This is a genomic window from Vibrio marinisediminis (assembly GCF_014050145.1).
GTDB classification, from domain to species: Bacteria; Pseudomonadota; Gammaproteobacteria; order Enterobacterales; family Vibrionaceae; genus Vibrio; species Vibrio marinisediminis.
In genome coordinates this window covers 1-115,343 of record NZ_JACFYF010000012.1, presented here as the reverse complement: position 1 = coordinate 115,343, position 115,343 = coordinate 1, and the positions used below count along the sequence as shown (strand labels likewise).

At 44.7% G+C, this 115,343-nt stretch carries 96 protein-coding genes, 1 tRNA gene, 1 rRNA gene and 1 other RNA gene (1 of these 99 running past the window's edge); 36 read left to right on the top strand and 63 right to left on the bottom strand.

Features of this window, described 5'->3' with window-relative positions; genetic code table 11:
• Nucleotides 1-424, bottom strand: the 5' portion of a protein-coding gene (gene rppH / locus H2O73_RS16350) for an RNA pyrophosphohydrolase (RefSeq protein ID WP_182110006.1). Its footprint begins 95 nt before the window's first position; only the first 424 of its 519 coding nucleotides appear in the window; it begins with the start codon at nt 422-424; its stop codon lies off the left edge, out of view.
• A gap of 619 nt (nt 425-1,043) precedes the next feature.
• Between rppH and mutH the strand changes: the two genes are divergently transcribed.
• Nucleotides 1,044-1,709, top strand: a complete 666-nt coding sequence (gene mutH, locus H2O73_RS16345) for a DNA mismatch repair endonuclease MutH (protein WP_182109996.1) — start codon at nt 1,044-1,046, stop codon at nt 1,707-1,709.
• Here the strand turns inward: mutH and H2O73_RS16340 are convergent.
• Complete coding sequence (locus tag H2O73_RS16340; RefSeq protein ID WP_182109995.1) at nt 1,706-2,017, bottom strand: DUF6482 family protein; 312 nt, start codon at nt 2,015-2,017, stop codon at nt 1,706-1,708. The two genes, mutH and H2O73_RS16340, sit on opposite strands and share 4 nt — an antisense overlap.
• Before the next feature lie 211 nt (nt 2,018-2,228).
• On the opposite strand from H2O73_RS16340, the gene H2O73_RS16335 reads away from it, so the two are divergent.
• Nucleotides 2,229-3,263: an NADP(H)-dependent aldo-keto reductase gene (locus H2O73_RS16335; protein WP_182109994.1), complete on the top strand. Its 1,035-nt coding sequence runs from the start codon at nt 2,229-2,231 to the stop codon at nt 3,261-3,263.
• A 39-nt stretch (nt 3,264-3,302) separates the two neighbouring features.
• Here the strand turns inward: H2O73_RS16335 and H2O73_RS16330 are convergent, their stop codons facing one another.
• From H2O73_RS16330 to mnmL, 5 genes are all read right to left on the bottom strand, one after another.
• The gene (locus H2O73_RS16330) at nt 3,303-3,554 is read right to left on the bottom strand and encodes a DUF1127 domain-containing protein (protein WP_182109993.1); all 252 of its coding nucleotides are present in this window, start codon (nt 3,552-3,554) and stop codon (nt 3,303-3,305) included.
• A 496-nt stretch (nt 3,555-4,050) separates the two neighbouring features.
• The gene (locus H2O73_RS16325) at nt 4,051-4,497 is read right to left on the bottom strand and encodes a putative periplasmic lipoprotein (protein WP_182109992.1); all 447 of its coding nucleotides are present in this window, start codon (nt 4,495-4,497) and stop codon (nt 4,051-4,053) included.
• Between the two features lie 4 nt (nt 4,498-4,501).
• The gene (gene arcB / locus H2O73_RS16320) at nt 4,502-6,847 is read right to left on the bottom strand and encodes an aerobic respiration two-component sensor histidine kinase ArcB (RefSeq protein WP_182109991.1); all 2,346 of its coding nucleotides are present in this window, start codon (nt 6,845-6,847) and stop codon (nt 4,502-4,504) included.
• A 139-nt stretch (nt 6,848-6,986) separates the two neighbouring features.
• Nucleotides 6,987-8,738, bottom strand: coding sequence for a sensor domain-containing diguanylate cyclase (locus H2O73_RS16315; RefSeq protein WP_182109990.1), 1,752 nt, complete (start codon nt 8,736-8,738; stop codon nt 6,987-6,989).
• A gap of 69 nt (nt 8,739-8,807) precedes the next feature.
• On the bottom strand, nt 8,808-9,737 hold the full coding sequence (mnmL, locus tag H2O73_RS16310) for a tRNA modification radical SAM protein MnmL/YtqA (RefSeq protein WP_182109989.1): 930 nt from the start codon (nt 9,735-9,737) through the stop codon (nt 8,808-8,810).
• 533 nt (nt 9,738-10,270) lie between these two features.
• Between mnmL and gltB the strand changes: the two genes are divergently transcribed.
• The 3 genes from gltB (at nt 10,271) to H2O73_RS16295 (ending at nt 16,962) form a co-directional block, all read left to right on the top strand.
• On the top strand, nt 10,271-14,809 hold the full coding sequence (gltB, locus tag H2O73_RS16305; protein WP_182109988.1) for a glutamate synthase large subunit: 4,539 nt from the start codon (nt 10,271-10,273) through the stop codon (nt 14,807-14,809).
• Nucleotides 14,809-16,278 (top strand): glutamate synthase subunit beta, encoded by a 1,470-nt coding sequence (locus tag H2O73_RS16300; RefSeq protein WP_182109987.1) that lies wholly within the window; start codon nt 14,809-14,811, stop codon nt 16,276-16,278. The genes gltB and H2O73_RS16300 overlap by 1 nt, the downstream gene beginning before the upstream one ends.
• 249 nt (nt 16,279-16,527) lie before the next feature.
• Nucleotides 16,528-16,962 carry a DUF1499 domain-containing protein gene (locus tag H2O73_RS16295; RefSeq protein ID WP_182109986.1) on the top strand — a complete coding sequence of 145 codons (435 nt, stop codon included), beginning with the start codon at nt 16,528-16,530 and terminating at the stop codon, nt 16,960-16,962.
• 103 nt (nt 16,963-17,065) lie between these two features.
• Here the strand turns inward: H2O73_RS16295 and vpsR are convergent, their stop codons facing one another.
• From vpsR to brnQ, 4 genes are all read right to left on the bottom strand, one after another.
• Entirely contained in the window at nt 17,066-18,400 is a 1,335-nt protein-coding gene (gene vpsR / locus H2O73_RS16290) for a cyclic-di-GMP-binding transcriptional regulator VpsR (protein ID WP_182109985.1), read from the bottom strand.
• A 310-nt stretch (nt 18,401-18,710) separates the two neighbouring features.
• Nucleotides 18,711-20,246, bottom strand: coding sequence for a lysine--tRNA ligase (gene lysS, locus H2O73_RS16285; protein WP_182109984.1), 1,536 nt, complete (start codon nt 20,244-20,246; stop codon nt 18,711-18,713).
• Between the two features lie 34 nt (nt 20,247-20,280).
• Nucleotides 20,281-21,379 (bottom strand): peptide chain release factor 2 gene (gene prfB, locus H2O73_RS16280; protein ID WP_182109983.1). Its coding sequence is split into 2 segments (ribosomal slippage): nt 20,281-21,303 and nt 21,305-21,379, totalling 1,098 coding nucleotides; the frame shifts between segments, so codons are not numbered across the junction.
• Between the two features lie 163 nt (nt 21,380-21,542).
• Nucleotides 21,543-22,856, bottom strand: a complete 1,314-nt coding sequence (brnQ, locus tag H2O73_RS16275; RefSeq protein WP_182109982.1) for a branched-chain amino acid transport system II carrier protein — start codon at nt 22,854-22,856, stop codon at nt 21,543-21,545.
• A gap of 309 nt (nt 22,857-23,165) precedes the next feature.
• Between brnQ and H2O73_RS16270 the strand changes: the two genes are divergently transcribed.
• Both H2O73_RS16270 and srmB read left to right on the top strand, forming a co-directional pair.
• Entirely contained in the window at nt 23,166-23,885 is a 720-nt protein-coding gene (locus H2O73_RS16270) for a tRNA1(Val) (adenine(37)-N6)-methyltransferase (RefSeq protein WP_182109981.1), read from the top strand.
• A 134-nt stretch (nt 23,886-24,019) separates the two neighbouring features.
• Complete coding sequence (gene srmB / locus H2O73_RS16265; protein ID WP_182109980.1) at nt 24,020-25,249, top strand: ATP-dependent RNA helicase SrmB; 1,230 nt, start codon at nt 24,020-24,022, stop codon at nt 25,247-25,249.
• A 484-nt stretch (nt 25,250-25,733) separates the two neighbouring features.
• Here srmB and prfC read toward each other — a convergent pair whose 3' ends face one another.
• The 5 genes from prfC to ubiT all read right to left on the bottom strand — a co-directional run bounded on the left by prfC (nt 25,734) and on the right by ubiT (nt 29,392).
• Nucleotides 25,734-27,323 (bottom strand): peptide chain release factor 3, encoded by a 1,590-nt coding sequence (gene prfC / locus H2O73_RS16260; RefSeq protein ID WP_182109979.1) that lies wholly within the window; start codon nt 27,321-27,323, stop codon nt 25,734-25,736.
• Nucleotides 27,324-27,427: 104 nt separating this feature from the next.
• Complete coding sequence (gene rimI, locus H2O73_RS16255) at nt 27,428-27,877, bottom strand: ribosomal protein S18-alanine N-acetyltransferase (protein ID WP_182109978.1); 450 nt, start codon at nt 27,875-27,877, stop codon at nt 27,428-27,430.
• A 3-nt stretch (nt 27,878-27,880) separates the two neighbouring features.
• Complete coding sequence (locus H2O73_RS16250; protein ID WP_182109977.1) at nt 27,881-28,282, bottom strand: DNA polymerase III subunit psi; 402 nt, start codon at nt 28,280-28,282, stop codon at nt 27,881-27,883.
• A gap of 95 nt (nt 28,283-28,377) precedes the next feature.
• On the bottom strand, nt 28,378-28,881 hold the full coding sequence (locus tag H2O73_RS16245) for a GNAT family N-acetyltransferase (RefSeq protein WP_182109976.1): 504 nt from the start codon (nt 28,879-28,881) through the stop codon (nt 28,378-28,380).
• Complete coding sequence (ubiT, locus tag H2O73_RS16240) at nt 28,865-29,392, bottom strand: ubiquinone anaerobic biosynthesis accessory factor UbiT (protein WP_182109975.1); 528 nt, start codon at nt 29,390-29,392, stop codon at nt 28,865-28,867. Before ubiT ends, H2O73_RS16245 begins: the two co-directional genes overlap by 17 nt.
• Before the next feature lie 192 nt (nt 29,393-29,584).
• On the opposite strand from ubiT, the gene H2O73_RS16235 reads away from it, so the two are divergent.
• From H2O73_RS16235 to H2O73_RS16225, 3 genes are all read left to right on the top strand, one after another.
• Nucleotides 29,585-31,624, top strand: coding sequence for a bifunctional diguanylate cyclase/phosphodiesterase (locus H2O73_RS16235; protein ID WP_182109974.1), 2,040 nt, complete (start codon nt 29,585-29,587; stop codon nt 31,622-31,624).
• 130 nt (nt 31,625-31,754) lie between these two features.
• Nucleotides 31,755-32,768 carry a ubiquinone anaerobic biosynthesis protein UbiU gene (gene ubiU, locus H2O73_RS16230; protein ID WP_182109973.1) on the top strand — a complete coding sequence of 338 codons (1,014 nt, stop codon included), beginning with the start codon at nt 31,755-31,757 and terminating at the stop codon, nt 32,766-32,768.
• An 18-nt stretch (nt 32,769-32,786) separates the two neighbouring features.
• Complete coding sequence (locus H2O73_RS16225; RefSeq protein WP_182109972.1) at nt 32,787-33,662, top strand: U32 family peptidase; 876 nt, start codon at nt 32,787-32,789, stop codon at nt 33,660-33,662.
• A gap of 92 nt (nt 33,663-33,754) precedes the next feature.
• On the opposite strand, the gene H2O73_RS16220 is transcribed toward H2O73_RS16225, so the two are convergent.
• The 5 genes from H2O73_RS16220 to rpsO all read right to left on the bottom strand — a co-directional run bounded on the left by H2O73_RS16220 (nt 33,755) and on the right by rpsO (nt 39,470).
• Entirely contained in the window at nt 33,755-35,098 is a 1,344-nt protein-coding gene (locus H2O73_RS16220) for an MATE family efflux transporter (RefSeq protein WP_182110005.1), read from the bottom strand.
• A gap of 63 nt (nt 35,099-35,161) precedes the next feature.
• Nucleotides 35,162-35,575, bottom strand: coding sequence for a MarR family winged helix-turn-helix transcriptional regulator (locus tag H2O73_RS16215; protein ID WP_182109971.1), 414 nt, complete (start codon nt 35,573-35,575; stop codon nt 35,162-35,164).
• 85 nt (nt 35,576-35,660) lie between these two features.
• On the bottom strand, nt 35,661-36,572 hold the full coding sequence (gene nlpI, locus H2O73_RS16210) for a lipoprotein NlpI (protein ID WP_182109970.1): 912 nt from the start codon (nt 36,570-36,572) through the stop codon (nt 35,661-35,663).
• A gap of 197 nt (nt 36,573-36,769) precedes the next feature.
• A complete protein-coding gene (gene pnp, locus H2O73_RS16205; RefSeq protein ID WP_182109969.1) occupies nt 36,770-38,899 on the bottom strand; it encodes a polyribonucleotide nucleotidyltransferase in 2,130 nt (709 codons plus the stop codon).
• A 301-nt stretch (nt 38,900-39,200) separates the two neighbouring features.
• On the bottom strand, nt 39,201-39,470 hold the full coding sequence (gene rpsO / locus H2O73_RS16200) for a 30S ribosomal protein S15 (RefSeq protein ID WP_005598021.1): 270 nt from the start codon (nt 39,468-39,470) through the stop codon (nt 39,201-39,203).
• Between the two features lie 245 nt (nt 39,471-39,715).
• On the opposite strand from rpsO, the gene mtnN reads away from it, so the two are divergent.
• From mtnN to H2O73_RS16180, 4 genes are all read left to right on the top strand, one after another.
• Entirely contained in the window at nt 39,716-40,414 is a 699-nt protein-coding gene (gene mtnN / locus H2O73_RS16195; protein WP_182109968.1) for a 5'-methylthioadenosine/S-adenosylhomocysteine nucleosidase, read from the top strand.
• 12 nt (nt 40,415-40,426) lie between these two features.
• Entirely contained in the window at nt 40,427-41,380 is a 954-nt protein-coding gene (locus H2O73_RS16190; RefSeq protein ID WP_182109967.1) for a cobalamin biosynthesis family protein, read from the top strand.
• Entirely contained in the window at nt 41,380-42,198 is an 819-nt protein-coding gene (gene btuF, locus H2O73_RS16185; RefSeq protein ID WP_182109966.1) for a vitamin B12 ABC transporter substrate-binding protein BtuF, read from the top strand. The genes H2O73_RS16190 and btuF overlap by 1 nt, the downstream gene beginning before the upstream one ends.
• A 95-nt stretch (nt 42,199-42,293) precedes the next feature.
• The gene (locus tag H2O73_RS16180) at nt 42,294-42,914 is read left to right on the top strand and encodes a TRIC cation channel family protein (protein ID WP_182109965.1); all 621 of its coding nucleotides are present in this window, start codon (nt 42,294-42,296) and stop codon (nt 42,912-42,914) included.
• A gap of 63 nt (nt 42,915-42,977) precedes the next feature.
• Here H2O73_RS16180 and thrC read toward each other — a convergent pair whose 3' ends face one another.
• Genes thrC through thrA form a run of 3 tightly spaced genes read right to left on the bottom strand, consistent with a single transcriptional unit; the run spans nt 42,978 to nt 47,689 of the window.
• Nucleotides 42,978-44,261, bottom strand: coding sequence for a threonine synthase (gene thrC / locus H2O73_RS16175; RefSeq protein WP_182109964.1), 1,284 nt, complete (start codon nt 44,259-44,261; stop codon nt 42,978-42,980).
• On the bottom strand, nt 44,258-45,214 hold the full coding sequence (gene thrB / locus H2O73_RS16170) for a homoserine kinase (protein ID WP_182110004.1): 957 nt from the start codon (nt 45,212-45,214) through the stop codon (nt 44,258-44,260). Before thrB ends, thrC begins: the two co-directional genes overlap by 4 nt.
• A 15-nt stretch (nt 45,215-45,229) precedes the next feature.
• Nucleotides 45,230-47,689, bottom strand: coding sequence for a bifunctional aspartate kinase/homoserine dehydrogenase I (gene thrA, locus H2O73_RS16165; protein WP_182109963.1), 2,460 nt, complete (start codon nt 47,687-47,689; stop codon nt 45,230-45,232).
• A 417-nt stretch (nt 47,690-48,106) separates the two neighbouring features.
• On the opposite strand from thrA, the gene H2O73_RS16160 reads away from it, so the two are divergent.
• Nucleotides 48,107-48,559 (top strand): ribonuclease regulator, encoded by a 453-nt coding sequence (locus tag H2O73_RS16160; protein ID WP_182109962.1) that lies wholly within the window; start codon nt 48,107-48,109, stop codon nt 48,557-48,559.
• A 16-nt stretch (nt 48,560-48,575) separates the two neighbouring features.
• Here H2O73_RS16160 and H2O73_RS16155 read toward each other — a convergent pair whose 3' ends face one another.
• Complete coding sequence (locus H2O73_RS16155; RefSeq protein WP_182109961.1) at nt 48,576-49,061, bottom strand: putative 4-hydroxy-4-methyl-2-oxoglutarate aldolase; 486 nt, start codon at nt 49,059-49,061, stop codon at nt 48,576-48,578.
• A 746-nt stretch (nt 49,062-49,807) separates the two neighbouring features.
• On the opposite strand from H2O73_RS16155, the gene arcA reads away from it, so the two are divergent.
• The gene (arcA, locus tag H2O73_RS16150; protein WP_182109960.1) at nt 49,808-50,524 is read left to right on the top strand and encodes a two-component system response regulator ArcA; all 717 of its coding nucleotides are present in this window, start codon (nt 49,808-49,810) and stop codon (nt 50,522-50,524) included.
• A 135-nt stretch (nt 50,525-50,659) separates the two neighbouring features.
• Here the strand turns inward: arcA and hldE are convergent, their stop codons facing one another.
• The 3 genes from hldE to H2O73_RS16135 all read right to left on the bottom strand — a co-directional run bounded on the left by hldE (nt 50,660) and on the right by H2O73_RS16135 (nt 56,388).
• Nucleotides 50,660-52,090 carry a bifunctional D-glycero-beta-D-manno-heptose-7-phosphate kinase/D-glycero-beta-D-manno-heptose 1-phosphate adenylyltransferase HldE gene (hldE, locus tag H2O73_RS16145; protein ID WP_182110003.1) on the bottom strand — a complete coding sequence of 477 codons (1,431 nt, stop codon included), beginning with the start codon at nt 52,088-52,090 and terminating at the stop codon, nt 50,660-50,662.
• A 92-nt stretch (nt 52,091-52,182) separates the two neighbouring features.
• Nucleotides 52,183-55,023: a bifunctional [glutamate--ammonia ligase]-adenylyl-L-tyrosine phosphorylase/[glutamate--ammonia-ligase] adenylyltransferase gene (gene glnE / locus H2O73_RS16140; RefSeq protein WP_182109959.1), complete on the bottom strand. Its 2,841-nt coding sequence runs from the start codon at nt 55,021-55,023 to the stop codon at nt 52,183-52,185.
• Nucleotides 55,024-55,131: 108 nt separating this feature from the next.
• A complete protein-coding gene (locus H2O73_RS16135) occupies nt 55,132-56,388 on the bottom strand; it encodes a methyl-accepting chemotaxis protein (RefSeq protein ID WP_182109958.1) in 1,257 nt (418 codons plus the stop codon).
• 104 nt (nt 56,389-56,492) lie between these two features.
• Here H2O73_RS16135 and H2O73_RS16130 point away from each other — a divergent pair, with 104 nt between their 5' ends.
• Nucleotides 56,493-57,299 (top strand): potassium channel family protein, encoded by an 807-nt coding sequence (locus H2O73_RS16130; protein ID WP_182109957.1) that lies wholly within the window; start codon nt 56,493-56,495, stop codon nt 57,297-57,299.
• A 17-nt stretch (nt 57,300-57,316) separates the two neighbouring features.
• Here H2O73_RS16130 and H2O73_RS16125 read toward each other — a convergent pair whose 3' ends face one another.
• Nucleotides 57,317-58,834 carry a CYTH and CHAD domain-containing protein gene (locus tag H2O73_RS16125; RefSeq protein ID WP_182109956.1) on the bottom strand — a complete coding sequence of 506 codons (1,518 nt, stop codon included), beginning with the start codon at nt 58,832-58,834 and terminating at the stop codon, nt 57,317-57,319.
• 205 nt (nt 58,835-59,039) lie between these two features.
• On the opposite strand from H2O73_RS16125, the gene H2O73_RS16120 reads away from it, so the two are divergent.
• The 3 genes from H2O73_RS16120 (at nt 59,040) to H2O73_RS16110 (ending at nt 61,887) form a co-directional block, all read left to right on the top strand.
• On the top strand, nt 59,040-59,720 hold the full coding sequence (locus H2O73_RS16120) for a TIGR00153 family protein (RefSeq protein ID WP_182109955.1): 681 nt from the start codon (nt 59,040-59,042) through the stop codon (nt 59,718-59,720).
• Nucleotides 59,721-59,850: 130 nt separating this feature from the next.
• Entirely contained in the window at nt 59,851-61,110 is a 1,260-nt protein-coding gene (locus tag H2O73_RS16115; RefSeq protein ID WP_182109954.1) for an inorganic phosphate transporter, read from the top strand.
• A gap of 165 nt (nt 61,111-61,275) precedes the next feature.
• Nucleotides 61,276-61,887 (top strand): TIGR04211 family SH3 domain-containing protein, encoded by a 612-nt coding sequence (locus H2O73_RS16110; RefSeq protein ID WP_182109953.1) that lies wholly within the window; start codon nt 61,276-61,278, stop codon nt 61,885-61,887.
• Nucleotides 61,888-61,962: 75 nt separating this feature from the next.
• On the opposite strand, the gene H2O73_RS16105 is transcribed toward H2O73_RS16110, so the two are convergent.
• The gene (locus H2O73_RS16105; RefSeq protein WP_182109952.1) at nt 61,963-62,742 is read right to left on the bottom strand and encodes a general secretion pathway protein GspB; all 780 of its coding nucleotides are present in this window, start codon (nt 62,740-62,742) and stop codon (nt 61,963-61,965) included.
• Nucleotides 62,742-64,349 carry a tRNA (adenosine(37)-N6)-threonylcarbamoyltransferase complex ATPase subunit type 1 TsaE gene (locus H2O73_RS16100; protein ID WP_182110002.1) on the bottom strand — a complete coding sequence of 536 codons (1,608 nt, stop codon included), beginning with the start codon at nt 64,347-64,349 and terminating at the stop codon, nt 62,742-62,744. Before H2O73_RS16100 ends, H2O73_RS16105 begins: the two co-directional genes overlap by 1 nt.
• Nucleotides 64,350-64,432: 83 nt before the next feature.
• Here H2O73_RS16100 and H2O73_RS16095 point away from each other — a divergent pair, with 83 nt between their 5' ends.
• Entirely contained in the window at nt 64,433-65,647 is a 1,215-nt protein-coding gene (locus tag H2O73_RS16095) for a multifunctional CCA addition/repair protein (protein ID WP_182109951.1), read from the top strand.
• A 265-nt stretch (nt 65,648-65,912) separates the two neighbouring features.
• Here the strand turns inward: H2O73_RS16095 and eno are convergent, their stop codons facing one another.
• The 5 genes from eno to rlmD form a co-directional block, all read right to left on the bottom strand.
• Nucleotides 65,913-67,211 carry a phosphopyruvate hydratase gene (gene eno, locus H2O73_RS16090; protein WP_182109950.1) on the bottom strand — a complete coding sequence of 433 codons (1,299 nt, stop codon included), beginning with the start codon at nt 67,209-67,211 and terminating at the stop codon, nt 65,913-65,915.
• 84 nt (nt 67,212-67,295) lie between these two features.
• Nucleotides 67,296-68,933: a CTP synthase gene (pyrG, locus tag H2O73_RS16085; RefSeq protein WP_182109949.1), complete on the bottom strand. Its 1,638-nt coding sequence runs from the start codon at nt 68,931-68,933 to the stop codon at nt 67,296-67,298.
• A gap of 205 nt (nt 68,934-69,138) precedes the next feature.
• The gene (mazG, locus tag H2O73_RS16080; RefSeq protein ID WP_182109948.1) at nt 69,139-69,936 is read right to left on the bottom strand and encodes a nucleoside triphosphate pyrophosphohydrolase; all 798 of its coding nucleotides are present in this window, start codon (nt 69,934-69,936) and stop codon (nt 69,139-69,141) included.
• A gap of 391 nt (nt 69,937-70,327) precedes the next feature.
• Nucleotides 70,328-72,547: a GTP diphosphokinase gene (gene relA / locus H2O73_RS16075; RefSeq protein WP_182109947.1), complete on the bottom strand. Its 2,220-nt coding sequence runs from the start codon at nt 72,545-72,547 to the stop codon at nt 70,328-70,330.
• Between the two features lie 84 nt (nt 72,548-72,631).
• A complete protein-coding gene (gene rlmD / locus H2O73_RS16070) occupies nt 72,632-73,951 on the bottom strand; it encodes a 23S rRNA (uracil(1939)-C(5))-methyltransferase RlmD (RefSeq protein ID WP_182109946.1) in 1,320 nt (439 codons plus the stop codon).
• 201 nt (nt 73,952-74,152) lie between these two features.
• Between rlmD and barA the strand changes: the two genes are divergently transcribed.
• Nucleotides 74,153-76,951: a two-component sensor histidine kinase BarA gene (gene barA, locus H2O73_RS16065; protein ID WP_182109945.1), complete on the top strand. Its 2,799-nt coding sequence runs from the start codon at nt 74,153-74,155 to the stop codon at nt 76,949-76,951.
• On the opposite strand, the gene H2O73_RS16060 is transcribed toward barA, so the two are convergent.
• The 14 genes from H2O73_RS16060 to rpoE all read right to left on the bottom strand — a co-directional run bounded on the left by H2O73_RS16060 (nt 76,948) and on the right by rpoE (nt 89,168).
• Nucleotides 76,948-78,123, bottom strand: a complete 1,176-nt coding sequence (locus tag H2O73_RS16060) for a diguanylate cyclase domain-containing protein (protein WP_368737168.1) — start codon at nt 78,121-78,123, stop codon at nt 76,948-76,950. The genes barA and H2O73_RS16060 overlap by 4 nt on opposite strands.
• Before the next feature lie 67 nt (nt 78,124-78,190).
• Nucleotides 78,191-78,601 carry a hypothetical protein gene (locus H2O73_RS16055; protein WP_182109943.1) on the bottom strand — a complete coding sequence of 137 codons (411 nt, stop codon included), beginning with the start codon at nt 78,599-78,601 and terminating at the stop codon, nt 78,191-78,193.
• 12 nt (nt 78,602-78,613) lie between these two features.
• The gene (locus H2O73_RS16050) at nt 78,614-79,873 is read right to left on the bottom strand and encodes a hypothetical protein (RefSeq protein WP_182109942.1); all 1,260 of its coding nucleotides are present in this window, start codon (nt 79,871-79,873) and stop codon (nt 78,614-78,616) included.
• Nucleotides 79,874-80,017: 144 nt separating this feature from the next.
• Nucleotides 80,018-80,398, bottom strand: coding sequence for a holo-ACP synthase (acpS, locus tag H2O73_RS16045; RefSeq protein ID WP_182109941.1), 381 nt, complete (start codon nt 80,396-80,398; stop codon nt 80,018-80,020).
• A gap of 3 nt (nt 80,399-80,401) precedes the next feature.
• Entirely contained in the window at nt 80,402-81,133 is a 732-nt protein-coding gene (pdxJ, locus tag H2O73_RS16040) for a pyridoxine 5'-phosphate synthase (RefSeq protein WP_182109940.1), read from the bottom strand.
• Complete coding sequence (gene recO, locus H2O73_RS16035) at nt 81,130-81,855, bottom strand: DNA repair protein RecO (protein WP_182109939.1); 726 nt, start codon at nt 81,853-81,855, stop codon at nt 81,130-81,132. The genes pdxJ and recO overlap by 4 nt, the downstream gene beginning before the upstream one ends.
• A gap of 87 nt (nt 81,856-81,942) precedes the next feature.
• Entirely contained in the window at nt 81,943-82,920 is a 978-nt protein-coding gene (gene era, locus H2O73_RS16030) for a GTPase Era (protein ID WP_182109938.1), read from the bottom strand.
• A complete protein-coding gene (gene rnc / locus H2O73_RS16025; RefSeq protein WP_182109937.1) occupies nt 82,913-83,590 on the bottom strand; it encodes a ribonuclease III in 678 nt (225 codons plus the stop codon). Before rnc ends, era begins: the two co-directional genes overlap by 8 nt.
• A 15-nt stretch (nt 83,591-83,605) precedes the next feature.
• Nucleotides 83,606-84,502 carry a signal peptidase I gene (lepB, locus tag H2O73_RS16020; protein WP_182109936.1) on the bottom strand — a complete coding sequence of 299 codons (897 nt, stop codon included), beginning with the start codon at nt 84,500-84,502 and terminating at the stop codon, nt 83,606-83,608.
• 90 nt (nt 84,503-84,592) lie between these two features.
• Complete coding sequence (gene lepA / locus H2O73_RS16015; protein WP_182109935.1) at nt 84,593-86,386, bottom strand: translation elongation factor 4; 1,794 nt, start codon at nt 86,384-86,386, stop codon at nt 84,593-84,595.
• A gap of 114 nt (nt 86,387-86,500) precedes the next feature.
• Nucleotides 86,501-86,971, bottom strand: coding sequence for a SoxR reducing system RseC family protein (locus H2O73_RS16010; protein ID WP_182109934.1), 471 nt, complete (start codon nt 86,969-86,971; stop codon nt 86,501-86,503).
• 4 nt (nt 86,972-86,975) lie between these two features.
• Nucleotides 86,976-87,950, bottom strand: a complete 975-nt coding sequence (rseB, locus tag H2O73_RS16005) for a sigma-E factor regulatory protein RseB (protein WP_182109933.1) — start codon at nt 87,948-87,950, stop codon at nt 86,976-86,978.
• On the bottom strand, nt 87,947-88,567 hold the full coding sequence (locus tag H2O73_RS16000; protein WP_182109932.1) for a sigma-E factor negative regulatory protein: 621 nt from the start codon (nt 88,565-88,567) through the stop codon (nt 87,947-87,949). Before H2O73_RS16000 ends, rseB begins: the two co-directional genes overlap by 4 nt.
• A 22-nt stretch (nt 88,568-88,589) precedes the next feature.
• Nucleotides 88,590-89,168, bottom strand: coding sequence for an RNA polymerase sigma factor RpoE (gene rpoE, locus H2O73_RS15995; RefSeq protein ID WP_182109931.1), 579 nt, complete (start codon nt 89,166-89,168; stop codon nt 88,590-88,592).
• Nucleotides 89,169-89,482: 314 nt separating this feature from the next.
• On the opposite strand from rpoE, the gene nadB reads away from it, so the two are divergent.
• Nucleotides 89,483-91,096, top strand: a complete 1,614-nt coding sequence (gene nadB / locus H2O73_RS15990) for an L-aspartate oxidase (protein WP_182109930.1) — start codon at nt 89,483-89,485, stop codon at nt 91,094-91,096.
• Nucleotides 91,097-91,115: 19 nt separating this feature from the next.
• On the opposite strand, the gene H2O73_RS15985 is transcribed toward nadB, so the two are convergent.
• Nucleotides 91,116-91,511 (bottom strand): hypothetical protein, encoded by a 396-nt coding sequence (locus tag H2O73_RS15985; RefSeq protein ID WP_246335952.1) that lies wholly within the window; start codon nt 91,509-91,511, stop codon nt 91,116-91,118.
• A complete protein-coding gene (locus H2O73_RS15980) occupies nt 91,480-91,740 on the bottom strand; it encodes an FAD assembly factor SdhE (RefSeq protein ID WP_182109929.1) in 261 nt (86 codons plus the stop codon). The genes H2O73_RS15985 and H2O73_RS15980 overlap by 32 nt, the downstream gene beginning before the upstream one ends.
• A 242-nt stretch (nt 91,741-91,982) precedes the next feature.
• Here H2O73_RS15980 and ygfZ point away from each other — a divergent pair, with 242 nt between their 5' ends.
• The 3 genes from ygfZ (at nt 91,983) to H2O73_RS15965 (ending at nt 94,224) form a co-directional block, all read left to right on the top strand.
• A complete protein-coding gene (ygfZ, locus tag H2O73_RS15975; RefSeq protein ID WP_182109928.1) occupies nt 91,983-92,948 on the top strand; it encodes a tRNA-modifying protein YgfZ in 966 nt (321 codons plus the stop codon).
• Nucleotides 92,938-93,414: an aminoacyl-tRNA deacylase gene (locus H2O73_RS15970; RefSeq protein WP_182109927.1), complete on the top strand. Its 477-nt coding sequence runs from the start codon at nt 92,938-92,940 to the stop codon at nt 93,412-93,414. Before ygfZ ends, H2O73_RS15970 begins: the two co-directional genes overlap by 11 nt.
• A gap of 603 nt (nt 93,415-94,017) precedes the next feature.
• The gene (locus H2O73_RS15965; protein ID WP_182109926.1) at nt 94,018-94,224 is read left to right on the top strand and encodes a DUF1107 domain-containing protein; all 207 of its coding nucleotides are present in this window, start codon (nt 94,018-94,020) and stop codon (nt 94,222-94,224) included.
• Nucleotides 94,225-94,272: 48 nt separating this feature from the next.
• On the opposite strand, the gene H2O73_RS15960 is transcribed toward H2O73_RS15965, so the two are convergent.
• The 3 genes from H2O73_RS15960 to H2O73_RS15950 are packed head-to-tail and all read right to left on the bottom strand — an operon-like array spanning nt 94,273 to nt 97,294.
• Nucleotides 94,273-95,502 (bottom strand): FAD-dependent 2-octaprenylphenol hydroxylase, encoded by a 1,230-nt coding sequence (locus H2O73_RS15960; protein ID WP_182109925.1) that lies wholly within the window; start codon nt 95,500-95,502, stop codon nt 94,273-94,275.
• 22 nt (nt 95,503-95,524) lie between these two features.
• Nucleotides 95,525-96,703, bottom strand: coding sequence for a 2-octaprenyl-6-methoxyphenyl hydroxylase (ubiH, locus tag H2O73_RS15955; protein WP_182109924.1), 1,179 nt, complete (start codon nt 96,701-96,703; stop codon nt 95,525-95,527).
• A 12-nt stretch (nt 96,704-96,715) separates the two neighbouring features.
• Nucleotides 96,716-97,294 carry a YecA/YgfB family protein gene (locus H2O73_RS15950; protein WP_182109923.1) on the bottom strand — a complete coding sequence of 193 codons (579 nt, stop codon included), beginning with the start codon at nt 97,292-97,294 and terminating at the stop codon, nt 96,716-96,718.
• A gap of 234 nt (nt 97,295-97,528) precedes the next feature.
• On the opposite strand from H2O73_RS15950, the gene zapA reads away from it, so the two are divergent.
• From zapA to serA, 5 genes are all read left to right on the top strand, one after another.
• Nucleotides 97,529-97,858, top strand: coding sequence for a cell division protein ZapA (gene zapA, locus H2O73_RS15945; RefSeq protein ID WP_182109922.1), 330 nt, complete (start codon nt 97,529-97,531; stop codon nt 97,856-97,858).
• 59 nt (nt 97,859-97,917) lie between these two features.
• A non-coding RNA gene (gene ssrS / locus H2O73_RS15940) (6S RNA) lies at nt 97,918-98,101 on the top strand.
• Between the two features lie 29 nt (nt 98,102-98,130).
• Nucleotides 98,131-98,727 carry a 5-formyltetrahydrofolate cyclo-ligase gene (locus H2O73_RS15935; RefSeq protein WP_182109921.1) on the top strand — a complete coding sequence of 199 codons (597 nt, stop codon included), beginning with the start codon at nt 98,131-98,133 and terminating at the stop codon, nt 98,725-98,727.
• A 54-nt stretch (nt 98,728-98,781) separates the two neighbouring features.
• Nucleotides 98,782-99,438, top strand: a complete 657-nt coding sequence (gene rpiA / locus H2O73_RS15930; RefSeq protein ID WP_182109920.1) for a ribose-5-phosphate isomerase RpiA — start codon at nt 98,782-98,784, stop codon at nt 99,436-99,438.
• 370 nt (nt 99,439-99,808) lie between these two features.
• Nucleotides 99,809-101,038 carry a phosphoglycerate dehydrogenase gene (gene serA / locus H2O73_RS15925; protein ID WP_182109919.1) on the top strand — a complete coding sequence of 410 codons (1,230 nt, stop codon included), beginning with the start codon at nt 99,809-99,811 and terminating at the stop codon, nt 101,036-101,038.
• 67 nt (nt 101,039-101,105) lie between these two features.
• Here serA and ilvN read toward each other — a convergent pair whose 3' ends face one another.
• The 6 genes from ilvN to H2O73_RS15895 all read right to left on the bottom strand — a co-directional run bounded on the left by ilvN (nt 101,106) and on the right by H2O73_RS15895 (nt 108,653).
• A complete protein-coding gene (gene ilvN, locus H2O73_RS15920) occupies nt 101,106-101,600 on the bottom strand; it encodes an acetolactate synthase small subunit (RefSeq protein ID WP_182109918.1) in 495 nt (164 codons plus the stop codon).
• Nucleotide 101,601: 1 nt separating this feature from the next.
• Nucleotides 101,602-103,326 carry an acetolactate synthase 3 large subunit gene (locus H2O73_RS15915; RefSeq protein WP_182109917.1) on the bottom strand — a complete coding sequence of 575 codons (1,725 nt, stop codon included), beginning with the start codon at nt 103,324-103,326 and terminating at the stop codon, nt 101,602-101,604.
• A gap of 390 nt (nt 103,327-103,716) precedes the next feature.
• A complete protein-coding gene (locus H2O73_RS15910; RefSeq protein ID WP_182109916.1) occupies nt 103,717-105,540 on the bottom strand; it encodes an AMP-dependent synthetase/ligase in 1,824 nt (607 codons plus the stop codon).
• 223 nt (nt 105,541-105,763) lie between these two features.
• On the bottom strand, nt 105,764-106,714 hold the full coding sequence (gene leuO / locus H2O73_RS15905; RefSeq protein WP_182109915.1) for a transcriptional regulator LeuO: 951 nt from the start codon (nt 106,712-106,714) through the stop codon (nt 105,764-105,766).
• 360 nt (nt 106,715-107,074) lie between these two features.
• A complete protein-coding gene (locus H2O73_RS15900) occupies nt 107,075-108,121 on the bottom strand; it encodes an MJ1255/VC2487 family glycosyltransferase (RefSeq protein WP_182109913.1) in 1,047 nt (348 codons plus the stop codon).
• 4 nt (nt 108,122-108,125) lie between these two features.
• Nucleotides 108,126-108,653 (bottom strand): phosphatase PAP2 family protein, encoded by a 528-nt coding sequence (locus tag H2O73_RS15895; protein ID WP_182109911.1) that lies wholly within the window; start codon nt 108,651-108,653, stop codon nt 108,126-108,128.
• Nucleotides 108,654-109,168: 515 nt separating this feature from the next.
• On the opposite strand from H2O73_RS15895, the gene leuA reads away from it, so the two are divergent.
• From leuA to H2O73_RS15870, 5 genes are all read left to right on the top strand, one after another.
• Nucleotides 109,169-110,716: a 2-isopropylmalate synthase gene (gene leuA, locus H2O73_RS15890; protein ID WP_182109909.1), complete on the top strand. Its 1,548-nt coding sequence runs from the start codon at nt 109,169-109,171 to the stop codon at nt 110,714-110,716.
• 152 nt (nt 110,717-110,868) lie between these two features.
• On the top strand, nt 110,869-111,960 hold the full coding sequence (gene leuB / locus H2O73_RS15885; RefSeq protein WP_182109907.1) for a 3-isopropylmalate dehydrogenase: 1,092 nt from the start codon (nt 110,869-110,871) through the stop codon (nt 111,958-111,960).
• A gap of 21 nt (nt 111,961-111,981) precedes the next feature.
• Nucleotides 111,982-113,382 carry a 3-isopropylmalate dehydratase large subunit gene (gene leuC / locus H2O73_RS15880; protein ID WP_182109905.1) on the top strand — a complete coding sequence of 467 codons (1,401 nt, stop codon included), beginning with the start codon at nt 111,982-111,984 and terminating at the stop codon, nt 113,380-113,382.
• Nucleotides 113,383-113,394: 12 nt separating this feature from the next.
• Nucleotides 113,395-113,997 (top strand): 3-isopropylmalate dehydratase small subunit, encoded by a 603-nt coding sequence (leuD, locus tag H2O73_RS15875; RefSeq protein ID WP_182109903.1) that lies wholly within the window; start codon nt 113,395-113,397, stop codon nt 113,995-113,997.
• Between the two features lie 127 nt (nt 113,998-114,124).
• Nucleotides 114,125-114,907 (top strand): DUF547 domain-containing protein, encoded by a 783-nt coding sequence (locus H2O73_RS15870; RefSeq protein WP_182109901.1) that lies wholly within the window; start codon nt 114,125-114,127, stop codon nt 114,905-114,907.
• Between the two features lie 62 nt (nt 114,908-114,969).
• Here H2O73_RS15870 and rrf read toward each other — a convergent pair.
• Together rrf and H2O73_RS15860 are read right to left on the bottom strand one after the other, a co-directional pair.
• Nucleotides 114,970-115,085, bottom strand: a 5S ribosomal RNA gene (gene rrf, locus H2O73_RS15865).
• Nucleotides 115,086-115,103: 18 nt separating this feature from the next.
• Nucleotides 115,104-115,179, bottom strand: a tRNA-Thr gene (locus tag H2O73_RS15860).
• Nucleotides 115,180-115,343 lie beyond the last annotated feature (164 nt).

Below are 115,343 nucleotides of genomic sequence, written 5' to 3'. Positions count from 1 at the left end.
CGCGCTTAAAAGAGACCACTTGACGCACTGGGTACCAGTAACTCACCCAGCGCCAACCATCAAACTCAGGGGAATGACCGCGTTGCATATTGATTCTAGATTCATCGCAATCCAATCGCAGTAAAAACCATTTCTGTTTTTGACCGATACAAACAGGTTTTGAATCCCAGCGAACTAATCTTTTTGGTAATTTGTATCTTAACCAATGTCGACTTGTCGCTATGATTTTTACGTCTTTCTTAGTAAGACCTACCTCTTCATACAACTCTCGATACATAGCTTGTTCAGGTGTTTCACCGTCATCAATTCCTCCTTGAGGAAATTGCCATGAATGTTGTCCGTATCGTTTAGCCCAGAAGACCTGACCATGGTTGTTACAGATTACAATACCCACATTTAAGCGGTAACCATCGCCATCTATCACTGGCCAACCTCTAATATAATCTTTAATTGCGGTAATTTTTCCACATATCCCCAAGCGGAGCAAACTTACTAGTGTGACTAGCACAGAAATTATCGCCGAATCTTACAGTTATGGATAACTATTCATCAATTATATCGTTATTCACATCAAGGTGAGACCTACTCCACATTTATTCACCTTTTCTGTGTATAACTATGTGAAAAAGCCTAAAACAAGCGATCATTTATTCAACAAGCTATATTTGCGCAACAAGACACACTCACCACCAAAGATCATAAAGCAATAAAATACATCAACTTACAATAAGCATCATGATAATACAGACACATTTAAAACTAACCAAAACAACTCAATTCTCAATTGTACAAAGATCAATCAGCACTCTATTTATCCACATTGTTAACTTTAAAAAAAGCTAAACTCCGAAAACTCAAGCAAAAATTCCATCAAAAACCCCTGTTAATTCATACATACTCGGTAAATACCACTATTTTTGCGACAATATCTGTGGATAACCTATTAATGAAGATCTTTTCAGCACTCTGTACGATCTTTGCTCAGGTCGAATTTTTATGAAATAAGGTTAGAATAGCAATAACGAGATTAAGAAGTGTTATTAATGAAAGCGGAACCAAAATCAGAACAAGAGTTGCTAGTGCGCGCCACCGAGATCGCGGGGCTCACTTTCCAAGAACTTGCTGAAGAAGCGAAGATCGATATCCCTGCTGATTTGCGCCGAGACAAAGGATGGGTCGGTCAGTTACTTGAGTGGCATTTGGGCGCAACAGCGGGCAGTAAACCACAGCAAGATTTTGAAAAGTTAGGTATTGAACTTAAAACCATTCCGATTGGCTACAATGGTAAACCACTTGAGACAACGTTTGTCTGCGTCGCTCCCTTAATCGGTGTGCAAGGACTAACTTGGCAGCAGAGCCACGTTCGTAACAAACTATCTCGAGTTCTTTGGATCCCAGTAGAAGGAGAACGAGAAATACCTTTAGCTGAACGCCGAGTTGGCTCGCCCCTAATTTGGTCACCCAGTGAAGAGGAAGATCAACAGTTGCAAGCGGATTGGGAAGAGCTCATGGAGCTGATTGTATTAGGTCAGATAGAAAAGATTACCGCTCGACACGGAGAAGTGTTACAACTTCGCCCAAAAGCCGCTAACAGTCGCGCCCTCACTGAAGCTTACGGTGCCAGTGGAAAACCAATCAAAACGCTGCCTCGCGGGTTCTATTTAAGAACTCAATTTACGGCACGAATCCTAGCCAACAACTTCGCTTAGTGAGTGGTTAACGTCAATTCAATATCATGATACATAGGCTCCGTTTCTACACCAAACTCATCATAGCTGTTGTGTAAGCGCAAATAAGCACGCTCAACATCTAAACGGTGCAACTCCTCCTTCACTTGCTCTAATGAAGCAAAATGAATGGGATGCCCATCCACACTGATTGGCTCCAACTTGTTCTTATACTCGACAGCCAATAAGTATTGAGACAGATCGGAGCAACTAATCACAAAGACTTTCGGTGGCTGATAACTCTTTTTATGAAAGCCATGTATCCACTTATCTAACTGCTTTCTATGCATATCTCCTCCCAAAGAATTTGAACGTATGAGCTATATAGCTACACTGAGTTTAGCAGTAAGTTTGATTATTATTATCACTATCCAACGCTCAAATTGGTGCTTTGATCACTTCCATTACGCATAAAATCTGGCTTATATTGATGACGTAATCCCCTAAGGTTAGGTCTCCAGGTTGAAATAGCCGTACATTTTCATGCCAAAAGGAAGTGCTATGAAATATCACCAGCTCCCGCATTCCAGTTTAGAAATCAGTAAAATATGCTTAGGTACCATGACATTTGGCGAGCAGAACTCCCAAAAGGATGCCTTTCATCAGCTCGACTACGCTCTTGAAAGAGGGGTGAATTTTATTGATACCGCAGAGATGTACCCCGTTCCACCTAATCCCAAGACACAAGGTGCTACTGAGAGCCACATCGGCAACTGGCTAGAAAAGTCCGGAAAAAGAGAAAAGGTCATCTTAGCGACCAAAGTCGCAGGTCCAAGGAACGTGCCCTATATTCGCAATGATATGAAGCTTGATAGGCGTAATATCCATCAGGCAATTGATGACAGTTTGACCCGATTAAAAACTGACTACATCGATCTCTATCAAATCCATTGGCCCCAGCGTGAAACCAATACCTTTGGTCAACTGAATTATCCATACCCAGATTCACAGCAAGATGTGCCCTTGATTGAAACACTTGATGCGATGGCTGAATTAATCAAAACAGGGAAAGTTCGCTATATTGGTGTCTCAAATGAAACCCCATGGGGAGTGATGAACTTACTCAAACTAGCTGAAAAGCACGACTTACCGAGAATTGTGTCAATTCAGAACCCCTACAACCTTCTGAACCGCAGTTTTGAAGTCGGGCTTTCCGAAATCAGCCACTTTGAAGGGGTGGAGTTACTCGCGTATTCGCCACTCGCCTTCGGCTGTCTAAGCGGCAAATACCTTAATGGTCAAAGACCGGAAGGTGCTCGCTGTTCTTTGTTCGAGCGTTTTGTACGTTATTTTACGCCACAAGGCATTGCAGCCACACAAGCTTATGTCGATCTGGCGCATAAGCATGGTCTCGATCCGGCTCAAATGGCGTTGGCATTTATCAATCAGCGTCCATTCGTTGCGGCAAATATTATTGGTGCAACAACGATGGAGCAGCTAAAAGCCAATATTGATAGTATCTCTATTGAGTTAAGTGATGAATTATTAAAAGAGCTCCAAGCGATTGGGACCACTTACTCCAATCCTTGTCCATAAGATGTTAGGGGGAGGGAAGACTCTCTTCCCTCCCTCCCGTTACGTTGCTATTCGCGAAGTTAAAACTCGACGAAGATGGCGAATATGACGTTCGGCTTTTACTTCAGGTGCAAGGCTATTACCGAGTGGACGCCCTTCTTTATCCAAGCCAATATCGCGCAATAAGTGTTCATTTTGCCATGGGATCTCATGTGCACTGCGACGAACTTTACGCAACCAAGCTCGCTCTTCACGGCGTAGATCAGCTTTGACTAATACGGTGGCTAGTTTTAGGTAAATTGAATGACTCATGGTTTTCTCCAGTTGATAGTAATGCTGGGGAAAAAGGTCAACAAATCAGAAGAATCGTATTGAAAACTTAATCAGCTGCCTTTTTCCGCAGCCAATTAAAAAGAGGTTACGGATTAAATATTTGCGTGTTTAGATTTGCGATCGGCCATATCGTTGGCAAAACAAGGAGCGACGCTCCAGGTTGCGATGGGATCGGCAGAGGTACACGTGGTTTGAATGACATTGAACTGTTTCATTGTGCGCCTCCTAACAAAAATTTAATCCAAATTGGTGTGATGTATGAGCTTGAACTCATGGTTAAATTCTAAGCAACACAGATTATTATTCAACCACTAATTAGCATAAAAAATAAAAACAAACGTTTAACCTAAATTAAACCCTACAATCACTAAATTTATAAGATATTCCTCTTGGAAATATATAACCATCATTACATTTGTTTAAAATATAAAAAAGCCAGCTTAGAAAAGCTGGCTTAAAATTCAAATAGATAGTTTTAGTAAACAGTGTCAATCAGCACTTGTTTTTCAACCAACCAGTTGAGGCTATCTTGGTGATTCAACTGCAATGCCACATCAACTGTTTTGTTTGGGTCTAATTCAAACTGCCAAGCAAACACCACTTCCCACTGATTTTCATCGTGAGTGCGAATTTCCAAATCATCACCGTCGATAATCCAAACATCATCACCTTGACGAAGCGAGACACTCTCTACTGTAATATCCGCTGGTAACGACCGGGAAGATTCTAAGTTAAGCGCGCCGTGTAAGCTCTGCTCTTGCAACTCCCCAATTGTTGGCATTTTATTTAACCAAAGATTGCTGGTTAACTGAATTGGCGCATCATTAATAATGACTTTCTCATCTTGATCCCAACCCACTTGTGGTGAAGCACACCCGGCGAGTAAGGCAAGAGTTAGTGAAACAATCGCGAGTTTTTTCATAGTATTACCTCTGTGCTAACCAATCTTTAAGTACCTGAATATCACTTTGATATTCTTTCTTAATTTCATCAACCCAATCATCAATATTTTCCCACCAAGCCGGTTGTTCAGGCGATTGAGCTTGCTGCGCGACACTTTGAATATGTTTCAATCCTATCGAGCCTGCCGCTCCTTTTATTTTATGCGCTTCAGAAACAATCCCGTCTTGGTCTTTCGCGACCATATTGGAATCGAGCAATTCAATATAACCAGGCATCATCTCTTCAAACATCTTAATGCTTTCTAGGACAGGCTTCGTGCCCACAATCCCTACATAAGAATCTAGCATGTCTAAATCGAGGATCGAGTGATAAACCTCTTCATGGTCTACCACATGCTGAGGTTCTGGCAAATGTGGCATGGGTTGTTCAGGCTCGTGTGTGCTAAAGAGTGCTATCACTTCTTGTACAGCCATTACCGAAAGCGGTTTGCTAATCGCCTCATCCATGCCTTGCTCATAGTATTCTTGTTTGTTCTTAATAACGTTTGCCGTCAATGCTACCAAAGGAGGTAAATGCGGGTAATGTTCACGATAGTAAATCGCCACATCAAACCCCGTCATGTCGGGTAATTGGATATCGAGAAAGACCAAGTCGTAAAGATCAGGATCGAACATTTCAATCGCTTCTTTTCCGGTCATGGCCACGGTTACTTCATGCCCCATACTCTCAAGCAACGAGCGAGCAACCGTGATGTTAAGCTCAATATCTTCCACCATAAAGATGTTAAGTTGCTGCTCAGATGGCTGAAGTTCGACTTTCGCAATTTCAGCCTCTTCCGCTACAGGTACACAAATCGTCACGGTAAAGGTACTTCCAAACCCTTCTTCACTGCTCACCGTGATATCGCCATGCATCATTTCAATTAACTGCTTTGATACCGCCAAGCCGATACCTGTACCCACCGCATGTAGGTTATCTTTCCCAGATTTCACTTGGTAGTACATTGCAAAAATCTTATCGAGTTCAGACTCCGGAATGCCCACGCCAGAATCTTCGACTTCCAAGGTAATATGAGCGAAGCCGTCCTCTATCAATGAGCTCACCGACAATATCACGCCACCCTCTTTGGTGAATTTCATGGCGTTACTGATCAGGTTCCACAAAACTTGGCGCAGACGCGTTGCATCGGCACTGATCACCGTTGGTAAGTCATTTAAGCGTTCAAGGTCAAACCTTAGTCCTTTTTGTTCTGCCATTAGCGCAGCGATGCTTTCCGTTTCAACCACAAACTCTTCAAAATTAAGTGGTGCAGGATAAAGCTCTAATTTACGACGATCAAACTTGTCCATATCGATGATGTCGTTGAAGATATTACCCAATGTAATGGCGCTGACGTTGATGGTTTGCATATGCTTACGTTGTTCATCAGTCATTGGGGTATCAAGTAGCATTCGGCTCAAACCAACAATGCCATTGAGTGGTGTTCTTAGTTCATGGCTAATGGTCGATATAAAGGTGGTTTTATCACGACTGGCTTTCTCTAATGACTCTTCATGACGCTTACGTTCCGTAATATCGCGTCCAAAGCCAACCAGTCCGAGATGACGCCCTTCTTTGCTATAAAGCGGTACTTTACGTAGTTCAAAGTAAATTTTTCGTCCATCTGGGTATTCAAGCCACTGTTCGTAAGTGATTGCGTGGTTATCAGTAAAGACCTCTTCGTCTGTTTCAACAATTTGTTGAGCGACCTCTTTGCTATATACCTCCCACGGCGTTAAACCCACTAATTGTGATTCATTTTTACCAGTCAACTCTTCCATTGCTCGGTTACAACCAGAGAAGATCCCTTCTGCATTGCGGTAGTAAATAAGATCGGGAGAAGCATCGATAAAAGAACGCAACAATGCCGTACGCTCTGCCAATTCCATCTGAGTACGTTCGCGCTGATAAACCTCGTTTTCGAGATCTTTCATTGCCTCTTCACGCCCTTCTTCCGCCTTGACTCGGTCTTCAATCTCTTGATTGAGCTTTTCTATATTCAGTTGTAGCTGTTGATTCAGTTCTTGGTCGCGTGAGCGCATCACTTTGAGCTTAGAAACCATCTTTGATAATCGTTGGCGAGATTCTTCTAATTGATCGACCACAACCGAAAGAAAGTAAACCGCCCATGGGGTGATCACTAAGCCAAAGAAAACTGAACGAACAATATCGATATCATCAACGTGACCGCTGAGAAACAAGGTGATTCCAACTTGTACCACTACGGCGACAGAGATAAGAGCAAGAGCAAGAAGTATGGAGAATCGCAAAATACCAAGTTTGACGAGCAAGTCGACATAGTATTGAGCCAGGTTCTTGATGGGTTTCATTGAGCGCTCCAGGCGAGAAAAAGCAGCAGCCATCGTCACGAATTTCAGCTGCTAAATTTAGAATAATATGTGACGAATTATCAGGATAGTTTACCTGCTTTCACAAATCACAGCTAAGAAATCCCCACTAGCTATAGGTCTAATTACTGGATGTGTGATGTATGCTGGTTTGATTGCGACCATTTGCTTTCGCTTGATACAAAGCTGTGTCGGCCTGAGAAACAAGAACATCAGCATTGTGAGTTGACTCTGGGATGAAGGAAGCCACACCGATACTAACAGTGATACATTCGCTCACTTCAGACCCTTGATGGGGAATAGATAACTGACTCACTTCAGCATGAATTCGTTGTGCGATAACCAGAGCACCTTGTCGCGTGGTATTCGGTAGAATAAAAGCAAATTCTTCGCCACCATATCGAGCAACACAATCACTCGAGCGAGTAATCACATTCCGAAATGCCTGCGCCACACAGATCAACGCTTCATCGCCTTGCTGATGCCCATAGAGATCGTTGAAGCCTTTAAAATAATCGATATCACACAACATTACCGTTAACGGTTGTTGTTCTCGGATATGAATATGCCAAAGTAAATCCAATTGCTCATCAAAGCGGCGACGATTGGATATTTGAGTGAGACCATCAATAAAACTCAATCGTTCCAACTCTTGATTCGCCTCTTCCAATTGCTTTGCTGCAAGATATCGCTCCGACACATCCCTTGCCATCACCAACACACCGTTGGTTCCTGAGGTTGGGTCGCGAAATGGGGATTTGACCACGTCATACCATGTCGTTTCTCCGTTGCTGTGCACAACTTGATCAACGTAACGCAATGACACTTCTTCTGTTAAGACTTTGCCATCACTCTTGGAGAGTCGTTGATAGACGTCATTAGGAACGACATCTTGCAAGCGCTGACCAATAAGGTCATTTACATCTGAAATACCTAAAGTTTTTACGAAAGGCTGGTTACACGCTTGGTAGACCATATTTTCATTGAAAATGCCAATTGAATCAGGACTAGCTTCTAAGATGTTCTGCAGAATCGTTTCACGTTGAGCAAGCGCCACCTCCATATCACGGCGTTTATCCATCTCATCACGAAGGTTACGCTGAATATCATGCCAATCTGTCACATCGTGACTAATGCCAAGCATGCCTAATGTCTCACCTTGTGGAGACATTAGCAGGCTTTGATGAGTCTCTAGTAAACAACTGCGTCCAAACAGATCAACAGTCCAGTGACGGTGAGAAGCACGACCTTTGAGCACACCTGATATTTCATTCATCCCTTCATCAAATCGATCACCCCAAAAGCGATCAAATGCTCGATTGGTAAAGAGCTTCTCACCATTTTGACCTTTTACGAAAATCAGTTCTGATAGGTTTTCAAAAGCACTTTTAATCACCGAGAGAGAATGAACTTGCTCCATCACTTCATCGATGCTGGGCTGATAAGGGGTTAAGTAAAAAAGCCAACATGGTCTACCACGGTACATCGTTGGACGCCCCGAAACTTCAACTCGAATCGTTTGGTTGGCTGAAAGCGGCCAATCAATTCGATAAGCCGCGGAGTTCTGGGTAGAAAAATGTGCCATGAGCTCTAGCACGAAAGATTGATTAAGCGTACCCGGTAACAAGTAATAGCGCCCAACTCGGCGAACGCCCAGCACACGCGTTGCAACAGGGTTAGAGATGAGAAGATTGCCCGACTTGCTCTCTACCAACATCATTGGTACTGGCGCATCTTCAATCAGTCTTTTGATTTGTCGATGAAAACGAAGGTACATCTGCCCCATGATGACTAATAGAACAACCGCCAAAAGCAGTTCGAATCCATGAAGATGGATAGACTCAAATATCCAACTTTCCGACTTATCAATCATACAGGCTTATTATCTCTGGCTTGGCATTCGCTAAAAGATAGCAGTTTCTATAAAATATATCTTAACAAATCAAGGCTTAATGTAGTGAAACGTTTTCGCAGTTAATGAACCTTGAGCGCCATCGCGATTTAATGCTCGACCTATTTCTGTCATTGCTAACCAACGGTTCTCGCACCAAAGTGGCGAAAGTAATGTAGGGCGTCGTGCCGCAGAAGAGACTCGATGGTAAATAATGTCAGCAGGTGTCATGCGAATTAGCTCACTGGCAATACTCACGTATTCTTCTAACTCTGGCGCTTCAAGCCTGCCTGCACGCCATGCTTTGGCCATGGTGCTACCTTCAACAATATGCAAACCATGCAGTTTAATACCGTCGGTACCTACTGCTAATACTTGCTGCATCGTACGTACATTATCTTCACGAGTTTCTCGTGGTAAACCGACAATAAGGTGAGTACAGACCTTAATGCCGAGAGCACGAGCACGTTGTGTTATTTCGGCGTAGCACTCAAAATCATGACCACGGTTAATTCGTTTAAGAGTGTCGTTGTTGGCGGTTTGCAAACCAAGCTCAAGCCATATTTCATAGCCTTGCTCCACATAACCAGAAAGGAGATCGAGCACCGCGTCTGGTACACAGTCAGGTCGCGTTCCAACACACAAGCCAACAATATCGGCAGCCTTCAACGCTTCTTCGTACATGTTTTTCAAAACTTGTACTTCACCATATGTGCTGGTGTACGCTTGAAAGTAGGCGAGGTATTTTTTGGCTCGCTTAATTTCTCCAGCTCGGTCATTCAACTGTTCTTGAATACTTTTAATTTGAGTTTCTTCATCAACAAAGGAAGCCACATTACAAAATGTACAGCCACCTCGCCCAATCGTTCCGTCACGGTTTGGACAGCTAAATCCACCGTGTAGTGTCAGTTTATGTACCTTCTCGCCATAACGACGATGTAAATCTTGACCGATTGTATTAACGAGTTCGTGTAATTGCATCTTCAACCACTAATGAGAATGTAAACCATTAAGATTCATGTAATTAGATTACACGATTTGCCTTTATTTAACGCCTGCGATCTAACCAGAACCACCTTTTTGATCCCTATCACAAATCAATAAACATTCAAAAACACGTGCTTCAAGCTAAAATTTAAGCAAAAAATAAACATAAAACCCATTTAACGCGCGAAAAAATTGCGCAACAAGGCTGACTTTTGATTGCATTTTAACCCGAGTAAATTGTAGGATACTTACAGATCTCACTTGCTAAGCGTTATCGCTAATTACAAAATAATCGGCAAGGAAATCGGTGATAGACAAATCCCACCTATATAAATCACTACAAAAGTGATGCTGTTAATTGGATATCACCAAGGATTGTCTTTCTCGCAACATTTTTCCTGTGAGAAAAGAAGGGAATCAAACCTGAACAACCTCGATCAGGTGCGAATCAAACTATAAAAGGAAGTGACGCGCGATTAAGTTCGCTTAACGACAGTGCGTCCGAATTAGATTGGAAGGATGTATCTATGGTAGATAGAGAGCAGAGCACCCAAGGTCTGTACACTCCTGAATTGGAACACGACGCTTGTGGTATCGGTTTTGTTGCTCACCTAAAAAACCGTAAATCACACGCAGTAGTGACTCAGGCCCTTGATATGCTTGCACGTATGGAGCACCGTGGCGGTCAGGGTTGTGACCCTTGCAGCGGTGACGGTGCAGGTATTCTACTTCAAAAACCTCACGAATTTCTTTTAGAAGAAGCGGTGAAGCTTGGCATCAAGCTGCCTTCTTTTGAAAAATACGGTGTTGGTGTGGTTCTTTTTCCGAAAGACCAACACAAAAGAGCACAATGCCGCGACATTCTAGAACGCAATGCAAAACGCCTCGACCTTGAAGTCATCGGTTACCGTGTACTGCCAACGGACAACTCAATGATCGGTGCCGACCCACTGAGCACTGAACCGCAATTTGAGCATGTCTTTATTACTGGCGGCCCTGGCATGTCACCAGAAGAGCTTGAGCGTAAACTGTATGTACTGCGTAACTACACTGTCCGCGTATGTCTAGAAAGCGTGTCGAACATTGGTGATGATTTTTACATCAACTCAATGTCATACAAAACCTTGGTGTATAAAGGTCAGCTAACCACAGAACAAGTACCTCAGTACTTCTTGGATCTGCAAAACCCAACCATGGTAACGGCGCTAGCACTGGTTCACTCTCGCTTCTCAACCAACACCTTCCCGAAATGGCGCTTAGCACAGCCTTTCCGTTACATTGCGCACAATGGTGAAATTAACACCGTTCGCGGCAACTTAAACTGGATGAAAGCGCGTGAAGCCATTCTAGAGTCAGAATTATTCACCCAAGCTGAAATCGACATGCTACTGCCTATCTGTCAAGAAGGCAGCTCAGATTCATCTAACTTCGACATGGCGCTTGAACTCCTAGTGCTTTCTGGTCGTAGTTTGCCACATGCCTTAATGATGATGATCCCTGAAGCATGGCAAGAAAACAAAAACATGGAAGCCAAACGTCGCGCGTTTTATCAATACCACGCCAACGTTATGGAACCATGGGATGGTCCTGCCTCTGTCTGTTTCACCGATGGTGTTCAAGTGGGTGCGACACTAGACCGAAATGGTCTGCGCCCTTCTCGCTACACAGTCACCAAAGATGACTTCTTGGTAATGGCTTCAGAGTCAGGCGTGGTCGATATCGCACCTGAGAACGTTGAATTCCGTGGTCGTTTACAACCAGGTCGTATCTTCGTCGCTGACTTAGAGCAAGGTCGCATCATCTCTGATGAAGAAGTGAAAGACTCTATCGCCAATGCCCAGCCATATGAAAAGTGGGTAGAAGAAAATCTACTTAGCTTGAAAAAGCTACCTGATGCGAGCAACCAATTTAGTCAACCTTCTCCAGAGCGTCTATTGCACCGTCAGCAAGCTTTTGGCGTCAGCTCTGAAGAGGTCAACGAAGTCATCGTACCGATGGCAAATGATGGTAAAGAGCCACTTTCTGCTATGGGTGCCGACTGGCCTCTAGCGGTTCTGTCGCATCAATCTCAGCATCTATCAAACTACTTTAAACAGCTATTTGCTCAGGTAACCAACCCACCGATCGACCCGATCCGTGAACGTATGGTTATGTCACTGAATACTTACCTAGGTAAGGATCAGAATCTACTAACTGAGACGCCGCTTCATTGTCAAAAAGTTGAATTGGAATCACCAGTACTGGCGAACGCTGAACTTGAAAAACTGCGTGCTATCGATAACGAGCACCTACAAGCGAAGACGCTAGATATCGTATTCCAAGCCAATGAAGATCAAGGCAAGCTTGAGCGCGCGCTAAAGCGTATTTGTCAGTACGCGGAAGACGCGGTGATTGATGGCTACTCAATCATCCTACTGACTGACCGTGCCGTAAACTCGAACCACGCAGCCATCCCTGCGATGCTCGCGGTAGGCGCGGTACACCACCACCTTATTCGCAAAGGTCTACGAGCGAAATGTGACATAGTGGTAGAAACCGCTGATGCCCGTGAAACGCACCACTTTGCAACCCTATTGGGTTACGGTGCTAACGCAGTGAACCCTTACTTAGTGACCGAAACGATCGTTGATCTTCAGCGTACTAAGAAGTTGGATCCAGAAGCGAATCCACGCGATCTGTTCAACAACTACCGCAACGCGGTAAATGGCGGACTGCTTAAGATCTTCTCTAAGATGGGGATTTCTACGCTGCAGTCATACCATGGCGCGCAGATCTTTGAAGCGCTTGGTATTCACAAGTCTGTGGTTGATAAGTACTTCACGGGAACGGTTTCTCGTATCCAAGGTTTGACCCTTGATGACATCGCTAAAGAAGTATTAGTTCGTCACCGCATTGGTTACCCGCAACGTGAAATTCCAGTGCAAGTACTGGATGTGGGCGGGGTTTACCAATGGAAACAACGTGGTGAAAAACACCTCTTTAACCCTGAAACTATCTCATTACTGCAAGAATCAACGCGTAACAAAGACTACGCCCAATTCAAACAGTATGCGGCAGCGGTTGATAAGCAAGGCGATAACGCCGTTACATTGCGTAGTCAGCTTGAGTTTATCAAGAATCCTGCTGGCTCAATCCCACTAGATCAAGTTGAGTCAATCGATAGCATCGTGAAGCGTTTTGCAACGGGTGCCATGTCGTTTGGTTCTATTTCTCACGAAGCACACTCAACGCTTGCTGTTGCGATGAACCGCCTTGGCGGTAAATCAAACTCTGGTGAAGGTGGTGAAGACCCTGCCCGTTTCGAGCGCAAAGAAAACGGTGACTGGGAACGCAGTGCTATCAAGCAGGTGGCTTCAGGTCGATTTGGTGTCACTTCATACTACCTAACTAACGCAGACGAGCTTCAAATCAAGATGGCTCAGGGCGCGAAACCAGGTGAAGGTGGTCAGCTTCCGGGCGATAAGGTCGACGATTGGATCGGCGCAACACGTCACTCGACTCCTGGGGTTGGTCTGATTTCACCACCACCGCACCACGACATCTACTCAATCGAAGATTTGGCTCAGCTGATCTACGATCTGAAGAATGCTAACCGCGCAGGTCGTGTCAACGTTAAGTTGGTATCAGAAGCGGGTGTGGGTACCATCGCATCAGGTGTCGCTAAAGCGAAGGCTGATGTGGTACTTATCGCCGGTTTCGATGGCGGTACAGGCGCATCACCACTTTCTTCTATTCGCCACACCGGTCTGCCTTGGGAGCTTGGTCTGGCTGAAACTCACCAAACGCTACTGAAAAATGGTCTACGTAACCGTATCGTTGTTCAAGCAGATGGTCAGATGAAGACACCTCGCGATCTTGCTATCGCCACTCTGCTGGGTGCAGAAGAATGGGGCGTGGCAACCGCAGCGCTTGTGGTTGAAGGTTGTATCATGATGCGTAAGTGTCATAAGAATACCTGCCCTGTTGGTATCGCGACACAAAACAAAACTCTACGTGAGCGCTTCGATGGTCGCGTAGAAGATGTCGTAACCTTCTTCCAATACATGGCTGAAGGTCTACGTGAAATCATGGCAGAGCTTGGCTTCCACTCAATTGAAGAGATGGTCGGTCAAGGTAAGAAACTGAAAGTACGCCAAGATGTGTCGCATTGGAAATATAAGAACCTTGATCTATCACCTGTTCTGCATGTTGAAGAGGCGCGTGAAGCCGACGGTGTATTCTGTCAGACACAGCAAAATCACAACCTAGAATCGGTACTCGATCGCAAGCTTATCCAAGCCGCGATTCCTGCACTAGAGAAAGGTGAAGCCGTTAACGCTGAATTCCCTATCGTCAATACAGACCGTTCTGCGGGTACCATGTTGTCGAATGAGATCTCGAAGGTGTATAAGGCTCAAGGTCTGCCACAACCAATGAATGTTAAGTTCAATGGTTCTGCTGGTCAGTCATTCGGTGCATTCCTCGCTAAGGGCGTGAAGTTCGAAGTAGAAGGTGATGCAAATGACTACTGGGGTAAAGGTCTCTCTGGCGGTACGCTAGTACTCTACCCTAACTCGAAATCCAGCATTGTTGCCGAAGACAATATTGTGGTTGGTAACGTATGTTTCTACGGTGCTACGTCTGGTGAATCTTTCATCCGCGGTCTTGCGGGCGAACGTTTCTGTGTACGTAACTCTGGCGCGAAAGTGGTTGTTGAAGGTGTCGGTGACCACGGTTGTGAATACATGACTGGCGGCGCGGCAATCATTCTTGGCTCTACAGGTCGTAACTTTGCTGCTGGTATGAGTGGCGGTGTGGCTTATGTTTGGGATAAATCAGGTGACTTTGAGTCGAAGCTGAACCCTGAACTGGTTGACCTAGACCCAATCGAGCAAGAAGACAAAGACCTACTACTCGACATGCTCAACAAGCATGTTCAGTTCACAGGAAGTGAAGTGGCTCAGTCATTCCTAGACAATTTTGAAACTAGCTTAGAAAGCATGGTGAAAGTAATGCCACGTGATTACAAAGCTGTACTTCAAAAGCGCAAGGAAGAGGCACAACAGAAAGAAGCGGAGGCAGTGTAATGGGTAAGCCTACTGGATTTTTAGAGCATGGTCGTGAACTCCCGCAGAAAATCGACCCAGCAGAACGCATTAAGAACAACAAAGAGTTTGTTTTAAACGAGGAGTTTGGCGAAAAAATCAACGACCAAGCCTCTCGTTGTATGGACTGTGGCGTGCCGTTTTGTCATAACGGCTGCCCAATTGGCAACATCATCCCAGAGTTTAACGATGCAGTGTATCGTGATAGTTGGGAAGAGGCATGGAACATTCTTAGCTCAACCAATAACTTCCCAGAGTTTACTGGTCGAGTTTGTCCTGCGCCTTGTGAAAGCGCCTGTGTATTGGGTATCAACCAAGATCCAATCACTATCTGTAATATTGAGAAAACCATCGTTGAGACGGCGTACCGTGAAGGATACGCCAAACCAAAAACGCCGCGCACTCGCACTGGTAAAACTGTAGCGATCATTGGCTCAGGTCCGGCAGGTCTGTCAGCCGCTGAGCAGCTCAATAGTGCTGGTCACTCAGTAACGGTATTTGAGCGTGATGAAAAAGTTGGCGGTCTACTTCGCTTTGGTATTCCAGATTTCAAACTTGGCATGAACATCATTGACCGTAAGATCAATTTGATGGCAGAAGCTGGCGTTGAATTTAAAGTTAATCAACACATAGGTGTCGACGTCAATGCACAGCAACTGCGTCAAGAATTTGATGTCGTTCTGCTAACTGGCGGCTCTACGGTGCCACGCGATCTTCCTGTACCAGGACGTGAGCACAAAGGCGTTTACTTTGCGATGCAGTTCTTAGCGCAGAACAACCGCCGTGCTAACGATATGGATCTGAAAACTGAAGAGATCCATGCAAAAGGAAAACACGTGGTAGTGATCGGTGGTGGTGATACAGGCTCTGACTGTGTCGGTACTTCTAACCGACATGGCGCAGCAAGCATTACTCAAGTTGAGATCATGCCTATCCCGCCAGAGCAACGTCCAGTCAATATGCCTTGGCCTCAATACCCAATGATCATGCGCACCTCTACATCACATGAAGAAGGTGTTGATCGTCACTGGAACATCTTAACCAAAGAGTTCATCGCTAACGACCAAGGTGAAGTGACCGGTCTACGCCTTGCCGACATCGTATGGGATGAGCCTAAAGCTGGTGAACGTCCTAACTTCAAAGAAGTCGAAGGCAGTGAGCGAGTGATCCCGTGTGATATGGCATTCCTTGCGATGGGCTTCTTACACCCAGAACCTCACGGTGTGCTCGCTCAGCTTGATATTGCATTAGACGAGCGTGGTAATGTCGCAACGACTGGCTTTGCTACTAGTCAAGCAGGTGTATTTGCTGCCGGTGACATGCGTACAGGTCAATCTTTGGTGGTACGCTGTATCAATGAAGGTCGTGAATGTGCTCGCGCTGTCGATGAGTATTTGATGGGCGGGACCAACCTAGAAGCGAAGGCCAGCTCATTAATGCTATCCGCATAATACTAAAAGGTGAGAAGCTACCACTTCTCGCCTGCTTTGCTTCCATTTAAATTGACCAGCTTTGTGCTGGTCTTTTTTATTGGTCTAATTTCGTCATCACGCTCGAAAAAAATCAAACCGCTATTTCACGAAAACAACAAACACAACCGCGACACTATTGGTTATCGTGATCATTTTAACTATAGTTGCGTATAGAGTATTTACCCCAATCAAAACCTCACCACTCACTTAAGCAAATGGATGTTCACAATGAAAGCACCTTTCGCAGTTTTAGCCATAGCACTCATGCTTTCAGGATGTAGCCAAGGAAATAGAGTCATGGTAAATAAAGTCGACCAGATCTGTGCAGATAAACCCAACTGTGTATCAACTCTCGATAGCCGAGAAGATTTTCAAATCGCCCCCTTTAACTTAAAAAACGATGTGACTATCGATCAAGTTGAGCAGGTTGCCTTGCAACTGCCTGGAGCAAAAACCGCAACACAAGAGAACAGTTATTTACGTATTGAGTGCACCAGTAAAATTATGCGATTTGTCGATGATCTCGAACTGGAAATCAAAGGAAGCCAGTTGATCGTCCGTTCCGAATCTAGAGTGGGTTACTCAGATTTTGGCGTCAACCGTAAGCGTGCCGAACAATTAAGAGTCTTACTAAACGAAGCTGGCTTACTAGAGAACAACTAGCGCTGACACTCTTCAGTTCATTTCGGCTCACTCTGTTTTATCAATGCACAAAAACAGAAGAGCCATGGCATAAACCATGGCTTTCGTATGACGCTTTATGCGATTAAACCGTACTGTCTGATATCAAATTGTGCTTATTTAACAATCGGTACATAGTCGCTCTTGATACACCGAGCTCTTTTGCCGCCATAGAGACTTGTCCTGCGTTAGATTCAAGCACCAATAATAAAGCATCACGTTCACTGCGCTCACGAATACTTTTCAGGCTTCGCTTGCCGTCGCTACGCTTAGGTAAGTCTAGACTCATCTCATCCAGCATAACACTGTCAGACATGAGAACAACGCGCTTAATTTGATTCATCAGCTCACGCACATTGCCCGGCCAATGGTAACGAGTTAATGATCTTACCGCATCTTCGGTGAAGCTACGGGCTTGAGCATTGTACTCTCTTGAATAATCCAATAAGAAGTGACGCGCCAGTATCGCAATGTCACCCGCTCTTTCTTTCAAGCTTGGCACATTGATCCGTAGCACATTGATGTAATGATAAAGCTCTTCGTTGAAGTCACCATCTATCAGTGCTTTCTCAATATCAGCCGAATTTGCTGCCAATACACGTACATCCACCTCTTTTATGCCGTTAGCGCCCTCTATGGTGCCTTCTTGCAGAAAGCGAAGTAGATTCAGCTGCTGAGATTTAGGTAGCGTTAGAATGTCATTGAGAAGTAATGTGCCACCATCAGCCTGTTCTAAGAGCGACGGGACTTCTTCATCCTCTCGATTGATACCAAACAGGTCACTTTCAATGCGTCGTTCAGATAGCGCTCGGCAATTTACTGAGATGAATTCTTTGTGTGCTCGTGCTGACGTTTTATGTACTGCTTTCGCAACCGTCTCTTTACCAGTACCGCTTTCACCATAAATCAAAATGCTGACATCAGTTGGACCAATACGTTTGATCTGATCACGCAGTCGCTTCATTGGGATAGATTCACCGATCAACCCCATATCATTGTTATTGCCGTAATGCGGCCACACTTTTTTCTCCAACTTAAGCATACCAAGTTGGTGTCCAATCGTACTCAAAAGCTGTGCATCTGGAATCGGAGCAGTGAAAAAGTCGACACAAAAGTTAACGATAAATTGGCAAATAGTATCAGAGCTGAGCTGTGACTCGCGTATGAATGCGATCCATCGAACTTGCTTATGAGTGCTAACAAGATTAGCGATACCATTCAAACTAAACTCATCATGACTCAGATCTACTACGCCGATGCATGGACCCGTTTCTGAAAACAAAGTGTTCGCTTTGCGCAAATCTGCGCATTGGGTGCAACGCCACCCCACCTGCTCAAGTACGGAAAGCCATGGTTCGTAGCTACCACCCACTACGATTAATGAACCCGGGACAGAATCCATTCGGAATTGACCACCCATTAAGCTTCTCCCTTATACTGATATTTTATAATTATCTGTGCCACTAAGAGCACATCAACAGAGTTGCTACACTATAAGAGCCTACGTTAATAATCTGTCTCATTTATAAGACTAGCTGATAATCAATCAATACATTGGATTAATATGCGATTGATACACCATATTTTCCTGAAATGTATTAATTGTTAACTAAATATATTTGCTGAAAAGCAAAGCAACTAAAGCATTTTATGATGAACACCTTTCTATTTACGCAAAAAGCGGGCGAAAAAAAACCACCCGAAGGTGGTTTTGTTGGTCATTTCAAAGCTTATTGCGCTTGTGGGCGCATTGCTGGGAATAGGATCACGTCGCGGATTGTATGCGTATTGGTGAATAGCATCGCTAGGCGGTCAATACCAATACCTTGACCTGCTGTAGGCGGTAGACCATGCTCTAGCGCAGTAATGTAGTCTGCATCGTAGAACATTGCTTCATCGTCGCCAGCGTCTTTCGCATCAACTTGAGACTTAAAGCGTGCATCTTGGTCTTCTGCATCGTTAAGCTCAGAGAAGCCATTCGCTACTTCACGACCACCAATGAAGAACTCAAAGCGATCGGTAAAGAATGGGTTGTCATCACTACGACGAGCTAGTGGCGAAATGTCTGCTGGGTAGCCAGTGATGAAAGTCGGCTGAATAAGTTTAGGTTCAGCAGTTTCACCAAAGATCTCTTCTAGCAGCTGACCACAAGTCCAGAACTTCTCAACGTAGATATCCAGTGATTTGGCGATAGATACCATCAGCTCACGATCCTGAACACCTTCCTCTGTTAGAGCTTGGATTTCAGCGTGGTCTGGATTGTAGTGTTTGATCGCATCCAACATCGTCATACGAGCATACTGACCACCAAACTCAACCATTTGGTCGCCGTAAGGCATTGCTGTTGCACCTAGAATTTCTAGAGCCACAGTACTTAGCATCTCTTCCGTTAGGTCCATTAGATCTTTGTAATCTGCGTACGCCATGTAGAATTCGATCATCGTGAATTCAGGGTTGTGACGTGGCGATAGACCTTCGTTACGGAAGTTACGGTTGATCTCGAATACACGCTCAAAACCACCGACAACCAAACGCTTCAAGTACAGCTCAGGAGCAATACGTAGGAACATTTGTTGATCCAATGCATTGTGGTGAGTGATAAATGGACGAGCAGACGCACCGCCAGGGATCACTTGCATCATTGGCGTTTCAACTTCCATGAAGCTTTTTGATTCCATAAAGCGACGGATAGCAGAAACCAACTTAGAGCGTACTTTGAACGCGTTACGTGAGTCTTCGTTCACGATTAGGTCAACGTAACGTTGACGGTAACGCATCTCTTGGTCTGTTAGACCGTGGAATTTTTCTGGTAGTGGACGAAGTGCCTTAGTTAGCAATTCGTACTCTTCCATATTTACGTATAGATCGCCTTTACCAGATTTGTGCAGCGCACCTTTAACACCGATGATGTCACCGATATCAAGACCTTGGTATTGCTCTTTCAATACTTTTTGTACATTTTTATCTGCGTACGCTTGAATGCTACCAGATGTTTCTTGGATAACTAGGAATGGACCACGCTTAGCCATGATACGACCAGCGATAGCAACAACATGGTTAAGTGCTTCTAGCTCTTCCTTCGTCTTTTCACCGAACTCTTTTTGTAGATCTTCCGCGATAGCATCACGACGGAAATCATTTGGATGACCGTTTGCTTTGCAGCTCTTACGGATAGCATCCAGTTTCGCACGGCGTTCAGCAATTAGCTTATTCTCTTCTTGTGTAGAAGCTTCTTGTACAGATTCGTTTTGAACAACATCAGTCATTTTCGATGTATCCTGTTTTTAGTCGGTGAAAAGCTTACAAGCCTGATTTCAGGCTAGCTTCAATAAATTTGTCTAGATCGCCGTCAAGAACCGCTTGAGTATTACGGTTTTCAACGCCAGTACGTAAATCTTTAATACGCGAGTCATCCAGAACGTAAGAGCGGATCTGGCTACCCCAGCCAATGTCTGATTTGGTATCTTCATTCGCTTGTTTTTCAGCATTTTGTTTTTGGATTTCAAGCTCAAAAAGCTTAGCACGTAGCTGCTTCATTGCTTGATCCTTGTTCTTATGCTGAGAACGGTCGTTTTGACACTGAACCACGGTATTGGTCGGTACGTGCGTAATACGAACCGCCGATTCTGTGGTGTTTACGTGCTGACCACCCGCACCGGAAGCGCGGTAAACATCAATACGAAGATCAGATGGGTTAATATCAATCGTGATGTTGTCATCAATTTCTGGGTAGATAAACGCAGAAGCAAACGAGGTGTGACGACGACCACTTGAGTCAAACGGCGACTTACGAACTAAACGGTGAACACCAGTTTCAGTGCGTAACCAACCATAAGCGTACTCACCAGAGATCTTAACCGTCGCGCCTTTTAAGCCAGCCACTTCGCCTTCTGATACTTCGATCACTTCCGTCTTAAAGCCTTTCGCTTCAGCCCAGCGTAGGTACATACGCAACATGATTGAAGTCCAATCTTGCGCTTCCGTACCACCAGAGCCAGATTGCAAGTCAATGTAGCAATCAGAAGCATCATGATCACCAGAGAACATACGACGGAACTCAAGTTTACCTAGCTTAGATTCAAGCTCTGCAAGTTCTGGTTCTATTTCATCGAACGTCTCTTGATCTTCTTCTTCAACAGCAAGTTCTAAAAGACCTTCAACGTCTTCGACGCCTTGCTCAAGTTGATTGATCGTTTCGACAACAGCTTCCAATGCGGCACGCTCTTTACCTAACGCTTGTGCACGCTCAGGTTCGTTCCATACATCAGGTTGCTCTAGTTCTGCGTTTACTTCTTCTAGACGCTCTTGTTTAGCGTCATAGTCAAAGATACCCCCTCAGGACTTTCGTGCGCTCAGACACGTCCTGAAGACGGTTTTTAATAGGATTGATTTCAAACATGCTTGCTCAATATTTATGAGTAGAATTTAACCGAGGAATTGTACTGAAAAGTGTGACAGAGATACAGGAAATTTTTTTGCCAGCACTAAGAGCCGCTTAAGATAAAAAAACCCCCCGTCATGCTAAGCATCACGAGGGATTTTCATCGATGTTTTACAGCGAATTATGCCGCATCTTCTGCCAGAGTTGGCTGTTCTGATTTACCAATAAAGAATACACAGATCATCGCAGCTACCGTTGGCAACAACCAGCCCATGCCGACATCAAACAGTGGTAATACATTAAATGCTGACACATCAACACCGGCAACTTTCGCCGCATCAACCAAGGCGAATACCAGTGAAACCAAAATGACACTGCGGTAAGCAATACGTGGGTTTGGCAGTTTGTTACGTAGGAACGTCAACACAACAAGTGCGATTGCCACAGGGTATAGCGCAAATAACACTGGAACAGACAAAGCAATCAGCTGTGACAAACCAACGTTGGCAACTACCGCACAAGCAACACCATTAATCACAACCCATTTCTTATAAGAAATCGACGTTAGTGAGCTAAAGTAATCCGAACATGCTGAAATCAAACCAATTGCGGTAGTCAAACAAGCTAGCAGTACAATAATAGTCAGAACGACTTGACCATAAGAACCGAATAGCGCTTGAACATACAGGCTTAAAATCACGCCACCGTTATCCGCACCAGCAGCAACAACAGAGCTAGTCGCACCTAGGTAGAATAATGAAACGTAAACAAACATTAGACCAACCGCCGCAATTAAACCCGCACAGATAAGGTATTTAGTTGTTGCCTTTTGTTCAATAATACCTTTACCACGCAATGCATCTACAATCAGTACACCAAACATCAAAGCACCAAAGGTGTCCATGGTGTTGTAGCCTTCAAGAAAACCCTTTTGTAGTGGGTGCGTTAGGTATTCGCCTTGAGCTGCAATGATCTCACCTTGTGGGAAGAAAAATACTGCGCCAGCAAGAACAATCAGACCAATGAATAGTACCGGTGTCAGAACTTTACCGATCACATCAATCAACTTGCCTTGTGACCATGAAAACGACATGGCAATCACAAAGAATACAATTGAGAAAATTGTTAAGTGAATTTGGTCTGCGTGAGCAAAGAACGGCTTAACCGCCATTTCATACGCAACAAGCCCTGTACGTGGTGCCGCGAATGCAGGACCGATAATGATGAAAATCAATACCGACATGATTGTGGCTGCTTTCACTGGTAAATCTTGAGTTAGCTTGCCCCAAGAACCACCAGCGACAGCGATAGCAATAATGGTAACAAGAGGAAGACCTACTGCTGTCAATAAGAAACCAATCATCGCTGGAAGTACATTTTCCCCTGCTAATTGACCAGCTAGTGGAGGGAAGATGATGTTACCAGCACCTAAAAAGAAGGCGAAAAGCATAAAGCCTAACGCTGTAATATCTGTTAATTTTAACGACTGCTTCACAGAATGACCTTTTTCTTCTACTGATGGATGTTGTGTCTGCTCAGATGGGTAAAATCACCCTCTGAACTATCAAATTTAGAGCAGAATAATGACCAAATACTCATCTGTTCGCAACAGCAAAGCAAAAAACACCATATAAATTTATACAGCAAGCAGAAAACCAGTCATAAACACCAAGTTAAAATAATAAATCAGAATAAACAGCCAATAAATTCATTAACAAAAATAGTGATATATAGAGAATAATTTTACACAACTAATCTACAACGGTTTAAGCAACTCGAATATCAACCAATAACCGGATATTAAATGAGCAACAATTTACAAAATACTAAGAATTTTCAGTTCAAAAAATTCGCGATAAATGGCGGGCAATGTGGTATGCCCGTCAGCACCGATGGGGTGCTCTTGGGCGCTTGGATTGATTTAACGGACATTAAACGAATTTTAGATATTGGCACAGGAACAGGCTTGCTAGCCTTGATGTGTGCTCAACGTAAATTGGAAATGGATATCCACGCCGTCGACATCGATACAAATGCCACTGCTGCTGCACAATTAAACGTTCTCAATTCACCTTGGTCACAACGGATACGTGTGGAGTTGGCTGATATTCTTACTGCCACTGATTTGGGCGAATTTGATGGCATCATCTGTAACCCACCATATTTCAACAGCGGCGAGCAATCGCAATCAAAACAACGTGCAACAGCCCGACATACTGATAGTTTGAGCCATCAAGCACTACTGCAATGCTGCCAGTCACTGCTCAATGAGCAAGGGAGAGCCAGTTTTATTTTACCGGTGGTTGAAGGTGAAGCTTTCATCACACTTGCTCAACAGCTTGGCTTTTTTGTTTCTCGCCTGTGCCGAATCAAACCAACCGAGACAAAAGCTGAAAACAGGCTGCTGATTGAATTAAGCAAACAAGAGAGCCAATGCCAACCTCAACAGCTGACAATTCGTGATAAACTCGGCTATAGCGAAGGCTTTATCGCCCTGACGAAAGACTTTTATTTAAAGATGTAGAAATAAGGTGTGATCCTTATCACCAATACAACTATACTATGCGGTCTAATTTTTGTCTTAGCCCATTTTGGGCTACGTAATATATCTGCCTCTCATCTTTTCAATCTCGCCGAATGGCTTGTGGAGAACTAACTGTGATCAAGAATTTTGCAGACCTCGATTTAGATCCAAACCTGCTTAGCGCTATCGAAGATATGGGCTTTGAGCGCCCAACAGAAGTGCAAGCTCAAGCGATTCCTCAAGCATTGGAAGGTCGAGATATTCTAGCTTCAGCGCCAACTGGTACTGGTAAAACGGCCGCGTTCGTTCTACCTGCGCTGCAATTTTTGCAAGATTTCCCTCGTCGTAAGCCTGGGCCTGCACGCGTATTGATCCTGACTCCAACACGTGAATTAGCAATGCAAGTTGCCGACCAAGCTCGTGCACTAGCAAAAAATACTAAGCTAAATATTTTCACTATCACAGGTGGCGTTCAATACCAAGAACACGCCGATATTCTGGCGACAACGCAAGATATCGTAGTTGCAACACCAGGTCGTTTGATGGAATACATCAGAGCAGAACGTTTTGATTGCCGTGCAATTGAATGGCTGATCCTTGACGAAGCTGACCGTATGCTCGATATGGGCTTTGGTCCAACCGTTGACCGTCTTTCTACCGAGTGTCGCTGGCGCAAACAAACGCTACTTTTCTCAGCAACGCTAGAAGGTAAAGGTGTTGAAGGCTTCACCGCCGATCTACTGAAAAATCCAGCAAATATCGATTCAGAGCCTTCTCGCCGTGAGCGCAAGAAGATCACTCAGTGGTATCACCGCGCGGACAGCATGGAACACAAACTGGCGCTGCTTAAAGTGATCATTACTGAGCAAGCTGAGCGTTCAATTATCTTCTTGAAAACTCGTGAGCGTCTTGCTGATCTGCGAACCGAGTTAGAAAGAGCGCAAATACCTTGTTCTTGGATCCAAGGTGAAATGCCTCAAGATCGCCGTAACAATGCGATCGCACGCTTCCGTGATGGTACCGTAAACGTACTGCTTGCGACTGATGTTGCTGCACGTGGTATCGACTTACCTGACGTAAGTCATGTAATCAATTTCGACATGCCACGCAGTGCCGATGTTTACCTACACCGTATCGGTCGTACTGCTCGTGCAGGTAAGAAAGGCAATGCTGTCTCTCTTGTTGAAGCACATGACCAAGCAATGCTCGATCGCGTGGCTCGTTATGTAAAAGAAGACATTAAAGAGCGTTTCGTTAAAGAACTTCGTCCTAAACACAAAAAACCAGTGATTAAGAAGAAGAAAAAAGACGACAAGAAAAAGTCAGCAGCAAAAAGCAAAAAGAAAGCGACTAAGAAGAAGTAATTAACACTTCAAATTCCAAATACAAAAATGCCACTTCATTGAAGTGGCATTTTTATTATCTCAATATTTTCAACTCAATCGCGATCGTAGCTAAACCACTAAACACCCTACTCCATATCTACTGATATATTCAAAGTAGTTGCTATCAGATCAAGGCAACAAGTTCACTCATCGCCATCGGCATTTCACAACATATTCTACATAGTTGATGTTATGGCTAGGCACTTTCACCTACCAACCGTGATATTCAAAGTAGTTGGTGTCAGAGCAAGGCAACAAGTTCACTCATCGCCATCGGCATTTCACAACATATTCTACATAGTTGATGCTATGGCTAGGCACTTTCACCTACCAACCGTGATATTCAAAGTAATTGGTGTCAGAGCAAGGCGACAAGTTCGCTCATCGCCATGAACATAGACAACTATGTGATTGGTGTGAGTTAACGACGTCAACGCCGCTATCACACCAAATACGAAGAATATTAGTGTTCGCGAGTCGCGCGGAACACAACCTCTGGAAAACGCTCTTGCGCTAAATTCAGGTTAACCATCGTTGGCGCGATGTAGCTTAGGTTGTCACCACCATCAAGAGCTAGGTTTGCTTGGTTCTTACGCTGGAACTCATCCAGTTTTTTACCATCGCTACACTCGACCCAGCGTGCGGTTGCAACGTTTACACCTTCGTAGATCGCTTCTACGTTGTATTCTGACTTCAAGCGAGCCACGACTACGTCAAACTGAAGCACACCAACGGCACCTACGATTAGATCGTTGTTTTGCAGTGGGCGGAATACCTGTACGGCACCTTCTTCTGAAAGCTGTACTAGACCTTTTAGTAGCTGCTTCTGCTTCAATGGATCTTTAAGGCGAATACGACGGAACAGTTCTGGCGCAAAGTTTGGAATACCAGAGAACTTCAGTGCTTCACCTTGAGTGAAAGTATCACCAATTTGAATTGTACCGTGGTTATGCAGACCAATAATATCACCCGCATAAGCGTTTTCTGCACGTGAACGGTCACCTGCCATGAACGTTACTGCGTCTGAGATGCTCACTTGCTTACCAAGACGCACGTGGTTCATCTTCATGCCTTGGGTGTAAGTACCCGATACAATACGCATGAACGCGATACGGTCGCGGTGCTTTGGGTCCATGTTTGCTTGGATCTTAAAGACAAAGCCTGAGAACTTATCTTCTGTTGCTTCGACTTCACGCTCGACTGCTTGGCGAGTTTTTGGCATTGGTGCCCACTGGGTCAAGCCATCAAGCATGTGGTCCACACCAAAGTTACCTAGTGCTGTACCAAAGTAAACAGGTGTTAGTTCGCCAACGAGGAATGACTCTAGGTCAAACTCTGGGCAAGCTCCCATCACTAACTCAAGCTCTTCACGTACGCTAGCCGCAAGATCAGCACCAACTTGCTCATCTAACTCAGGGTTATCTAAGCCCTTAATGATGCGAACTTCTTGGATTTCATGACCATGACCTGATTCATACAGAATCGTTTCGTCACGGTGAATGTGGTAAACACCTTTAAACTCTTTACCACAGCCAATTGGCCAAGTGATCGGTGCACACATCATACCCAGTTCGTTTTCTACTTCGTCCAATACTTCCATTGGATCGCGTACGTCACGGTCAAGTTTGTTCATGAACGTCACGATTGGTGTATCACGTAGACGGGTAACTTCCATCAACTTACGAGTACGATCTTCGACACCTTTCGCCGCATCGATAACCATTAGACATGAGTCAACAGCCGTTAGTGTACGGTAGGTATCTTCCGAGAAGTCTTCGTGTCCCGGAGTATCCAATAGATTGACTAGGCAATCGTTGTATGGGAACTGCATCACAGACGTTGTTACCGAGATGCCACGTTCTTTTTCCATCTCCATCCAGTCAGATTTCGCGTGCTGGTTAGAGCCACGACCTTTTACTGTACCCGCTTTCTGGATCGCGTTTCCGAACAACAGAACTTTTTCTGTAATGGTGGTTTTACCCGCATCCGGGTGAGAGATAATCGCGAACGTTCTACGCTTAGAAACTTCGCCGATAAATGGTGTATTTGACATCAAACTGGTCTTCTTTTCTGTCTGGATGCTTGTTTAATTGTTAAACAAACGAATTCGATTCAATTTTGCGCGGTATTCTCGCTTATATTCCTTTTGGGGGCAAATCAGAAAAGGAATAAATAGCTCATGATAATCGCGTCCTCATTGCCACTGGCTGCGGGGTAATAATTTTTACGTCTATCAACTTCGTTAAAACCCGCGCATTCATACAGTGCAAATGCTTTGTGGTTGCTTTCTCTGACTTCTAGCCACACGCTTTCTGCGTTGGCTTTTTCACCGTGGTCAAGCAGGTGTTCAAGCAAGGCTTTACCATAGCCCTTGCCTTGTCGTTCTGGTGCGACTGCAATATTCAGCAATGTCACCTCTCCGACGATATTTTGTGCGTAAAAGTAGCCTACTAACTGATCGTTATCGATGAGTACATGATGGCATCCACCACGGCTATTTACGTCGCGAATCATTGACTCTGCCCATGGATGGCTGTGTGCTTGCTGCTCAATTGCCCAAACATCATCAAGATGTTCTACAGCAAGAGGAAGGAACTGTAATGTCATAATTTATTCGGAATAGGTGCAGATTTGCTGCCACAACGCTTTGCGTTGTTGGTTATTGCCATCAATGTCACTAAGTAAAGGAGAACTTAGCACTTTACCTTGTAGTGTATCTGAGCTTGGGCAACCGGCGAACCATAACCACTCAACGGATTGTGGTTGTACTTGATCAACCTGCTGAGGAAAAACATGGCGAATTTGCGCCAAGGTTAACTGCATGCTCTTCAACACTCGTTCTAGAAACTCAGCTTGGCTACCTTCTGGCAAAGTAGGTGACACCAACAGCATTTTGCAATCTGAAGGCAAGTTTATCGCTGCGACTTGGCAACCTGACAACCGCTGTGGGTGCATCAGTTGATAAGTGTCGATACCCATCTCTGATAAATATGCCGTCGAGTTAGTTTGCATAAGTGCTGTTCTCTAAAATTTGGGCGCTCATATTAGCACAAATCTACGCGCAACAAAAAAGGGGCTAAGCGCCCCTTTTCTCTACCAATAACACGCTAGAAATTAGCAAATTCTTCGCTGTACTCAATTTGACCTTGGCGCTGTTCAAACTCACCTGGCGCAATTGCCAATACTTGGAATGCCCCTTCAGGCACTTGCCATTGGCAACGGAAATGGTGTTTCTCAGCCGCTTCAAATCCAAAACGCCCGTAGTAAGCGGGATCGCCCAATACCACGCACGCCGGATAGCCAAAATCATTCAGAGATTCTAAAGCATCACGAATCATCGCGGCGGCAACGCCTTGCTTACGGTAGTCTTCACGAACCGATACCGGCGCTAACCCCTGCCAGTTAAGATCTTCACCTTCTAGCATCACTGGGCTAAACATGGCGTGACCAACCACTTCACCGTCATCATTACAAGCCACCAGCGATAACGTCAGCTTGCCGTTTTCTCTTAGTGACATGACCAAATTCGCTTCCGCTTCGGTCTCAAACGTCGATTTCAATAATCGGTCAATAACCAGAATGTCAGCTGGCGCTTCAGTTCGTATAAGCATGTGCTACCTCTTTTTGCATTACTGGCGATTGTACGCCTTTATGCACGAAGTCAGCTAGTTGATTAAGTAAAATTTGCATTGGCTTTGGCAGAAGTTCAAGATCAACACTGTCCATCAAGTTCTTCACTTCCAAGCCCAGCTCTGTGTCACCTTCAATAGAAAGACGACGTTGGAAGAACAAAGTATCAGGATCTTCTTTGCGACCAGCAATCAGAACTAGGTCATTTAAGTTACCACTGAATGAGACATCCTCAACCATAGGTTTATCAGCAACGATAATTTTTTCATCTTCGTAGCTAATGTACCAGCCGAGTTTCATATCTTTGATTTCAACTTTTAACCACTTACCTTCAAGGAATTCAAAGTCGCCATCTTCAAGCGCTTCTTTGAACACCATTTTCAGCCCGTCAAGCAAGGCTTTTTTTTGAACAGATTGAGGTAATAAGTGGACTGGAGATCGCAAAATTGATGCTGCATTTTGAACTAATTGAGTGCGAATCTTGTTAATCACGCAGGTTATCCGTTACTTTGTAAATGATAACGGGATAATAATGGAACAAGCAATTATAATACCTGTTATGCATCAATAAATGACCATATGCCTGTGGCACTTTAATCTCGTTGAGATCAAAGTTATATTAGCTCTTGAGCCTCACAACGCACTCGCGCTTAGTTTCATCTTCGGAGAATTGGTAACCTTTAAATGCCATCGCAACAACTTCAGCATTGGTTTAAACAAATCACGGCCAAAGGACCTTTTTTTTCGGCCATCCTAGATAACCAACATAACTATGTTTTGGTTAATGATCGCTATTGCGAAATTGCGGGGCTGACATTCGAAGAATTAGTTGGAATGAACGATAGCCAGATTTTAGGCAATCAACTCTACCAACAAGTCAAAACTTACTACGATCTTGCCTTTGAAGGTCAATATCTTGAAACCGAAGTGTCCGTAAGCCATGCTGACATAGAAACCAGCTTATCTTGCACTTTCTCCCCAATTCGAATTGATGACAACGTTCAGTTTGTGGCTTTTCACGCCATTGACACGTCAGAACGACAATTGCTGGTTCGTTCACTTGAAGAATCAGAAAACAAATTTTCTGCTTTGACGCATCTGCTACCTGATGGCTTATTGCTGGTTGAAAACGACTGCATTATTTCGGCGAACCCTGCCGCAGTCCGCTTGCTTGGCTTTGAATCAAGCAATGACTTATTAGGCGAAGAGCTTTCTCGACTATTTATCGATGAAAACAGCAAAACCGTGTTTAACAATAAGCTTTGCGTCTTATTGAACGACACGCCAATTCGCTGCTTAACCGGTCCTCGCTGTGGGTTTGAACGCAAAGTACAACTGCAGTCGACTCACGCCATGATTCTGGGTGCACAGTCGCAACTGGTTTTAATTCAAGATGCTGAGCAATCACCAAAAAAGATCAGCCAATCTACTCACGAAGATGCTCATATCGATTCGCTCACTGGCGCTTATAACCGCTTTGGTTTTACCAAACGACTCGATCAAATGATCAAAAATGAAACCCCTTTGGTCATGCTTTACCTTGATATCGATAACTTCAAAAATATTAACGACTCCCTTGGCCATCACATCGGTGACAAGGTAATCAAAGAGGTTTCATCACGTCTTAAGCGTCTACTGCCGCAACAAGCGGTACTTGGGCATTTAGGAGGGGATGAATTTGGTTTGATTTTGCCAGAGCCTGAAAATGCGCATATGGCAGAAGCACTCTCAGATAGAATTATCACGCTGATCAACCAACCCTTTGATCTGCACCATTTTAGTAAACGCCTAGCATGCTCTATTGGTAGCGTTAATTACCCTGGTGATGGCAACGATGCGCGTATTTTGCTGCAAAACGCAGACACTGCGATGTACGAAGCAAAAGAGCGAGGTCGAAATCGTTTAATCAAATTTAATGACCAAATGAACAAAGAAGCACGCATGCGTCTTTGGTTAGAAATTGAGTTACAAAAAGCCTTGCAACAAAACGGCTTAGAAGTGTGGTACCAGCCAAAAGTTAACGCGCGTGATTTCAGCATTAATGGGGCGGAAGCTCTGGTACGCTGGAAGCATCCCGTAGAAGGCTATATTAGCCCGGGCGCTTTTATTCCAGTAGCAGAGAAAGCAGGGCTAATTGAAAACCTTGGTCGCGTGGTGATGCGTGAAGTCTTCAGTACGGTTAAACGTTGGAAAATGCAGGGCATATTGCCAGGTCGTGTCGCCATTAACCTCTCTCCCGAGCAGTTTGGTAATCCTAAACTTATCGATTATATGGAGACACTGCTGCGCAGTACCGAATTGGATCCAAGCTGCATCACCTTCGAGCTGACTGAAAGTGCGGTCATGAGCGACAGTGAACATACCCTGCAAATGCTCAACGCGATTAAAAAGCTCGGTTTTGCACTATCAATTGACGATTTTGGTACCGGCTATTCATCACTTGCGTATCTTGCTCGCTTCCCTCTCGATGAGCTCAAAATTGACCGCGCGTTTATTAATGAAATCGATACCTTACCCAAGCAAGTCACCGTGATTGAAAACATCATTAATTTAGGTAAATCACTCAATTTAACCGTCGTTGCAGAAGGTGTCGAAACCCAACAACAAGCCACCTTACTTTCAAACCTTAACTGTAACTCGATTCAAGGTTTCCACTTCTACCGCCCACAACCGAAGCAAGAAGTCGAAGAGTTGTTTGTACAAAATCGCCGTCATAAGAACTGATTTAACTTTTATACGCAAATTTCAACATCGTTTACGCTCTAACTCACCTAAACCTGCCTTACATCAAATTCGCCGTTCACAATTCTTCATAAAATGCGGGCAATCATAAAAACTATAGATTTCGTTAGCCATGGAACTCTTATGCCCTGCGGGTAACTTACCTGCCCTAAAAACCGCTATCGACTGCGGTGCTGATGCGGTGTACATCGGTTTTAAAGACGATACTAATGCCCGCCACTTTGCTGGTTTGAACTTTACTGGTAAGAAGCTTGATAAAGCGGTGCAATACGTACACGACCACAATAAAAAAATTCATGTGGCACTGAATACCTTTGCTCACCCAGACGGTTTTGAGCGCTGGACAAGCGCTGTTGATCGCGCGGCTGATGTAGGTGTTGATGCGTTAATCGTTGCCGATATCGCGGTACTGGATTACGCGGCGCGTAAATACCCAGATCTTGAGTTACATCTCTCGGTTCAAGCTTCTGCCACCAACGTTGCGGCTATCGACTTCTACAAGAACAATTTCAATGTGAAACGTGTGGTTTTGCCACGTGTTCTCTCGATTCATCAGGTTAAACAGCTTTCACGCAATATGACCAGTGATGTTGAACTTGAAGTCTTTGCATTCGGTAGCCTATGTATTATGGCAGAAGGTCGCTGTTACTTGTCGTCTTACATGACAGGTGAGTCTCCCAATACCGTGGGAGCATGCTCGCCAGCTAAATACGTCCGTTGGCAAGAAACACCACAAGGGTTAGAGACTCGTTTGAACGATATTCTAATTGACCGCTACAGCGATGGTGAAAACACCGGCTACCCGACACTTTGTAAAGGTCGTTTTGTTGCCGATATTGAAGGCGAAGCCAAACGCTATCACGCACTAGAAGAGCCAACCAGTTTAAATACCTTGTCGCTACTTCCTGAGCTGTTTGCAGCTAATGTTGCGTCAGTGAAAATTGAAGGTCGTCAACGTAGCCCTGCTTATGTTGAGCAAGTGACTCGTACTTGGCGTGCGGCGATAGATCGCTACCAAGCTAACCCTGAAGCTTATCATGTCGATGCCGCGTGGGACGCTGCTCTGGCAAACGTTTCAGAAGGCACACAAACCACGCTTGGTGCATACCATCGTAAATGGCAATAAAGGTATAGGAAGATATTGATGAAATACGCACTCGGTCCACTTCTCTACTTTTGGCCAAAACAAGATGTAGAAAGTTTTTATCAGCAAGCTCAGCAAAGCTCGGCTGACATTATTTATCTTGGTGAAACAGTTTGTTCAAAACGCCGTGAAATGAAACCAGGTCAATGGTTTGATATTGCTAAAGAGCTGGCCGGCGCTGGTAAACAAGTGGTTTTATCAACGATGGCGTTGCTCGAAGCGCCTAGTGAAGTGAATATCATGAAGAAGTACATCGACAACGGTGACTTCTCTATTGAAGCAAATGATGTCTCTGGTGTGCAATTGGCTTTTGAAAACAAAGTGCCTTTCGTTGTGGGACCTGCCATCAACACTTACAACGCGCACACTCTGAACGTATTCTTAAAGCAAGGCATGGTGCGCTGGTGTATGCCAGTAGAGCTATCACGTGAATGGCTTGGCAATGTCATGACTCAGTGCGAACAACTGGGCATTCGCGAGCAATTTGAAGTAGAAGTCTTTAGCCACGGCTACCTGCCACTCGCTTATTCTGCTCGTTGTTTTACAGCTCGTGCAGAAAATCTAGCCAAAGATGATTGTGAAACCTGCTGTATTAAATACCCAACGGGTATTCAAGTGCAAAGCCAAGAAGGTCAGCAAGTCTTTAACCTTAACGGTATCCAAACTCAATCTGGCTACTGCTACAACTTGATCAACGATTTACCAGGCATGCAAGGCTTAGTCGATGTCGTTCGCTTGAGCCCACTGGGGTTAGATACGTTCTCAGAATTGGACCGCTTCCGCGCCAATGAGCAAGGTGACAATCCGATAAAAATCGCTGACCGACAATGTAATGGTTATTGGCACCGCCTTGCGGGTCTTGAAGTCAAAGCTTAAACAGAAACACCGATAAGCATTTCTAAAAAAACGAGACTGCCAAACACAAAAACGGGATAAGTATTCTTATCCCGTTTTTCGTTTATGGCATATTAGCCTGCCACCGTCACAGGTTGTGTGGGTGGTAAAATCATCCGTTTTACATCTCTCCATAACATCCACATCACTACCAAGCTCAATGCAACATTAGAGAGTGGGTATGCGATCCAGATGCCCGGAATTCCCATCAGCTTCGGCATAATAAACAAGAAAGGCAATTGGATAACCATGTTACCCACAGTCACAAACATCGCCTTACTGCTCTTATTGATCGACTGGTAATAAGCGCCTGCAACCACTAAGAAGCCATCCAAGAACAACGCAAACATATGCAGACGAATACCAATCACCGCATTCTCCATTAACTGCTGATCACTCGCGTTAAATACCGAGACAAATTCACGTGGAAATAAGTTAAGGAGAATAATAAACAGCAAACCGCCAAGCACTGCACTGCCCATTGCAACACCCAATAGTTTGCGGATGTTATCTTGGTTACGAGCACCATGGTTATAACTCACTAGTGGCTGCATACCGTTGGCAATGCCTTCAACCACTAAATAATAAACCGTCACGATATAGCCCAAAATCGCGTATGCACCAATCAACACTGAGCTACCGTAATCGGAGAACAGACTATTGTGTAATGCGACCATCATCGAGCCATACGCATACATAAAGAAACTTGAGACACCGATGGCGGCAATCTGTGGGACTTCATTAACTTGCATGCGTAGGTCTTGCCAGTGCAAGCGCATTTTGGCTTTACTTGAGAAGAAATACCCAATACCTAAAACCGTAACCACCATTTGCGCCATTGCCGTCGCAATCGCCGCACCTTCTAACTCCCATCCCCACAAAGCAATGAAAATGTAATCGAGGATGATGTTCACCACCGCGCCAATCACCATCAACAAAGTCGCTAAGTTTGGGCTGTCATCGTTACGCAGCAGAAACGGGGCAGCAATCGACCCAAGCGAGAATACGCAAGCAAAGATAAGAATATGCAGGTATTGCGAGCCTAGCTCTAACACGCGCCCTTGCGCACCTTGCCACACAAGGAAACTGTCGGCGCACATATAGAGAATAAATGACACAATCGGCGCCAACAGTGCCAATAACAATAGGCCTGTTGCCAAGGTAACTCGCGCACCAGAAGAATTGCCCTCACCTTGTTTAATTGACGCTAACGCGCCAGTACCAACCCCCACAAGCATGCCGATACCAAGGATTGAACCTATCACAGGCCAAGCAACATTGATCCCCGCCAGACCATCCGCCCCCACGTAGCGTCCAATAAAGATCCCATCCACGACTTGATAAAGACCATTGACGAGCATCGCCGCCACGGTCGGTACCGCATATCGCCAAAACTGTTTATAAATAGATACTTGCATCTTCTCACCAAGCAATAATGCCATAAGGCACTAGTTAGCCATGCTAACTAAAATGATAAATTTTTATTTTTTAAGTGCTTTATTAAGCAACTCTACTAGCTGCTGCGCCTCTTGCTCATTGAGTTGAGCATTAAGATCACCAGCAATCTGCTGATACACCACACGTTCAAATGACATATTTTGAATCACCCAGTCAGTCAGAATGACTCGCTTAGCTCTCGCATCTTCCATGCAAGCAACGCGGCGCACTAAGTTTTTCTTTTCCAATCGAGCGACCATGTTTGAAGCTGATGGCTTCGTTACATAGAGTTCTTGAGCAAGATCGGTAATACGAATACCTTGCGGATACTGCTCAATCACTTTTAGATAATCGAACTCGTTGAAACTAAGCTGACACATAGGATCGTCATTGCCGTGCTGTCGCCACGCTTTTGAACAAAAGCGTTCTAAATCCATCAAGCTCTCTTCCAATTGCATAAAACGATCCATTAGTTAGCAAGGCTAACCATTTTAATGATTTTAAATAACTGTGCAATAAAAAACCACCCGAAGGTGGTTTTTCCTATTCTTGCTTCGCTTGTTCGAGCTTAGCTTTGGCTAACTGCTCTGCTTTCACTTGATTGAAAATCCGTGAGAGTTCAAGGAAGGAGTAACGATGCTCTACATATTCAAACACGTTAAATGAGATGGCAAGTTTGTACATTGAAATCGCACTCGCAAAGTCACCTTCATATTGATAACGCTTACCTAAATAGAAGTAGGCTTCTGTTAGACGCTGCGCCAGCACGGTATTGTCTCGTGTACCGGCAAAAATTGCTTTGAAAGTTTGCTCTTCTGATACTTCACCCAAGGTGAGTGCAACCAGTACCCAACCCCAATCATTGTCTCGCTGTTGATATAGCTTAAGCAAATCTTGGCGAGCCACTTGAGGTTCTTTTTCTAGTTTAATCAGATAAAGCCATAGCGCTCGGAATGGGTCACTTGAGTCTTCAGCAAAATGCGCTTCCATATCTTCCAAAGCAAGGTCGATACGGTCACCATAATAGAGTGCAATCGCGCGGTTGCGCACCGCATAAGAGTTTTCTGGGTTGAGGTCTAACGTTGAATCAAATGCTTCGTATGCCGCATCAAACTCACCAATTTGGGTGTAGTAAACACCAAGCAAATTAAACAATTCTGACTGAGCAGGATTCAATTTAAGTGACTGACCATAGTCCAAACGAGCTAAGTCACGCAGACCAACACTGTCATAATAGTTGCCGCGTTCATAGAGCATTTTCGCGCGCAGTTCGTCAGAAAGGTTAGTGCGAAGGAGTAGTTGAGACAAACGCGCAATCTGTACCTCTTGCTGCATACTCGCTTGCAGCGGCACCGCCATTGGTGGATAAAACCACTGCTGTTTATCCGCTGTTGACGCACACCCTGTTGCAATCAACATACTTAAGCCAAGCGTTACGGTTTGAAACCATTTCACAAATACATACTCCTGTTACTGACTTATGATGAGAGCATTCCCCAACAACTGCATCTTTTAGTTTAGACGATCAGCATCGTTGGCTTTCTCATTACCAAATTTGACGCTTTAGATGGGTTTCATCCAGCATAAAAAAAGGGAGCTCACAGCTCCCTTTATAGCATGCTTTTAGCCCACTAGGCTAATAGGATACTTGATTACTCAGCGTCAGCCGCTGGCTTTTCAGCTTCTTCTGCTGGCTTTTCAACCGCTTCTTTCATGCTTAGACGAACGCGGCCTTGGCGGTCAATTTCAAGTACTTTAACTTGAACTTCTTGACCTTCAGCTAGGTAATCAGACACTTTCTCAACACGCTTGTCAGAGATTTGAGAAATGTGTACTAGACCATCTTTACCAGGAAGAATTGTTACGAACGCACCGAAGTCCGCTAGACGTGCAACTTTACCAGTGTAGATACGACCTACTTCAACTTCAGCAGTGATCTCTTCGATACGGCGGATAGCTTCTTTTGCTGCAGCGCCTTCAGTTGCTGCAATCTTGATAGTACCGTCATCTTCGATTTCGATTGTAGTACCAGTCTCTTCCGTTAGAGCACGGATTACTGCACCACCTTTACCGATAACATCTTTGATCTTCTCAGAGCTGATCTTCATCATGTAGATACGTGGAGCGAATTCAGAGATCTCTTCACGAGCACCAGAGATAGCTTCATCCATTACAGAAAGGATGTGCTTACGTGCACCTTGCGCTTGGTTAAGAGCAATTTGCATGATCTCTTTAGTGATACCTTCGATCTTGATGTCCATTTGAAGCGCAGTGATACCAGCGTTAGTACCTGCTACTTTAAAGTCCATGTCACCTAGGTGGTCTTCGTCGCCAAGGATGTCAGAAAGAACAACGAAATCGTCGCCTTCTTTAACAAGACCCATTGCGATACCAGCAACAGAAGCTTTGATTGGCACACCAGCGTCCATAAGCGCTAGAGAAGTACCACATACAGAAGCCATTGAAGATGAACCGTTAGATTCAGTGATTTCCGATACAACACGGATTGTGTATGGGAATTCTTCAACTGATGGCATTACTGCTGCAATACCACGTTTTGCTAGTTTACCGTGACCGATTTCACGACGCTTAGGAGAACCTACAAAACCAGTTTCGCCAACACAGTATGGAGGGAAGTTGTAGTGTAGTAGGAAGTGATCTTTACGCTCACCCGTTAGCTCGTCGATGATTTGTGCATCACGTTGCGTACCTAGAGTCGCCGTTACGATTGCTTGCGTTTCGCCACGAGTAAATAGTGAAGAACCGTGAGTACGTGGAAGAACACCAGTACGTACATCTAGTGCACGAACCATGTCTTTTTCACGACCATCGATACGTGGGTGACCCGCGATGATGCGGCTACGTACAACTTTCTTCTCTAGAGAACCTAGCATACCGCGGATTTCGCGCTCATCTAGGTTTTCGTCTTGTGCTAGCAGCGCTGCAACAACATCGCTCTTGATTGCGCCAACTTGCTCGTAACGAGCCATTTTTTCAGTGATTTGGTACGCTTCAGATAGACGCGCTTCACCAAGATCAGCAACAAGAGCTTTAAGCTCAGTGTTTACTGCTGGCGCTTCCCAATCCCATGCTGGAGTTGCGACTTCAGCTGCAAACTCATTGATTGCATTGATAACAACTTGTTGTTGATCGTGACCAAATACCACTGCAGAAAGCATTTCTTCTTCAGTTAGGTTATCAGCTTCTGACTCAACCATTAGTACTGCGTTTTCAGTACCAGAAACCACTAGATCTAGTTTAGATGTAGCAAGTTCAGTCATGCTTGGGTTAAGCACTAGTTGACCATCGATGTGACCTACACGCGCAGCACCGATAGGACCATTAAATGGAAGACCAGAGATAGCTAGTGCAGCAGAAGTACCGATCATTGTTACCATGTCAGGCTGAACGTTAGGGTTCACCGACATAACTGTTGCAATGATTTGCACTTCGTTTTTGAATGCAGATGGGAATAGCGGGCGAATCGGACGGTCGATTAGACGAGCCGTTAGAGTTTCACCTTCAGAAGGGCGACCTTCACGCTTGAAGAAACCGCCAGGGATTTTACCAGCTGCGTAAGTACGCTCTTGGTAGTTCACTGTTAGTGGGAAGAAGTCTTGACCTTCAACCGCTTCTTTCTTACCTACTACAGATACGAATACCGCAGTATCATCCATAGTAACCATTACTGCTGCAGTAGCTTGACGTGCGATAACGCCAGTTTCTAGAGTAACCGTGTGGTTACCGTACTGGAACGTTTTAACAACTGGTTTTTCGAACATTGTTATTCCTTGTACTCGACGTAAGCCGAGACTAAGTTAAGTAAAAACCCAAAACATTACGAATCGCGACTAGTAAAAAGGCACTGCGGAACCGCTCAATGACTTTTGAATAGTCGCGACCTGTTGGCCGACATCGGTGACTGTAATGAGATGAGTCATCTAGTTTTATTGTGGCGTCTGCAGTAACAACTGTTTTAGCCGGACAGTAGTATAAACTACTTAGAGGAGTTTTGGCGATTTTAGCCAATAAAAAAAGGGGCACTAGGCCCCTTTTTTACAAACTGTTCTATGCAGCCGCTAATTAGCGACGTAGGCCTAGACGTTTGATTAGATCTTGGTAACGAGCAAGGTTTTTACCTTTCAAGTAGTCAAGAAGCTTACGACGGCTAGAAACCATACGTAGAAGACCACGACGGCTGTGGTGATCGCCTTTGTGAGCTTTGAAGTGACCTTGTAGGTGGTTGATAGAAGCAGTTAGTAGTGCTACTTGAACTTCTGGTGAACCAGTGTCGCCTTCAGATTGTGCGTATTCTGCAACGATTGCTGCTTTAGTTTCTGCATTCAGAGACATAATTCTCTCCTAATAAGAGTAGGTTTAAAGTTGTAGCAGCCAATCTCTGATTCAGCCGCTACGCGAAGCGCGGATTATAGGGGAATCATTGCCCTATAGCAACAGCAATTTGGTTAAGCATTTGCTCAACTCTGTGCTGAATTTACTCAGCACATCATAGTGAGCGCATCGATAAGGAGTACCTGCCTTTGATGCTTCATGATAAACTTTTGCCACTTAATTTATTACTACAGGTTTAAGCCAACATGAAAATCGGCATTATCGGCGCGATGGAACAAGAAGTTGCCATCTTGAAAGATTCAATCAACAACTGCCAAGAAGTTAAAAAAGCAGGTTGTACTTTCTTCTCTGGTCAACTTAATGGCGTTGATGTGGTACTACTGCAATCAGGTATTGGTAAAGTAGCTGCTGCGATTGGCACCACGATTTTACTTGATGAATACCAGCCTGATGTAGTGATCAATACGGGCTCTGCTGGCGGTTTTGATTCTAGCCTAAACCTAGGTGATGTGGTTATTTCTACTGAAGTACGCCACCACGATGCCGACGTTACAGCGTTTGGTTACGAAATGGGGCAAATGGCTCAACAACCTGCCGCTTTCATTGCAGACGCAAACCTAATGAGCGTGGCAGAACAAGCACTCGCTCAAATGGAAGACAAGCACGCTGTGCGCGGTCTGATCTGTACTGGTGATGCATTCGTCTGCACGGCTGAGCGTCAAGCGTTTATCCGTACGCACTTCCCTTCGGTTATTGCTGTAGAGATGGAAGCATCAGCAATCGCGCAAACGTGTCACCAATTCAAGGTACCATTTGTCGTTGTTCGTGCAATTTCTGACGTTGCAGATAAAGAAGCCACTATGAGCTTTGACGAATTCCTACCTCTAGCAGCCCAAAGCTCTTCAGAGATGGTGATTAAGATGGTTGAACTGCTAAAGGCATAATAATCAAACATCATGGAAGAACTCTTTAACCAACTGTTCGCTAATGGTGCGCTCCTCGTTATGTGGGGTGCACTAATCTGTCATTGGGTTCTTCCTTTTCCTCGCGAAGCCCACCCCGCAACGTTATGGCGTAAATTTGCTGAGTTACTAGCAAATAAAGTCAATGTGCCAGCCAACTATTCACAAAGCCTTATTTCTGGCACGCTCGCATGGCTATTGATGATGCTGCCGATGTTATGTGTTCTTTGGGCGCTTGAAGCTTTGGTTTGGCAACCTCTGTTGTATCAACTTGCGTTGTTATTGCTGGCTCTTGATTGGCGTAACAATGAAAAATTTGCGCATCAATTTACCCACCAGCTTGCCGAAGAAAACACTCAAGCGGCGAAAAAGCTACTCGCGCCTTTGGTCAATCGCTCAACCGAGACTCTCTCACTACTCGGGCTAGGCAAAGCAGGCTGCGAAACGTTAATCATGCGTTATGGTCGCAATGTGGTCGCGGTACTATTTTGGTATGGCGTCGCTGGCGGTATAGGCGCCTTTATGTATCGAATGGCCATGGAGCTTGCTCGCGCATGGTCACCTTCCCGCTCGCAATTTCTTCCATTTGGGCTACCCGCAATAAGAGTTCTGGCACTACTGGATTTTGTTCCACTACGATTGTTCGCTTTGATGCTGATCCTAGGTCAACGCGCCAAAATCTGTCTGCAATTAATTAAGCAACAAACCGCATCTTGGCCCTTACCTGGACCTGCGTGGTTATTAGTCACCGCTGGTGGAAAACTGGAACTTTCACTTGCGGGTCCCGCGATTTATGAAGGTAAAAAAGCCGTTCGAGCCAAACTTGGCGGACGAATTGCCCCTGCCGCTATTCACTTCGCTCAACTACGTAAACTGCTTGCTGGGCGTTTATGGCTTTGGGTACTCCTACAAAGCCTCATCATGGGCGCTATCTACCAAGGACTATAATGTTTAGATTGGGTCTATTACTCTCTATTGTAAGTTTCACACTACATGCGCAAACGATTGAGCGAGTCATCTCTCTTGCGCCTTCTGCAACTGAATTAGCTTATGCTGCTGGGCTTGGTGACAAACTGGTGGCGGTCAGTGAACGCAGTGATTACCCCGAATTTGCCACTAAACTTGAAAAAGTCGCGAATTACCAAGGTATTAATATCGAACGAATCATCACTCTACAACCCGATCTTATTATTGCTTGGCCCGCAGGTAACCCAGCCAAAGATTTAGCTAAACTGCGCCAATTTGGCTTTAACATCTATGACTCTAAAGCCGCATCCCTAGCCGACATTGCCAACAACATTGAACAGCTAAGCCAATACTCGGACGACCCATCGAAAGGTCAATCCGCGGCGAATAATTTTCGCAATCAACTTAAGCAATTAAAACAAAAATATAATACCGAACAATCGGTAAGCTACTTCTATCAACTGAGTGAAAAACCCATTATTACCGTAGCGAAAGGGCATTGGCCGAGTGAAGTATTTACCTTCTGTGGTGGCAAGAATGTCTTCGCCAATAGCTCAGCACCTTACCCTCAAGTGGGCTTAGAGCAGGTTATTTTAGCCAACCCTGAGGTGATTTTTACCTCTCGGCACGCCATAGAGAACGGCAGTATGTGGCAGCCATGGCATGAACAGCTACAAGCGTTACAGAAAAAGCAGATGTGGACGCTCAATTCAGATTGGATTAATCGCCCAACACAGCGAACTTTACGGGCCATCACTCAAGTTTGTGAGCTCTTCGAAACAGTGAGACAAAAGCGTTAACGGTTGCCCAATTTTTCTCGTACTATTCGGCGCCGTTTTTATATCGTGCATTGGAATAACACCATATTCATTATAAATATTGAGATCCTAACGACATGGATTCCTTGTTAATTTATCTAATTGACCTTTTTGGTACGGCAATCTTTGCCATTTCTGGGGTACTTCTAGCTGGTCGTTTAAAAATGGACCCGTTTGGAGTGATTGTTCTCGGCAGTGTCACCGCAATTGGAGGTGGCACCATTCGAGATATGTCATTAGGCGCAACGCCAGTATTTTGGATCACAGATACCAACTATTTATGGGTAATCTTCATTACCTGTGTCGCCACAATGTTGATCGTCCGCCGACCTAAACGTCTTGCTTGGTGGATACTGCCCGTCTGCGATGCTGTCGGTCTTGCGGTATTTGTCGGTATTGGTGTGGAAAAAGCGATGATGTTCCAAGACTCCGCGTTAGTCGCGATCATCATGGGTGTGATCACCGGTTGTGGTGGCGGGATCATTCGCGACGTGTTGGCTCGTGAAGTGCCAATGGTGTTAAGAAGTGAAGTTTATGCCACCGCTTGTATCCTTGGTGGCGCTTGCCACACCAGTGCTCTATTGATGGGGTGCAGCAACGATACCGCTTTCTTAGTTGGGGTATTCTCAACACTATTCATTCGCTTAGGCGCGATACGTTGGCATCTTTCTTTGCCAATTTTTGCTTTGAATCGTTAATTCACAAGTAAATATAAGCAATAAAAAAGGTCGCCAAGGCGACCTTTTCAACACAATAAATCACTATTTTTGAGCGCGACGTAATACCTGTTTTAACGCTTCAAAATCATTGGCTAAATCTTCTGATAGCAGTTCCAGTTTGGCATGCTTTGCTAATGGTGCTGGTAATTCAATATCAGTCCCCAGAATATCATCCACCACTTCTTTAAACTTAGCTGGGTGAGCCGTACATAGGAACAAGCCAGTTTCACCCTCTTGTAACTGATCTTCCAGTAAACGGTAAGCAATCGCGCCATGAGGCTCACACAAATAACCTAACTGGTTCAGCTCACGCACTGAATCTGCGCTCTGCTCATCGGTTACCGCACCTTTACCTAAGGTATCTAAGCCCCAACCTTTAAGTTGGCATAGCTCTTCAATGCGTGGCCAGTTATTCGGTTGGCTTACATCCATCGCGTTAGAAGTGGTTGCTACTGTAGGTTTTGGATCCCACTGACCCGTTTCAAGGTAACGAGGAACGGTATCGTTAGCATTGGTTGCCGCGATAAAGCGCTTAATAGGTAACCCCATCGCTTTTGCCAGCAAACCTGCCGTCAGGTTACCAAAGTTACCACTTGGTACTGAAATAACGAGGTTTTCGCGTTGTGCTTTGGTTAGCTGAGAAGCGGCTTCAAAGTAGTAACAAATCTGCGCCATTAAACGGCTGATATTGATTGAATTGGCAGAGTTAAGACCAATCTCTTCACGTAGTGCCGCATCATCAAATGCTTGCTTCACTAATGCCTGACAAGCATCAAAGTCACCATCAATCGCCACAGTGTGAATATTCTTACCTAATGTACAGAACAGCTTTTCTTGTAGAGGGCTGATTTTGCCTTTCGGGTACAAAATCACGACGTTGATATCTTCCATGCCATAGAAAGCATGTGCAACCGCGGCGCCAGTATCTCCGGAAGTTGCAGTTAAAATGGTGATTTTGCCGCCATTAGAGACTGCATTCAAAGATTGCGCCATAAATCGACCACCAAAATCTTTGAATGCTAATGTTGGTCCATGGAACAACTCAAGCGCATACACACCTGATTTTACTTGCTTGATTGGCGCTGGGAACTGAAACGCAGCATCAATCATTGAATTCACTTGTTCAGATGAAAGCTCATCTCCGATCAGCGCCGATAAAATCTTGGTACTACGCGAGATAAAGTCTTCACCTAATAGCGCATCAACATCATCAAACTGAGGCAGTTGAGATGGAAAAAATAGACCTTGATTACGACCTAACCCTTGGCGAACCGCTTGGCCAAAGGAGACTTGCTCATCATTTTCTTTTATATTGTACAGCTTCATAGCTCACTTCCTGTCACTTTCGAACCTTGCTTATCTAAACGACAAACATGAACGAATCCTTCTTCATTTTGTACGTAATTTTGTTCAAGCCATCGAGCCACACGCTCAGCAATATCTTTCTCTTTACAGATACTAAATAACGTTGGTCCACTACCCGAAATGCCGGTAGCTAATGCCCCTGCCGAATTCGCATATTGGCGCGCATCCGCAAAACCAGGTAGCAGTTTCTCACGATACGGTTCTGCAATCACGTCTTTGATCATTTTTGCAGCAAGTTCTGGCTGGTTAGAATGACAAGCATGAACGAAACCGGCTAGGTGACGACCATGGGCAATCACATCTTGACGACGATATTGTGCTGGCAAAATTGAACGCGCTTCTGCAGTAGAAACCTTAATACCAGGATAAGCCATTACCCAGTACCATTCATCAAAGCAAGGCACCTCTTGGCTGATAATGCCTAGCTCTTCTAGCATCAATTGCAAACCACCGAGATAACAAGGGGCAACATTATCGTAGTGAATACCACCAGATATTTGCCCTTCCATCTCCCCCATTAAAGCCAATAGCTCTGTTTCATCTAGTGGCTCGCCATGGAATCGGTTTAATGCGTCAAGCGCCGCGACGATAGAACATGCACTAGAGCCTAAACCCGAGCCTATCGGCATGTTTTTCTCTAATGTCATCGACAGCGGTAGCAACTCTTGACCTTTTCTATCCAACTCACGAGCAAATACACGCCAGCAATCAAAGACAATGTTTTCTTTCGGGTCACTCGGCAATTTAGCAACAAAGCGACCTGCAGTATTCAAACTAAATGGCTGATCACCTTTGCTCACGAGCACACGGTCACCCAGCAAGGTGCCATCAATTGGGGAAACTGCCGCCCCCAATACATCAAAACCAACGCTCACATTACCAATTGAAGCAGGTGCGTAAACCGCGACATCCATACCACGACTCATTCGTTATACCCCCAACTTCCAGCCAAGTGTACGCATCACATCAGCAAATACGCCTGCCGCCGTCACTTCAGCACCCGCACCGTAACCACGAAGTACCAATGGGATCGGGTTATAATAGCGGCTATAAAATGCTAATGCGTTCTCACCATCTTTGATCTTAAACATTGGGTCATTCTCATCGACAGCAGCGATACTGACGCGGCATTGCCCATCGGCAATCTCACCAACAAATCGTAGAACTTTGCCTTCTTCGCGAGCTTGCGCAGCAAGATCTTGGAAGTAAGCATCCGCTTCAGGTAAACGTTGCATGAACTCTTCAACACTACCTGAATCATCAAAACCAGGTGGTAGGGCTTGATCAACAATCACATCTTCTAGCTCTAGAGCCATGCCCGCTTCACGTGCAAGAATCAACAGCTTACGCGCAACATCCATACCGGATAAATCATCACGAGGGTCCGGCTCAGTAAAGCCATTATCTTTGGCGATATTGGTTGCTTGGCTCAGAGTCATACCTTCATCCAGTTTGCCGAAGATATAAGAAAGTGAACCCGACAAAATACCAGTAAAGCGCTCTAGTTCATCACCCGCAGAAATGAGGTTCTGTAGGTTTTCAATCACCGGTAGACCTGCACCTACCGTTGTTTCATACATCAACTTACGACGTGAGCTGCGCGCAACATTACGCAGTTGGTGGTAGTAAGACATGCTGGCAGTATTGGCTTTCTTGTTTGGTGTCACCACGTGGAAGCCCGCCGCCAAAAAGTCCGCGTAGTGATTAGCAATCTCTTCACTAGATGTGCAGTCGACCAATACTGGGTTAATAATATGGTTACGTTGCACTAAAGAAGTTAGGCTGGCTAAACTAAATGGTTCAGAAATGCCACTTAGGCGGTCACGCCAATGCTCTAAAGGTAAGCCAGCCCCATCAAGCAATACCCCTTTACTGTTGGCTAAGCCACAGACTCGTAGAACAATGCCTTTCTCTGCCAGTTTTGGTTGTTGACGTTGAATTTGATCAACCAATTCGCCACCAACACCACCCACACCCACAACAAACACATCAAGGAAGTGCTTAGAATTAAATAGATTTTCATGACATGCTTTGATTGCTTCGGAGATCTTATCCTCTGGAATCACCGCCGAAATAGCACGTTCAGACGATCCTTGAGCAATAGCGACGATGTTTACGTTCACTTGTGCCAATGATAAGAAGAACTGAGATGCTACACCACGAGATGTGCGCATGCCGTCACCAACTAAAGTAACAATAGCAACATCATTGATGTACTCCACAGGTTCGAGTAAGCCATCTTTGAGTTCTAGTTCAAACGCCTCTTTTAGTGCTTGGGCAGCAAGCGGCTGATCTTGCGCTTCAATACAGAAGCTGATGCTGTACTCTGAAGAAGATTGAGTAATAAGAACAATTGATACACCGGCTGACGACATGGCGCCAAACACGCGACTTGCCATACCAACCATGCCCTTCATACCCGGACCAGAAACGTTAACCATAGTGAGGTTGCTGAGAGTCGTAATGCCCTTAATCGCCAGTTTGTCTTCACCGGTATCTTGACCAATCAGCGTACCAGCCCCTTGTGGGTTGAAGCTGTTTTTGATTAAGCATGGAATATGAAATTGAGCGATCGGTGCGATCGTTTTTGGATGAAGGACGGAAGCGCCAAAGTAAGACAGCTCCATTGCTTCTTGATAACTCAATGACTTCAATAAACGCGCATCGGCAACCAAGCGAGGGTCACAGTTATACACGCCATCGACGTCAGTCCAAATTTCACAACATTCAGCGCGCAAACAAGCTGCAAGTACTGCGGCTGAATAGTCAGAGCCATTACGTCCTAAAGTAACCAACTCACCTTTTGAATTTCCCGCAGTGAAGCCAGGCATGATATTCACATGCCCTTGCGGCAGTGGTTTAACGCGGAAGTTTTCAGTCGAAAGTTCAACATCAACCATTGCTTCAAGGTAATCGTCTTGGGCTCGTAAATATTGAACCGGATCAATCAGGCTGGCTGGTTGCCCTTTCGCTTCAAGAACCGCTTTCATCAATTGAATGGAAACGCGCTCGCCTTTACTGATGATTCGGGCGTTGACATTGTCAGGACACATTCCCAATAAGCCAATGCCATGCACAAATTGGCGCAGTTGCGACAATGATGTTTTAACTTGGTGGTTATAACCATTACCATCGATATCAGGTAATACTTGTTTAATCTCTTCAAATAAATCGCGGAACAAATCCTCGATTTCAGCAATTTGTAATTCGGCATCACTTCCTTTTAAAGCAGCCTCAATAACCGCAACAAGTTTGTTGGTCGTTTTTCCTGGTGCTGACAGCACCACCGCGACTTCTTCTTGTTGTGCATTGTTGGCAATAATATCTGCCGCTCTTAAAAAGCGATCAGCATCTGATAGTGATGATCCACCAAATTTTAAAACTCGCATCCATTCCTCCGAATTCTCTTTCAATAGGTATAAAAAAAGGCCTGTTCCATTTGGGATACAGGCCTTCTTTTTAATTTTTTACGCTTAGCAGCCTGCCCCAACGCGTATATTGTCGGTAATAATAATGGTTGTGGTCATTACGTTCAGGCTGTCAGTGTACATAAATAAATCGCTGATATTTGTTTGCTTACCCTTACGTTTACCTTACTTTCCAACATTTAGTCAACGAAAACTTTGTTTTTTATGCTGATAAGTTATGCACAACGGAGAGTTTAACAAGCACAAGTAGAACGAAAATAGAACTGATATAGCAGTTTTGATCTTAAATAGTTAAAAAATACGACTAGTTCTTAAGTTTTATGCTTTAATTGTCGATGCAGTGGTGAAATCAATACATCCAATGGATTGGGGCGGCTTATGAGAAAAATAATTAGCCTTATTCTTACCCTTGTAAGTTGCGGGGTTAGCGCAGCCGATCTTCCTACACTGCCCTCTCAACAATCAAGCACCCCACACCGACTATTTATTTCCAGCGAGAATAATCAACGTAGTTTCGATTCATGGACCATTGATAGTGGTTATGCCTACAACGTCTTTGATAAAGTTGATATCTATGTCGGTACACGCTTTGACAATAAAAAAGAAAGCAGCTTTCTGAGCGGGTTAAGCTATCAAGTTTCCCCGCGCTTATCGGTTAAGAGCTCTTTCCATTCATACACTGATGAAGAAGCGCCTAAAGGACAAGAAACCGGCATCGCGGCGGAAGTATCAAGTCGAGTGCATTTGACGGAACATTTGGATTTGCATGCCACTCTCGACTATCAAGAATGGCAGCAAGGTTTTGAGGTGGGTATTGGGTTTCGCTTCTAGCAAGTTTTTACTGGCATTAACTCCAATCGAGTAACTTACTCGACGTCAAAACACCATTCCAATCAGCATAGATATAATCACCCGGTTGAATCATTTGATTTTGAATCGTGAGCATCACGTTCACTTCACCAACACCACGCTTCTCTGTCTTAAATGGGCAAGTACCAAGGGCTTGAACACCGATATCCATCTGCGCCATCATCCCAGCATCACGGATCGCACCATTAATGATGATCCCTTCCCAATGGTTTTCTATTGCAAGGATCGCCAGTTGGTCCCCCAATAAAGCTCGCTGACAAGAACCGTTGCCATCGACCACCAAAACTTTACCTCGACCATTTTGTCCAAGTACTTCACGTACTTTAGAATTATCGTGATAACAGCGCACTGTGACGATCTCTCCCCAAAAAGCACTTCTCTGACCAAAGTTACTAAGTGGTAAACTTACGTAAGTTACGTGACCTTCAAACTTGTCACAAATGTCAGGGGTTATGTCTTCCATGTCTTCCTCCGTGAACTAAATATTAAATTCCTTATCTGCTCCTATGCACCATTCCCCTAGGTTATTTTTTGCTCAACTTCGATTGGTAAGATAACAAGTTTAGATCTTTATCTTGAGCAAAGTAGATAGCATTCTGCTGATATTTTTGGGTAAGCTCAATAGCTAAAGGTCGTGAGTTTTTGCTGGTAAAACTTGATATAGCCCACGAAAACAGACCATTTCCGCCCTGAGCACTCCATGTTTTTATTTGCGCTTGATCACACTGCAAACATCTATTTATTATAATATTTTTCCTACATTGCCGACGTTAACTAGTGGCTTTATTCGCCGCAGTAATGACAAAATCACCAATTAGAATTTCATTTCAAAATTTGAAGCATAGATCACAGTAAGATGGCTAAAAATGGGCATCAATCATCATATCACCAGTAATTTTACAATTGTCATTTACCATTAATATCTGTTACATAGAATCTCTTGATATAAATCAACAAAGTGAATGGAATTAACATTTGACCATTGTTAGCATGCTGTTAACTCTATAAAATTCCACAAAACGCCCAATAGTATGAATGAGGATACGGATCCTCCTTCTGAAAGAAAGTAACACCAAGGATGGCGGGCATGTAAATAAATGTTTTTTATAGTCTTTGGTTTAATGTCAAAATCAAATTACCTGTAAGTAATGTTTTTTGCCTAGAATTTATTCTATTAGCACACTTTTTTCACAAGTTTAGGTAACGCCAATGCAAACCGCGCAGATTCTTATCGTTGAAGATGAGCAAGTAACTCGTAACACTCTTAAGAGTATTTTTGAAGCAGAGGGATACGCTGTTTTTGAAGCCAGTGACGGTGAAGAGATGCACCAGATTCTGACTGAGAGTCAGATTAACTTGGTGATCATGGATATCAATCTACCAGGCAAGAATGGTCTACTACTAGCACGCGAACTACGCGAGCAAGCAAATGTAGCACTGATGTTCTTAACTGGTCGCGACAACGAAGTTGATAAGATCCTTGGGCTTGAAATCGGTGCTGATGATTACATCACAAAACCATTCAACCCTCGTGAATTGACTATCCGTGCTCGCAACCTACTTAACCGCTCAATGAACTCTAGCTCAGTTCAAGAAGAGAAACGTAGCGTTGAGAAATACCAGTTCAACGGTTGGGTACTAGATATCAACAGCCGTTCACTAGTGAGCCCTGATGGTGATAGCTACAAACTACCTCGTTCTGAGTTCCGTGCATTGCTGCACTTCTGTGAGAACCCAGGAAAGATCCAAACACGTGCTGATCTACTGAAAAAGATGACTGGTCGTGAGCTTAAGCCACACGATCGTACTGTTGACGTAACGATTCGTCGTATTCGTAAGCACTTTGAATCAGTATCTGGTACACCTGAAATCATCGCGACTATTCACGGTGAAGGTTACCGCTTTTGTGGTGAGCTAGAAGATTAATCTTCAGCCCCATATTGAAAAAGGAGCCCTTGGGCTCCTTTTTTATTGCCCAGCATCCACTCGCGAGTCGTCGCAAGACAATAAAAAAACGCCCATCAATGATGAGCGTTTAACGTCGATGAATAATGGTTAAAATTAACCTTTACCACCTTTAATCGCGTTGATAATTTCGCTGGTTGAGCAACCATCTTCAAAGTTCAGCACTTTCACAGCGCCACCATGAGCAATCACTTCTTTACCACCCGCAATCTCTTCTGGTTTGTAATCACCACCTTTCACCAGTAGATCAGGTAGGACTTCAGAGATCAAGCGTTGAGGTGTATCTTCACCAAACGGTACAACCCAATCCACAGCGCCTAAGCCCGCCAGTACCGCCATACGACGATCTGTTGGGTTAACCGGACGACCAGGACCTTTAAGACGTTTAACCGACTCATCAGTGTTTACAGCGATGATAAGGCGGTCACCTAACTCTGCGGCATGGTTAAGGTATGAGACATGACCTGCATGCAAAATATCAAAGCAGCCGTTAGTCATCACTACTTTTTCACCGCGAGATTGCGCTTTCTTTACCGCTTCAATCAATGCAGATTCTGAAATCACACCAAAATCGGTATCTCGGCTACCGTGAATCGCTTCAGCCAGTTCGATCGTTGATAGTGTTGATGTACCCAACTTACCAACAACAACACCTGCCGCTGCATTGGCTAACGCACAAGCTTGATCCAGTGGCTTTCCTGCGGAAACAGATGCTGCAAGTACAGAAATAACCGTATCACCAGCACCCGTCACATCAAACACTTCTTTTGCTTGTGTTGGTAGGTGGAATGGTTCTTGTCCACGACGGATCAATGTCATGCCATTTTCGCTACGAGTAACCAGTAGCGCTTCAAAATCGTATTTCTCAATCAGCGCTAATGACTTATCAATCAGATCTTGTTCTGACTTCACTTTGCCCGCAACCAATTCAAACTCCGCCATGTTTGGCGTTAGTAGTGTTGCACCGCGGTAGCGCTCAAACTCAGCACCTTTAGGATCAATAAACACGGGAACATTGGCAGCGCGAGCTTTTTGAATGAACATTTGAACATGCTCTAAAGCCCCTTTCGCGTAATCAGATAACACAACCGCTTTTACTTTTGGAAGTGCCTGCTCCATACGGTCTAGAATAAGTTCAGGGTCAACACCTTCAAACTGATCTTCAAAATCAAGGCGGATCAGTTGTTGACCACGGCTCAATACGCGCAGTTTAGTAATGGTTGGAAAGTTTGGTAATGATACAAAATCACACTTCACTTTGAGTGCCGACAAGGTTTCATTCAACACTTTAGCGGGTTCATCAATCCCTGTTAAACCAACGATATGAGCGTGTCCGCCAATAGAAGCAATATTCATTGCTACGTTCGCGGCGCCACCTGGTCGCTCTTCGTTATTTTCTACTTTCACTACTGGCACTGGTGCTTCTGGCGAAATGCGTCCAGTTGGACCATGCCAGTAACGATCTAGCATTACGTCACCAATAATAAGCACACCTGCTTGACTGTAGTCAGGTAGGATTGGTTTCATCATGGATCTCCACTATTTAATTCTGGGCAAAGTTTATCATAGCCTTTTAACGGTCAAAACCTTTACCGACGGTCTGTATGCATCGTTTACCGTTAGCTCAGCCATTGATTCCATATCCCGACCACCAATTCACGCTCTTGAGAGAACTTATCGTCAGCAACGTCAGCATCCAAATTGAGCAAGTTACGCTGGTGAATCTGATCACGCATTGCGGTATACGCATGTGTGATCGCCATTGCCTGCGACTCATCCATAATATCCTGCGCAATCAAAGACTCAAAAATACGAACATTGTCTGACCAGCGCGTCAGTTTTGGCTTGTCATGACTGTAGTTCAATACTAAATATTGCGCGAGAAACTCAATATCGGTGATTCCACCCGGATCTTGCTTGAGCATAAAGCGCCCAGCTTTTTTACTGCCGAGATGGTCGCGCATCTTAATGCGCATATCCGTCACTTGTTTTTTCAGATCATTGCGTTCACGCGGCAGACATAAGATTGAGTGGCGAATCTCGTGGAAAGCACGCTGAAGAGGCTCATCACCGTAAATCATCCGGGCACGAACCAGCGCTTGGTGCTCCCATGTCCAAGCTTCACTGCGCTGATACTCTTCAAATGCATCGGTTGGGCTAACCAGTAATCCTGATGCCCCTGATGGGCGTAAACGTGTATCCACCTCATACAGTATTCCAGAAGCAGTACGGACGGAGAAAATATGAATAATGCGCTGAGCAAGTCGCAAGTAGAACTGACGTCCATCGATCTCTTTCTTACCATCGGTATAAGAACTCACTGGGCAATCGTGCATAAAGACGATATCAAGATCGGAGTTATAACCTAATTCCCAACCGCCGACTTTGCCGTAACCCACCACAGCAAAACCTTTACCTTCACGATCTTTAAGATGGTTCGGTTGCCCATATTTAGCCGCCATTTGCAGCCAAGCCTGATTAACCACGCACTCAACAATCGCTTCAGATAAGTAAGTTAAGTGGTCACTCACTTTCATTACTGGTAGCACACCAGCAATATCTGCCGCCGCGATGCGTAAGATACAAATCTGTTTGAATTGGCGCAGCGCTTCCATTTGCTGTTCCATATCATCTTCTGGAATACGCGCTAAGTAGTCGCGTAATTCGGTACTGTAAGCAGTCAATGGAATCGGGTTATACAGCTGTTGTGGATCAATTAACTCATCCAATAAGATTGGATAACGTCCTAGCTGTTCTGAAATCATCGGGCTCGCCGTACACAGACGAACCAGCTGTGTGAGAGCAGCACTATGTTCATCAAGTAGCTCTAAGTAAGTTGTGCGGGTTACAATTCGATGCAGTAAGTGCAATACACGCGGTAAGCCATATTGTGCATCAGGGTGAGCAAAGATAACTTGAAACATTTTTGGCATTAAGCGATTCAACACTTCTCGTCCACGAGGACCAAGCGTCTTCTTTGCCAAGTCTTGCTTAAATTGAATGATGGTGTTCGCCATCGTTTCTGGCTGTTCTACCTGTAAATCCTGCTGCAAAATATGGTCGATCACATCACGGTGTTGCGCCATATCCCATAATTCATGGAAATGCTTAGCCACTTCACCGTGCTCTTCATCGTCATCACCAATTAAATGGGTGAAGACACTGTGCACATTTGCCATGTTCTGCTGGACTTGCTCAAGCAGTTGCTGCCAGTTTTCTAAACCCATTGCTGTCGCAAGTTGAGCTTGCTCTTGCTCGCCATCTGGTAAGGTTTGAGTTTGCTTATCCGCCATCGCTTGCAATAAGTTTTCGAGCCTACGCAAGAATTTATAAGCAGTACGTAAGTGTTCGATTTCGCTTAGGGTCAACAGTTCCAGCTCTTCAATCGCATCTAGAGTCACCAATAACCCTCTTTGGCGTAAGCTCGGCTCTCGACCACCTCTAATTAGCTGGAAAACTTGGGCAATAAATTCCACTTCACGGATACCACCCGCGCCCAATTTGATGTTGTTACTGAGCCCTCGGCGGCGCACTTCACTGCTGATCATTGATTTCATGCGACGCAAAGATTGAATCGCACTGAAATCAATATAACGGCGGAAAACAAATGGACGTAGCATTTGACGAAGTTCTTGGTATTGAGGGTACATGTCACGCCCCATCACCCGCGCTTTAATCATGGCGTAGCGTTCCCAATCACGCCCTTGTTCTTGATAGTAATCTTCCAGCGCTGCAAAGCTCATCACCAAGGGGCCGCTGTCGCCGAATGGACGAATACGCATATCAACTCGATAACAGAAACCATCGAAAGTTTGCTGATCCAACGCTTTGATGATGCGTTGACCTAAACGGGTAAAAAACTGCGCATTGGCAATGCTTCGGCGAGCCCCTTGAGTTTCACCGTTTTCAGGGTAAGTAAAAATAAGATCGATATCGGATGAGAAATTAAGCTCTCCACCGCCAAGTTTCCCCATACCAATGATCAACATCGGTTGCGCTTCCCCTTGTTCATTACAAGGGGTGCCCCATAATTCACAGCACGCTTTATATTGCCATTGATAGGTCTCGAAAATCATCGCTTCGGCTAGCTCAGAGACGTGTTTGAGACTCTGCTCTAACGACCAAGAACCACAAAAATCGCGCCATGCGATGTAAGCCATTTCGCGATTGCGAAACTGCCTTAAAACTCGTTGACCGCTCATCTCATCGGCGCAGCCAAGTAATTGTTGTGCTAATGCATCGCGATATTGCTTATAGCGTTCTTGTTGATCCAACATTGTCGGTAGTTCAGCGCGTAAGATTTCATCTTTCGCTAAAACTTCGATCACAAACTGGCTAAGCCCCGCAACAAACCCAAGTTGTTGATACACTTTTTCAGACCAATTTTGTTGTAGTTGGTACTGCTCTAAATTTGCCAACGCAGATTGAGATATCGGAGTCAGAGATGAAGGCAAAAGCATGATTCTTCCTTGTAGATAAACGCGTTATTGGCTTAGTTATAACAAACTTTAGGTAATAAAAAACGCCTGCGAACTATTCGCAGGCGTTTATTGATTCACTCTGTGAGATCACACTTTGAATGAGGTGATTTTCTTATCCAATTCCTCAGCATTTTTTTGCATGATTTCCGACGTTTCCAGTAATTCACTCACTACGGTGACCGACGCTTCCACCAGCTCTCTTACATTGGTTAGGTTCTGGTTCATTTCTTCTGCAACACTGCTTTGTTGCCCTGCCGCGGTCGCAATTTGGAAGTTCATATCATTAATTTGATTCACTTGCAGAACAATACCATCTAATTCGTTACCAGCGTTGGTCACCAACTCAACGCCCTCTGCAGCCTCAACCACACTTTTTTCCATGAGGTCTACCGCTGAATTGGCACTGCTTTGCAGTTGTGAAATCATCTCTTGGATTTCAATCGTTGCTTGTTGAGTGCGCTGTGCAAGGTTACGGACTTCGTCAGCAACCACAGCGAAACCACGCCCAGCTTCACCGGCCCGTGCCGCTTCAATTGCCGCATTCAAAGCCAGAAGATTGGTTTGCTCAGAGATCCCCTGAATCGTACCAACCACACTGCCGATAGCATCAACACTCTCTTCCACCTGATTAACCGCTTGCGCGGAAGCTGCGATATCTTGTGATAGTTCGCTAATTTTACCTACCGTATCTTGTACAAAACGTTGACCGGTAGCGGCTTGATCTGAAGCACTTTCCGTCAGTGAAGAGGCATTTTGCGCGTGTTCTGCAACGGTTTGTACCGTTGAGGTCATCTCACTCATTGCCGTTGCAAGTTGGTCTATTTCTTCGAATTCTTCTTCGGCTGATTCCTTGGTTTCCGACATGCTCAAGGTCATCACTTCCGTCAATCCAGCCAGCTCTTGTGAAGAACTCACTTGCGTTCGAATCAAGTCTTGCAGCTGTGAACGTGTTTTCTCAAGCTCACGAGCAACATCACCGTATTCATCTTTACACTCTAAGCGGATCTGCGTTGAAAGATCGCCACTAGCCATCAGTTTAATCGCATCATTGATATATTGAGTTTGGCGCAACATTACACGAGCAGCAAAAAGGAGAACTACAATGAAAATACCAATTAAGCCAATGGTTTGCCACACTACGTCAACGAGATAAGCTTCATAATGTTCACGTGCAACAGCTGTATTCTCAGTTACGGCGAGGAGTGAGTCGTAGAACGTTTCTGCGTCCCATAATTGCTTTCCGACGATCAGTAAGGTACTGAACACCATGAGCAATGCCATTTTTGGGACAAGTCGAATATCCGTAATCACTCGTTCCCATGGCTTAAATGCCATTATCGTCATTGTTAGTTCTCCACTAAGTCATATATTCTTTAACGGCGAAGGAAAGTTACCTCAGCACAAATTGATACTTTAGCATTAGTACTAATATTTATTTCGAGCCCCGTATGAATACAAATGATAACAAAGATGACACAAAGCCGATGAGCTTGTTGTCACTAATTCTCTCAGTTATGGCGTTATTTGTGATCTCAGCCTTATTGTTTTTTCCAATACGCGAGGAGACTCGACAGATCCTTATCGGCTTAGATTTTGTCATCTGTACCATTTTCATTCTGCAACTATCGATTGATTTGATCCGCTCCGCAAACAAACGGCTTTTCTTGAAAAAACACTGGATTGATTTCATTGCGAGTGTGCCGATGATCGAACCGTTACGTTTCGCTCGAATTTTTCATATCTTGCGAGTGATACTGGTTATTCGCTCAAGTCGAAGCTTGGTTAAGCAGATCCTCAGTAATCGAAAAGAGACCACCATTGCGTCTATTCTGCTTTTACTGGTGATCCTTCTCACTTTAGGTTCGAGTGTCATGCTGTTTGTTGAAGGGCATTCACCGGATGCCAATATCAAAACCGGTGCTGATGCGCTTTGGTGGGCGTTAGTGACAATTTCAACCGTTGGCTACGGTGACCATTTTCCTGTCACAACCGCGGGAAAAATTGTCGCCTCTGCTATTATTCTCTGTGGCGTGGGTTTATTCGGTATGATCTCAGGTTTGATCACCTCAGTGATTACTTCACCAAGTAAAATGCAAGCCTTGAAAGCTGCGCAAAAAGAGAAACAGATGAAGGAACTGTTGGAGCAACAGCAAGCTATTTTGCAACGCTTAGAAAAACTAGAAAGGAAGATGAGCAAAGATATCGATAAGCTTCATCACAATGCTGCCAGCGAGCAACAAAAAAGAGAGCCGTAGCTCTCTTTCAAATATTGTTACTCTTGCCAGTATGGCTCAGCTTCAATACTGATGATCCGAGTTTGTTCCATCGCATGAAGAATCGAGGTTTGTTGACGGAATAGCCAGCGTTCTAGCTGCTCGCGCTCTTCCCCCTCTAAACTATCAACCATTTTCTCTAATGGTTTCAATGTCAGTAGATCGTCGATGCCTTGTAATAGATCAGCCCAAGGTAAGCGGAAGCGATTTCGCTCTTCGTCGTCGTACAAACTAGCAAAGCCAACACCCGTATATAGATTACGCATCAAGTGATATTGCTGCTCTATATAATCTTGAGGTTCTAATACTTTCTCTGGCGGGAATGCTTCAATAAGTGCATGCCATGTGCGCTCTAGCTGCTCAACCGAAAAAGGTTTGATGTTCTGCGCCATAGCTTGGCGAGATTTATCATCCAAAAATGGTTGCCAACCTCGAGTTAAAATCCAACGACTCAGATCGAGTAGCAAAGCGGTATAACGCGCGGAGTTGAACTGCTCTAGCATCTCTTCACGAGATGGCAGTTCATTCTGCACTTCGGTTAACTCTTTGATCAAAAATTTACGTGCATCGAGTTTACGTAATGCATGCCCTTTGTCTTCGAGTAAATCATCAAGGTAATCGTATTGCTTGATCCAAGCTAAATCTTGTTCAAGCCACTTCAATTCTTGACGAATTAAGGCACTCGCTTTGCGTGGTACGATATCGCCATAAATGGTTAATGTCTGACGAATAAAGCTGATCGCATTTTTTATTTCGTGTAGCGCATCAATAGACTCACGTTCAGAGTATATCTGCTCATGATAATGCCAATGTGATAACGCATGCTCTAATGAGGTAATAAAGCATGATTCGACTGTGTCGTATTTATCGGTTGCGACCAAATCCATACTTTTCACTTCATCGCCATCATAACCTAGAGCCAGACGGTAACCTTTCGCTGCTTTACTTAGATTACCAAGGCGCATACCGCCTTTATCACTAAAGGTACGTGCTAAAGTAAATAGAGCATCTGTTTGACCTGATTTCAGTTCAAGTTCGACTTCGCAAATGGTATCACGGCGATCCTCAGCCACAACCTCACCTTGGTCAAAGGCGACTTCAACTAGACTGCCATCAGCCATTGCCACTAACCACTGTTCACGCATAAAATTTGTTGAGAATAGCGGTGAAAGCTCAGTTTGTAAGGCTTCAACATCTTTACCTGATGGCCAAATATCTGCCGGATGAAGCGTCAAATCAGGAATGTTGTTTTTGTGTTCTGCATTATATTCAGGGCGTTGGTGAAGACCAGCGACAACACGTCCAGCTGTTTTTACCGTTTGAACATAGACCTCATCGAAACGGCGAATGCGCAGACCAATATCATGCAACCTTAGCCAATTATCCGGTGTATCAAAATAAGTGTTACCCAGGTCACGACAGCTATGCTGAAGTATCTTTGCTTCAGAAATTTTTTGACGTAAAGTTTCTGAAAAATCTGGAGAAACAAAAAACTTCAGTTCTATCTCGGTTTCCATAGTTATACCTTTCAAAGCAGATAGAGACAGGATATTGCTATATTTCCCACTCGGCAAGAGTGAAATATCGCTCAATTGATGATCTAAAACAGTTTTAATGATGGATTTAATGCGTTACCATGCGCGCCTTTATAGCCATCGCACAAGATTACGCCTTAAATGGTGTATTGTTTCTTATAGGTTATATTTAGTAGGTTGAATGACCATGCCAGTAAATACAATTATGGGGTTATTTGCAAAGTCCCCAATTAAGCCTTTGCAACGCCATGTAGTGTGCGTCAACGAATGCTGCTCTCATCTTGTGAACTTCTTTGAAGTAACTGCACAAGGCGATTGGGAGAAAGCATCTGAAATTCGTGCTCAAATCTCTCATCTTGAGAGAGAAGCAGACGTACTCAAGCGTGAAATTCGTCTCAAACTTCCTCGTGGTTTGTTTATGCCAGTTGATCGTAGCGACATGCTCGAGCTTCTGACACAACAAGACAAACTCGCAAACCTTGCAAAAGACATTGCAGGTCGCGTCTATGGTCGCCAACTAGCTATTCCAGCACCTCTTCAAGAAAACTTCATCGCTTATCTAAAGCGTTGTCTTGATGCCGCTAATCAGGCACAGGAAGTTATCAATGAATTGGATGAGTTATTGGAAACTGGCTTTAAAGGCCGTGAAGTTACTCTGGTTGCAGAGATGATTCACCAATTAGACAAGATCGAAGATGACACCGATGCGATGCAGATCCAACTTCGCCAACAATTAATGGCGATTGAACAAGATATGAATCCTATCGACGTGATGTTCCTGTACAAGATTTTAGAATGGGTAGGCGGTATTGCCGATCAAGCGCAGCGTGTAGGTGCTCGATTAGAAGTAATGCTATCCCGCTCATAAATGTAAGTTAACTCAATAACGAGAGCATCTTTCGACACACCCCATTTAGGCGATGAATATTTCGACGCTTAAGGGGTTTTGTTGTGTTCAAAATTTGCCTCCGCTTATTATCAAACAACTAGGTATTACGATGGATATCCTTGCGAACTATGGCAGTGTCCTGATTATTGTTGCAGCTATTTTTGGCTTCATGATGGCAATTGGTATTGGTGCAAACGATGTAGCCAATGCTATGGGTACGTCAGTTGGCTCTAAAGCCCTGACGGTTAAACAAGCGATCATTATTGCAATGATCTTCGAATTTGCTGGTGCTTATCTAGCAGGTGGTGAAGTAACCGATACTATCCGTAAAGGTGTGATCGAAACTTCTCTATTCGCTTCTCAACCAGATGTGCTTGTTTATGGCATGATGTCAGCGCTACTTGCTGCTGGTACATGGCTACTTCTTGCATCTTACATGGGTTGGCCTGTATCAACGACTCACTCTATCATCGGCGCAATCATCGGCTTTGCCTGTGTGTCTGTTGGTACTGAAGCCGTAGACTGGAGCAGTGTTCAAGGCATCGTAGGTAGTTGGATCATTACACCAATTATCTCTGGCTTCTTCGCTTACGTCATCTTCGTCAGCGCTCAACGACTGATCTTTGATACTGAGAAACCGCTTTTCAACGCCAAACGATTTGTACCTGTGTACATGTTTATTACTACTATGGTAATCGCACTGGTAACAATCAAAAAAGGTCTTAAACACGTTGGTCTACACCTATCAAACGGTGAAGCATGGGTTTGGGCTGCGGTTGTTTCGACAATGGTTATGGTTGGTGGTTACTTCTACATTCAGAAGAAATTTGCTAATCGTGAAGACGACCACGGCTTTGCTGGCGTAGAAGGTATCTTCAGCGTTCTTATGGTTATCACTGCGTGTGCAATGGCATTTGCTCATGGTTCAAACGACGTAGCAAACGCGATTGGTCCACTAGCTGCGGTTGTATCTACTGTTCAACACATGGGTGAAATCACTGGCAAGAGTGAAATCGTATGGTGGATTCTTCCACTAGGTGGTTTTGGTATTGTGGTCGGTCTAGCAACACTAGGTCATAAAGTAATGGCAACCGTTGGTACTGGTATTACAGAACTAACGCCAAGTCGTGGTTTTGCTGCTCAGTTGGCAACGGCGTGTACTGTTGTTCTTGCATCAGGTACTGGTCTACCAATTTCAACCACACAAACTCTAGTGGGTGCAATTTTAGGTGTTGGTTTTGCTCGTGGTATTGCTGCGCTAAACCTTGGTGTTATTCGTAACATCGTTGCATCTTGGATCGTAACACTGCCTGCTGGCGCACTATTGGCGGTAGTCTTCTTCTACGCCATTCAAGCGTCATTCAGCTAGTCAATCAGTCAGGGCTGTGTAAATGCACTGTCATTATTGACTCAAACACGCAGAAAGGGAGGCTTAGCCTCCCTTCTTTGTTGCACCCTAAAAGGAAACTTCTTACTATTTGTTTCTCAGGGTTTACCCTGCCCTGAAAGCTTGATGACTGTTAAAGGATTTACCGTGAAAAAACTGGTTTTTATGATCTTGGCTTGCCTCATTGCAGCACCTTCTGCAATGGCAAAAGATCGCTATATCTCTGATAACTTATTCACCTATATGCACTCAGGCCCTAGCAATCAATTCCGTATTATTGGTAGTGTGAATGCTGGTGAAAAAGTAACGCTTGTTTCTAGTGACAAAAAGACTGGCTATAGCCAAGTTGTCGATAACCGTGGTCGCAAAGGCTGGGTGGCAACTAACTTTGTCACAACTCAAGAAAGCATGACAACTCGCTTACCTCGCTTAGAGAAAGAATTAGCCGATGTAAAATCGAAGCTTGCTAACGCTAGCGAAAATGCGAACAAAGAAAAAGCTGGGTTAGTTGACTCGCTTGAAAACCGTAACAGCCAAATTGCTGAGATGGAAAAAAGCTATAGCGACATGAGCCAACAACTTACTGCGTCTCAGACGGAAGTACGTAACCTACGCGCTAAACTTGATACGCAAAAAGACGATTTGCTGCTGAAGTACTTTACTTATGGTGGTGGTGTTGCAGGTATTGGTCTATTACTTGGTTTGATCTTGCCTCACATCGTTCCACGTAAAAAGCGCTCTCCTGCAGGTTGGTCATAATCCCATCTCAAAATGAGACACGGCATTAAAAAGGTCACGATTACGTGACCTTTTTTTATGGAGTGAAGCTAAGGATTAACCTTGCCAATCATACAGTGCAGGAACACGAATGCGTTGTTGTTCAAATTCAATCACACACGCTTGCGGTTCGATCGCAAAAAGTTCGACCCCATCAGCTAACCAATCGCCCTGTTGATACTCAATATCGTTGACCTTAACCCAACGCTTATCTTGATTGGACGAATAGACATGAGTCTGAAAGTTCAATGCGGGCAGCTTGCCATACCATTGTGATGCGGTTGAATTAAGCTCTATTGTTTGATCTTCGATTGTCTGGCTAGTATCCGTGCGGGGCTGTTCACTCTCAGATTGCATTGCGGCTTGTAAGCGCTGTGCAATATCAGGAGATAAACCCGACAAATCAAGCCCATCAAGCAAATCATCCTCATTTGACGTGGTTACTGCTGGCGCTTTTACATCAGCTTTGAAATCATGTTGCTCAGATTGCTGCGGTGATCTCACCGGTTCTTCTAATCGCTCCACTGCTATTACTTCAATTTGGGAGTCTTTCAGATCTGCTATGTTTGGGTAACTTAACTTGACCAGAGGCGCAGACACTTCAACAACCTCAACAATGCCTTGGTTTTGCTGTAACCATGCATCACGTAACTCAACATACTGGTAGCTTATGATGCCGACCGACACGGTAGTAACCGGCAATAATAATAAGGCTAAGCTCAAAGACCATGAATGGGAAGACGGCGACGGCTGCGTATGATTTATCATGGCGATATTGGGATTATGTTGCTGATATCCCTGCTGAGACTCTTCTAGCGATTGAATGAGATTACCCATTAGACGCCCTCCAACGCATTAAGATGGGGTGCACCTTCTTGGGATAACAATTCCAGCCTGTGTAAGGTCTCTTCACCCGCGATGCCATCGACTGCGAGTTGTTGCCATCGTTGGAACAAGCTCACTTTTTGTATCAGATCATCACCATAGCTTTGCTCACTACCTAAAGGCATTTGCAGTAGCTGTGACAGTTGATAATCCAAACTTGCCACAGGATGACCACTCATGCCAGGCTTAAGTGTTTGGTGCCACAGCCGTTGCCAGATCAAGTGATACTCACCACTCCACACTTGCTCAAGCCATTGAGTTGCAAACTCAACGCGTTGTCCATCAATCAATAGCTGCACCTGTTGTTGGTTTGCTCTATAGAGTACTGCGTAATGGTTTTGTCCTTGATAATTCAGCGTCAGCAACACCGGAAGGTTACTCTCAAGGATCTGCTGTAGGCTACCCTGCAGCTGGGCACAATTAAATTGAGAGCGGTTATTTTCAAGACACATTTGGTCAACGACGGAAGCGTGGTATCCCCACACTTGATAAAGCGTCTCTAACCCCTGCGACAAACTAGATGGCTCTTCAAGTAAGATCATTAGTTCTCTTGGTAAGGTTTGTTGCCCTTCCACTCGGTTAGGCTGCGCAGGATAAAGCCGCTCAACTTGATGCTGAATATGAGGTGTCACTACTGTAGGCAAGTAGTGGTAAGCGGCGCCCGCGAAAGTAAGACCGACCATGGCTGCAATTACGTAGCTTCGTTTATTGCTATTTGGCTTAGCCGACGTTCGTGGTTGATAAAAAGAGGGCTGAAAACTCATCACCTCTTCACAAGCCGTCGATACCGTTTGTGAGCTCGGCGTTTTCTCACCAATTTGATAAGCTCGCTTTAACGCCGCATCACATACAAGGTTAACTAAGCGTGGAATTCCCTGCGTTGCTTGAGCGATTGCTTTAAGTGACTTACTAGAAAAAAGCTCACTATTACCTCCAGCAAGCTGCAGACGGAATTGAATGTACTTCGCCGTTTCATTACTGTCCAAAGGCAATAAGTGGTAACGACCAGTAATGCGCTGAGCAAGTTGTCTTAGCTGCGGCATTTGCAATTTGTGTTGCAGCTCTGGCTGCCCGATCAATAGCACCTTAAGTAGCTTTCTTTGCTCAGTTTCTAAGTTGGTCAGCAAACGCAGTTGTTCCAGTACTTCTGCTGAAAGGTGCTGTGCTTCGTCAATGATCACCAGCGTTTGCTTGCCACTGCGATAACTTTCCAACAAAAACTGTTTGATGACATCAGTAAGCTGCTTAACGGATGCCTGATCTGAATAAAGCAAAGAAAACTCATCACAGATAACTTGTAACAGCTCAATATTTGAAAACGTGGGATTAAGAATGCTACCAATTTGAGTCGACGAATCTAATGCCTTAATCATCGCCTTGGAAACCGTGGTTTTTCCCGTGCCAACTTCACCAGTGAGCATGGCAAAACCACCACCATCGCCCAAACCGGCTTGCAGATGATGGATAGCCTCTTTGTGACGCTGGCTTAAATAGAGAAATCGTGAGTTCGGTACAATGGAGAACGGTAACTCAACAAATCCAAAATGATGGTTATACATGTCATTGGTCGCTGGGAATTTATTGGCAACGAAAGTAACATTGCCTACTACAATAGGCAATGATGATAAATAGTGAGAGCAAAGTGCAAAGATACCTTGTTGGTGGCGCGGTGCGCGACAAACTGCTTAACTTAGCCGTCTACGACCGAGACTGGGTTGTAGTCGGTGCGACCCCTGAGCAAATGCTGGCTGAAGGGTACACAGCAGTTGGTAAAGACTTCCCCGTATTCCTTCATCCAAAGAGTAAGGAAGAGCATGCTCTTGCACGTACAGAGCGTAAAACCGGCGCGGGTTACACGGGGTTTCAATGCCACTTTGCACCCAACGTCACACTTGAAGAAGACCTATTACGCCGAGACCTCACCATCAATGCCATTGCGCAAGACGCACAAGGCAATCTTATTGACCCATACCTCGGTCAACAAGATCTACAAAATCGTGTACTAAGACATGTTTCAGAGGCTTTTGTTGAAGACCCGTTGCGCGTGCTACGTGTGGCACGCTTTGCCGCCAAATTGGCTCACCTCGGATTCACCATCGCCACCGAAACCATGAGTTTAATGGCTAAGATTGTGCAAAGTGGTGAGCTAGAGCACCTCACGGCAGAGCGCGTTTGGCAAGAGTGGCAAAAGTCATTAACGACTCAAGATCCACAAGTATTCCTTTCCGTGCTAAGGGACTGCGGCGCTCTCGCGGTCGTATTACCGGAAATCAATTGCCTATTTGGTGTTCCACAGCCAGAGAAATGGCATCCTGAAATCGACACTGGCATCCATACTCTGATGGTTGCGAGGCAAGCTGCTATTTTGTCTGACTCTCCCTACGTACGTTTTGCCGCTCAAGTACATGATCTCGGCAAAGGCACCACACCAGAAAATGAATGGCCGAGCCACAAGATGCATTGCCATACTGGGGTTAACATCATCAAAGCATTGTGTGAGCGAGTACGCGTGCCCAATGAATACCGCGATTTGGCTCTAATGGTGTGTGAACAGCACTCAAACATCCACCACGCTGCGGAACTTAAGCCCACAACTAAACTCAAGATTCTGAATAAATTCGATGTATGGCGCAAACCCGATCGCCTCGACGATATTCTTATCTGCTGTATGGCTGATAGCCGTGGAAGAACTGGGCACGAGCAAATAGAGTACCCGCAAAAAGCGATTTTCCAACAGGCGTATCAAGCGGCATTAAATGTCCAAGTACAAGACATCATTAGTGATGGTTTTAAAGGCGCTGATATTCGAAGTGAAATGGAAAAACGTCGAATCAAAGCAATAGAAAAGCAATCTTAGTACTTCCCCCCTCATCCCACGTATGTAATAAACACGTCTAAGCAAGTTCAAAGACAAAAACGCCCCGCATAAGCGAGGCGTTTTCTAAAATATTAAACGAGTAACTCAATTGAGTTATTACCCTTTAACTTTTTTAAGAACACTTTCTTGTCACGTAACAGGAGCGTGATCATTTCTGCTTTCCGATAACAAAACACCCCGCCGAAGCGAGGTGTTTATCAAAAGCATTAAGCTAATAATTCACTAAGTTTAAAACCTAGGGGAATTATTGACCTTTAACTTCTTTAAGACCGTTGAAAGGAGCGCGCTCACCTAGAGCTTCCTCGATACGGATAAGTTGGTTGTACTTAGCAACACGGTCAGAACGGCTCATAGAACCAGTTTTGATTTGACCTGCAGCAGTACCTACCGCTAGGTCAGCGATAGTTGCATCTTCAGTTTCGCCTGAACGGTGAGAGATTACAGCTGTGTAACCTGCGTCTTTAGCCATCTTGATTGCAGCTAGAGTTTCAGTTAGAGAACCGATTTGGTTGAACTTGATAAGGATAGAGTTAGTGATGCCTTTCTCAATACCTTCAGCAAGAATCTTAGTGTTAGTAACGAATAGATCATCACCAACTAGCTGAATTTTGTCGCCTAGAAGTTCAGTTTGGTGTTTGAAACCAGTCCAATCAGACTCGTCTAGACCATCTTCGATAGAAACGATTGGGAATTGCTCAACTAGACCAGCTAGGTAGTGGTTGAACTCTTCAGAAGTGAACGTTTTACCTTCACCTTTCATGTTGTAGATGCCAGCTTCTTTGTCGTAGAACTCAGATGCTGCACAGTCCATAGCAAGAGTGATGTCTTTACCTAGCTCGTAGCCAGCAGCTGCAACAGCTTCTGCGATAACTTCTAGCGCTTCAGCGTTAGATTTTAGGTTAGGAGCGAAACCACCTTCGTCGCCAACTGCAGTGTTGTAGCCTTTAGACTTCAATACTTTCGCTAGGTTGTGGAATACTTCAGCACCCATGCGAACTGCTTCTTTAAGAGTTTTTGCGCCAACTGGTTGGATCATGAACTCTTGGATGTCAACGTTGTTATCTGCGTGCTCACCACCGTTGATGATGTTCATCATTGGTAGAGGCATAGAGAATTGACCAGCAGTGCCGTTTAGCTCAGCGATGTGCTCGTATAGAGGCATGCCTTTAGCAGCAGCAGCTGCTTTAGCGTTTGCTAGAGAAACAGCTAGGATAGCGTTAGCGCCGAACTTAGATTTGTTTTCAGTACCGTCTAGTTCAATCATCACTGCGTCAATTGCAGCTTGATCTTTAGCGTCTTTACCAACTAGAGCGTCAGCAATTTGGCCGTTAACAGCTTCGATAGCTTTAAGTACGCCTTTGCCTAGGAAACGTGATTTGTCGCCGTCACGTAGCTCAAGAGCTTCGCGAGAACCTGTAGAAGCACCTGATGGAGCTGCTGCCATACCAACGAAACCGCCTTCTAGGTGTACTTCAGCTTCAACTGTTGGGTTACCACGTGAGTCGATGATTTCACGACCTAGAACTTTAACGATCTTAGACATTAGTGTTTCCTCTCGTTCAAAAATAAATGTCGAAATTAAAGGGCAGTCGCAAACCTTCGCAACTGCCCGTATCCCTTTTACTTCTTACTTCAATTCGCCGCGTGAGAATTCACCCGCAGCTTTAACAAAACCAGCGAATAGCGGGTGGCCATCGCGAGGGGTTGAAGTGAACTCTGGGTGGAACTGAGCCGCTACAAACCATGGGTGAGCTGGGTTCTCAATCATTTCCACTAGCTTCTTATCCGCTGACAGACCTGAAACTTTCAGACCCGCCTTCTCAATTTGCGGACGAAGCATGTTGTTCACTTCGTAACGGTGACGGTGACGTTCATGGATCGTCGCATTACCGTAAAGTTCACGAGCTTTGGTGCCTTTCTCTAAGTGACACAGCTGTGAACCAAGACGCATAGTACCGCCAAGGTTTGATGTTTCAGTACGTTCTTCAACTTTACCTTCGCCATCAACCCATTCAGTGATTAGACCAACCACTGGGTACTTAGTCTCTTTATTAAATTCTGTAGAATGCGCGCCTTCCATACCCGCAACGTTGCGCGCGTATTCAATTAGGGCTACTTGCATACCAAGACAGATACCTAGGTAAGGAACATTGTTCTCACGTGCGTACTGTGCCGCGCGGATCTTACCTTCAATACCACGGTCACCGAAGCCACCTGGTACTAGGATTGCATCTAGACCTTCTAGAACTTCAATGCCTTTGGTTTCTACATCTTGTGAGTCTACATATTTAATAGTGACGCTTAGACGATTTTTCAAGCCCGCATGTTTAAGTGCTTCGTTAACTGATTTGTAAGCATCTGGTAATTCGATGTATTTACCAACCATACCGATGGTTACTTCACCTGTTGGGTTCGCTTCTTCGTAGATTACTTGTTCCCACTCAGAAAGATCAGCTTCTGGTGCAGTAATACCGAAACGAGCACAAACGATGTCATCAAGACCTTGAGCACGAATTAGTTGAGGGATCTTGTAGATAGAGTCTACGTCTTTCATTGAGATAACGGCTTTTTCTTGCACGTTACAGAATAGCGCAATCTTCTTACGCTCATTTGCTGGGATCATACGATCGCTACGGCAAACTAGGATATCTGGTTGGATACCGATAGATAGCAACTCTTTTACAGAGTGCTGAGTCGGTTTAGTTTTCACTTCACCCGCAGCTGCTAGGTAAGGAACAAGTGTTAGGTGCATGAACATTGCGCGTTCACGACCGATTTCAACTGCTAGCTGACGAATCGCTTCCATGAATGGCAGAGATTCGATATCACCTACAGTACCACCAACTTCAACGATAGCCACGTCATGGCCTTGAGAGCCTGAGATTACGCGGTCTTTGATAGCGTTAGTGATATGTGGGATAACTTGGATAGTTGCACCTAGGTAATCACCGCGGCGCTCTTTTGCAAGAACGTCGGAGTAAACACGACCTGCAGTGAAGTTGTTACGCTTAGTCATTTTAGTGCGAATAAAGCGCTCGTAGTGACCAAGGTCTAGGTCAGTTTCTGCACCATCTTCTGTAACAAACACTTCACCGTGTTGAGTTGGGCTCATTGTGCCTGGATCAACGTTGATGTAAGGGTCAAGCTTCATCATAGTCACTTTTAGACCACGAGCTTCTAGAATAGCCGCAAGAGATGCTGCTGCAATACCTTTACCTAGAGAGGATACAACCCCGCCAGTAACAAAAATGTAATTTGTCGTCATGTTTAACCTGAAATTGGTTGAATGAGGGAAATGGAGTGCTTCTGGACGGGACGTAAATATACCAGAAGCTCCTTACCGCCACAACGTGAAATCTATCACACCACAATTATTTATTTTTTGCTTCAAATCAAAGTGAATGAACAGGAGTGTTAAAAGTTGTTAATAGAATGCGTCATTTCTAACTCGAATACTCGCTATTTTGCTTTTAATTTCGTTCATCGTGTTTAATTTGCTGCCAAAAATTCTCAAGCTCATCAAGATTGCATTGCTCTAATTTTTTTCCATTCATACGTACTTTTTCTTCTACTCCAGTGAAACGACGCACGAATTTAAGGTTTGCTTTGGCTAAAGCGACCTCTGGGTTTACGTCTAAGTGGCGCGCTAAATTGACGGTAGCAAAGAGTAAGTCACCCAGTTCCAGCTCAACATTCTCTTGTTTCGCATCCACCAGCAAAGTCTCTTCCATCACTTCATCTAATTCTTCGCGTACCTTGTCTACCACTGGACCAATCGTGTCCCAATCAAACCCATATTGAGCACATTTTTTTTGTATCTTTGTAGCACGAGAAAGCGCAGGTAGAGAATTTGGTATTGAGTCTAGAATACTTTGCTCTGATTTGCCTGCTTGCGCCTTTTCTTTTGCTTTCTCAACTTCCCAGTTGGCATTGATCTGTTCATCTGACTCAAATTCAACTTCCGAGAATACATGAGGATGACGACGAGTCAGCTTTTCATTGACGGTATCGACGACCTCTGAAAAATCAAATAAGCCTTGTTCTTTCGCCAATTGACTATAGAAGATCACTTGGAACAATAAGTCACCCAATTCTTCTTTTAAATTGGTCCAGTCTTGATTGTGAATCGCATCGACCACTTCATACGTTTCTTCAATGGTATGCGGCACAATGGTTTCAAAACTTTGCTTGCGGTCCCAAGGGCACCCCTTTTGTGGGTCACGCAGCGTTGCCATGATCTGTTCTAACTGTTCAATTGGATGGCTCATTTCTCTTTGTCCTTTAAACAAAAAGGTGAGCAGCCAAAACCACTCACCTTGAATTATATTTTCTAATTAATGCATCTGCTGAAATACTATTTCATCTGTGACAACGAAATACAGACAAGTACGATACCCTGCTTTTGCTATAGATTTGGCGTCGTAGCTAGGTAGACAATAACAAGATCCAACCAAATGCCATATCGCGTTTTTGCTAAGCAGTTAGCTTCTAGCTCTAAGCGACAACGAAATACAAACAAGTACGATACCCTGTTTTTGCTATAGATTTGGCGTCGTAGCTAGGCAGCCAGTAAAAATATGCTCCTGAGCATGGCTGACCATGTGATGGAGATATTTTTATGCAGCTAACACCGCTACGACGTCAAAGATGATGCAAAAACTAGCCGAGGCGTTTCACCAACATCACATCCTTAATCTGCTCCACACGACTAATCAGCCTATTCACCACTTCAACATTGGTCACTTCCAGATCAAAGTCTAAGATCGTAAGCTGATTTCGGTAATCGACGCGGCTCTTCATGCTGTTCACTTTCACTTTTTCGTTGGCGAACAGTGTGGTGATCTCTTTAAGCAGACCACCACGCTCCATGGCTTCTACTCTTAGTGTCAGCATATATGATCCGGCAAAACCACTACCCCATACGGTATCGATGATGCGCTCTGGTGCATGGTGACGGAGCTCTTCAAGCTGCTCACAATCCGCACGATGCACTGAGATACCTCGACCTTGGGTGATATAGCCACAGATAGCGTCGCCTGGGATCGGCTGGCAACAACGTGCTAGGTGATTCATCAGGTTATCGACACCCTCCACTACCACGGCGTCTTTATTTGGGCGGCTTGGTGTGGATGGTTTGTTTTCTGCTTCTAGCAGTTTTTCAAGCGCTTGCTTGTCTTCTTCTTCAGCGGTTGGCTTATTCACTAAAGCATTAATGTGGTTAATGATTTGGTTGATACGCAAATCACCACTGCCGACGCCCACGTACAACTCGTCAGGCGTATTCATATTGAAACGCTTCAAGCCATACTGCTCGGCATCTTTTAGTGTGGCACCAATTTTAGCGAGTTCGTGCTCAAGTATTTCACGCCCTGCTTCAAGGTTTTTCTCACGGCTTTGCTTACGGAACCAAGCGTTGATTTTGGCGCGAGCTCGACCTGAGGTTACAAAACCAGTTGATGGGTTTAACCAATCACGAGAAGGGTTTGGCTCTTTCTGAGTGATGATCTCGACTTGATCACCCATCTGCAGTTTATGAGTAAACGGCACAATACGCCCAGCGACTTTAGCTCCGATACAACGGTGCCCAACCATCGAGTGAATATGGTAAGCAAAATCAAGCGGAGTCGCGCCCATTGGCAGATCGACAACATCACCACGTGGAGTAAAGGCGTAAACACGGTCATCAAAGACTTGGCTACGAACTTCATCGAGCATTTCGCCGGAGTCCGACATCTCTTCTTGCCAATCCAGCAGTTTTCGCAGCCAAGTGATTTTCTCATCGTAACCACTACGACTGCTGCCGCCTTCTTTGTATTTCCAGTGCGCGGCTACGCCTAATTCAGAGTCCTCATGCATTTGCTTAGTTCGGATCTGAATCTCAATGGTTTTACCTTCTGGGCCTAAGATAACCGTATGAATAGACTGGTAGCCATTTGGTTTTGGGTTGGCAACGTAGTCATCAAACTCATTAGGTAGGTGTTTGTATTTAGTGTGAACGATACCTAGCCCGGCATAACAATCTTGCAGTTTATCGGCAATAATTCGCACTGCGCGCACATCAAATAGCTCATCAAAATCTAAGCCTTTCTTCTGCATTTTGCGCCAGATACTGTAAATATGTTTTGGTCGCCCACTCACATCTGCGTTGATGCCCGACACTTTCATCTCTTTAAGCAGGTCATCAACGAAATCTTTAATGTATTGCTCGCGAACGATGCGACGCTCAGACAACTGCTTAGCAATTTGCTTGTACGTTTCTGGCTGTTGATAACGGAATGCGTAATCTTCAATTTCCCATTTAAGCTGACCAATGCCTAAACGGTTTGCCAATGGTGCGTAGATATTGGCACACTCTTTCGCCACGGCGCGACGGACTTCGTCTGGCGCCTTTTTCACTTCAATCAGGTTACAGATGCGTTCTGCAAGCTTGATGACCACGCAGCGGAAATCATCCACCATGGCAAGTAGCATACGACGCACGTTATCCACTTGTGCAGACGCGGCACTTCCCTCTAGTGTCACATTTAATTGACCGAGCGCCGCCATCTCTTCGACACCATCAATCAGTTTGATGATCTCGCTGTTAAAATCTTCTTCAAGCTTTTCTCGCTGCAAGGCACCACTGGATACCAACGGGAAAAGCTGTGCTGCAAGCAGCGTTGGCTTATCCATTGATAGCGTGATAAGAATTTCGATCATCTCTCGACCGCGCCACAGCAATAGCTGAGCGTTTTCATTACCTTGCAGGTAGCTTTCACACTGATGATAAACTTGTTTTAAGCGCAGAGCAGTTTTCTGGTCTTGCCTTAAGCTGGCAACCCACTTATCTAAGTCAAACTGTTCATCCTGATTTAAATGCGCGCTTCTTACCGCAACCATCTTTCTTCGTCCTAGTTGTTATTTTTTTACCGACTAACCATGTCTTATAGGCTGTTGCGCCTAATGTTAGTTCACTTTTTTTACCTAGCGCATGACAAATAATGCCATCGACTCAAGGTGCCCCGTGTGAGGGAACATATCCAGCATTGCCAGTTTTTCTAACTGGTAACCTTGCTCTAATAAGTTTTGGCTATCCCTTGCTAGGGTCGCTGGATTACAAGACACATACACCACGCGACGAGCACCTAAGCGTGATAGTTGGTCAACTATACCACTGGCACCTGCTCTAGCTGGATCGAGCAGTATCTTATCAAATTTTTCACTCGCCCATGGCTGTGATGACATATCTTGTTCTAAATTTGCTTGATGAAACGAAACATTGTCAATTTGGTTCACCTTCGCATTTAGAGTCGCTTTCTCTACCATGGCGTCGACGCCTTCAACACCAATCACTGATTTGACTTGTTTCGCCATCGGTAGGCTAAAGTTACCCAAGCCACAGAACAAATCCAAAACATGATCGGTTTGCTCTAGAGCCAACCAATCTAGTGCTTGGCGAACCATTTTCTGGTTTACCGCTTGGTTAACTTGAATAAAGTTATTAGGTGCAAACGGAATCGTCACGCCCGCTTCAAGGTAATGCGCTTCCTCACCCACAACCAAATCCAGTTGATCCGTTTGCGGCATCAAATACAAGCTTGCCTGATGGGACAGGGCGAAACTCTCTAGCTGCTGCTGCTCTTTATCGGTAAGAGGCTTAAGGTGACGCAGTACGATCACTTTGGTGTTATCACCTTTCACCAACTCGACATGACCAATCGATTCTTGACGAGTAAAACCTTGTAATAATTCATACAAAGCCGGCAGCATTGCATTTAGCTCGCGATCAAGTACTGGGCAATTGGTTACAGTAACAATTTGTTTGCTCTGTTTACGACGGAAACCAAATTGCAATTGGCGTGTTTTTTTATCAACCATCACACTGATCCGCGCACGACGACGGTAACCGAGGCTCTCTCCGGTCACTGGCTCGCTCAACGCAAGGCTTTGACCTGAGAATTTTTTCATCAAACCAGAAAGTGCTTGTTGCTTGTATTCCAACTGCGATGACTGCTCGAGATGTTGTAGATTGCAGCCGCCACATTGATGATAGTGCGAGCAAAAAGGCTTCACGCGTTGCTGGCTTGGTTGCTGTACTTTAATAAGATTCGCTCGGGAAAATTTACTTTTCGACTCTACGATTTGCACTAGCACTTGCTCATCAGGCAACGCCCCTTCAATGAACATCGGCTTACCTGAAAGGTAGGCAATGCCTGCGCCTTGGTGATCCAGTTTTTCCACCGTCACTGATTGGTGTTTGGTATCAAATTGAGTTTTCTTTTTCGGTTGGAAAAAACGCGCCATGCTCTATGCCTGTCATCTATTACTTTGATTTGCTACTCAGACGTCACCTTTTCACGTCTGAATCATTGTTTGTGCCGCTTGGGTTGATTATGCTTATCGTTTCGACGGCTAGCTCTACTCACTTAACTGCAACTGTAGCTCTACAGAATTGAGTATGCTGGACCTATTTTCCCATATCCACACCACGATGTTTAGACAATAATGACCAGATATGGCTTACGCGCCCGCGTTATTACCCTTACTCTAGCGCCAACCCTCATCATTGGCTTAATTCTTAGCGCTATTTTTTCTTTTAACCGCTATCACGATTTAGAAAAGCAGGTTATCAATTCCGGTCTAAATATCATTGAACCTTTGGCGATTGCCAGTGAAGACGGGCTCAAAAACAATAGCCGAGAGTCAGTTCGCCGTATTATTAGCTACGCGCACCGCAAAAATTCTAAGTTTGTACGCAGTATTGCTGTGTTTGATTACAACCACGAACTGTTTGTAACCTCAAACTTTCATCCGAGCTTTGAATCACTGACGTTCCCACGCAATGAACCCATTCCATTGCTCGTTACTTCGCACCTGAAAGAGAATACGCTGGTTTTACGTGCGCCTATCATTAGTGAGTCAGGCATATTGTCTAGCCCTCGCGGCAAGGAGAATAACCCCGCGCTTGGCTACATCTCTATTGAGTTGGATCTGTCATCATTACGATTGCAACAATACCAAGAGGTCTTTGCTGCGTTTTTAGTACTGTTGACCGGTTTGGGTTTGTCGACCTTCTTTGCCTTGCGACTGATGCACGATGTTACTCGCCCAATCTCACACATGAAAAACATGGTTGACCGCATTCGTCGTGGTCATTTGGATGTGCGTATCGAAGGCAAGATGCATGGTGAGCTTGATCAATTGAAAAACGGCATTAACGCCATGGCCGTGTCACTGTCTGAATACCATGTTGAAATGCAGCACAGTATCGACCAAGCCACCTCAGACTTACGTGAAACATTAGAGCAGCTTGAGATTCAAAACGTCGAGCTCGATATCGCGAAAAAACGCGCTCAAGAAGCGGCGCGTGTTAAATCAGAATTCTTGGCCAATATGTCACACGAGCTACGCACCCCATTAAATGGTGTGATTGGCTTTACTCGCCAAATGCTCAAAACCAAGCTGACAAATAGCCAAGCGGATTACTTACAAACCATTGAAAAATCGGCTAACAATCTACTCACTATCATCAATGATATTCTGGACTTCTCTAAGCTCGAAGCGGGCAAATTGGCATTAGAGAACATTCCATTTGAGTTCCAAGAAACCTTGGAAGAAGTGGTAAGTTTGCAGGCCACCAGCGCCCATGAAAAAGGGTTAGAGATAACGCTAAAGATTGATCCTAAAGTTCCGATGGGCGTGGTGGGCGACCCGCTGCGTATCCAGCAAGTACTCACTAACTTAGTCGGCAACTCAATTAAGTTTACTGAACGCGGTAACATTGATATTAGTGTTGAGCTTCGCTCACAAAAAGATGACGCGATTGAACTGCAATTCATGGTTCGCGATACCGGCATTGGCATTTCAGAGCGTCAACAAGCACAGCTTTTCCAAGCCTTTAGTCAAGCAGATGCCAGTATTTCACGCCGCTATGGCGGTACAGGGCTTGGTTTGGTTATCACCCAAAAACTGGTGGGGCAGATGGGCGGTGAGATCAGCCTAACCAGTCGACTGCACCAAGGTTCGACCTTCTGGTTCACGCTGCGTTTACACGCAGCAGAGATGCCAATGAGTGAATTCATTGAAGCGGAAGTACTGAATCAACGCTCACTATTATTGGTTGAGCCGAACATGCAAGTCGCCTCGATCACCCGTCAAATGCTGGTTCAATATGGTCTAGTGGTCACCTATCGCTCTTCCATGCCAGATGAAATCGAGAAGTTTGACTATGTGTTGCTCAACCTAGCGCCAAATCGCACTATTGATATTGAGAAGGTTGAAAAGTTAGTTGAGAAAGCAATGCAATGCGCACCACACGTGGTTGTGGGGACACCAAGTACCATGCTTGCCCTCTCTGATCATCTGATCCAAAAATACCAGATTCACTGTATTACCAAGCCAATGTCGCGTAAGAAGTTACTGCAAACCTTAGCAGCAAACCAAGAGAGCCTGCCAGAGATCAAACAAGAAGTGGTCTACAGTGAAAAATTGCCATTGACGATTATGGCGGTGGATGACAACCCTGCAAACTTAAAGCTGATCAGTGCACTACTGGAAGAACGGGTAGAACACGTCATTTCATGTACCAATGGTCAAGATGCTCTAACTCAAGCCCAACAACGACATTTTGATATTGTTTTAATGGATATCCAAATGCCTCATATGGATGGTGTCACGGCTTGTAGCAAAATAAAGAAAACAGCACTCAACGCAAATACACCAATCATTGCAGTAACCGCCCATGCGATGAGCGGCGAGCGAGATCGGCTACTTAGCGCCGGTATGGATGATTACCTAACCAAACCCATTGAAGAGCATGTCCTACAGCAAGTGTTGATGCATTGGAATCCACACACTAAAGATCATGAACTACTCAGGCTCGACTTACCCGCTCAAGGTGAACCGATCATTCAAGTGCATGAAACCAATAATGAACACAGTACGATGATCATTGATTGGCAGTCGGCACTCAAACAAGCTGCGAACAAAGAAGATCTCGCGAGAGACATGTTGCAGATGCTGATCGACTATATTCCGGAAGTAAATGGTATTGTTGAGCAGGCGTTAGAAATCGATGATTTCGATTTAGAGCAACTCATTCATCATGTGCATAAACTGCATGGCAGTTGTTCGTACTCAGGGGTTCCTCGACTGAAGAAGGTTTGCGCCACCATAGAGAAAGCCCTTCGCTCAGGGCAAACCATCACAGACATCGAACCAGAACTGTTTGAGTTGCAAGATGAAATGGAAAAAGTAACAGCGAGTGCTGAGCCCTACCTAAACAATGATAGTTTAAACATTTAAGGCAAAGGCGACTCTTCTTTCATTGTTTGATAAAAGCTGAAGTCGTTTTTGCGCATCTGCTTCACCGAATACATGGCTTTGTCAGCGTGCTGTATGAGTTTATCAATATCAAATTGTTGATTGGCATGGACAGCAATTCCAACACTACAGCCTACCTGTATCAAGTTAGATTGGTACAGGATGGGTTGGTTGGCACTCTGGACAATATTATGCGCCAAACTCTGTATTGGCGCTGAGTCATTCTGATGCAAAGCAAGGTAGATAACAAATTCATCCCCGCCGATCCGCCCAACCACACCAGCGAGGTTACTTTCTTCAAGCTCAACCGAAAAACGCCTTGCTATCTCAGTTAGGGTAAAGTCCCCTGCCGCATGCCCAAAGTCATCATTGACCGCTTTAAAGCCATCGAGATCCATCAGCAATAGTGCAATGTATTGATGAGTGAGTGATGCTTTCTCTATATATTTTTCACAGCCTAATCGGTTTTTAAGCCCTGTTAATGAATCTTGCTCTGCCATATGGCGGTAATGCTGCTCCCAATGTTCAATCTGAGCTCGTAACTCTCTTTCGCGTTCAATCGCTTGGTGGGAGTTATTAATAAACGTATTAACACTGTGGGCTACGACACCTATCTCATTATTTTCATTGGCTTTGTTTATTGGAATTATTTCACTATGACCAGGCGTTGCAGAGTCAAGTGCCTTTGACAATGTCGTCAATGGTCGCCCAACTATTTTTTTAAGCACCAATACCAACACCATGACAGTGAACAGAAATTGGACCAAAATAAACCCCACCTGATACAGCACTCGAGAGATGGCTCTCTGCTGTAAGACGCGGCTATCGCTGTGAATCAACAAGGTACCAATAGGTTGCGCATCAACGGGAGAATACAATCGATAGCGGTTGATGTTTTCAGTACTGCTCGACTCATCGAATAAGAGAGGGTTGGAAGTGAACACAATCCCACCATCACTTTCTAATTTAACTGCATCAATTTCTTGGTGCAGTAGCAAGGCATCAATGACTTCGCTAGCTATTTCACTATTGTTGACAAAGATGGCAATCGCCGCAGATTTGGACAGGGATAACGCTAATTTTTGCTCCAACTCATTATGGCTATTATCGGCTTGTTCCAACCCTTTGGGCACGATATACAATAGAATAATCACTAGATACACCGTCGCCAATATCGTGATTATTCGGATGAACTTACTAATAAGCGAATTTGAACGTAATTTATTCATCTATTTTTAAGGCTACCTTAACCCCAGAATCTATTGGCGGCGGCTCAACCATATAACCAATAGCCTGTGGATTTTGACGTAGTTTATTAATTAACACCTGTGTCGATGAAATTCTTTCTGGTGCTCTCATACTTCCGGAAAACTTCAGTCTCGCCCAATAAGCGTTCACTTGACTGATCCTCATCTGCGCCACTTTAGCAAAAAAACGCGCCCGCTCTTCTCCCGTTCGATCAAGCACTTGATCGATATATACCGAACCAAGCACCTTCTTTCGACCTAAATAGAGGTCCGTTATATCTTCAATTTTTAAGCTTGGGACTTTGCTCTCTTGGTTAACGACAATGAAAAAGTCGGCATAAGCTGACTGTGAAATTAATAATATCAGGAGGCAAACATACTTCATTTAGCACCTCCCCTAAAAAACAAAGTTCAAGTGCAGGCTATATAGCTGCACATCGTTGGCTTGCCCAATATCTGAAAGCGATGTGACCCATAAGCCATAGCCGTTTTCATCAATTTCGACATGATCAAGTTGAGCTTTGATAGCCACTTGAGGCGAGATGTCCCAACGAACACCAAGTGAATAGGTTGATTGGTCAATACGAACAGCATTGACACCTAATACTCCGGCATTCAATAAAGGCGCCCAAGCATTGTTGGCGGGAAACGAGTGCGGAGAGGTTGAAGACTTAAACTGACCATAAATAATGTATGGCGTGAGCTTGTCAAACGCTTTTCCCACCAAGGCGTATCCGCCGTAGCCTTGAGGAACACTTTCTTTTCCCGTGCGAATTTGGAACAACTCCGATTGCAGTGTCCAGTCGCCATCAAAGTAGGTCACAGCCGCTTGTAGATAGTGCCCACTCACTTGCGAGACAGAAAGTGCTTGAGAGAGAGCAGCAGCATCAGAACTCACCTGCGGCACATTAGCACTGGCGAGCTGAGTCAGTTGATTTTGCAACGCCTCAATAGAAGCGCCATGTTGAACAGAAAGCGATCCGACTTGGGCATAGGAGAGCTGCCAGTGCCATGATTGTTGATCCACTTCAAAAGAGACACTCACCACATCATCGAGTTTGGTACGATAGTTTTCTTGGCTCGTTGGTAGCTCACCAACTTGACGACTTTGCCCATACTCTAAATTTACTGACCAATTAAAGTCAGGGTGGTTTGAATAGTAACTCGCACCCACACCATCTAAGGTATTAAATGCAATGCCACTATAGAGTTCTTGCGGAGGGCGAACCCAAAGATGAGCGTAATCAATATAACGGCTGTCTGATGCTGCATAAGCGCTAACACCTACACGTCCGACGCGAAAGCTCCAATTGGCATTGGGCTCATAACGAATAAAGGCTAACTCGGCAATTTCTTCGATATCGTGCTCAACACTATCATCCAGAAGTAATTGCGTGGTTAGAGACCATTGGCGATTAAAACTCGCATCTAATTGCAACCCAAGCCTAGAATCACTGGCAAAGGATCCATTTCTACCAATCTCACTTACGTGGCTGCTATCACGACGATAAGCAAGCTCGTTGTCATTTTCGTAGGTATAACCCAAAGTCCCAAAACCTGATACCGCCCAATCAACAGCCAAGCTGTTGGCGCTAAAACTACTTACACCGATAATGGCTAAGCAGTGTAAAAGGAAGGACTGATTTAGCTTAAACATCTCCTGCCATCCTTAGCACTTAACTTTCAGAATTATCGTTATTTTTACCATTATTAATATTAATCATAACAACAAACGATATAACTCGGTGCAATCAGTAGCAAAAAACAAAAGCCAGGCACAAAAAAAGCGGCTATCAGCCGCTTAGTTTTCAAGAATTACCGTTGCTACGGCGTAGTGCCGCTCGTCGGAAAGGGATATGTGGCAGTTAGCGATATGCAAACTCGTCGCTATCTCTAGCGCTTTGCCCGTTAAAGTCAAAGTGGGCTTACCCAAAGCATCGTTACCAATGGTGAAATCGTGGAAGGAAACCCCCATCGCAATTCCCGTCCCCAAAGCTTTAGAAGCCGCTTCTTTGGCGGCGAATCGCTTGGCTAAGAATCGCCCTTGCTGCTTAGTTTGATGGAATTTTTCCATCTCAGAAGCCGTCAAAATTCGATTCGCAAACGCGACACCCGTTCGAGCGAGTGCTTTCTCCACTCGCTCAATTTCAGCAATATCTGTTCCTAAGCCGACAATTGCCATTACTTATTTACGAGCTTCAACCATTAGTGCTTTCATCTCTTTAACCGCTTTTTCTAAGCCGTCAAACGCTGCACGACCAATGATAGAGTGGCCAATGTTTAGCTCGTAGAATTCAGGAATTGCCGCAATCGCCGCAACGTTATGGTAAGTCAAACCGTGACCAGCATTGACCATGATACCCAAACCGGCTGCGTAGCTTGCGCCTGCTGCAATTTTTTTCAATTCCGCTTGCTGCTCTGCTTCTACAGTTGCATCAGCGTAGTGACCTGTGTGTAGCTCGATAAATGGAGCACCACATGCTTTTGCCGCATCAATTTGCGCGCGATCTGCGTCGATAAAGAGTGACACTTTAATGCCCGCTGCCGTTAGTTTTTCAGTCGCCGCTTTCACTTTGTCAAAGTGACCGACGACATCCAAACCACCTTCAGTGGTTAATTCTTCACGTTTTTCTGGGACTAAGCACACGTATTCTGGTTGAGTTTCTAAAGCGATCTCTACCATTTCATCAGTCACTGCCATCTCTAGATTCATGCGCGTTTGTAGCGTTTCACGTAGGATACGTACATCACGATCTTTAATATGACGGCGGTCTTCACGTAGGTGTACGGTAATGCCATCAGCACCTGCTCGCTCTGCAATTTCAGCTGCATGCACAGGATCTGGGTACTTAGTACCACGTGCATTGCGTAGCGTAGCGATATGGTCGATGTTAACACCTAGGTAGATTGAGCTCATGTTCTAATACTCCGTGCTCGGGGAATTCTTGAAATAAAGAGTTCCCTACTTTTTAATGGTTTGCCGCCAAGGTAAGGTTTTAGCGCGATACGAGTAAAGCGCTTTGCGGCTTGTAATTGTTGTTTGGTTATAAATCTACGTTCGCTTATCGCGATCAGTTCATCACCCTTAAAGGTGAGGTTATCAAGCCTGACCGATGCAATAAACCCTTTCTGATCACGATAACGATAAGTCATCGAAGGATCTATCGTTTCTCCACTACCTGCGCAGTGCAAAAAATCGACACCGTAGCCTAAAGCAGCTAAAAGTGCGAGTTCGAAGCGTCTTAACGCGGGCTCGGGATTGTCAGCTTGCGCTAACTCAGTTAATGCCTGTAAGTAATCATGAAACAACCCAGGCATTGGCACTTCGCCCATTAATACCCGCCCAAGAAGCTCATTAACATACATAGCGGAATAGAGACAAATGCCAGTGAGTGGCAAGCCAAGGCTTATCGGTTCAGCTTGGCGAAGTGTTTTCATCGAACTATTGCCAGACCACTTGAGCAATAGAGGGGTAAATGGCTGCAATGCCCCTTTCAGGTTCGAACGCTTACTGCGTGCACCTTTCGACATAATACTGACACGACCATACTCCTCACTGAATACATCGAGAATTAGGCTCGATTCACTGTAAGGTCGGCGGTGAAGTACAAAACAGCGCTGTAAGCCTTCTGAAGACATAGTTTCTATACGTTTTCCATAGCAAAAAGGAGCCTTGCGGCTCCTTTTAAAAACTAACTCGGAGCGAAACAGTATCGCCTGACCTAGTTATAAATCGTCGATGTAACCTAGAGAACGTAATGCTCGTTCATCATCAGCCCAGCCCGATTTCACTTTAACCCAAGTTTCTAGGTAAACCTTGCGACCGAACAGCTCTTCCATATCAAGACGAGCTTCGCGACCGATGGTTTTGATCTTCTCGCCACCTTTACCGATCACCATTTTCTTCTGACCGCTACGTTCAACTAAGATCAGCGCATTGATGTGGAAACCGTCAGTCTCTGGGTTGTAATCAAAACGTTCAATTTCAACCGTTACCGAGTAAGGCAGTTCTTCACCAGTAAAACGCATCAGTTTTTCACGAACGATTTCAGACGCCATAAAGCGCTGAGAGCGGTCAGTGACGTACTCTTCCGGGAAGTGGTGTACTGCTTTAGGTAAGTGATCACGTACGTGCTTACGCAGCACTTCGATGTTCTTACCATGCTTCGCTGAGATTGGCACAATATCAACGAAGTCCATTAACTTCGATATATCTGCCATATGCAGCATCACATCATTGCGATCTGTCACCACGTCAACTTTGTTGATACAAAGTACAACTGGGAAGTTCGCGTTACGCAGTTTATTAAGCACCATCTCGTCGTCGTTGGTCCAGTGCGTACCATCAACGAGGAAGAACACTAGGTTCACATCACTCAATGATGAGCTTGCCGCGCGGTTCATCAAACGGTTGATGGCGCGTTTCTCTTCGATGTGTAATCCCGGAGTATCGACGTAAATCGCTTGGTAATCACCTTCGGTATCCACACCCATGATGCGGTGACGCGTGGTTTGTGGTTTACGTGAGGTGATCGAAATTTTCTGACCCAAAATTCGGTTCAGTAACGTTGATTTACCTACGTTAGGACGACCAACAATGGCAATAAAGCCACAGTGTTGGTTCTCTGGTGACGTTTCTTTCTTTGTGTCACCCGATGCAAAATATGCATCGATATCAAATTCGTTGTTGTCTGAATCAGCCATTGGTCAATTGCTCTAATGCCGTTTCCGCAGCCGCCTGTTCTGCCTTGCGACGACTGGTACCTTTGCCGATCACAGGTGTTCCGATACCTGCAACTTCACATGACACAGTAAACTCTTGGTTGTGTGCCTCACCTTTAATATTAGTCACTGTGTAAGCAGGCAGTGGTTTTCTGCGACCTTGTAAGAACTCTTGAAGGCGAGTTTTTGGATCTTTCTGCGATACACCAGGCATAATTGCGTCAAGGCGAGTTTGGTACCAGCTCAGCACAACACGGCGAACCATTTCAATGTCGCTATCTAAATAGATAGCACCAATGATGGCTTCAACAGCATCGGCTAGAATTGAGTCACGACGGAAACCGCCACTTTTCAATTCACCTGGACCTAATTTTAAGTAATCTCCTAGCACGAATTCACGCCCTAGCTCAGCCAATGTGTTACCACGCACAAGCGTTGCACGCATACGGCTCATATCACCTTCGTTTACTTTTGGGAAACGGTGATAGAGATCATCAGCAATGACAAAACTTAAAATTGAATCGCCCAGAAACTCAAGACGTTCATTGTGTTTACCATTAGCGCTGCGGTGAGTCAGCGCTAGGTTGATAAACTCGGCATTGTTAAAGCTGTAGCCGAGTTTTTTCTCTAGTAATGCGATTGGAGAATTCATACTCTCTCGATTTCGTTAGTTAATACCACCGATGCGGTTAAAACGCACACCAGTTGGGATCCAAGTCGGCAATATGCTGTCGTCACTGCGCTCAAATTCAAAGCTTATCCAGATACCCACGGCTTTACCGACTAAATTAGCTTCTGGAACAAAGCCCCAGTAGCGACTGTCAGCACTGTTGTCACGGTTGTCACCCATAACAAAGTAATGACCTTTAGGAACAACCCACTCGCTAACACCTGAACGAGGTTGGTATGCCTCAACACGGTCGCGACGCAGTGGATTGACCAAAATTTGGTGTTCATGTTGACCCAGCTTTTCGTCCATCTGGATCATTGGTACGCCATTTTGAACAAACGGACTCTCTTCAACATTAGAGAGCTTCACTTGCTTGCATGCACGTTCACCCGCTTTTTGAATGCAAATGTCTTTATCTTGGCTGTAGTGAACCGTATCACCAGGCAAACCAACCACACGTTTAATGTAGTCAATGCTTGGTTGAGGTGGGTACTTAAAGACCACCACATCACCACGCTCCGGCTTACCCGTTTCAACTAATTGAGTGCGCCATACTGGGTCTTTAAGACCGTACGCGTATTTCTCAACTAGGATAAAATCACCCACCAACAAGGTTGGCATCATAGAGCCTGATGGAATTTGAAACGGTTCGTAAACAAACGAGCGCAGCACCAATACAAAAGCAATCACAGGGAAAATCGATACGCTATTTTCCACCCACCATGGCTGAGCTTTGACTTTTTCAATCGCGGCAGCATCTAAACCATTCGTCTGCGCTTCAACTTCAGCGAGCTTTAGCTGTCGTTTCTTCGCAAATACTAGCTTCTCAAGAACCCAAACAACGCCAGTTGCTAGAGTAACTAGAACTAGGATAAGTGAAAAAGTATTCGCCATTGATTTCCCTTACTTTCAAAAATGCGAAAGTGAAAGAGCCGAAACCCTTTCACTTACTTTAATTATCTTACTGAGCAAACGCCCAATTGATTAATCTTTACCAACATGAAGAATCGCTAGGAAGGCTTCTTGAGGCAGTTCAACGTTACCGATCTGCTTCATACGTTTCTTACCTTCTTTCTGTTTCTTCAACAGTTTCTTCTTACGGCTGATATCACCACCGTAACATTTTGCGATTACGTTTTTACGCAACTGTTTCACGGTAGAACGCGCGATGATGTGGTTACCAATCGCGGCTTGAATTGCGATATCAAACATTTGGCGAGGGATGAATTCTTTCATCTTCTCAACCAACAAACGACCACGGCTTTGTGATTGGTCTTTGTGGGTAATGATTGCCAATGCATCCACTTTATCGCCGTTTAGCAACACATCAACACGAACCATGTCTGAAATTTCAAAACGCTGGAAATTGTAATCAAGTGATGCATAACCGCGTGACGTTGATTTCAAACGGTCAAAGAAGTCCAATACAACTTCAGCCATTGGAATATCGTACGTCACAGCCACTTGGTTACCGTGGTAAACCATGTCGACTTGCATACCGCGTTTTTCAACACATAAGGTAATCACGTTACCTAAGTAGTCAGCGGGTACGAGAATATTACAGCGAGCAATCGGCTCACGCATTTCATCAATATCGTTAAGTGCCGGCAGTTTTGCTGGGCTATCAACATACAGAATCGTGCCATCGGTCTTTTTAACTTCGTAAACTACCGTTGGTGCAGTTGTGATTAGGTCAAGATCGTATTCACGCTCTAGACGTTCTTGAATAATTTCCATGTGCAGCATGCCAAGGAAACCACAACGGAAACCAAAGCCAAGTGCAGCTGAGCTTTCTGGCTCATAGAAAAGAGACGCATCGTTTAAGCTTAGTTTACCTAGTGCGTCACGGAAGTTTTCATAATCATCCGATGATACTGGGAATAAACCTGCGTATACCTGAGGCTTCACTTTCTTAAAGCCTGGTAGTGCCGTTTCACAACCATTTTTCGCCAGAGTTAGCGTATCACCCACTGGTGCGCCTAGGATATCTTTGATACCACACACTACCCAGCCCACTTCGCCAGTATTTAGTCCGTTAGTATCAACTTGCTTCGGCGTGAAGATACCAATGCGGTCTACACCCCAAATCTGACCCGTGCTCATCACTTTAATCTTGTCGTTTTTCTTGATTGAGCCGTTTTTAACACGAACCAATGAAACGACACCAAGGTAGTTATCAAACCATGAGTCAATGATCAGAGCTTGTAGTGGCGCATCAGGATCGCCTTCTGGTGCAGGGATAGCAGAGACGATGTTTTCTAGAACATCATCAACACCGAGACCCGTTTTCGCACTACAGCGAGTGGCTTCCATTGCATCGATGCCGACGATTTCTTCAATCTCTTCAGCAACGCGCTCAGGTTCTGCCGCAGGCAAATCGATTTTGTTTAGGATTGGCACAACTTCCAAATCCATTTCGATTGCGGTGTAACAGTTTGCAAGAGTTTGAGCTTCTACACCCTGGCCTGCATCAACAACAAGCAATGCACCTTCACACGCCGCTAGAGAGCGAGATACTTCATAAGAGAAGTCAACGTGTCCAGGAGTGTCGATGAAGTTAAGTTGGTATGTTTCGCCGTCTTTTGCAGTGTAATCAAGAGTCACACTCTGCGCTTTAATGGTGATACCACGTTCACGCTCCAGGTCCATTGAGTCAAGAACTTGGGCTGCCATTTCACGATCGCTCAATCCTCCACATACTTGGATTAGACGGTCTGAAAGGGTCGACTTACCATGGTCGATGTGGGCGATAATCGAAAAGTTACGAATGTGCTTCATGATTTGGGGTGACTAAACTCTTTTAAATAGGACATAAGAAAGCCGTCGTTTGACGGCATTTCAATCAAGTTGGCAGATTCTATCCAATTTTGATACCCAAGTCACTTGAGTATTTCAGCGGATAGGTTCTCCCAAGACTCTTAGTAAGATGACTTGTTGCGATGATTGCTGCTCCAGCCTGCTGGCTAGGCGCTTTGCCAGTGCAATTCCCGATACTGCAAATAACGCAGAAATAAGAATCACGATACCTTCTCCGAGTCCTAAAAGTGGTGCAACCCAGAGATGTGCAACAACTGCACCTAAGATAAGGGCAAATAGTGGCGTAAGATAAACAATCGCGGCAGATTGCAGCAGGCTCTTTTCCGCCATACCAATCTCAACCACTTGTCCCGTTTTCAGCGACTGATCGGTAAACAAGTGCCAGTGGAGCACTTTGCTCCCAACCGCTTTTGAAACAATGCCGGTTCCACAGCTTTTTTGCGATGAACAACTGGAGCAACTGGTTTGTTGCTCACAGCTCAACTCGACATCATACCCTGATGATTTTGGGGTAACCGAAGATACGGTCGCCAATGCTGTCATCATAAGTTTACTTCTCTTGTGGTGCCTTTTCTTGCGATGCCTTTATTGTAACAGACTGAGCGATGCGCTTGGCGGTAGCTGGTGGAATATCACCCACAACAGAGATCTCCGCATTCCCACGCACGATAGTGTGCAATGTACGGCGCCCTTGTCGGACAATTTGCCCTTTTAAAGAGTGCTCGTCGCGTTGAGAAACATAAATAGAGAAATTAAATAACCCATCGGAATACATCTGGCTTTCCACCATACGATCGGTCACCGCCATACGATAACGGTTAAGATCTTTTGCTTCAAAGCCACTTGGTAACCAACCAACCGTCCAAAATGATTCGTTCACTTGTCCTTTCGGCAATGAGAGGACTTGTGGCAATTTAACATCTTTCAAGCCACTCAAAATATGAGCGATGCGATCATTCACACTATAGGAAATGGCTCGATACTGCTCTAGTACCTCACCGTCACGGTCGATCAAATCAGCACGAAGCGGTAATTTACTTTTCTCATCTACCCATAAAATATAGCTGTAACGTAAACCATCTTTCGGCACAACACGTATCACTTGGCATGCCGCCCCAGCTTCTCTAGCTCGACCAACCTTAATAAAGTCATAGTATTGGCTAATCTCTGTAACATCAGAGTTCAGCAATGGAATTGTTGGAGCCACCATATCACCAGATTCGATGGTGAACGGCTCTACACCAGGTTCTATATAGCTAATTTCATTGCCGCGCTGAATAACCTCACGGATTGGTCCGCTCAGATAAACCAAATGGGCAAACTGCTCTTCCTCTTCGCGAGCATGGCGATAAAGTAGAGGTTCAATACTGTTTTTCTTAATCAGGATATAAGACAGTTCAAAATTAAGTTGCTGACTGGCTTCGTTCATTTGATGCAACAAAGCCTCTGCAGGTTTTTCATCTGCAAAGGCTATTGGAGAAGTCAAACTGAACAGTGTCAGCGCACTGATCAGGAATTTTTTCATTCAACTACCGTATCTGGATCGTTGTTCAGCTCAACTGAGTTTCCACTATGGAGTCTTAGCTGTAGCTCATAATCTTGCAGCATCGCATTAATGCGACGGCGCTGTTCTTGTACATTGAGGTCATTTTTAGCCGATGCCCCAACACTATCACGAGTTAAGCTCACAGGCTCAGCACTTCCGGTAAAAGGTACCGTTTGAAGCACTGGCAATTGATCTGCTGCCGCGTTCGGGTTTTCACCGTATTGCTGGACACCCAATATCACCGCCAAAGAAACACAGGCTGCGATACCAACCTGACCAAATTGTGGAAGCCAAGCCGGTAAATAACCTCTTGCCACTTGCGGTGTCGGTTGTGATTCAATACGAGCATCATTAATGTCGGTAACGTTACCGATATTAAACGGCGTGTGAGCCGGTTCATTCTCTAACGCTAAAGCAACACTTTCAGCAATATTCCACTCCGGATTAGCTGGCGTATCTCCTCGAAGAACATCACCAATTAAATGATAATTCTTCCAAGCATCTAGGCCTTCTTGGTCTTGCTCTAGATCGACGATCAAAGCCTTATCGACCAATTCTCCATCCATGAGTGCTGAAAGTTTTTCTTTGTCAGCCATTATCTTCACCATTAAGTTGCGACTAGCGTTGCAGAAGCGGTTGAATCTTTTTCTCGACCGCTTCTCGTGCACGGAAAATACGCGAACGTACCGTTCCTACTGGGCAATCCATGACTGCGGCAATTTCTTCATAGCTCAAACCATCAAGCTCACGAAGTGTCATCGCAGTTTTCAAATCATCTGGTAGTGCTTCTATCGCACTGAAAACAACTTGTTTCAATTCCTTGGACAACGTTAAGTTCTCAGGGTTCGATATTTCTTTTAATGCACTGCCATTTTCGTAATATTCAGCGTCTTCAGCGTCCACATCTTGCGTTGGCGGGCGGCGATTTTGCGCCACAATGTGGTTTTTTGCAGTATTAACAGCGATACGATACAACCAAGTATAAAATGCGCTCTCGCCTCGAAAGCTGGGTATTGCTCGATAGGCTTTAATAAATGCTTCTTGTGCTACGTCAGGCACATCACCTGGATTGTTAACGTAACGAGAAATAAGATTGCAGACTTTGTTTTGATACCTCAAAACTAATAAATTGAAAGCTTGCTTATCTCCACTCTGAACTCGCTCAATTAATACTTGATCGGTCAATTGCTCGTTCATTCGAGCGTTCACTCCTATCGTTTTACACCCTTACCTAGATAGATATGAGTATTAATTATGCAAAATGTAGTATTGACACCACTGGTTACTTGAGCACTATTGTGACCAAGTAAAAAATTGAAAGTTCAAAGAATTTTCAATTTTTCTTAATGAAGTGATAAATCAACAACGTCTTTTGCTAGATTGTGAGGACGAAGTAAGCGAAAAGCAATGACAATAAAACACAATTACGGTGTACGGAGTGTTATTATTGTTACCCGTTGGATTGGATAGAGTGACACCACTCTACGAGAACTCAGGAAAGTAAAAGCTTTATGAACGCAAACCGTGTACATCAGTGTGATGTGTTAGTGGTAGGTAGTGGCGCTGCCGGTCTATCGTTAGCCTTGCGTGTTGCCGAACATGGCAAAGTCATTGTGTTAAGTAAAGGACCACGCAGTGAAGGGGCAACCTACTACGCTCAGGGCGGCATCGCCGCTGTATTTGATGAATCAGACAGTATCGACTCTCACGTAGAAGATACGCTGATTGCCGGTGGTGGTATCTGTGAAGAAGATACGGTTAAGTTCATCGCTGAAAACGCAAAGAAATGTGTTCAATGGTTAATTGATGGTGGTGTTCCTTTCGATCGCGAAGAGAACGATAGTGATGAAGCACCACGTTATCATTTAACTCGCGAAGGTGGTCATAGCCATCGTCGGATCCTGCACGCTGCCGATGCCACTGGTATGGCAATGCAGACATCATTGCAAGACAATGTTCATAACCACCCTAACATTACTGTTTTAGAGCGTCATAACGCACTTGACCTAATCACTGAAGATAAAATTGGTGGCGACAGTAAGAAGGTGATTGGTGCTTACATCTGGAACCGCAACGAAGAGCATGTAGAAACCGTTCGCAGTAAGTTTGTCGTTCTGGCAACTGGTGGCGCATCAAAAGTGTATCAATACACCTCGAACCCAGACGTATCTTCAGGCGACGGCATTGCCATTGCTTGGCGAGCAGGCTGTCGTGTTGCTAACCTTGAATTCAACCAATTCCATCCAACCTGTCTCTATCACCCAGAAGCGCGTAACTTCCTTCTTACTGAAGCACTGCGTGGTGAAGGGGCATATTTGCGCCGTCCTGACGGTTCACGCTTTATGCCTGATTTTGATGAGCGCGCTGAACTTGCCCCACGCGATGTGGTAGCACGTGCAATTGACTTCGAAATGAAACGCCTAGGTGCAGATTGCATGTATGTGGATATCAGTCATAAGCCAGCCGATTTCATCGAAAAACACTTCCCTACCATCCATTCACGTTTGATGGACTTGGGGATCGACATGACCAAAGAGCCTATCCCAGTCGTACCCGCAGCTCACTATACGTGTGGCGGTGTGATGGTTGATAAAGATGGTCATACCGACCTACAAAACCTCTATGCGATTGGTGAAGTGAGTTATACCGGCTTGCACGGCGCGAATCGTATGGCATCAAATTCACTATTAGAGTGCGTGGTGTATGCATGGTCGGCTGCGCAAAATATTGTTGCCAACATTAACAACGTGGAGCTTCCACCAGCATTGCCTTGCTGGGATGAGAGCCAAGTAAGTAACAGCGATGAAGAGGTCATTATCCAACATAACTGGCATGAGTTACGTCTATTTATGTGGGATTACATGGGCATTGTTCGAACGGATAAACGCTTAGAGCGTGCATTACGCCGGATTCAGATGCTGCAACAAGAAACACATGAGTACTACAGTACATTCCGTGTCTCGAACAACTTGCTTGAACTGCGTAACCTTCTACAAGTGGCTGAGTTGATGGTGCGTTGCGCGATGGAGCGCAAAGAGAGCCGTGGCTTGCACTATACGTTGGATTACCCAGAGCCAGCCGAAGATAGTGGCCCAACGATTTTAGTACCAGAAAAACTGAAATAGTAAAAACATAAAAAGGAGCCTAAGGCTCCTTTTTTAATTGCAACATCAATTGCCAATACGCTTGGTCATTGGCGCTATCTCGCCATAACAAATACCAATGTTGATCGAGTTTGAGTAATAAAACCAACTCGGACAATATCGACAAGGTTCGCTTGCAATACATAACGCGTTCGCCTTGTTGCACTCGACCATCTTGATAAAACGTCACTTCCCCTAACAAGCAGGGAGCAAGTAAGCCATACTGATAGTCATGATTAATAAGCCACAGCACTAAGTATAATGTCACCACTAAAGGCAATTGGCTTAATGCTATAAAACAACAGGTCAATACCAGTAAACTGGCATTGACCTGTAGAGAAGAATAACTGGGTTTTAAATGAAGCTTAACGGACTTTGCTGAGGTTATGAGCGACAATTTTATCCACCATAGAGGCGTGGCTTAAATTTTCACTACGACCATGTCCCATTACCCAAGAAAATAGATCAGGGTCATCACACTCAAGTAGTGAAACAAAATCACGCTGCTCAGTTTCGGTTAGCGCATCAAAACACTCTTCAAAAAACGGCATAATGACGACATCCAGTTCTAACATGCCACGTCGACATGCCCATCGAATGCGCGCTTTTTCTTCTGCGGTGTACATACTCATTCCTCACCTGACACATTGGTTTTACCCGAGTTTAACAAGCTACCACCTCGACCACCACTATATCATTCACATAACCATCACACTTTTTGTAGAATCGCATTCATCATACTGAACTTGTAATTTGGGCTAAACATACCCACTTAGTTAAGATAAAAGTTGTTCTGATTGCAGCCAAGCAGGAACAAGACGTAAGATACTGATATCCATTTCAAAGCAAAACAACCAAGGTAAACACTATGGATTGGTCCAACGATTTCGCCCCTCTCTCATTATCTTCTAGCGATACGCTACCCGATCTAATGCTCACTCATTTAAGTTCTTGGGGCGTAGTAACACTTGTCGGCAATGATGCGAAGTCTTATCTACAAGGGCAAGTGACTTGTGATGTAGTTCAATTAGAGAAAACAGATTCAACGTTTGGTGCTCACTGTGATGCCAAAGGTAAAGTCTGGTCTGTTTTCCGCCTGTTCCACCACAATGACGGTTATGCGCTATTTGAACCAAAATCTTTAATTGAAAAGCAACTGGCGGAAATAAAAAAATACGCGATTTTCTCTAAAGTAGAGATTGCCCAAAGTCAGGATGTTTTGCTTGGTTTGTTTGGTAAAGATGCAGAAGCTGTAATTGACTCACTAAGCCCAGAGCGTGGGGATGTACGCCCGATAGAAGGCGGCAGCGCAGTCAAAATCGACCAACAACGTTGGCTACTTGTTCTTGAACAAAGCCATGCGATCTCCTTTATCGATAACTCGATTGCAGAAAAAGTTGAGCAAAGTTTATGGCGCCGATTTGATATTGAAGCCGCGTTACCGATCATCGAGCAAAATGAGCAATGTGAGCACATTCCTCAAGCTCTAAATCTGCAAGCTCTGGATGGGATCAGCTTTAAAAAAGGCTGCTATACCGGCCAAGAAACTGTGGCTCGCGCTAAATACCGTGGCATTAATAAACGCGCAATGTTCATTGTCAAAGGGCACACCGCCAATGAACTAGACGAGGATTTAGATCTTGAACGTGCTGTCGGTGAAAACTGGCGCGGCGCTGGCAAACTGATTGCCTCTTATCGCTTCAGTGACGGCGAGACCATGGGTTTAGTGGTACTGCCTAATAACCTTGAGAGTGATACACAACTCCGCTTATCAAGCCAACCAGACTCTATCTGGTCGATACAACCACTGCCTTACTCACTTGATGACGAATAACACATTTAAAACCAAGCTTACCGAGTACCTTGATCTTCAGCAGGTGAATTACCGCCTGCTGCAACATCAGACGCCAGCAATAAGCATTGAAGATGCCGCAAAACAGCGCGGGATTCGCCAATCACAAATGGTCAAAGCCATTCTTTTGCGTGATATGGGGGACAACTATGCCTTGGCATGTGTGCCAGGTAATCTTTCGGTGGACCCGAAAAAAGTGCGCGCTGTTTTGGATTCTCGACGAATGACTTGTGTCGACTTATCTGTAATAGAAACCATCACTGGGTATCAAATTGGCACGGTCACGCCGCTACTGCTGAAACACCCGATGCCGATTATCTTTGATCATCAAATCTTAGACGAATTCGAGATCACCATTAGCAGTGGCAACAACATGGCAGGCATCGCGCTGAGCAGCTCAGATCTGGTTGAACTTTGCCAACCCATTTTTGCAAACATATGCAGATAAACATCACGTAATGTAACGCTTAGATTTCACCAATCAAACACAACTACGCGATCCAAATCTCACCAACAGGTAAGACAAGTGTGATGTTTTTATTCACAACAAAAGCATAAGTAGTCATGTGCGATTTTATGTACTATTCTAATACCACTGTTAACACATTGTTATCATCATAAGACCCACCCCCCAATATAGGTTGGTCAGATAGCAAACTAAGTGTTGTCAGTAAAAAAGTAAATCCCTGAAAAAATCAGGTCTTTTACTTTTTGTGTAATGCATCTGTGACTATTCGCCCGCCGTAAGCGGGCTTTTTTTTGCCCAAATTTTACATTTATTTAACGACATATTTATTTCTTATACTATTCTTAATTGTGTCACATGCTCATGTTTCAATCGATAGCGACTGGAGTTCAAGAACGTTCCAGCTTCAGAACAATAATGAGGTAAAAGTCACGTGAATTTAGACATGTGTCGGCAGATTTGCTCACAGCAACACAAATATCCAAAGTGTTACAAATAACTGCACATTCCCCCATTACTGTCACACTTTTTGAACTGAGGAATTCGTATAATCGTCAGTGCTTGCTAAACATAAGGGATAATTCAATGAGACTGTTTAAGCGCTATACACCAAGTATGATTGCTAAACATATTAGTCGGCTATTTAGAGGACGAATTTATATCTATGGTGTCGGTAAGTTTGAATTTGATAATGGCAAACTTATCTTACCTGAACGAGCAGAGCGAAGGCATTTTCAAGCCGTTAAAGAAGTGAATCAGGAAATCATGAAACTACGCTGTGCGTACGCGTAACCTGAACAAATATTCAAAAAGGGTTGGCCACTGCCAACCCTTTTACCGTTATAGGTGAGTCGATGAAAGCGGGTATTTAGCCAAATCAGGTAAATTGCCTTTTAAACCTAGCGCTCGCTTTAGAATCTCATCTTTGGCTCCTGGCAACTGACCCGCCAGTTTCATACCGATTCCACGAATAAGTTTCTTCGCCGGATTATTGCCTTCAAACAAATCTTTAAAGCCTTGCATCGCAGTGATCATTTTGGCGGCTTCGGCTTTACGCCAACGCTCATAACCACGCAAGTTACGCTTACTGCCAATATCTTGACCTTGTTGCCACAGAGCCAAAACCTCTTGCGCCAAACTTGCGGCATCAAGCAAACCTAAGTTAACACCTTGCCCAGCTAAAGGGTGGATGGTATGAGCGGCATCGCCAACTAATGCCACACGTTCGGTCACAAAATCTCGTGCATAGCGCATCTTCAAAGGAAAGGCGAATCGCTCACCAACGACTTCACACATACCAAGACGAGCATCAAACTCTGTCGTTAGCGCTCGATTGAATTGCTCTTTCTCCATCGCCACTAATTGCTCAGCACGGCTTGGCTCTGTCGACCAAACAATCGAGCTCATCTGGCTGTCGCCCATTGGTAAAAATGCCAATGGACCTTGTGGTGTGAAAATTTGGCGAGCAACTTTCTGATGCGGATCTTGTGTCCAGACATTGGCGACAATCGCACTGTGTCCATAATCCCAATGCGTTAATGGAATATCTTGCTGACGACGAACCCAAGAGTTTGCGCCATCGGCTCCCACGACCAATTTAGCCGTTAATGATTGCCCATTATCTAAGGTGAGCCAGGCTTCACTCTCGCCAATGGCCATGGTTTGGCATTGAGCAGGCATAAATAAGCTCACATTGGACTGCTTTTCTACCTGTTCAAGCAAAGCGAGTTGAATAACACGGTTTTCAACAATATGCCCTAAATCGGGCTGAGCGACTTTCTGTGCATCAAACTCAATGCGTGCGAAGCTATCTTGCTCCCACACTTCCATCGCTGTATAGGCAGCAGCACGGCGGTCTAAAATGCCTTGCCATGCGCCAAGATTACGCAAAATCGTCTCGCTAGAACGGCTTAAAGCTGATACGCGAACATCCGGCAGTTCTGTTAGCTCCATCTCTGGCGAGCGGCTCTCAATAACCGCAACTCGCAATTCGCTATCTTTCAAAGCCGCCGCGAAAGCAAGACCAACCATGCCTCCGCCAACAATTGCAATATCAACGCTTTGCATCATTTTTTCTTAATCCTTCTTGGCACTAACGCGCCACTAAACCGAGTGTTCGTTGCAGCAATGGGGTTTTCAGAGCTGGGATATTATCCATCAAAGCCAAACCTAAATTTCGTCCGATGCGCATCGACAAATAGTCATTAGAAAACAAGTGTACCAACGATGAAGTCATGGCTATCGTATTGATGCGATCATCTTGTCGACGTTGCTTAAATGCGCTCAACACAGAATAAGCCCCCACATCCTCAAGTGAGCCAGCAATCTCTTCAGCCAAGCTTGCAACGTCACGAATACCCAAATTGAAACCTTGCCCAGCAATAGGGTGAAGTGTTTGCGCGGCATTGCCCACAATCGCAAAACGATGTGAGGTATTGTGCTCTCGATAACGCAACAACAGTGGGTAACTCGCACGAGAACCAACCTGAGTGAGTTGCCCGAGTCGCCAACCAAATACCTCTTGTAACTGAGATAAGAATGCTTGGTCATCAAGTTCAAGCACCTGCTGTGCTGATTCTGGGCGCAAACACCATACCAAGGACATACGATCATCACTCATCGGCAGCAACGCGACAGGTCCTTGCTCCGTAAAGCGTTCAAAAGCGCGCCCTTGATGAGCTTGTTGGGTACGAATATTGGCAATAACTGCCACTTGTTCAAAGTCGTGCTGCTTCAGTTCAATGCCAAGCAAATCACAACATGACGAGACGGCTCCATCAGCCGCAACCAACAATTTCCCGTGCAGTTGTTGTCCACTGTTAAGTGTAATCACATTATGCGTTTGAGTGCGTTCTATTTGGCTAACAGAATCAGGACAAAACAAGCTAATCGATTCACTCTGCGCAATTTTCTGATGGTAGACACGACCAACATCGGCAAGCTCAACCACATAGCCCAATGCATCAGTCGAAAGATCTTTATGGTCGATATCTGTCATTCCCGCATGTAAACGGTCCGAGACATGAATGTGCTTAATCGCCGTGGCAATCGGCGCAATATCTTGCCATAAATTAAGCTTGCTAAGAATTTGCACAGTTCCATAAGAGAGTGCAATTGAGCGAGAATCAAACCCTGGATGAGACTGATGATCAACTTGAAAAGGCTCAACAATGGCGATACTCACCTTACCTTGCGACAAGCTATCAAGCGCGAGTGCGAGTGTCATACCCGCCATAGCTCCACCAGCAATCACCACATCAAACTGCTTCATTTAACAACCTACTTAATGAATAGTTGGTGCAGATTGAGGCTGAACAGGCTTTTGTCCAAATTCAGCGTGAATCGTCAACACGCAAACTTTTACATGCTCAATCACTTGTTCTAGCAAAGCCGCTTGCTCTTGTAGATCATCGTCTTCATCAATGCCTAGCTTGGCGATCTCTTCAAGATCACCTAACGCTTCTTTCGCTTGAGTTGACGCTTTTTTAAATTCCGTCGCCACTAATCCTAAACCAGAGATATAGTGGTTAACCCAATCTGCTAGACCATCTGCAAGATCAAACAAGCTGGCACTTGCTTCTTCATCCGGTAGCAATAAAGACAACTCCATATCGGTACCTGTCATCTCTTTGATCGTGGCATCAAGCGTTTGTTGAGCAAGCGTCAACGTTTTATCTGGCCAGCCCATACCTTCATTGGTGTAATCAAAAATCAGTGGCTGCCAGCTTTTGTCAGTCAGACTCAAACCACCACTGATCATCCCACTTAATAAGCCGTGTAACTCAGCAGGATTAACCGCTAAGCCTGCAGATTGCATTTCGCTTGCGAAGGTTAAGTAATCAGGAAGAGAGATGTTACTCATGGGTAAACCTAGTTTTGCTAAATAATGCTTAATCCTACCACTTTGAGGGAAAAGCGAAAATGAACAACAAGCTAATAATGAGCGCCTTTTACACAATTTGCCCAATTACTGTGTCATTACCCTTTGTTTTGCCTTTGTTGCACGGGAAAGACTTGAATCTTAACAAGGCTTTTTCTATAGTTTCCTCCTCGGTGATGGTCTGCATTGTCACCTTAATTAAAGTGTAGAGTGGATATGAGTAGCCAAGCGGTAGAAGTTGAAATTTTAGGTAAGTTGACGAGAGTTAACTGCCCAGCGGGTCAGGAAGAAGCGCTGCTTCAAGCCGCCAAACGACTAAATGATCGTTTGAAAGATATGACAGACAAGACCAAAGTGACCAACGAGGTGCATTTGCTGACCATCGCGGCACTGAACTGCTGTTATGACTTGGAAGCTCGTGATTCATCTACCCAACAACAGCAAGAGTTGCACGAGCAACTCAATGAGCGAATGGAAAAGCTCTCAGCATCATTAGATGATGCACTAAGTAAAGTACAGCCAGGAAAGCCGTCAGCTTTATCTTAAATCTTTACTTGTAGAGCCACTGACTAATCGCAGTGAGTGCTGTACAATGTAAGTCCAGTTTTACCCTGGAGTGTACGTTAGTGGGATTACGTCCCTGAGCCGATAAGCAATCCCAAAGGATTAGTACTTGACGGCTATTGAGCAAGCTCGGCACGTACCGAGAAGCCTACGGTCATCATTGCTGATCCGCCTTGAACCAGCTGGTTCAAGGGTCAGAATCTCCGACGGCACTCTGGGGTATCCTTCAATACCCCAACTAAAGCGGGTATATCATGAATCTCTCTCGACAAGAATTTCGTCAGCAAATTCGCCAACTGCGACAACAGCTTTCACCTCAGTTCCAGCAACAAGCTGGCAGCCAACTCGCCAAACAGATTTCAAACTTACCTGAAATCCTGCACGCGGATCATATTGCTTTATATCTAAGCGCTGATGGTGAAATTGACACAACTCCCTTAATTGAATGGCTTTGGCAACAAGGCAAACAGGTTTACTTGCCTGTCATCCACCCGTTCTCTAAAGGGCACTTACTGTTTCTTCACTATCAAGCCGATACTGAGATGGTATTAAATCAATACCGCATCTTAGAGCCCAAACTAAAACAATCCCTCATTAAGCCAGTTCATCAACTGGATTTAGTCTTCACCCCACTGGTCGGTTTCGACTCAACGGGGCATCGCCTAGGTATGGGGGGAGGCTACTACGACCGCACTTTAGCTCCGTGGTTTCACCACCAACGTGGACCCAAGCCGATAGGTCTAGCGCACGATTGCCAACATGTCTCCAAATTACCAATTGAATCATGGGATGTGCCACTACCGAAAATAGTGACACCGAGCAAGATCTGGCAATGGGAAAGTCACGCTTGAGGGTATATAATCCGCCGCGCAAACGTTAACTAAACATCCAGTTAGGAGATGAGCATGACTCAAGATGAGATGAAAAAAGAAGCAGCTTGGGCTGCGCTTAAGTATGTAGAGAAAGACAGTATTGTAGGCGTAGGTACTGGTTCTACGGTAAATCACTTCATCGACGCACTTGCCACTATTAAAGATGACATTAAAGGTGCTGTATCAAGCTCAGAAGCATCAACACTAAAACTAAAAGAGCTAGGCATTGAAGTCTTTGATTGTAACGAAGTAATCAAGCTTGATGTCTACGTTGATGGCGCGGATGAAATCAATGCTTATCGCGATATGATCAAAGGCGGTGGTGCAGCTCTAACTCGTGAAAAAATCGTCGCGGCAATCTCGGATAAGTTCATCTGTATCGTTGATGACACCAAAGCCGTTGATATTCTTGGTCAATTCCCACTTCCAGTGGAAGTGATCCCAATGGCTCGCTCTTACGTTGCACGTGAATTGGTTAAACTAGGTGGTGACCCAGCTTACCGTGAAGGTGTTATCACAGATAACGGTAACGTGATTCTAGATGTCCACAACATGCAAATCTCAAATCCAAAAGAGATGGAACGTGCCATTAACGCCCTTCCTGGTGTTGTGACCGTCGGTCTGTTTGCCGCTCGTGGTGCTGATGTCGTTATCACTGGCACACCAAATGGTGCAAAAATCGAAGAATAATAGCCCCTATATCCCATAGAAAACGCAAGATGTTCGGCGCCAATCCTACCTAAACATAGATGCATTATGTGACTAAAGGAACAAGCGCCAACCACAACGCGAACTCTTCTCGTTAACAAGGGATATTTCTGTTATTTCATTACAAGCAGTCCCAATTGGGGCTGCTTTTATATTTTATTAGCCTAAAAATTATTCTATATTCCGTAATTTTCTTACCCAAACGATATTTTTTTTGTTAACTTAGTGAGCAGAAGACGCACAAGGAAAACGTTTGCGCTGATTAAGTACGGTTAACCAACCTTCCGTTTTAACCACTTTAATGCAGTGTGCGCCCTTTAAGCCCCCTTTCCCCATTTTAAGGACAAAGATAATGGCCAAAGTTTCACTGGAAAAAGAAAAAATAAAAATACTGCTCTTAGAAGGTCTCCACCCATCTTCTGTCGAAGTATTGCAAGCGGCGGGTTACACCAACATCGAATACCACAAAGGCTCATTACCTGAAGCTGAGCTTATTGAGGCGATTAAAGATGTGCATTTCATTGGTATCCGTTCAAGCACCAACCTATCGCAAAACGTCATCGATGCCGCAGAAAAGCTCGTGGCTATTGGCTGTTTCTGTATCGGTACTAACCAAGTTGACCTTAATGCAGCAGCCGTTCGCGGTATTCCAGTCTTTAACGCGCCGTTCTCAAACACTCGCAGTGTTGCTGAGTTAGTTCTTGGTCAAATCCTGCTACTTTTACGTGGCATCCCAGAGAAAAATGCCCTTGCTCATCGTGGTATTTGGAAAAAAAGTGCCGAGAACTCATATGAAGCTCGCGGTAAGCGTCTTGGTATCATTGGTTACGGTCATATCGGCACCCAACTTGGTATCATTGCAGAAAACTTAGGCATGCGCGTTTACTACTATGACATCGAGAACAAACTGTCATTAGGTAACGCAACCCAAGTTGCTACCATGAGTGAACTGCTGAATAAGTGTGATGTTATTTCTCTGCATGTTCCTGAAACAGCTGAAACGAAGAACATGATGGGTGCTGACGAATTCGCCCGAATGAAGCCTGGAGCAATCTTTATTAACGCCGCACGCGGAACCGTGGTCGACATTGAAGCACTGTGCCACTCGCTTGAAGCGGGTCACGTATCCGGAGCGGCCATTGATGTATTCCCTGTCGAGCCAAAAACCAATGCCGGCGCGTTTGAGTCTCCGCTACAAAAGTACGACAACGTAATTCTAACACCGCACGTAGGTGGCTCTACGCAAGAAGCACAAGAGAACATCGGTGTGGAAGTGGCGGGTAAACTCGCCAAATACTCAGACAACGGTTCTACACTATCAAGTGTCAACTTCCCAGAAGTTGCGCTACCAGAACACCGTGACTGTTCACGTCTGCTGCATACGCACCAGAACCGCCCGGGCATCATGACGCAAATTAACACCATCTTCGCTGAAGAAGGAATTAACATTGCCGGTCAGTACCTTCAAACTGCGGCTGATATCGGTTACGTAGTAATTGATGTGGAAACAGAACGTTCTGAAGAAGCACTAGAAAAGCTAAAAGGAATCGAAGGCACCATTCGCGCACGAATCCTACACTAAGCTTTTTGTCAGCACGCTAATAAAAAACCACCGAATATTCGGTGGTTTTTTATTACTTATAGTTACTCTAAGGTTTGAGTGCTCGTTCACCTCGAGCAATACCAACTACACCACTACGCGCCACTTCAATCACTTCCGTCACTTCGGAAAGAGCAAGAATAAACGCATCCAATTTTTCACTGGTGCCAGTTAACTGAACCGTGTACTGAGCAGCCGTCACATCAACAATTTGACCACGGAAGATATCCGCTGTGCGCTTCACTTCCGCACGGGCAAAACCGCTGGCTTTAACTTTAACCATCAACAATTCACGTTCAATATGCTCAAATTCAGTCACTTCCTGAACCTTGAGCACATCAATCAACTTATGCAATTGCTTTTGGATCTGCTCTAACTCCATATCATCCGATATGGTGGTGATATTCAGGCGAGAGAGCGTTTCATCATCGGTCGGAGATACTGTTAAAGACTCGATGTTGTAGCCACGCTGAGAGAACAAGCCAACTACTCGCGACAGTGCACCCGGTTGGTTTTCTAATAATAGTGAAATGATATGTCTCATATTAGGTACGCTCCGTCTTGCTTAGCCACATCTTATCCATCCCCTCGCCTTTAATTTGCATCGGGTAGACATGCTCTGTTTCATCGACGTTAATATCGACAAACACCAATCGATCTTTCAGCTCTAAAGCTTGTTTTAGACCCGCTTCAAGTTGATCCGGTGTTTCGATACGAATACCTACATGACCATACGCTTCCGCGATCGCAGCAAAATCAGGGACGGAACTCATATAAGAGTTGGAATGACGACCTTGATAAATAATATCTTGCCACTGCTTAACCATGCCTAAGAATCGGTTGTTTAGGTTGATGATCTTCACTGGGATGTCATATTGCATTGCCGTTGACAGCTCTTGAATATTCATCTGGATACTGCCATCCCCTGTCACCACCACCACTTCTTCATCTGGCTTGGCGAATTTAACCCCCATCCCCGCAGGAAGACCGAAGCCCATCGTGCCAAGACCACCTGAATTAATCCAACGACGTGGCTTATTAAACGGATAGTACAATGCAGCAAACATTTGATGCTGTCCCACATCCGAAGCGACATAGGCATCACCATTGGTTAGCTTATGCAGTGTTTCAATTACTTGTTGTGGCTTAATACGCTCTGAAGAGGTGTCATAGCTTAAACATTGCTTATTTCGCCATGTTTGGATCTCATCCCACCACGAATTCAATGCCTGCTCATCGTTTGATCCGCCTTGATCCACCAGCAAGTTAACCATCGATTGCAACACTTTATCCGCTGAACCGACAATTGGCAGATCCGCTTTCACCGTTTTGGAAATCGAAGATGGATCAATATCAATGTGCATGATCTTGGCGTCTGGGCAGTACTTCTCAAGGTTGTTAGTGGTACGATCATCAAAACGTACCCCTACCCCAAAGATCAAATCTGCACCATGCATCGCCATATTCGCTTCGTAGGTACCATGCATACCCAACATGCCCAATGAATTTTTATGGGTACCAGGGAAGGCACCTAGCCCCATTAGCGTACTGACAACCGGCAGGTTTAGAGTATCCGCAAGCTTAAATAGCGGCGCATCCGCTTCAGCAATAACGGCACCACCACCAACATAAAGCACCGGTTTTTTCGCTTCTAGCAGCGCTTTTAGTGCCTTTTTAATCTGACCTTTATGACCTGTTGTGGTTGGCTTATAAGAACGCATAGCAACAGCTGATGGGTATTCATATGGCAGTTTTACTAACGGGTTCATCACGTCTTTGGGTAAATCAATCACCACAGGCCCAGGACGACCTGTGGTTGCAATATAAAATGCTTTTTTAACCGTTTCAGGAATGTCTTCCGCTTTTTTAACTAAAAAGCTATGTTTCACCACAGGGCGTGAGACACCCACAATATCGCATTCTTGGAAAGCGTCATTACCAATTAAGTTATTCGGCACATTGCCTGAAATAACGATCATTGGAATCGAGTCCATATAAGCAGTAGCGATACCGGTAATGGTGTTAGTTGCACCCGGCCCTGAACAGACCAGAACGACACCGGGTTTTCCCGTAGCTCGTGCGTAGCCGTCTGCCATATGAGTGGCGGCTTGTTCATGACGAACGAGGACATGTTTGATTTGGTCGGTTTTAGCATGAAGTGCATCATAGATATCCAATACGGAACCGCCTGGATAACCGAAAATTTGTTCAACGCCTTCTTCGATAAGAGACTGCACAACCATCTCATTACCGGACAACATTGCTGTCATATTATTCTCCTTGTCTGCATCCAACTTATCAGGTCAATAAGTTGAGCAGTAATCACATAGTCTAGGGCTTACTTTTAGCCTAATAGAAAGACTTCCACTTCTTCTCTATGTCTTGCGTGTTGTCATAACAAAACACAAGATATGGCAACAAATGTAACGTTTTATTTTCAAGGAATCTATTGCGACTTTTCTCTCATAACCCACACAATATTGGCAATCCCCTTGATAGCAGTTTATCTACCAAGGGTTAAATCGAGAACTCAGCATCTAATAATGACAGCAGCAATAAAAAAGGTGGATAATTTTTCACCAACATAATTTATCCAGCAGATAAAAAAAATCCCCAGCATAGCTGGGGATCGGAATGGCTAAATGAAGAACAACATCATGCTACTTCTCAGATGACTTCGTCTCTGATGGCTTATCGTTGTACATTTCTTCAATTTCATTTTGGTATTTGTCGTGAATCACTTTACGGCGCAGTTTTTGCGTCGGTGTTAATTCACCATCATCCATCGAAAATGCTTTTGGTAGTAGTTTAAATTTCTTCACTTGCTCAAACTTCGCCAACTCTTTTTGCAAATCGTTAACGCGCTTTTCTAGCATCTCGATGATTTGGTTGTGCTTAATCAATTCAACACGATCGTGATACTTAATATTCAGCTCTTTCGCATACTCTTCTAAGCTGTCGTAGCAAGGAACAATCAATGCTGATACAAACTTACGTGTATCCGCGATAACCGCAATTTGCTCAATAAAATGATCCTTGCCGATCGCGCCTTCAACAACTTGTGGAGCAATGTATTTACCATTAGAGGTTTTCATTAGCTCTTTGATGCGGTCAGTAATAAACAAATTACCATTTTCATCGATATGACCGGCATCTCCCGTTTTAAGGAAACCATGCTCATCAAACGTCTGCGCTGTCTCTTCTGGCATCTTGTAATAGCCACGCATCACCATTGGACCACGAACTAAAATTTCGTTGTTCTCACCAATTTTTACTTGCGCTCCTGGCATTGACATACCGATCGAGTCAGGGTTAAAGCACTTATCATCCCAGCAGGAAACTGTTGCCGTCGTTTCTGTCATGCCGTAACCGAGCTTAACGTTAATACCAATCGCATGGAAAAAACGTCCGATGGTTTCGTCAAGTTTGGCACCACCACATGGCATAAAGTTAATACGACCGCCAAGCAGTGCGCGCAGCTTAGATAGCACGATTTTATCTGCCAGCTTATGGGACTTTTTCAGCAGCAGCGATGGCTTGCGACCTTCTTGATGGCACACTGCCATCTTCGCCCCCATATTCACCGCCCAAGTAAACATCACTTTGCGAGCAAATGGGGCTTTGGCCACTTTCTCATGAATAGCAGAGAAGATTTTTTCGTAGAAGCGAGGCACTGCACTCATTACCGTCGGACGAACTTCGCTCAGTGCGTCTCGCACTTGCATTGTGTCTTGTAAGTAACAATTGGTCGCGCCCTTATACAGCACATAGAAAGTCCATGCGCGTTCAAATACATGTGATAACGGCAAAAATGCCAAGGATACATCATCTTGAGACAGGCTTAGACGCTCATCGTGACCTTGTAGTTGTGCACCAATGTTGGTGTAATCCAGCATCACGCCTTTAGGTTGACCAGTGGTGCCAGAGGTATAAATCAAAGTCAGGAGATCATCTAGGCTAGCTTGAGCAAGACGCTCTTCAAGCTCAACTTGGTGACTTGAGCAGCCTTTAGCGACAAACTCATCCCAACCCATTGCGAATTCACAACCGTTTATGTCGATGCCTTTTGACATCGCGACGATCAGTTCTAGTTGTTCACATTGTTCAAAAATAGAAACTGCGACATCGAACTGAGATTGTTCACCAACAAAGAGCACCTTCACATCAGCGTTTTGCAGAATATAGGCAGACTGCGCTGCAGTATTCGTTGGGTAAATAGGTACGATAACACCACGCAATTGCATCGCTGCGAAATCAGCGATAGTCCATTGCGGCATGTTGTTCGAGAAGATCCCTATCTTATCTTGTACTCTCAGTCCTTGAGCCAATAACGCAAGTGAAACTGCATCCACTTGTTGACCAAACTGCGTCCAGCTAATGCTCTGCCAAACACCTTCAACTTTGTGTTTAAGTGCAGTGCGTTCTTTACCTTTAGCAATTTGTTCGCGAACTCGTTTAACGATGTGAAAATCTAAATTGGCCATCTTTTTCTACCTTTAAGCTTACACCTGTAAGCTTTTTGCGCGCACAGTGTACATTTCAAGCAAAAAAAGGCAACTGACACGTATCAAACTTATTTGAAAAAGCCTCGAGCTATTTGTTCATTCGAGGCTTTTCTGTACTAATAATATTGTCAATCGCTGGCTAATTTAATTTTGGCTCAGATTTTAACCGCTTAAAATTCAAGGATTTGAACTAAGCAATACACTATTTCTCTTCTTGGCACACTTCGATCAAACGATCTCGTAACCAAATATGTCCTCGGTCTTTTTCATTCGATTCATGCCAACTTAAGTAGCCACTGATACTCTTGTTATTCAGTGGTGAGGGTAACATCTGCAACTGCTCTTTATTCATTGCGTTTTCTACCATCCAGCGAGGTGCAATCGCGACTAACTCAGATTGCCCTACCACATAGAGTAGATTACTCAGACTTGAACCTTCATAGTAAGCGTTAACTTCTGTGCCTTGGTAAGCCACTTCAGAAATACCTTGCTGACCATTCACTTGTGATAGTTTGGCATGGCGCTCATTGAGCAATTTTTCTTGTGTTACTGAATGTTGAACTCGAGGGTGGGACTTATTTACCACCACAACTAACTCATCTTTGAATAGCTCCACACTGTGTACGCCTTGCTCATCAAAGCTGCGGTAATCAATCACCACATCCAATGATTGATTTCGCATTCGATCGACAATCTGATGATCAAATTCCGCATCAAGATGAAGCTTTACGTCCGGTGCATTGTGCTGAAGGTATGCCATTATTCTAGGTGCAAAGCGCATATCACAAGGACTGCATAGGGATAGATTAAACTGGCGTGCCGAGGTTTCAGGTACAAAATCGGCACTTGGAAGTTGGCTACGGATCAATTGCAATGCTTGGCGGATTGGTACAAAAAGCTGTCTTGCTTTCTGTGTTGGCTGAATACCACGACCTTGACGAATAAACAGCTCATCACTGAACATTATTTTTAAACGCGCAACTGCGTTACTTACCGCAGGTTGAGACATGCCTAAATTATGCGCCGCGCGAGTAATGTTTTGTTCCTGCATTACCGCATCAAACACAGTCAGTAGGTTGAGGTCGACCCCTCTTAATACTGTCTCCATGCGATTAGCCAATTTCGTGTTTATAACGTCTTTCGTTTCAGTCATCAATCGTATCCCTATTATGTTGTAGCGTACAAAGTTAGTAGAAACAAAAACGTTTGCTTCCAATAAATCTGAACATTAGTAATTATTCGTTTAGTTGATATTTGCTTAGTGATTGAGACTATTGACTAATTAGTTAGCCATTGGCAAATCGATTGAGAATTGATCATAACTTTTTATGATGATTACAATTTTAGCCTTAAAATTCATCAAGTTAACTTAATCATAAAAAAGGCTAAATTGCTTTTTTTTATCATTTTTAAGGCTGTTATCACCAAAAGGAATAAGGAAAAATCGAATCCTTTCGAATGACTCTGTCCATCTTAATCATGCTTAGCGGCAGCACAGCCTGAAAAAGAGTCGTCACACGTTAACGGCATAGCTAGGAAAGTCCACCTTACTCCACAATTGTTTAGTGAGCTGCTCTGTCGTATCCCATTCACCGTTTAGTACCCACTCAACGATTGCCTCTGCCACATTAGGATAAGCGACACATTCACCTGGACCTTCATCTAACCAATTGCGAACGACCGAAGCATCAAGATATTCCATGCTACTAGCTAAGCCTAAACTTTCTAACGTGGCAACGTTGGAAAGTTGCTCAAACTGGCCACTTAAAGGTTTTAGTAATAGCTTTTTGCCTAAGGTGAGCGCCTCCGATGGCAACTCAAATCCGCCATTAGCAATAATGCCAGCACAACGGTTGAGGTGCTGATGAAAGCCATGCAGGCTAAGCGGGTTAAATTGGATATTGTCGACCTCGCTCGGCTCAATGATTTTCGGGTGATAACAGATAAAAGGCTGACTGCTGAAGCGCAGTAAAAGCTCACTGATGTCATCTAAGCTTTCAAAAGGAAGATAAACGAGCACATAAGCTTGCGCATCAACGCGTTCATTGCTGGTATGAACAATTGGCGGCAGAATAGGCTGATTAAAATGGTGCCAATGCAAACCAATATGCCTTGAACTCGGCGCAAAATAACGAATCACACATTTATCTAGCCAACTTGCTCCCCTTAATGGCACCGGATAACGAAAAGCATTTTGGTGGCTAATACTAATAATCGGTTTGTTTTGTCGTTTTGCAGCCCAAGCTGATACTGGTTCAAAATCGTTAATGATCAAGTCGTATGAGGATAAATCTAACGTTTGAACTTCGCGTAAAAAAGACCACGGGTTATTACTCAAAGCCGTTTTCAAATACCTGACTCGTCCCTTTTGCGTCACAAAACTAAATCCTCGTCGCGTTCGAAAATTACCAAACGCCTCCATGGCGAAATACTGGTCCTTATCCCGTCCGGAGAAAAGAAAGTCGACATCAACATGCTTATGCTTAAATGCAGCCTCCATAGCTCGAGCTCGAGCGATGTGCCCATTACCAGTACCTTGCACTCCATAAAGAATCTTCACGATTTTATGCTCCTAACCACTGCAACGACCCTATTGCGCACGCCACTCCTAAGCATGCTCCTAGTAACACGTCGGTTAAAAAGTGAACCCCCAACAAAATTCGAGATAACGCAATCAAGCTTGCCCAGCACATCGCAAACACTTCGCTATCAGGGTAGAAATGTCCGATCACACTCGCCATAAGAAAGGCGGCTGCTGTATGCCCAGACGGTAAACTATAACGATCTGACGGGGTGATAAATGAAGGGATTAACGCGCTTAGCTCTTGCGGGCGACGTCGTTTAAATACGTTTTTCGTTAACCAGTAGATGGGTAACTCAATAGAAAATGCCAGCAGTCCTACCAACAAAAATAGCTTGCCGTGCTCGCCACCAAAATAGAAAGCCATCAAACCAATGACAACGTATAAATGCCCATCGCCAGTATGTGAGACCGCTTTACTAAAACGAGAGAACGGGTAACAAAATCTGTTCTGCAGACAAAACAGCGAAAATGCCAAATCTAACTTGGCAATTGACTCGATTGAACGCATGAGTAAATCCTTTTTGATTCCACCCGCTCAACGTTAAAAGGAAACAATGACATCACCATTAAAATTTAAGGTGATTCCGATGACAATGATCAATTGCCACCAACCTAACCCACCATTTTCTGGCTCTCTTTTTATAAAACATATTGTTAGGCGATGGATTCAACCCATCATTACTAAAAGAAAATGTGCACTGAACGGATGAGTGTAAAAAAAATAACCAATTTCGGCTTTTACGGTTGACTCATACAGCTGAGTACGGTACTAATTCTATTAACGTAAATATGTGGATTCATTAACTCCTTTAGGAAGTAGTTAACAATGACAAATCATTTCTCTATTCTGCTAAGCCTCCTCCTGATCGTGAACAAATCGCGCGGGTAGGCTGTGGAAGGGAAATAACCACACAGAATTACACAAAACCCGCATCAAAATGCGGGTTTTTTTATGTTCAAATACAGGAAGTAATCGTTTAAATCCCCGCAACTTGCGACTAAACGAATAAAAAGGAAGCAGCTATGAACGACCAGGTCATTATATTCGACACAACTTTGCGTGATGGTGAGCAAGCATTGTCAGCCAGTTTAACCGTCAAAGAAAAACTGCAAATCGCTTATGCGCTAGAGCGTTTGGGAGTTGACGTCATTGAAGCTGGTTTTCCTGTTTCTTCTCCCGGTGATTTTGAGTCGGTACAAACCATTGCTCGAAACATCAAAAACAGTCGAGTTTGTGCACTATCTCGTGCGGTTGCTAAAGATATTGATGCTGCAGCAGAAGCACTAAAAGTGGCTGACGCTTTCCGTATTCATACCTTTATTTCCACTTCCACCGTTCATGTCCAAGATAAACTTCGTCGCAGCTATGATGATGTCGTCGAGATGGGTGTCAAAGCCGTCAAACATGCGCGCAATTATACTGACGACGTCGAGTTTTCTTGTGAAGACGCAGGTCGTACACCTATTGATAATCTTTGTCGTATGGTTGAAGCCGCCATTAATGCTGGCGCGACAACCGTGAACATTCCCGACACGGTTGGCTACACCGTACCCAACGAGTTCGGTGGCATTATTGAAACCCTATTTAATCGAGTACCAAACATCGATAAGGCCATTATCTCCGTCCATTGCCATGATGATTTAGGTATGTCCGTTGCCAACTCTATTGCCGCAGTCCAAGCCGGTGCTCGCCAAATTGAAGGCACCATCAATGGCATCGGAGAACGAGCAGGTAATTGCTCACTCGAAGAGATTGCGATGATCATTAAGACTCGCCAGCAACTTCTAGGCGTCCACACTGGTCTTAAACACGATGAAATCCATCGCACCAGTAAATTGGTTAGCCAGCTATGTAATATGCCGATTCAAAGCAACAAGGCGATCGTCGGCACCAATGCCTTTAGCCACTCCTCAGGCATTCACCAAGATGGCATGCTAAAGAACAAGAATACCTACGAGATCATGACACCGGAGTCGATTGGTCTGAAAAATAAAGCACTAAATCTAACCAGCCGCAGTGGACGCGCCGCAGTGAAAAGCCATATGGATGCAATGGGTTATAAAGAAGATGAGTACAACCTTGACGCTCTGTACACCGACTTTTTGAAACTTGCTGACCGCAAAGGGCAAGTATTCGACTATGACCTTGAAGCACTGATGCACTTTTCAAACCTGCGTGAAGAAGATGACTTTTACAAATTGAACTACCTAAGCGTTCAATCAGGCAGTGTCATGGCAACAACAAGCATTAAGATTTTGTGTGGCGATACAGAGAAAAGTGAAGCGGCCGTGGGTAACGGTCCTGTTGATGCGCTGTACCAGTGTATTTATCGTGTCACTGGCTATGACATCGTATTGGATAAATTTGATCTAACCGCTAAAGGCGAAGGTGAAGACGGTTTGGGTCAAGCGGATATCATTGCCAACTATAAAGGTCGAAAATATCACGGTACTGGCGTTTCGACCGATATTGTCGAAGCTTCAGGACAAGCGCTACTGCATGTGATCAACAGTATTCATCGCGCCGATGAAATAGAGCAAATGAAGCAGAACAAAATTGCCACTGTATAGAAGAACAATTGAGAGCCTCTTAGTGGCGCTTGAATAAATTAAAACAGCAACACAACGCTTTACCCAAACAACTTGCCATGGCTGTTGTTACATTTGTAAACGATGAGCAGCAGCCTCAAGTAGGACGGGTATATAAAAATTAAAGGATTAACATGACTGACAAGACTTACAAAATCGCGGTACTAGCAGGCGATGGCATTGGCCCAGAAGTAATGGCACAAGCCAACAAGGTATTGGATGCAATTACAACCAAGCATGGCATTGCTTTCCATCGCGATGCTCACGATGTTGGCGGTATTGCAATCGATAATCATGGTTGCCCACTTCCAGATAGCACCATTAAAGCGTGTGAAGAAGCCGATGCCGTGCTGTTTGGTTCTGTTGGTGGACCTAAGTGGGAGCACCTGCCACCCAATGACCAACCAGAACGCGGAGCTCTGCTGCCTCTACGTAAACACTTCCAGCTATTTTGTAATCTTCGTCCAGCACAAATTCATGCCGGTCTTGAAGCTTTTTCCCCTTTACGTGCTGATATCTCCGGTCGTGGTTTTGATATCGTCGTAGTTCGCGAGCTGACCGGTGGTATTTACTTCGGTCAGCCCAAAGGACGCGAAGGTGAAGGGGCAAATGAGAAAGCCTTTGATACCGAGATCTACCACCGCTTTGAAATTGAGCGTATTGCTAAAATCGCCTTTGAATCAGCACGCTTACGTAATAAAAAGGTCTGCTCCATCGATAAAGCAAACGTTCTACAAAGCTCTATCTTATGGCGCGAAGTGGTTGAAGAAGTCGCAAAGGACTACCCTGATATCGAGTTGTCACATATGTACATCGACAACGCGACGATGCAGTTAATCAAAGACCCTGCTCAATTTGATGTGATGCTATGTTCTAACATTTTTGGCGATATTATCTCAGATGAATGCGCGATGATTACTGGCTCTATGGGTATGCTACCGTCAGCGAGCTTAAATGAGAGTAAGTTTGGTCTCTACGAGCCCGCAGGTGGCAGTGCACCGGATATCGCAGGTCAAAACATTGCAAACCCAGTCGCCCAAATTTTATCTTCCGCTCTGATGTTACGTTACAGCCTTGGCGAAGAGGCAGCCTCGCAAGATATCGAGGCAGCGGTAAGCCAAGCACTTTCTGCTGGCGAATTGACTGGCGATCTCGCGGGTAATAAGCCTGCACTATCAACTTCAGAAATGGGCGATAAAATCGCTAGCTACATTCTAAACTCATAATAACAAGGAAGTAATTGAGCTATGGGCAAAACACTGTATGAGAAAGTCTACGACGCGCATGTCGCTGTCGCGGCTGAAGGGGAGACCCCCATTTTATATATCGACCGCCACTTAGTCCATGAAGTGACTTCACCACAAGCGTTTGATGGATTGCGAGAAAAAGGTCGTAAAGTACGCCAAGTCAGCAAGACTTTTGCCACTATGGATCACAACGTCTCAACCACCACCAAAGACATTAACGCCTCAGGTGAGATGGCGCGTATCCAAATGGAGACACTCTCAAAAAACTGTGAAGAATTTGGTGTCACCCTCTACGACATCAATCACAAGTACCAAGGCATTGTGCATGTTATGGGACCTGAACTCGGTATTACGTTACCGGGTATGACCATCGTTTGTGGCGACTCCCATACAGCGACACACGGCGCATTTGGTTCACTAGCCTTTGGTATTGGTACCTCTGAAGTTGAACATGTTTTGGCAACACAAACGCTAAAGCAGGCAAAAGCAAAAACCATGAAAATCCATGTTCAAGGTAAAGTGGCTCCCGGGATCACAGCGAAAGACATCGTACTCGCCATCATTGGCAAAACTACAGCAGCAGGTGGCACGGGCTATGTTGTCGAATTTTGTGGTGAAGCCATTCGCGATCTGACGATGGAAGGTCGTATGACCGTTTGTAATATGGCCATTGAATTGGGAGCTAAAGCGGGCTTAGTAGCACCAGACCAGACCACATTTGACTATATTAAAGGGCGTAAATTCGCACCAACTGGCGCAGATTGGGATGCGGCAGTTGAATACTGGCAAACCCTAAGCACAGATGACGATGCTCAGTTTGATGCAGTGGTGACGCTGCAAGCGGCAGATATCAAACCACAAGTGACTTGGGGCACTAATCCTGGACAAGTGATCGCCGTCGATGAGCCAATTCCTACGCCTAGCAGTTTTACCGATCCAGTAGAGAAATCATCAGCAGAAAAAGCACTGGCATACATGGGGCTAGAAGCGGGAAAATCACTTTCTGACTACTCGGTGGATAAAGTCTTTGTTGGATCTTGTACCAACTCACGTATCGAAGATATGCGTGCAGCCGCTGAAGTTGCCAAAGGTCGAAAAGTGGCATCACATGTTCAAGCGTTGATTGTACCGGGCTCCGAGCAAGTAAAAGCTCAGGCTGAATCTGAAGGTCTCGATGCTATTTTCAAAGAAGCGGGGTTTGAGTGGCGTCTTCCTGGTTGTTCTATGTGTCTAGCCATGAACAATGACCGATTAGGTCCTCATGAACGTTGTGCATCTACTTCAAACCGTAACTTCGAAGGACGCCAAGGTCGTGATGGTCGCACTCATTTGGTCAGCCCAGCAATGGCAGCAGCAGCGGCAATCGCTGGTCACTTCGTCGACATTCGCGAGTTAGATTAAGGAGAATCAAACATGTCAGGTTTTAAACAACACACGGGTTTGGTTGTACCGCTAGATGCTGCCAATGTCGATACAGATGCGATTATCCCAAAGCAATTTCTACAGAAAGTCTCTCGCTTGGGCTTTGGTAAACACTTGTTCCATGATTGGCGTTTTCTGGATGATGCCGGTAATCAGCCAAACCCAGAATTCATTATGAATGCGCCACGCTACCAAGGTGCGTCAATTCTTTTGGCTCGAGAAAATTTTGGTTGTGGCTCATCAAGAGAGCACGCGCCTTGGGCTCTTGCTGATTATGGTATTAAGGCGATGATAGCACCGAGTTTTGCTGATATTTTTTATGGTAACTCTATCAACAACCAACTGGTACCAGTTCGCTTAACCGAGCAACAAGTGGATGAAATATTTCACTACGTACAAGCGAATGAAGGAGCACAAATCGAAGTGGATCTTGAGGAAAATTTAGTTCGTGCTAATGGTAAAGAATACAGCTTTGAGATTGACTCATTTCGTCGTCACTGCCTGTTGAATGGTTTGGACAATATTGGTCTAACCCTGCAACATGAAGACAAGATCGCCGACTATGAAGCAAATATACCGCGATTCTTAGCTTAATCGCTTGGGTTAAAGGTTGGCTAATCGCCAACCTTTTTTTATAGGCGAGCGAAATATCTTATCCGCTAGGTTGGTCTAAATAACCATGTATCAATACAATAGAGTCTCAATGAGTTAGAGAACGATGATGAATAAATTAACCGTTTTGAGCCTGGCACTATTTTCTTTACCCATTCATGCAGCTCCTCAGGCCAAACTGTGGGCTTACTGGCAGCAAAGTGATGAAAATAGTAACGTCGAGATCTCACACCAAGCATGGCAAGATATTCTGACTGACTCTGTATCAGTAAATGGTCAGCACCACCTTTTTTCATACCAATCAGTCACGCCCCAGCAGCATGCTAAATTGGATAGCTATCTAAATCGGCTATCACAAGTCAACCCTCTCCTGTACTCAAAAGCCGAGCAGTATGTTTACTGGGTGAACCTCTACAATGCAATTACCGTTGATTTGATCCTTGAAGATTATCCTATCCGTTCTATTACTAAGCTCGGTGGTTTATTCAGTTTTGGACCATGGGATGATGACGTCATTACGATTAATGGCAAAGTATTAACACTCAATGATATTGAGCACCGAATTTTGCGTCCGATATGGCAAGATCCTCGCACTCATTATGCGGTTAATTGCGCCAGTTTAGGCTGCCCAAATTTGCAGCTCGAAGCCTTTACCGCCAAAAATAGTGAACAGCTATTAGAACGTTCGGCGATAGCGTTTATCAACAGTCATAAAGGGGCGGAGCAGCAAGGAAAAACGCTTGTTTTATCATCTATCTACGATTGGTTTGCCCAAGATTTTGCCATTGATGGCGGCGTGAAAGCTCACCTCATCAAATATCGTCCTGAGCTAAAAAGTTTTTCTGGGGAGTTCGAGTACCAATATGATTGGTCTCTCAACGAAAAGCGCTGATCAATTTTTAGTAGCGCAGAAACGAAAAAACCCTGACCAATTGGTCAGGGTTTCGAAATATTACCTGGCGATGTCCTACTCTCACATGGGGAAGCCCCACACTACCATCGGCGCTACTTTGTTTCACTTCTGAGTTCGGCATGGAATCAGGTGGGTCCAAAGCGCTATTGTCGCCAAGAAAATTCTTTAATATAAATGGTGCTGATACCCAGAATCGAACTGGGGACCTCATCCTTACCAAGGATGCGCTCTACCGACTGAGCCATATCAGCACACTAAAACGGTGTCTTTAAGACTAAAAAAGCCCGCTCTAAAACGGGCTCTTTTCTATTCTTGTTTTATCTTACTTTAGAAGATGAAAACGAAATTGGAGCCTGGCGATGTCCTACTCTCACATGGGGAAGCCCCACACTACCATCGGCGCTATTGCGTTTCA

Bases quoted from the DNA above. Each gene is read 5' to 3' on its own strand.
- H2O73_RS16245 (WP_182109976.1), bottom strand. From the start codon at position 28,881: ATGCTTATACGAACTGAAGCGCCAGCTGACATTCTGGTTATTGACCGA.
- mazG (WP_182109948.1), bottom strand. From the start codon at position 69,936: ATGAGCCATCCAATTGAACAGTTAGAACAGATCATGGCAACGCTGCGT.
- H2O73_RS16130 (WP_182109957.1), top strand. From the start codon at position 56,493: ATGAATACAAATGATAACAAAGATGACACAAAGCCGATGAGCTTGTTG.
- H2O73_RS16250 (WP_182109977.1), bottom strand. From the start codon at position 28,282: ATGCAAACTAACTCGACGGCATATTTATCAGAGATGGGTATCGACACT.
- H2O73_RS15895 (WP_182109911.1), bottom strand. From the start codon at position 108,653: ATGCGTTCAATCGAGTCAATTGCCAAGTTAGATTTGGCATTTTCGCTG.
- acpS (WP_182109941.1), bottom strand. From the start codon at position 80,398: ATGGCAATTGTCGGCTTAGGAACAGATATTGCTGAAATTGAGCGAGTG.
- H2O73_RS15950 (WP_182109923.1), bottom strand. From the start codon at position 97,294: ATGAGTAACATCTCTCTTCCTGATTACTTAACCTTCGCAAGCGAAATG.
- rseB (WP_182109933.1), bottom strand. From the start codon at position 87,950: ATGAAAAAATTCCTGATCAGTGCGCTGACACTGTTCAGTTTGACTTCT.
- H2O73_RS16160 (WP_182109962.1), top strand. From the start codon at position 48,107: ATGAGAAAAATAATTAGCCTTATTCTTACCCTTGTAAGTTGCGGGGTT.
- H2O73_RS16330 (WP_182109993.1), bottom strand. From the start codon at position 3,554: ATGAGTCATTCAATTTACCTAAAACTAGCCACCGTATTAGTCAAAGCT.
- H2O73_RS16155 (WP_182109961.1), bottom strand. From the start codon at position 49,061: ATGGAAGACATAACCCCTGACATTTGTGACAAGTTTGAAGGTCACGTA.
- recO (WP_182109939.1), bottom strand. From the start codon at position 81,855: ATGTCTTCAGAAGGCTTACAGCGCTGTTTTGTACTTCACCGCCGACCT.
- gltB (WP_182109988.1), top strand. From the start codon at position 10,271: ATGGTAGATAGAGAGCAGAGCACCCAAGGTCTGTACACTCCTGAATTG.
- hldE (WP_182110003.1), bottom strand. From the start codon at position 52,090: ATGAAACCAATCCTACCTGACTACAGTCAAGCAGGTGTGCTTATTATT.
- serA (WP_182109919.1), top strand. From the start codon at position 99,809: ATGGCCAAAGTTTCACTGGAAAAAGAAAAAATAAAAATACTGCTCTTA.
- H2O73_RS16105 (WP_182109952.1), bottom strand. From the start codon at position 62,742: ATGGGTAATCTCATTCAATCGCTAGAAGAGTCTCAGCAGGGATATCAG.
- lepB (WP_182109936.1), bottom strand. From the start codon at position 84,502: ATGGCGAATACTTTTTCACTTATCCTAGTTCTAGTTACTCTAGCAACT.
- btuF (WP_182109966.1), top strand. From the start codon at position 41,380: ATGTTTAGATTGGGTCTATTACTCTCTATTGTAAGTTTCACACTACAT.
- arcA (WP_182109960.1), top strand. From the start codon at position 49,808: ATGCAAACCGCGCAGATTCTTATCGTTGAAGATGAGCAAGTAACTCGT.
- ubiU (WP_182109973.1), top strand. From the start codon at position 31,755: ATGGAACTCTTATGCCCTGCGGGTAACTTACCTGCCCTAAAAACCGCT.
- nadB (WP_182109930.1), top strand. From the start codon at position 89,483: ATGAACGCAAACCGTGTACATCAGTGTGATGTGTTAGTGGTAGGTAGT.
- ilvN (WP_182109918.1), bottom strand. From the start codon at position 101,600: ATGAGACATATCATTTCACTATTATTAGAAAACCAACCGGGTGCACTG.
- H2O73_RS16235 (WP_182109974.1), top strand. From the start codon at position 29,585: ATGCCATCGCAACAACTTCAGCATTGGTTTAAACAAATCACGGCCAAA.
- H2O73_RS16010 (WP_182109934.1), bottom strand. From the start codon at position 86,971: ATGATGACAGCATTGGCGACCGTATCTTCGGTTACCCCAAAATCATCA.
- rimI (WP_182109978.1), bottom strand. From the start codon at position 27,877: ATGACATTACAGTTCCTTCCTCTTGCTGTAGAACATCTTGATGATGTT.
- H2O73_RS16215 (WP_182109971.1), bottom strand. From the start codon at position 35,575: ATGCAATTGGAAGAGAGCTTGATGGATTTAGAACGCTTTTGTTCAAAA.
- leuD (WP_182109903.1), top strand. From the start codon at position 113,395: ATGTCAGGTTTTAAACAACACACGGGTTTGGTTGTACCGCTAGATGCT.
- pdxJ (WP_182109940.1), bottom strand. From the start codon at position 81,133: ATGAGCTCAATCTACCTAGGTGTTAACATCGACCATATCGCTACGCTA.
- H2O73_RS16125 (WP_182109956.1), bottom strand. From the start codon at position 58,834: ATGGAAACCGAGATAGAACTGAAGTTTTTTGTTTCTCCAGATTTTTCA.
- H2O73_RS16190 (WP_182109967.1), top strand. From the start codon at position 40,427: ATGGAAGAACTCTTTAACCAACTGTTCGCTAATGGTGCGCTCCTCGTT.
- ygfZ (WP_182109928.1), top strand. From the start codon at position 91,983: ATGGATTGGTCCAACGATTTCGCCCCTCTCTCATTATCTTCTAGCGAT.
- glnE (WP_182109959.1), bottom strand. From the start codon at position 55,023: ATGCTTTTGCCTTCATCTCTGACTCCGATATCTCAATCTGCGTTGGCA.
- H2O73_RS16135 (WP_182109958.1), bottom strand. From the start codon at position 56,388: ATGACGATAATGGCATTTAAGCCATGGGAACGAGTGATTACGGATATT.
- H2O73_RS15935 (WP_182109921.1), top strand. From the start codon at position 98,131: ATGAATCTCTCTCGACAAGAATTTCGTCAGCAAATTCGCCAACTGCGA.
- H2O73_RS16055 (WP_182109943.1), bottom strand. From the start codon at position 78,601: ATGAAGTATGTTTGCCTCCTGATATTATTAATTTCACAGTCAGCTTAT.
- H2O73_RS15980 (WP_182109929.1), bottom strand. From the start codon at position 91,740: ATGTACACCGCAGAAGAAAAAGCGCGCATTCGATGGGCATGTCGACGT.
- H2O73_RS15965 (WP_182109926.1), top strand. From the start codon at position 94,018: ATGAGACTGTTTAAGCGCTATACACCAAGTATGATTGCTAAACATATT.
- H2O73_RS16335 (WP_182109994.1), top strand. From the start codon at position 2,229: ATGAAATATCACCAGCTCCCGCATTCCAGTTTAGAAATCAGTAAAATA.
- lepA (WP_182109935.1), bottom strand. From the start codon at position 86,386: ATGAAGCACATTCGTAACTTTTCGATTATCGCCCACATCGACCATGGT.
- arcB (WP_182109991.1), bottom strand. From the start codon at position 6,847: ATGAAACCCATCAAGAACCTGGCTCAATACTATGTCGACTTGCTCGTC.
- H2O73_RS16295 (WP_182109986.1), top strand. From the start codon at position 16,528: ATGAAAGCACCTTTCGCAGTTTTAGCCATAGCACTCATGCTTTCAGGA.
- H2O73_RS15960 (WP_182109925.1), bottom strand. From the start codon at position 95,502: ATGATGCAAAGCGTTGATATTGCAATTGTTGGCGGAGGCATGGTTGGT.
- pyrG (WP_182109949.1), bottom strand. From the start codon at position 68,933: ATGACGACAAATTACATTTTTGTTACTGGCGGGGTTGTATCCTCTCTA.
- H2O73_RS15910 (WP_182109916.1), bottom strand. From the start codon at position 105,540: ATGGCCAATTTAGATTTTCACATCGTTAAACGAGTTCGCGAACAAATT.
- H2O73_RS15870 (WP_182109901.1), top strand. From the start codon at position 114,125: ATGAATAAATTAACCGTTTTGAGCCTGGCACTATTTTCTTTACCCATT.
- lysS (WP_182109984.1), bottom strand. From the start codon at position 20,246: ATGACTGATGTTGTTCAAAACGAATCTGTACAAGAAGCTTCTACACAA.
- H2O73_RS15915 (WP_182109917.1), bottom strand. From the start codon at position 103,326: ATGACAGCAATGTTGTCCGGTAATGAGATGGTTGTGCAGTCTCTTATC.
- relA (WP_182109947.1), bottom strand. From the start codon at position 72,547: ATGGTTGCGGTAAGAAGCGCGCATTTAAATCAGGATGAACAGTTTGAC.
- H2O73_RS16325 (WP_182109992.1), bottom strand. From the start codon at position 4,497: ATGAAAAAACTCGCGATTGTTTCACTAACTCTTGCCTTACTCGCCGGG.
- H2O73_RS16000 (WP_182109932.1), bottom strand. From the start codon at position 88,567: ATGGCTGACAAAGAAAAACTTTCAGCACTCATGGATGGAGAATTGGTC.
- rpiA (WP_182109920.1), top strand. From the start codon at position 98,782: ATGACTCAAGATGAGATGAAAAAAGAAGCAGCTTGGGCTGCGCTTAAG.
- mutH (WP_182109996.1), top strand. From the start codon at position 1,044: ATGAAAGCGGAACCAAAATCAGAACAAGAGTTGCTAGTGCGCGCCACC.
- H2O73_RS16270 (WP_182109981.1), top strand. From the start codon at position 23,166: ATGAGCAACAATTTACAAAATACTAAGAATTTTCAGTTCAAAAAATTC.
- thrB (WP_182110004.1), bottom strand. From the start codon at position 45,214: ATGGATGTCGCGGTTTACGCACCTGCTTCAATTGGTAATGTGAGCGTT.
- H2O73_RS16225 (WP_182109972.1), top strand. From the start codon at position 32,787: ATGAAATACGCACTCGGTCCACTTCTCTACTTTTGGCCAAAACAAGAT.
- pnp (WP_182109969.1), bottom strand. From the start codon at position 38,899: ATGTTCGAAAAACCAGTTGTTAAAACGTTCCAGTACGGTAACCACACG.
- H2O73_RS16315 (WP_182109990.1), bottom strand. From the start codon at position 8,738: ATGATTGATAAGTCGGAAAGTTGGATATTTGAGTCTATCCATCTTCAT.
- leuC (WP_182109905.1), top strand. From the start codon at position 111,982: ATGGGCAAAACACTGTATGAGAAAGTCTACGACGCGCATGTCGCTGTC.
- thrA (WP_182109963.1), bottom strand. From the start codon at position 47,689: ATGCGAGTTTTAAAATTTGGTGGATCATCACTATCAGATGCTGATCGC.
- H2O73_RS16050 (WP_182109942.1), bottom strand. From the start codon at position 79,873: ATGTTTAAGCTAAATCAGTCCTTCCTTTTACACTGCTTAGCCATTATC.
- barA (WP_182109945.1), top strand. From the start codon at position 74,153: ATGACCAGATATGGCTTACGCGCCCGCGTTATTACCCTTACTCTAGCG.
- rnc (WP_182109937.1), bottom strand. From the start codon at position 83,590: ATGAATTCTCCAATCGCATTACTAGAGAAAAAACTCGGCTACAGCTTT.
- H2O73_RS16120 (WP_182109955.1), top strand. From the start codon at position 59,040: ATGCCAGTAAATACAATTATGGGGTTATTTGCAAAGTCCCCAATTAAG.
- eno (WP_182109950.1), bottom strand. From the start codon at position 67,211: ATGTCTAAGATCGTTAAAGTTCTAGGTCGTGAAATCATCGACTCACGT.
- mtnN (WP_182109968.1), top strand. From the start codon at position 39,716: ATGAAAATCGGCATTATCGGCGCGATGGAACAAGAAGTTGCCATCTTG.
- rlmD (WP_182109946.1), bottom strand. From the start codon at position 73,951: ATGGCGCGTTTTTTCCAACCGAAAAAGAAAACTCAATTTGATACCAAA.
- rpsO (WP_005598021.1), bottom strand. From the start codon at position 39,470: ATGTCTCTGAATGCAGAAACTAAAGCAGCAATCGTTGCAGAATACGCA.
- leuA (WP_182109909.1), top strand. From the start codon at position 109,169: ATGAACGACCAGGTCATTATATTCGACACAACTTTGCGTGATGGTGAG.
- vpsR (WP_182109985.1), bottom strand. From the start codon at position 18,400: ATGGGTGGTCAATTCCGAATGGATTCTGTCCCGGGTTCATTAATCGTA.
- H2O73_RS16100 (WP_182110002.1), bottom strand. From the start codon at position 64,349: ATGTATAACCATCATTTTGGATTTGTTGAGTTACCGTTCTCCATTGTA.
- H2O73_RS15970 (WP_182109927.1), top strand. From the start codon at position 92,938: ATGACGAATAACACATTTAAAACCAAGCTTACCGAGTACCTTGATCTT.
- thrC (WP_182109964.1), bottom strand. From the start codon at position 44,261: ATGAAGCTGTACAATATAAAAGAAAATGATGAGCAAGTCTCCTTTGGC.
- H2O73_RS16300 (WP_182109987.1), top strand. From the start codon at position 14,809: ATGGGTAAGCCTACTGGATTTTTAGAGCATGGTCGTGAACTCCCGCAG.
- rpoE (WP_182109931.1), bottom strand. From the start codon at position 89,168: ATGAACGAGCAATTGACCGATCAAGTATTAATTGAGCGAGTTCAGAGT.
- leuO (WP_182109915.1), bottom strand. From the start codon at position 106,714: ATGACTGAAACGAAAGACGTTATAAACACGAAATTGGCTAATCGCATG.
- H2O73_RS16180 (WP_182109965.1), top strand. From the start codon at position 42,294: ATGGATTCCTTGTTAATTTATCTAATTGACCTTTTTGGTACGGCAATC.
- ubiH (WP_182109924.1), bottom strand. From the start codon at position 96,703: ATGAAGCAGTTTGATGTGGTGATTGCTGGTGGAGCTATGGCGGGTATG.
- H2O73_RS16115 (WP_182109954.1), top strand. From the start codon at position 59,851: ATGGATATCCTTGCGAACTATGGCAGTGTCCTGATTATTGTTGCAGCT.
- mnmL (WP_182109989.1), bottom strand. From the start codon at position 9,737: ATGCAATTACACGAACTCGTTAATACAATCGGTCAAGATTTACATCGT.
- H2O73_RS16340 (WP_182109995.1), bottom strand. From the start codon at position 2,017: ATGCATAGAAAGCAGTTAGATAAGTGGATACATGGCTTTCATAAAAAG.
- H2O73_RS16220 (WP_182110005.1), bottom strand. From the start codon at position 35,098: ATGCAAGTATCTATTTATAAACAGTTTTGGCGATATGCGGTACCGACC.
- prfC (WP_182109979.1), bottom strand. From the start codon at position 27,323: ATGTCAAATACACCATTTATCGGCGAAGTTTCTAAGCGTAGAACGTTC.
- era (WP_182109938.1), bottom strand. From the start codon at position 82,920: ATGGCTGATTCAGACAACAACGAATTTGATATCGATGCATATTTTGCA.
- zapA (WP_182109922.1), top strand. From the start codon at position 97,529: ATGAGTAGCCAAGCGGTAGAAGTTGAAATTTTAGGTAAGTTGACGAGA.
- leuB (WP_182109907.1), top strand. From the start codon at position 110,869: ATGACTGACAAGACTTACAAAATCGCGGTACTAGCAGGCGATGGCATT.